Below are 115,343 nucleotides of genomic sequence, written 5' to 3'. Positions count from 1 at the left end.
CTTAAATATAATATCACTCGGTTCTAACAAACCCTTGCTTTTAACGGGGCTTACCGGTAGTCGCCTACTTGTTACATCATTATAACTTTCAGGACTCTGCTCAGGAGTGATATTCATTTAGTAAAAGTATCGGCTCACAGCAACAACCGACTCTCTGAAACTTTCATCTCTAAATAAAGGTCTCCCTCGTAGCATTTATTTTTAAGGTCATATATTAACTTTTAAATTTCTTATTGTTGAAATTATTGTACATTTATATAATAATTTCGTCAATACTTTATAAATTTTTTATTATATTTTAAATATTTTTTGTTTATAATTAACATTTTCACAATTTAGTTTTGTTATATTAACAGTATCTAAATTTACAAATACTTTTATATTTTATAATATTTTTCTAAAATTTTATCATATAATTTGGGTTAAGTTTCTATAGTTTATTTTCAAATAATACTAAATATTCTCCGTATCCTTCCTCCTCTAATTTTTCTTTTGGTATAAATTTTAACGAAGCTGAATTAATGCAATATCTCATTCCTCCTAATTCCTTAGGTCCATCATTGAAAACATGGCCTAAATGCGAATCCCCTTCTTTACTTCTTACCTCTACTCTATGCATTCCATGACTAAAGTCTGCCTTCTCTTTTACAATTCCCTTCTCAATAGGCTTTGAAAATGCAGGCCACCCACATCCAGAATTATATTTATCTGTTGAGGAGAAAAGCGGTTCCCCTGTTACAATGTCAACATAAATACCTTCCCTAAAGAATTCATCGTATTCATTTTCAAAGGGTTTTTCAGTGGAATTTTCTTGAGTAACTGAATATTGAAGTGGAGTTAATATTTTTTCTAGTTCTTCCTTTGAGGGTTTAGTATACTTTCCCATAAAATCACCTACCAAATTTATTTATTAATATTATACCAATTAGCATAAAAATTTATCTAAATGAGAAACTTAATCTTAATAAAGGGAGGGTAAGTTCATGAAGCCATCTAAAAACACTTCTAAAAATAATCTACAAAATGATAAAAATTTTAGCGGAGATTTATCTCATGATTATAATGAATTTAAACAAATATTAAGTAACTGTTCAGATATTGTTTTTAGAGAATTTAAAATAAATAATTTATCTGATGCCCTAATTATCTATATAGATGAGTTCGTTAATGTGGAACAAATCGATATGAATATTCTTAAACCATTACTTAGCTATAACTTTAATAACCTAGATAAATCTTCAATTAATTCAAATGAGCTTAATGATTTTATAAGAAAACAAATAGTTTCAATTGGGGATGTTAATAAAATCAACTTTTTTCAAGATGCTGTAGATAATATCCTTACAGGTAATGCCATCCTTATGGTAGATGGACTTAAGGAAGCTATTTCATTAGATGTTAAGAAATATGAGAAAAGAAGCGTAACTGAACCAGTTATGGAACCTGTCGTTCGTGGCCCAAGAGATGGATTTACTGAGGACATAAAAACCAATTTACTTCTAGTTCGAAAAAGACTCAAAACACCTTCTTTAAAAATGGAAAAAATTCTAGTTGGAAGACTATCAAAAACAATCATATATGTAAGTTACTTAGATGGTATTGCTAGTGACTCTTTAGTAGAGGATATTAAATATAAATTAAATAAGATAGATATTGATGCCATACTTGAGAGTGGTTATATTGAAGAATTAATAGAAGACAACCATTTCTCTATTTTTTCTCAATTTGGCTATACTGAGCGTCCAGATAAACTTTGCAGCAGCCTACTTGAAGGACACGTTGGTATACTTATTGATAATACGCCTCTTGCTCTTATGGCACCTCAAACTCTCTTTGAAACCATGCAAACTAGTGAAGATTCTTATGAAAGGTATCTACCAAGTATTATGATTCGTTTTGTAAGATATATTTTTTTAGGTTTAGCTTTTTCCTTGCCTTCTTTTTATATTGCCTTACTAACTTTTCATCAAGGCATGATCCCTAAAAAATTATTATTCACCATATGGGCATCAAGAGAAAATGTTCCTTTTCCAGTACTTATTGAAGCTATAGTAATGGAAATATTTTTTGAGGGTTTGAGAGAAGCTGGACTTAGACTACCTAGTGGTACTGGTCAAACTGTAAGTGTTGTTGGTGCTTTAGTAATAGGCGATGCTGCCGTTAAAGCTGGAATAGTTTCTTCATCGATGGTTATCATTGTTTCCATAACAGGAATAGCCTCATTTATAATTCCTAGATATAATCTCTCTCTATCAGTTAGAGTTCTTAGGTTTTTTATGATGATACTTGCCGGTACCTTTGGACTATATGGAATGTTTATTGGTTTTCTTACTGTATTAATTCATATGGCAAAATTAAATTCTTTTGGTATACCTTATTTATCACCATTAGCACCACTAGACCTATCCGGCCTTAAAGATGTTGTGGTTAGAGTTCCTTGGCCTTTTATGAAAAAACGCCCCGAATATATAAATAAGAAAAATATTAGGCGCAAAAATAATCCTTAAAATTATGTATCTATACGTGCAAGTTTAGGAGTGAATATATTATGAGATACAAGAAAGTACTCTCCTTGTTTTTTATATTCTTGATGATATGTGCATCTCTAGTAGGTTGTTGGGATAAGAAAGAATTAGACCACCTCTTAATAGTTTCAGCTATAGCTCTTGATACTAATAAAGATGGAACAATTTCTCTTACACTTTTATCTTCAATACCTAGGCAACCAACTAGTAAAAGTGAAATTTCTAGTGGCCAAAATGATACTATTTTAGTTTCAGCTGAAGGAGAAAATATAATAGATGCTTATAGAAAAATAGAATTAAAATTATCTAGAGAAATTTTTTTATCACAGGCTGAATGCTTAATAGTTGGTGAATCTACTGCTAGCTCAGGGCTTTCTGATATACTTGATTTTTTTTCAAGAGATCAACAAGTTCCCTTAAAGACATATGTTTTATTTTCTAAGGGCAAGGCTTCTGATATCTTAGAGGTAAAATCTCCAATCGAGAATACCCCTTTTGAGGAAGTTGGGAAATTAGAAGACTTAAATTTAGCACTTAAAATGAGATATAAGGATATGTTATATGCAATAACTGAAGAAGGTGTCGAGGCCATAGCACCTATAATTCAAAGAATATCTTCTGTGGATTATAGCAGTTCAAAAAGCAAGTCTTTATTATCAATTCCAGGATCTGCATTATTTAAGGATGATAAATTAGCTGGATTTATAACTGATAGAGAAACTAGAGGTATTCTTTGGTTAAAAAATGAAATCAATAATGGAATGATAACCGCTAAAATTCCTAATGAAAAAGGTGGTGGATTAATATCTGGAAGAATAGAACGAGTTAAAACTAAAATAGATCCCATCTTAAAAGGTGATAATGTTGAATTTAATGTAAATATATTTGCAGACGCTACTATATATGAAAGTTCATCAAAATTAGATTTAAGCAGTCATTCAGCAATTGAATATGCTCAAAAAATGTATGCAAAAGAGATTACTGAAATGATTAATGAATCTTTAGAAAAAATACAAAAGCAATATAAATTAGACGTGGTAGGCTTTGGTGCAAAGGTCCATGGCAAATATCCCAAGCAATGGGATACTATTTTTAAAGATCACTGGAATAATGAATTTTCTAAATCAAAAATTATTATTAATTGTAATGTAAAGATCTTTTCAACAGGTTTTGATTCAAAATCAATTTTAAAAAAGGAGGAAGACCTTATAAAATAAATATTTAAGTCTTTAAGGAGAGTTAGAATGCAAAAGATTTCAAACTTTCAATTATTTTCTCTAATGGTTTTGTATGAGATTGGAAGCACCATTATTTTTGGGTTCGCTGCAGAAGCTGGAAGAGCTGCCTGGATTTCCGTTTTGATATCAACCTTTATAGGATTATTAATAAATTTACTCTACCTTTATTTATCAAAGGCTAATCCTGGTTTGACTTTAATTGAATGGTTTCCAAAGCACCTTGGAAAGTGGATAGGATTTCCTATTGCTTGGTTCTATGTTCTTGAGTTTATGTATGACGGGGGACGGGGATTACAAGATTTAAAACTATTAATTCCAAATACAATTCTCCCTAGAACCCCAAGCTTTGTAGTACAGATAATATTTATGCTCGTTATTGTTTATGCTTTATATGCAGGTCTTGAAATAATAGGAAGATTAGGTGAATTATTTCTTCCAATTATATTAATACTTTCAGTTCTAGAAATTATATTAATATTTTTTTCTGATACTGTGCATTTTCAGTATCTCAAACCTTTTTTAGATAAAGGTTTTAAGAATATATTTAACTCAGTTTTTCCCTTAGGAATAACTCAGACCTTTGGTCAAACAATTGAATTCTCAATGATTTGGCCAGAAGTAAAAGATCAAAACAAACTAATTAAAAGTACTTTACTTGCAACCTTAGTATCAGGATTGTTTATTGCGTTACTTGATATTTTAGCTATTATTGTTGTAGGGGCAACTACCTTTTCCAGAAGCAATTTACCTCTATATAGATTAATCAGAACTATTAGCATAGGTAAATTCATCGAAAATCTAGATGCTATAAATGTACTATTCTTTCTAACAACAGCATTTTTCAAATTATTTATTCATATATTTTGCGCAATTAAAGGTGTACAGAAATTACTTTATACAAGTAATAAAAATAAAACAATTATTCCAGTTTCCTTGATTGTATTGTATCTTGGAACAAATATGGCTGCTAGTGGCCCAGAACATATAGAAGTAGGTGTAAAAATAGTACCCTATAATTTGTGGTTTCCTTTATTTTATGTTCTACCTATTCTGTTATTTGTATTTATCCTTATAAAAAAAGCGTTGCACAAAAAAGTTTTATCTACATAAAGGTGGTTTTAGTAAATGATTGACTTTTTATTCTCCTGGAAATCCTATGTTATGCTTGATAAGCCTTGGTTACTGCCACTGCTTCTTTTAGTTTTATCCATATCTCTATCAACTTTTACAATTATGCGTGAAAAAAGAAATAATACATAAACGAAAAAATCTACAAGCAATACACTTGTAGATTTTTATTTAATTCTTATTTAATTTCTTCTCCATTAAAGTTTTCATATTCAGCTGGTTTTTTATCAGTACCTCTATTATTTTGATTGTTATGCAATTTTTGCCTTCTTTGACCTTTTTGTAATGCATTATTTTCTCTTCTTTGTACCAAAACTATCACTCCCTTCAGCTATATTTTTTGCCTAAGAGATTTTTTTAATTCTCTTTTTTATCTTTTTTGTGCTGATGGGAATAAATATTCTATACAAAGCATTATATTATCAGTTATAGTCTTAATTCTAGATTTATTCGTTGTCTCAAAAGTAGCGGTTAAATAATCTTCACTTTCATGTCCAAAGGATTCTAGTGCTTTTATTTTAAGATTATATTTTGTATTTTTCATAAGACCTGTTAACTTAACAGATAGTTTAGACTTTGACTTATTTAAATAAAAATCTGAAAAAGCTAAAAATTCCTTATGAATTTTACCGGTAATTTTATTAACAACTTCAATTTTATAAGAATGAATAAAATCTTTATGCTTCCCTTGATTAAATATTATAGTTACTGAATCACTTGTAACATCTTTCAATTTAACCATTTTACCTTTAAAGTATGGTTTAATTCCAAGTTTATATCTATCATCAGTATATTTAAACTTAGACTTATCTCCAACCTCTTCCAATACCCATGGGGTATTTATAATCTTTTCATTTACGAAATCTAGGGCTTCAATTATAACTTTATTATCTTCAGATACGCTTATTAATAATCCTTGTGAAAACTCATCAGCTCTTGGTGGAATACTTCCATTCACCTTTCCTTTTTCCATCTCTATATAGCTAACAGATGCAGTTCCTATAGATGTGAAATCTTTTTGATGTATTGATCTAGGATCATTTAAAGGATGATGTGAATGTCCTGTAAATGTTACAACCTGAGGATAATCCTTCAAAACATTGTAAAATGATTTATTACTCCACTCTTCACTTCCATACACAGTACCTTTTATATGCTGGTGAACCGTAAAAAATATTGGTTTCTTAGGATCGTCATTTTTTGCTATCTCAAGTCTTTCTTTAACCCATTTTAATAATTTTGAAGTAAAGTGCCCATCCCTCCATCTGCCTTCTGTGCTCACAGAAATAAAATGGAATCCTTTTATAATTTTATGAGAATGAATTAAACCACCTGTAAATTCTTTAAACCTTTTTTGAGCCATTTTAATAGGCAGTCCATTCCAATAATCATGATTTCCCATAACAAAAATCTTTTCTGCACTAGGATTTCCATATTCATTATATATATTTTTAAATTTAATATATTCTGATTTTTTCCCTCCATGCGTAATGTCCCCTGCAATGATCATGGCATCTAGTTCAGGTCTTAATCTATTTACTACTTCTAAAGCTTTTTTAAATTTTTTTTCATCTTTTGTAGTTTTACTTTTTAGATGAACGTCACTTATTACAGCAAATGATATATTCATTTCTTTATTCTCCTTTGAAATAAGTCATTCAAAAATTATATATTGAAATATATTCAATATTATAGCTAGAAGTTCATTTAAGGTAGATTTTTCAAGGTATAATTTTTGTTTCTTTAGTATAATTTTAAGCTAATTATATCAACTTCTCTAATTTATTTAAATAGGAAAACCGTAACAAAAATGCATTTTATTACGGTTTTCCAATATAGTAATATTTAATTATTTACTAAGCATTAGCTTTTTTTAAGATTAATTCTGCTAGTTCGTTAGCCATTTTATCTATTTCTTCTTGGTTTTCCCCTTCTAACATAACTCTAACTAGTGGTTCTGTACCTGAAGGTCTAATAAGTACTCTTCCACAACCATGAAGTGCTTCTTCTATCTTCTTTATTTCAACTTTAATTTCTTCATCTGTTTCATGAATATCTTTTTTATCATTAGGTACTTTTGCATTAACTAAAACCTGTGGCAATTGATGCATTATACCTGCTAATTCGCTTAATGATTTTCCACTTCTCTTAATTGTTGAAGCAACTTGCAAAGCAGTAACTAGTCCATCTCCAGTAGTATTATATTCTAAGAATATAATATGTCCTGATTGTTCTCCACCTAATACATGACCACTTTTCATCATTTCTTCTAAAACGTATCTATCTCCAACCTTAGTTATAGATGTTTTGATTCCTTCCTTTTCACAAGCAAGCATTAGTCCTAAGTTACTCATTACTGTAACAACTAAAGTGTCATCCTTTAATCTTCCCAATTCCTTAAGATGCTTTGCACATAAAGCCATTATAAAATCACCGTCAATTAATTTACCAGTTTCATCTACCGCTAAACATCTATCAGCATCTCCATCAAATGCAAAACCTACATGGCACCCTTTTCTAACTACATAATCCATTAACTCTTCAGGATGTGTTGATCCACATTTTTCATTTATATTAGTTCCATCTGGATTATCATTTATTACATATACCTCTGCTCCAAGATCTCTGAAAGCTTTAACTGCAGCTGAATAACATGCCCCATTAGCACAATCTAATGCAACCTTTACTCCTCTCAAATCTACAGAAATAGTTTCTTTAGCAAATTCTATATAATCTTCTAGCGCACCTACTTCTTCTATTCTTCTTCCTAAATCAGGTCCTATTGGAGAAGGTACTTCTTTAAATCCTGTTTCTATTACTCTTTGTATTTCATCTTCTAATTCATCAGAAAGTTTATATCCTTTATCATCAAAAAACTTAATTCCATTATATTCAACTGGATTATGAGATGCTGAAATCATTACTCCTGCATCTGCTCCATATTTTCTTGTTAAGTATGCCACAGCTGGTGTTGGTATAACCCCTAATGAAATAGCTTCTGCTCCAACAGAAAGTATACCTGCTATTAATGCTGATTCTAACATATCTCCTGAAATTCTAGTATCTTTAGCAACTAAAATCTTCGGTTTATGAGTTCCCTCCGTTAACACATAAGCTCCTGCTCTACCTAAGTTATATGCTAGCTCTGATGTAAGCTCAGTATTTGCTATTCCTCTTACCCCATCTGTTCCAAACATTCTTCCCATATAAAATTACCTCACTCTTTCGTTTTAAGTAATAAATTTTTCACAAATATAATTATACAAAAAATACTTACTTGATACAACTTTACAATATAAACATTTTCACAAAACCCTATAATTCCCTTTGAAATCACTTATTTCACTATATGCATAACTCTATAAAAGTGTCCGTAATTAAGGGTAGCTCTATCCTAAAGCCACCCCCTAATGTTCTATTTATTCTTTTTTTCTTCTAACTTATTCATCTTCTCTAACTTTTCAATTTTTATATTCATAATAATTCCACCGATTAAAAGTGCTCCTACTAATACTAAAGATATAACAACTTCGATACTCATTTTTCTTCCTCCTTACAAACTTTTTGAGCTTTAAACATTCGTATCTATATCACCATGAGGCTTAGATTCATATTCTAACCCCTTTGTCTTTAGCTCATTATATATATTTTTAGTTGGAATAAGCCATATTTGTCCTGTTCCTCTATAAACATTAAGTAATCCTTCTCCTGCAGTTGCAGTTCCAACTATTGATTTAGTACTTTTCTCAACAGTAAATTCAATTTCACCACTTCTTAGTATAGCAAAATTACCATCTACTTTTAAAGTATCATTTATCAATGTACACTTAAAAATTTCTTTTTCTGGAACAGGTATTTCTAAAACAACTATTCCACTTCCTGAAAGTTTAGTTTGAAAGTATCCTTCTTCACCAAAAGCCATTGCACTAATTCTCCTGACTCTAGCAGCCCCTACTTCAATACTACCTTCACATGCAAAAAATAATCCATCATCAACTATTATTTCTTCATCTTCTAACTCTATTAGTGCAAAATGTCCAAAGCTAGGTTCTAAAAATATCTCACCTGTACCTTCACACTGTGGCTTAAATAAAGGTTCTCCTGTAACTTTACTTGCAAATATTTTTTTACCCAATCCAACTACGCCGCCTACTTTATTGCTAATAGTTATGTCGCCCTTCATATAGCTTAAAGTTCCTGGGCCTATATTCACAGAGCTCTCATCTAAAATAATCCTAACCTGCTTTAATTTGATTCCAGCATCCCTCATATATTTTAGTTTGATGGCATTATCTATATCGCTGCCACCTTCTAATGCGTCATATTGAAGTATTTGAAATGTTGAGTCATTGCTCATCTCACTAAGCATAGTAAGTTTATTAGTTATATTAAGCGAAGTTCTCACAGAATCACCTCTTGTTATTAATAATACTATTTTACAACCTTTAACAAAATTTCACAACTAATAATCCTCTTAAGTTATTTTTTAATTTTCTTATATTATAATATCAATGGAAGCTAATTTTTAAGTACCCTTCAAATTTAGCTTCCATTTTAATTTAAAATATTATTTTATTTTTTTGCTTAGTTCTATAAATTCCTCTATATCTTCTTCAATTGTCTTAAGAGAACTTCTCCAGAAATCTGCATTTGTAATATCAATTTCCATAACCTTAGCCACATCTTCAAGCTTATTTTTCCCTGTAATAGCTAATAATTTCTCATAGTCTTCTGTGAACTTATCCCCGCTATTTAAATACTTAGCATATAATCCTTTTGCAAATAATAATCCAAATGCATAAGGGAAATTATAAAAATTACTGTCTACATAATAATAGTGAGGTTTCCAAGTCCACATATATGGATGAAGATATTTTTCATCTAATCCATCTCCATAGGCTTCTTTTTGTGAATTTATCATTATCTCTTTAATTTCATCTGCAGATAATGCTCCATTTCTTCTTCTCTCAAATACTTCACTTTCAAAAAGGAATCTTGAATATATATCAACTATTACTTGAGTACATCCGCTTATTTCTGTTTCAAGTATTGAGAAGGCTTCTTCAGGATTTCCTCTCTTAATTCCTGCTTTTTTTACTATTGTTTCACAGAAAGTTGATGCTGTTTCTGCAATTGGCATTGGATAATCAGAATTTAATACTTTTTCTTTCCCTAGGCATTCACCATGAAATCCATGACCTAATTCATGCGCAAGTGTGACAACATCATTAAAAGAATTTCCATAGTTTAAAAGTATTCTACTTTCTCCTATGAAGTGAAGATTTTCACAAAAACCCCCACCTACCTTTCCTTCCTTTGGCATGAAATCTATCCATTCATTTTCATAAGCCCTTCTTGCAAAATCTCCGAGATGCTTACTAAAGGTTCTGAAATTATCTTCCACAAAAGCCTTTCCTTTTTCACAGTCAAATTCCATATCAACCTCTGATACTGGAGCATACAATTCATAGAATGGAAGGCCATTTTTATATCCTAATAATTCAGCTTTTCTTCTCAAGTATTTTCTAAAGCTTGGAAGATACTCTTTCATTGCTGTCATCATTGCATTTAAAGTTTTTTCTTCCATTCTAGAATTTATAAGAGTCATCTCTAAAGGTGATTTATATCCTCTCATATCACTTATAGTAAGTGCTTCTCCCTTAATTGCATTTAACGCAGCTGCTACTCCATCTTCAACTTTTTTGTAAGATTTAATTTCAGCCTCATAAGCTTTTTCTCTTACTTTTTTATCTTTATCATAGGCCATTGTAAGTATAACAGTTAAAGGTAATTCCTTAATTTCTCCATCCATCTCTATTTCTACTTGTAGATTTGAAATTAGTGAATCTTTAAGTTTCAGCCAAGCAGTAGATCCTGTATTCTGCATTTTAGCTATAACGCCCTCTTCTTTATCACTAAGAACATATTTATCCATCTCAATTTTTTCTTTTAAGAAGAATTCATATTCCTTTAGAACCTTAGATGAAGAAATTAACTTATCAATATGTTTTATTCCTCCAATCCATTTATCTAATTTTGCATTTGCTTCTGCCATATTACTTAAATTTTGATTTAGTATATCAGATGCTTTTAATGCTTCTGAATTCTTAGTGTTTACACTTAATGAAAGTTCTATAAAAGAACCAAGCTTAAAGAAATAATTCTTTAATTCACTAGTTTTCTCTATATAGTTTTCTATTTTATTTAATAAATCTTCATAATTACTTGTTATTTTGCTTACCCAAGCATTATATTCCTCAATCAAACTACTAGTATTCTTTAGATCCTCTTTAAATTCTATACTCTCAAATGATTCGTATAGTTCTTTTAAACTCCAATTCAAGCTCATAATATTCCTCCTACAATCTTATAAGAATTTAACTCAATAGCTAAATATTTACTTAAATTATATCATAAGTTTATCCATTAATTGAGGAATATATAATTATATTAATATATCTCTCTTAGTGAATACCACATGAGATATTATATAGAATACTATAGTTGTTATTACCATTACTGCTATCCCAAAGGCTAAGGTCATATTAGGATTATTATATTGGACTGCCATGCTTCCACTTAAAAGTCCCCCTGCATCTCCATAAGATGTAAATAAGAAATTAGCTATTTTTTTAACTGGCGATAAAACTTGGGATAATATCTGTACAAGTACAAACACACATGTTGTTACTGCCATAGAAATCATACTAGTTTTAAATAGTGATGAAATTAAAAATACAAATGAACAACATACAATTATAAATAATATCTGAAGGAGAAACATTCTAATTGTAAAATTCCACTGTGGTATCATTTCTCCCGTCCCAGCAACTTGAACTAGTGGATGCGCACCGTCTTGTACTTTGCTCATATCAAAAGCATATTTTGTATTAAACATCATAGGCATTTTTGCATATCCAAAGCCCTTAAATAATCCTATTAATAAGAATGCCACAATCTCAATTGATAATATTAAACTTACACAACTTACCACTACTGCAATAAACTTTGATAATAATACCTTTGCTCTTGATACTGGTTGTATTATTAAGAATTTCATAGTTGGAGGCGTAAATTCTCCTGAAACCATATCACTCATAAATATCGCAATACCTACTGCTAAGAATACCATTCCTAATATTTGCATAATTCCTTCAATAAAATTAAATCCTTTAATCTGCCATGATTCTATAGGTTTTAAATCATTGGCCTTATAATAATTTAGTTCATCTAATCTTGTTTTAAGTTGAGCCTTATACCTATCAGGTTGTGTTTCATCATTTATTTGTTGCTTTAAGCTAGTTATTTCTTCATCTAAATTTGTCCTCCAATCATCTGTAACTTTACCTTCTTTTATTTGTTTTTCTAATTTATCTAGTGCTGCCTGAGCTCTATCTCTGCTTGCTTTAAGATCATTCTTCTTTGCCTCCACGCTACTATCAGAACTTGATTTTGACTCAAGCTGCTTCATATCTTGATCCAACCAGCTTATACTTTCTTTTAAGGATGCTACTCTTCCTTCAGGTGAATTTGCTTTTTTAGCTCTGTTTTCACTTATGTTACTCCCGATAAACAATAGTGCTACAAAGGCTACAAATAATATTGAAACCACATAGGTTTTTCCTCTTCCAAATATCTTTCTTAATTCATTTTTAGTTAACGTAAATAACATTACCTTATCCCTCCTTCCACAAGTTCCATATATCTCTGTTCTAACCCCTTGTGTTTTCTATAAATCTCTATAATTTCTATATCCTTAGCTACTAATTCTTGTATTAATTTAGGAGAATTACCTTTATCTATGGAAACTACTACTTCTCCATCGTATATATTAACACTATGAATAATTCCTAATTCCTTTATAATTTTAACAGCCTTATCATCATCAGTAGTAACAATAACCATAGTATCTTTTTGTGTTGCTACTCCATCCTCATTTACCATCTCAACTGATTTAATTTCTCCACCATTAATAAATGCAACTCTGTCACACAAATGTTGTACTTCACTTAATATATGCGAAGAAACAAATACAGACATTCCTCTTTCTTTTGCTGCATTCTTAACTATTTCTCTAAAATCAAGTATTCCAGATGGATCTAATCCATTTGTAGGTTCATCTAATATCATAAGCTTTGGGTTTCCTAGTAATGCTGCTCCTAAACCAAGCCTTTGCTTCATTCCTAATGAATATTTTTTAACTTTATCCTCTATTCTATTTCCTAACCCTATAAGCTTAATAACTTCTTCAACTTCTTCCTTTGGTACTTTTCTTATTCTTGCGATTTGCATAAGATTTTCTCTTCCTGATAAGTATCCATAAAGTTCTGGATTTTCAACTACCGCACCTAAATTAGCTAATGCTTTTTCCCTATCTTTTTGTATATCATGCCCTAATATTTGTATAGTTCCTTCATTTGGGGCAATAAGTCCTACAAGCATTCTTATAGTTGTGGTTTTACCTGCACCATTTGGTCCTAAAAACCCAAATATCTCTCCTTCTTCCACAGAAAAAGAAACACCCTTTATAATTTCTTTTTTTCCTAGTTTCTTTTTTACGTTTTTTACTTCTAATACTTTCATACATCTTCCTCCCTTCACCTAATTTATGTTACCAATAACTTCTAACCATAAAATTAACATTCCCTTAAGTTTTTCTTAAAATAAAAGTATAAAAATCCTAAGATTCCTTCATAAAAATGAAATATTTAGAAAAAAAGAGCAGAAATCAACTAATTTCTACTCTTTTAAACTATATAATAATTCTATTTTAATATTCTTTAGCTGTTTCTTCTCCGCTAAGTACTCTTATAGCACCTTGAGCTAAAGCTAAAAGTTCATCTTCTCCTGGATATACTACAACTGGTGCAATCCAGCTAACTTTCTTTTCTATAGCTTCAGTAACTTCCTTACCATATGCGATACCACCAGTAAGAATTATAGCATCTATTTTACCTTCTAATACTACTGAATATTCTCCTATAGCTTTTGTAACTTGATGAATAAATGCTCCATAAACTAACTTTGCTTCTTCATTTCCTTCGTTTACTAATTTTGAAACGTCTCTAGCATCGTTAGTATTTAGGTAAGCTACATATCCGCCTTTACCAACAATCTTCTTATAAAGTTCTTCTTCAGTGTATTTTCCACTAAAGCATAACTTAATTAAGTCTCCAGCAGGAGTTGATCCAGCTCTTTCTGGAGAAAAAGGACCTTCTCCATCTAAAGTATTATTTACATCAATAATTCTACCAGCTTTATGAGCTCCTACAGATACTCCGCCGCCCATATGAACAACAACTAAGTTAACATCTTCATATTTTTTATTATGTTCTTTAGCATATCTCTTTGCTACAGCTTTTTGGTTTAGTGCATGGAATATAGATTTTCTTGGAAGTTCAGGTACTCCTGATAATCTAGCTACATCTATTAATTCATCAACAACAACTGGATCAACTATAAATGCTTTTACTCCTATTTCTTTAGCTATTTCATTAGCCAATATAGCTCCAAGATTTGAAGCATGTTGACCATATGCTGCTACCCTTAAATCTGCTAGTAAAGCTTCATTTACATTATAAGTACCACCAGGTATAGGTTTTAGCATTCCACCTCTACCTACTACAGCACTTAGGGATTTAATATCAAAGTTTTTATCTGCTAAAACTTTAAGAATTACTTCTTTTCTAAAATCCTTTTGTTCAAAAATTGATGCATATTTACCTATTTCTTCTGCTGAGTGTCTTAATGTTTCTTCAAATAATTCCTTTTCATCCTCATAAACACCTATCTTTGTAGATGTAGAGCCTGGATTAATGATTAATAGTTTGTAAGCCATTTTATAATCCTCCTTAAATAATTATTTACTTTCTGCAACTAGTGCTGCAAGTGCTATTGAATTAACCTTAGTTTCAACAGAATCTGCTCTAGAAGTTAATATAACTGGGGCTGAAGTTCCTACTAAGCATCCTCCGTTTCTTGAATGAGAAAGATATGTTAAACATTTATACATTACATTTGCTGTTTCTATGTTTGGTAATAAGAATATATCTGCCTTTCCTGCAACTTCTCCAGTAACATTTTTATGATGAGCTGCTTCTTCTGATAAAGCATTATCAAATGCTAGAGGTCCATCAATTACGCATCCCTTAATTTGTCCTCTTTCTGACATTTTAGATAATAGTGCTGCATCTACTGTAGCTGGCATATCTGGATTTACTACCTCAACTGCACAAATTGGTGCTACCTTTGGAAGTTTAATTCCACATGCTCTAGCAACTTTAACTGAGTTATTTACTATATCAATTTTAGCTTTAAGATCTGGGTAAGTATTAAATGCAGCATCAGTTAAAAATAGTAATCTATCTAACTTATCAACTTCAAAAACTGCTACATGAGACATTAATTTTCCAGTTCTTAATCCAACTTCTTTGTTTAAAACACTTCTTAAAAATGTAGCTGTATCAACTAAGCCTTTCATTACCATATCAGCTTTTCCACTTGATACCAATTGAACAGCAAATAAAGCTGCCTTTTTAACATCTGCTTCATGAATAATTTCAAACTTCATTAAATCCATGTCTATCTTTTTAGCTATTTTTTCAATCTCAACTTTATCCCCTACTAAAATAGCATCCGCAAAACCTTGTTCCTTTGCTTCTTTAATAGCCTCAAGTACTGGTTCGTCTTGCGCAACAGCGACTGCAACTTTTTTTGTTTTTACACTTTGTAACTTTGATAATAAATCGTCAAAATTCTTGCTCATTATTACACCTCTTTAATTTATTTTAAATACTTTTCTTACACATTTAGTTGTTTAAGGTATATTTTGTGAAATAAATTGTTAATTTTATAACAATTCATTTTAAAAATATCCACTTCTATTTTATCAGAAAAAATACACAAAACATTATTTTTCAGAAAATTTAGATTATATATAATTCATTATACATAATATAGCTTCTAAAATTTTAGAAGCTATATTATTCTTATACCATTTAACATGGCGCATATTTTTTAATTAATTTTTCAGCTACCTTTAACCCATCCACAGCTGCAGATATAATGCCTCCTGCATATCCTGCCCCTTCTCCTGCAGGATATAAACCTTCTAAAGATATACTTTGAAGATCTTCATTTCTAGGAATTCTAACTGGTGCAGATGTTCTTGTTTCGATTCCAGTCATTATTGCATTTTCTTCAGCAAAACCATTTATTTTTCTATCAAAGGCTACTAGTCCTTCTTTAAGAGAATTTACAACAAATTCAGGTAAGCATTTTCTCATATCTGTTAATTCATAACCCGGTTTATAACTAGGCATGACGCTACCAATTTTTTGTGATCTTGTATCCTTTAAAAAATCTCCTATCAATTGTACTGGTGCAATAAAGCTTCCTCCACCAGCTTTGTATGCTAATTCCTCATATTTTCTTTGAAATTCTATGCCTGCTAACGGAGATTTACTTTCGAAATCTCCTGGTGCTACAGTCACTACTATTGCTGAATTAGCATTTTGCTTATCTCTTGCATGATAGCTCATACCATTTGTAACTAATCTTCCCTCTTCTGAAGCTGTTGCTACTACTAAGCCACCAGGACACATACAAAAAGAGTATACCCCTCTTCCAGTTTCTTTAGATGTATGCGAAAGTCTATATTCTGCTGCATGCAGTTTGGGATGTCCTGCATATTTTCCATACTGATTTTTATCAATTAGTTCCTGAGGATGTTCAACTCTAACTCCTATGGCAAATGGTTTTTGTTCCATATGTATTCCACATCTATTTAACATTTCATAAGTATCCCTTGAACTATGCCCAATTGCTAAAATAAGAGTTTCACAGGAGATTTTCATTTCATCTACTTGTATCTCTTTTATTTTTCCATTTTCCATAGTTATATTATTCAAGGTAGAATTAAAGTTTACTTCTCCTCCTAAAGACTTTATTTCTTCCCTTATATTTTTCACAACCTCTTTTAGTATATCTGTTCCAACATGAGGCTTAGCCTTATATATTATTTCTTCAGGTGCCCCACCTTTAACCAATGCCTTAAGTACATAACTGCATCTAGCATCTTTTATTCTAGTAGTCAACTTACCATCAGAAAATGTCCCTGCTCCACCTTCTCCAAATTGTACATTTGAATTTTCTTTTAGCGTCCCGTCTGCCCAAAATAAATCCACTGTCTTACTTCTATTATCTATATCTTCTCCTCTTTCAAAAACTATTGGCCTATATCCTTTTCTAGCTAGTAAAAGAGCTGCAAATAATCCTGCAGGACCCATACCAATTACTACAGGTCTAGTGTTTAATTTTTTAGTTCCTAAGTTAAATTCTTCTTCATATACTTCGTCTTCTATTTTTACATCTTTATCATTTATACTCTTAACTAATTGTTCCTCATTTTCCATAGAAACTTCAATGCAATAATTAAGCTTTATACTATCCTTTTTTCTAGCATCTATTGATTCCTTTATTATTCTAATTTCAGGTAAGCTTTTTACCCCTATTCCTAACTTCTTTGCAACTTTTTTTGTTAAGGATGAATTATCCTCTTCTATATTTAATGTTAAATTATTTATTCTAATTGCCATAAGTCCTCCTAATAATCTATATAGACATAAAGGTTATTTTAACATAAAAAAAGTCTTCAGTAAATTTTAAGGAAGAAATTATATGTTGCATTATAGCTATAATTTCTTCCTTTTACCTTTTAAAAATTCTACTTTTTCGTTATTACAACTGTAACTTTTTCTGGTGGTGAAATTGTAATATTATTAGAATTACTTGACGTTATCTTAGGTGTTAAATCATAAGTTCCTTCTCCCAAGCTTGATAAATCTATTTCACCTTTAAACATATCAGGTGTAATTTTATTAACATTACTTTCTAAACCACTTATTGTTACCTTTACTTGCGTTTTATTCAATGAAGATGCTAACCCATCTCCTAATGATTTCACAGTAATTGGTACCATGATATCTTTGCTTATTATTTTTTCTAACTGAATATCAACATTAACTGCTTTAGTTTGAGAAGTAACTCCATTTGGGAACTTCAAATTAACCGTAACACTTCCACTTGAAGTTATCTTGGATAAGTCAATTGCTTCAGTATCTATTGAAGCAATGTTATCTATAACCCCTTCATTGCCCTGAAGCTCAATATATTCATTTTCAGGTAATATAGATTTTAATGATAGTCCACTTGGAAGATTACCCGTAGTTATGACATTAACCTTAATAGGTTTTAATTGTCTAACTGGTATTGTTACATCAATATTAGCTGGCTCTATATTTATATTTCCTACCGTATTATTACTACTATCCACTGGAACTAATTTTACAGATGTTGAAAAATCCTTGTCTAAATTTAAGAAGTCTCCTTTAGCTACAAGACTTGCTACAGAATTCACATATTTCGATGGTCCTGAAATTGTTCCTTTATTTGCTGATAAGGTTGGTTCGCCTGCATAATATTCTTTTCTGGTAGAAATATTCAATTCATTTTTAATTGATATGGTTTTAGTTTCTAATTGATCTATTACTATAGTGACTCTCAAAAACCCGTCATTTTTTATATTTATATTTGAGGGATAATCTACTATCTCCACAGGAACATTATTTTGACCTTTTTTTAAAGCATATGACTCAAGATCTGCAGTAATTTTAAACTGTTCCTTTTTTACGGAATATACTTCCGATGATGGTCCTTCTAACTTTAAATCCACGTATACTTTTTGATTTGGTTCTAACACCAAACCTGAATTTTTTAATGTGCCTTCATTCAAAATCTCCACAGGTACTTTTTCAAGGGTATATGTCCTGACAGGACTTTCAACATTTGATATGTATAGCCATAAACCAAAAGAAAGTATTACACAAATTATTTGTATTATTATTTGTTGCCTTTTGCTAACTTTTTGATCCATGTTTTCACCCTTTCCCCAGCAGTTTTAACCCTTCTATTTTGCTTGCTTTCAATTACTTTTGTTAGAACAGTTCTTAGTTTCTCTTTATCATAATTTCTTGTTAATCTGCCATTTATAGCTAAGGAAATTGTACCTGTTTCTTCTGATACAATAACAATTATTGCATCTGATACCTCTGAAATCCCTATTCCAGCTCTATGCCTTGTTCCAAGTTTCTTGTTTATCTCCCCATTTCCTGTTAAAGGGAGTACACACCCGGATGCTATTATTCTGTTTTCTCTAATAATTGTTGCCCCATCATGCAATGGCGTATTAACCACAAAAATATTTTCTAATATGGCTGAAGAGACTATCCCATCTATTTTTGTTCCTGTTTGTATAACTTCTCCTAACCCAGTGCTCTGTTCAATTGCTATTAATGCTCCTGTTTTAGATTTTGATAGAGATTCTACTGCATTAACTATCTCATTAATTACTTTACCTAATTCTTCTTTATCTTGAATGGGATGAATATCATCAAAGGCTGTTCTGCCTAAATGCTCTAGTGCTCTTCTTATCTCTGGCTGAAATATAATTACTATTGTTAACACTCCAATTGTTATTGTTTTACTAAGGATTACATAAAGCATATTTAATCTCAATACGTAACTAATTGGAATAAGTGCCACAATTAAGATAATGCCCTTTAATAATTGCTCAGCTCTAGTTTCTTTAATAAGCATATATCCTTTATAAAATATAAAAGCAACAACTAAAATATCCAAAACAGACCAAACGGATATATTTTTAATTGTATTTACAGTTAAATTCAAGAAATCTTGCACCTCATCTCACCCCTTACAATATAGCTTCTCTACTTTAGATTATACACCAATTTGCAGATTCTTAATATATAACTCTAAGGAAATTATTAATAAATTAGAATTAATTTTTCCAAATTAACATAATATTAAAATATAATATTTTTTATGTGGAGGCATCAATGAAATTAAAAAAGAACTTTTATTATCTAATTATTATAGCCATAACCTTAATACTTATATCCTTCTTTATAGCAAATTACTTTATCTCACAAAATAAAACATCCAAGCTATTAAATACACTTACTACTATTAATACATCATATGATACTCTTTTAAAAGAAGAAAAATACGATTTTAACTCCTCTTACACTATTGGACAATCCTCTGCACTAAAATTAGATGAAGCTTACAAAAAGTCTAGCGCCTTATCTGGTAAATATGCAGATTATTTACCTCTTTTAGAGCTTTACAAAAATTTTTATTCTAATTTTAATCTTCTTAAAGATAAATCAAATTCTTCGCCTGAATATATTAAGAACCTTACTTCTTCAATTCAAAATCTCGAGGATATAAAAGATTTTTATGATTCACACAAAAGCATAGTTTCTAAACTTTCAGGTTTTAATAACTTTTATGAATTTAACAATCAACTGTTAACTAATTTATTGGATACATCAAAAGATTTATTGAACTCCGATATAACAAAGCTTATACAAAGTGACTATAATTATGCTCTTAATAAGTTTTATGCAAGCGCAAGTTTATTGACTCAAGATTTAAAGCCAGCATTAACTCATTGCTATGATACTAAAGGTTCCCTAGATAATATTCTAAATGATATATACAAAAAACAAGCAACATTAGAAGAGTTACTAAAAGATTGCTCTACATTATCTGTACCTCAATCTTTATATTCTAGTTATGAGGATTTTCAATCTATAATTAACCTTTGCTCAATATACTTAAATTCTATGCGCGAAACTATTGTAAGTGAATCTTCTTCTCCTTCATATGATAAGAATATTGATGACATTTATGACAATGCTTTCTCCAAAAGACAAGACCTAATTTCCTCATTAAATACTTATAAAGAAAAATATTCTAATATTATTAAATAAAAAATGTATTATCCACTTAAAATTGGTTAAACTATTTCCGAACAGGGTTTATCCAAAAGGAGGAGAAACATGAAAAAATTATATTTATTTTCATTCTTCTTTTTAACCTTTTTCTTTTATTTAAGCGGAATTAGGGTATGTGCAATGGAAAGTATAACTGATACACAAAGCGCAATCCCTATAAAAAAAGACATCTTACTTGGGGAGAGCAGAATATTAGCAGTTAATAATAACGAAGCTAAAGACTTATATAAGGAAAAAGAAGAAGTTGTTGAGGTTTTTTCTTATAATAGTAAAACTCTGTACATTACAAAAGAAGATATTGATTTGATGGCTATGGTAGTTTATGCAGAATCTAAAGGAGAACCCTTAGAAGGTAAAATTGCTGTAGCCTCAGTTATTCTTAACAGAGTAACTAATCCAAAGTTTCCTAGAACCATTGAAGGAGTCATAAAGCAAAAGAATGCCTTCTCTTGTGTCAAAGGCGGTACAATAAATGTTACACCTGATAAAGATTCTTATACTGCTGTTTATGAAGCAATAAGAGGAGTAGACCCTACAAATGATGCCTTGTTCTTCTATAATCCAGTTATTTCAACAAGTAATTGGATGAAAAATATAGAAAAGAAAAAAGTAAAAAATATAGGAAATCATGTCTTCTTTCGCATTTAAGAATAGAGGTGAAAAAGCATTATACTTTTTCACCTCTATTCTTATTTTATCTTATCTAAATAAGAAACTGCACTTAAAGCAGCTATTAAACCTTCTCCAGCAGCTTTTATGTATTGGTAAGGCTTACCAATACAGTCTCCTGCAGCAAAACAACCTTTTAAATTAGTGCTCATAGTTCTATCTACATAGATATGATCATCTTCAATTTTAAGTCCTGGAACTAATTGTGCTGGCGAAATAGAATCTCTTAAAAAGAATATCCCATCAACAGTTACTTCTGATTTCTTTAATTGAAGTTTTGTAACTGATCCATCTCCAATAACTCTTTCAGGAATATCCTCAATAACTTCTATTGAGGAATTTATATTAAATTCTCCCTTATACATGGGAATATAATATACTTTAGACGCTAATTCTGATACATAGTTAGCTTCCTCTTCGCCTTCTGAATTATATCCGATTATTGCAACATCTTTTCCCCTATATAAAGGAGCATCACAGGTTGCACAGTATCCAACACCTTTTCCTAAGAAAGTCTCTTCTCCCTCAATAGGTCTTGAAAATTCAACTCCAGTAGCTAAAATTACTGTTGTAGCTTCATATATTTTATCATTTACCATAAGTGAATAATATTCACCCATAGCATATACATTATTTACTCTTTCATAAGTAATTTCTATTCCCATTTCATCAATATGCTTCTGAAATGCATCCTTAAGCTCTACACCTTTAACTCCTGGCAATCCTAAATAATTATTTACCTTTGGTGCTTTGATTAATTTAGTACTTAATTCCTTATTACCAAAAATAATATATTTCTTGTTACGTATTTTAGCATTAATCGCGGCTGATAACCCAGCTGGTCCTGAGCCTATAATTGCAATATCGTACCTTTCACTCATAGTACACCTCAAATTATAAATGTTTTCTAATTAATGCTTCAATTTCTTCCTTTGGTCTAAATCCTACTAATGTATCTACAACTTCTCCAGCTTTAAATATCTTTAGGGTTGGAATTGATGCTATTTTAAATTCATTTGCAATAGCAGGATTTTTATCCACATCAACCTTAGCAAATTTAACTTCTGTAATTTCTTTTGAAAGTGCTTCTACAATAGGTGCAATCATTTTACAAGGCGCACACCATGTAGCCCAAAAATCAATCAATACTACTCCATCATAGTTTCTTACTTCATTATCAAAATCTTTTTCTTCTAAGTGAATCATTTTTATACCTCCATGTTATACCCCCTAAGGGTATGTCGTTTTAATTAATTATATGTTTACTTATATAATTTGTCAACATCATATATAATGCAAAATTATATTACATTAAAAGCCTTCGAATGTTCCTTTTACTAATATCTTTCCGTTTTCTTTCAATTTCTTGCCTTTTGCAAACATTGTTATTATATTCAAGTTTTCTTTATCCAGTAAAAGTATATCTGCATCTTTTCCACTTTCAATTCTGCCTTTATAACTAAGCTTTAATACACGCGCCACATTGGATGTTACCACCTTTAGTGCCTTCTCTAGCTGTATCCCTTCTTTCAATACCGAATCCTTAAATTCTCTATATAAAGATGAAAGCGAACATATTCCAAGTCCTATCATTTCCCTTTTCTCATTAAACCTAGGCATACTTCCATTTCCATCCGAAGAGAATGTAATTCTATCCTCTGGAACTCCAGACTCTAGCATTCTTTTCAAACCACTACTTGCCTTAACTTCAGTATCTTCTAAAAAATTAGGATCTGATGCAGTTGTCAAGTCTACATATCCACCTTTACTTGCATACTCAATAGCTTTTAAGAAAAGTCTCTCATTTCTATTTACATGTGTAGGTAATAGCTGTGTTACTGGAATCTCTGAGCTTTCCACTAGTCTAAATAAGTATTCCATCATTCTAGCTCCATCACCTAAATGTACATTCACTATCCCTGCTTTTCCTGAAAGTAATCCTCCTACTCTAGCTTCAGCTACCACATTTAAAAATTCTTCATACGTAGGTTGTGAGCTTCTATTGTCTGAAAGTGCTATTTCTCCAACTCCTATTACTTTATGCAAAAGCATAATATCACCTTTCACACTGTCAGTTAAGGTTCTAACCGGAATTTCATAAGAACCTGTATAACAATAGGTTGTTATTCCTTCTTCCTCTAATGCATAACACTTTGCAATTAACCCTCTCATACCTCTGCATATTCCGTCTGTTCCTATACACCCTACTACAGTTGTAGTTCCAGCTTTCACAAACTCACTTAATGGTATTTCTGGAGTTCTAGTTCTAAACCCACCTTCTCCTCCTGCACCCATTATATGGACATGAGAGTCTATAAATCCAGGAATAGCTATCATGTTTGTACCGTCAACGACATTAATATCTAGAAACTTATCTGGTATATCTATTTCATCATATATTCCTTCTATCTTATCATTTGCAAGTACAAGTGTTTTTTTTCCCAAGTATTCAGGGGAATATATCTCTGTATTTTTTATAATAGTAATCATTCTACCACTTCCTAATTAAATATAATAAGACTGTGGGAACTTTATTAAAGGTTCTCCTACTCTCCTAGTATTCCTTTAATTTTAGAATTGTAATACATTGAATTTTTATATGTACTTTTAATTACGTTAGCATATTTTACACTCTCATCTTTATTTATGTTTTTATTTAATATAGCCAATCTATAATTAACCTCTGCAGCATACTCACCTTTTTCATTTTCTTTAAGATAGTCTTTATATGCCTCAATAGCCTTATCCACTTGTTGATTACTTTCATAAGAAGTTGCTATTAGATATGAAATATGTTCTCTAAGATAGTTTCCTTCACTTACTTCATAAGCTTTTTTATACTCACTAATAGCATTTACAAAATCTTTATTCTTAAAAAAGCCATTTGCTTTATCATAAAAATATTTAATCCCATCTTTATCTAATAAATCTTTGCTTTCTAAGTATAATTTTCTTTGATTAGCATCTAGACTATCAATTTTTACATCATGAATAAAATCAAGCATAGAATCATAATCTTTCTTATCTATGTATGGTTGTAATAAACTCCAATCTTTTGTAACTACTTCTTCTTTGGTCTGGTTGTTTTCCTTTGCTGTAGTATCTTCTTTTGCTTCAATTACTACATTGTTCTTTGGAGGTTCTTTTTTAGTAAATAGATTTTGTATTGGTGTTCTCAAAAATATTACTATAGCTACTAATAAACCTATAGAACCTAAAACTGAAATTAGTTTTATAGGTAAATGTTTTTTCTCTCCAGTAAACAGAGCAATTTCCTGCTCTATTTCCTTAATATATTTATTGTTTTTATCTTTTTCCTTTAGCTTCATTAAATAGAATTGTGCTTTTTCCCATTCTCCTAACTTAATATATGCTTTCGATCTAAGAACATTAACGTTAATAAAGTTAAAATCAGATGTGGCACAATCATCCAATATCTCAAGAGCCTCAACTATTTTAACGTCATTATATAGAGATAGAGCCTTCCTATACATTCCTTCTTTATCTGAGTCTAATTCTAATCCGTGTAAATATTTCTTTGCAATATCATCATTATTAAAATCCTTGCATATCCTCCAAGTTGCTTTAGCTCCTTGATAATCTCCCTGAATATATAATAAAAGCCCTTTTAAGTTAATTAAAGATGCATTTGATAAGCCTAATGACATTCCTTTTTCACAAATGTTTAGAGCTTTTTCTAATTCGCCATTTGAGTAATAATACATTGCCTTATTATGCAACTTGTTTCCTTGGTTCTTCATATTGTATCCACCCTTTAATATAGTATAAAAAAATTATACCATAAATTCAGTATGTAGCTATCTATTTATACCATCCTAACTAGCATTACTAAAAAAAGAGAAGTTCATTCAAGAACTTCCCTTAACTATTAAAACTTTCTATTCTAAGTAAATTATCTACACTTTCTAGAGCCTGTAGCTCCTTTATCTGTTCAAGTGCATTCATTAAATCACCTTCATTTGTATGATGTGTTACTATAACCAATGTTGCATTATCCTTTTCGCGTCCTCTTTGTATTATTGATTTCATACTTACGTTATGTTTTCCGAAAATAGTTGTTATTTCTCCTAATACACCTGGTCTGTCAGTAACAGTGATTCTTAGATAATATCTACGGTTTATTTTTGATATAGGCTTTATTTCCCTTTTCCACAAATTGTTTTTAACTGCGGAATAGTTTTCTAAATTACCTTCATTTCTAAGCACTGAGAGAATGTCTCCCACAACAGCAGAACCAGTAGGTAAATCTCCCGCTCCTCTTCCATAAAGCATCAATTCTCCAACTGCATTTCCTTTTACAAATATAGCATTGAAAGAATCATGTACATTGGCTAAAGGATGTGTCTTTGGAATTAATGTTGGATGAACTCTTAATTCTAATTCATTTCCCTCATCCTTTGCTATAGCTAATAATTTAATAACAAAACCTAGTTCTCTTGCAAAATTAATATCTGTAGAATTAATCTTTGTTATACCTTCTCTATATACTTGGTCAAAATTTACTTTTGCCCCAAAAGCTAATGAAGATAATATTCCTAATTTATATGCAGCATCATATCCTTCAACATCCGAAGTTGGGTCAGCTTCAGCATAGCCTTTTTCTTGAGCTTCCTTTAGAGCTGTTTCAAAATCTAAATTCTCTAGCTCCATTTTTGATAATATGTAGTTTGTAGTACCATTTACAATCCCATATAATTGCTCTATCTTATTCGCTGCAAGACTTTCATTAACCCCTTGAATAATTGGAATACCACCTGCAACAGAAGCCTCATAATAGAACATAACTCCAAATCTATCTGCTGCTTCAAAAAGTTCATCCCCTTCTGTAGCTAAAACCATTTTATTTGCAGTAACTACATGCTTCTTTTGTTTCATAGCCTGCAACATATATTCTTTTGCGGGATTTACTCCCCCCATAAGTTCAACAATAATTTTTATTTCATCATTTTGAATAATATCTTCATAATCAGTGGTAAGAAGTCTTTCTGGAATATCTATTCCCCTAGCTTTATTTTTATCCCTAACTAATATTTTTGCTACTTCAACATCATAGCCTGAACGTTTTCTTATTTCTTCGCCATTCTCATTTATTATTTTCCATACTCCTCTACCGACATTCCCTAAACCCAATAAGGCTATTTTGATTTTTTTCATTTAAAGCCCCCTCCTTATCATATTAAAATCCCCAATTAGCTTGCTTCATTTTATCATATTCTTATTATATATTTATTAAGTTAAAAATTCTATAAAAATTTTATGTTTTTATTAACTATTAATTATTATTTCACTCGATTCCTTTATCATTCGATAATTTCAATTTATATAAAAAAAGGAGAGGTGAAATTCACCTCTCAAAATGCATTTTGGTTTAGAGCGTTTTTGCTATCTCTCTATATTCTATTGCTCCATTATTATCTTCTTAGCGTTAAGTATAGATGATGCACTCATTGAGAATTCATCTAATCCATATTCTACAAGTGTTGCTATAGCTGTTTCGTCTCCAGCCATCTCTCCACACATTCCAACCCATTTTCCATGCTTATGAGCACCATCGATTGTCATTTTTATTAATCTTAATACTGCTGGATGCATTGGGTTATATAAATATGATACTTTTTCACTCATTCTATCAGCTGCTAAAGTATATTGAATTAAGTCATTAGTTCCAATTGAGAAGAAGTCTACATGTTTAGCTAATTCATCAGCATAAACAGCAGCTGCTGGAATTTCAACCATTATTCCCCATTGGATTTCTTCTGAGTATACTTTACCTTCTGCTCTTAATTCTGCTTTACATTCTTCTACAACTTCTTTAGCTTGATTAAATTCTTCTAATCCTGAAATCATTGGGAACATTACTGCTAGCTTTCCGTGGATTGATGCTCTTAATAATGCTCTTAATTGAACCTTGAATAATTCTTTTCTATCTAAACAAAGTCTTATTGCTCTATATCCTAAGAATGGATTCATTTCTTGTGGTAATGGTAGATAAGGTAGAGTTTTATCTCCTCCAATATCTAATGTTCTTATTACAACTTGTTTTCCTTCCATCTTTTGAAGAACATATCTATATGAATCATATTGCTCATCTTCAGTTGGTGCACTGTCTCTATCCATGTATAAGAATTCTGTTCTGAATAATCCAACACCATCTCCACCATTAGCTAATACTTGGTTTACATCTTCTGGTTTTCCGATGTTTCCACATACTTCAACTCTCTTACCATCTTTAGTAACTGTCTTAACATCAATTAATTTCTTTAATTCTTCTTGTTCCTTAATGAATGCTTCTCTTTTTGCTTTATATTCATTAACAACTTCTTCTGATGGATTAATTATAACTTCACCTTTGATACCATCTACTATAACAAAATCTCCATTTTGTACTGTAGCTGTTATATCACCTAATCCAACAACAGCTGGAATTTCTAATGTTCTTGCCATAATAGCAGAGTGTGAAGTTCTTCCACCAATGTTAGTTAAGAATGCAATAACCTTGCTTCTATCTAATTGAGCTGTATCTGAAGGTGTTAAGTCGTGAGCAATTACTATTGTATTTTCTTCAGTAATTGAGAATGCCTCTCCACCTTTACCTGCTAAGTTTAATATAATTCTCTTAGAAACGTCTTTAATATCAGCTGCTCTTTCTCTCATATATTCGTCATCCATAGATTCGAATATCATTACGAAAGTGTTTGTAACTCCTTCAACAGCTTTCATTGCATTTATTTTAGTGTTTTCAATTTCCATTTCCATTTGACCTGTAAATTCTGGATCATCAAGAAGTGTAATATGAGCTTCAAAAACTTCTGCTTTTTCAGCACCCATTTCTTTAACTGCTTTTTCTTTTATTTTTTTCAATTGCTCTCTTGATGCGTCTAACGCATTATGTAGCTTTTGTTTTTCTTCTACTATATCATTTACCTTTTGGTCAGTTATAACAATTTCTTCATGTTCTTGTATAAATGCCTTACCTATTGCGTAGCCTTTTGAAGCTGCAATTCCTTTTTTCATTACTAGAATCCTCCTTATTCAAATAAGCCTAAACTTATAATTAATTCTAAATAAAATATTCAATATAATATATAGCAAGTCTCATGCCAACTTGCTTATTTTAACTCAATCGGATATATTATATCATAAAAAATAAAAATATAGCAAATGAAAAGGTTTTTTTAAATTAAATTAATTTTAATTTTTCCAGAGTATGTTAAAAAATTTTAACTCACATTTACCTAATATTATTATATGCTCTATTTTCTATAATATTATTGATAAAATGTATCAATGTTCATCTAAAACATTGATATATTCAGTATTTATGATAAAATATAGACGTTGATACTTTTTATCAAGCACATATTTTTTGATACTTTTTATCAAAGGGAGGATTTTATGTACACTAGAAACATAGCTATTCTAGATCCAAATGGTCTACATACAAGAGTTGCTGCAATGCTAGTAAATGAAGTTGATAAGTTGCAATCAAAATATTCCGTTAATCTATATATAAAAAAACCTCAAAAGACTGACTGGTTAGCATTTTCTATGTTAGCCTTGCTTTCCCTTAGAGTCAGATGTAATGAAACTATAATAATTGGTTCTAAAAATGATGATGAAGCTTCAAGAAAAGCTATCGATATTTTATATTCATTTATAATGAGTAAAATCAATTTAGAATCTCAGTTAATGGAGCAAATCGACGTTTTCATTGAAGAAAGCAAAATTGCAAATGAACAAATACTCGACTCTTTACCTATTGGAATTGTTGTTATTGATATAAATTCAAATATCACCTATATTAATGATTATGCTCTAAAAGTATTTGGAATTGAACATTCTAATGCCATTGGGAAACCTATTGAAGACTCAGTTGAAAATACTAAACTACCTTCGGTTATTGCTACTCCACAAAAACAATTTGGGCAAATTCAACATATTAATGGAAGAATAATAACTGTAAACAGAAGTCCAATTATAAGCAAATCTAAGCTTATAGGCGCCTGTGGAGTTTTTCAAGATGTTTCTGATATTGTTGGTATGAAGGAATTAAACGAAAAATTTCTTAAAATTATGGAGATTTCCCACGATTTAATCTGTTTCGTCGATGAAAATGGAATAATAACTTATATTAATCCTGCTTACATCAATCACTTAGGAAGTATATCAGAGAACATAGGAAAAAGTATATTCGAAGTTTCTCCAAAAGGGTTAAGAGTTAAGGCATTTGAAAAAAGAGAGCGTATTGAAAATATAGTTAGGACTAAAAATGGTGTAGATATAATCTCAACCATAACTCCACTATTTATAGATGGTGACTTTAAAGGAATTCTTTCAACTTCAAAGGTTGTTTCCGAGATAAAGGAATTAGCAAGTAAGCTTGAACGATCTCAAGAACAAGTTGAATATTATAGAGAAGAATTAAAGAAGCACACCTTAGCTTCTAATGGTTTTTCAGAAATTATTGGAATTAGCTCTTCTCTTAAGGAAGTTATTTATGTATCTAAAAAAGCAGCTGAAAGTACATCAACCGTGCTTGTTAGAGGAGAAAGTGGAACTGGTAAAGAATTAATCGCAAATGCCATCCATCATAATTCTAGTAGAAAAGATAAACCGTTTATTAAAGTTAATTGTGCTGCTATCCCAGAGAATCTTTTAGAAAGCGAGCTTTTTGGTTATGAGAAAGGGGCATTTACTGGTGCAACAAAATCAAAGCCAGGAAAATTTTCTATTGCTGATGGCGGTACTATATTTTTAGATGAAATAGGTGATATGCCTTTATCAATGCAGGTAAAACTATTAAGAGTATTGCAAGAAAGAGAAATTGAAAGCTTAGGAGGTATAACCCCCCAAAAAATTGACGTTAGGGTTATTACTGCTACTAATAGAAACTTAGAAGAAATGATACAAACTGGAACTTTCAGAGAGGATTTGTACTATAGATTAAATGTATTATCCGTGCAGCTTCCTCCTCTTAGAGATAGGAAAGAAGATATTCCTGCCTTAGTTGAGTATTTTATTATCAAAATCAACGACAAACTTTCTAAAAACATAAAGGGAATTGATAAGACTGCTTTGTCTGAGTTAATAAATTATTCTTGGCCTGGTAATATTAGAGAATTAGAAAATATAATTGAAAGGGCAATAAATCTTTGCGAAGATGAATTTATTTCTTCAAAAGATTTACCTTATCACTTTAGAATAACATCATCAAAAAAAGCCTCTATTCTTCCACTAGATGATGAGATACTCCCTTTCGAAGAATATGAAAAAATAATCATTCAAAAAGCTATGGAGAAATACGGAAGTTATAATAAGGCTGGTAAAGCTTTAGGGCTTACCCATAGAACTATATCGTTAAAATGTAAAAAATATGGAATAGAATAAAATTTGGCCTAAGAAAAAGTAATATTCTTTTATAAACTTTTTCTTAGGTCATAATATTTTATATTTATTTTTCACTTAAGCTAATATCATCTACTATTCTTTCTGCAAGTTTTCTATACATATTGCTCATATTTATAAAAGAACTTAGGAGTAACATCTTGCTTATATATCCATCCTCTTCAGGCTTAATATTCTCAATAGATTTATCAACAGTATTTTTAAAATTATTCACATCTTCGTCATATATTTCTAAGTATTCTGTGTATAATTTTCTTAAGGGGAATTCTTCACCTTCGCTTAATGATTTAACAATTGGATTCATTATTTTTTTTATATCATTTATAGATAAACTTCCTTTAAACTGATATATTAATGATAAAAGAATTAAATGCTCCTTTGAATATTTTTTGTTTTTTATGGGAATTATTAATTTATCCTTAGCATAGTTGTTTATCATAGTTTTGGTCAAAACCTTCTCTTCTTCATTTCGAAGAGCTTCAGTGTACTTAGCTTCAAATAGTTGTATAACTTGATCCATATATAGATCTATTTCTGGTATTTCATCTAAAGTTATTGCATTTTCTAATGATAATTTATCTATTAAATTCTTAATACTTTCATTTTTCATGTATTCACCTTCTAACGTATAGTTATAAATACTATGTACTAAACTATATATATCATAAATTTAATTTTAAATCTACAATTTATGTAAAATAAAAAAAATAAAAAATATATATTTTTTATAATTACCACTTGACACATGGCTATAATCATATCATAATGTAATTAATATATCACGTAGTTTTGAAAACTACATATCAGAACAAGGAGGCTTTCACAATGGAAAAGTACTTTAGAGAACCAATCAACGGATTTACACATCTTTTTGGTGCTGTGGCATCACTTATAGGATTAATATTCATGCTTATAAAAGTTTCTATTAATGGTGCTTCAGCTTTATCTATTACAGCAATCGCTATTTTTGGTGCTAGCATGATTCTATTATACTCAGCTTCAGCAACATATCATATGGTAAAAGCTTCTGACAAGGTTATAAGTTTTTTAAGGAAATTGGATCACTCTATGATATTTGTACTTATTGCAGGTTCTTATACTCCGCTTTGTCTTATAGCATTAAAAGGAGTTCAAGGTTGGGTGCTTTTTTCAATAATAATGTCTATTGCAGTTCTTGGTATAGTATTTAAAATGATTTGGTTTAACTGCCCTAGATGGTTATCCACTCTAATTTATATTATTATGGGCTGGTTAGCTGTTTTTGCAATAGTTCCACTATATTCTGCTATTTCTTTAAATGGCGTTTTATTACTTGTTTTAGGCGGTGTTCTCTATACTGTTGGTGGTTTAATATATGCAATAAAACCTAAGATACTTACATTTAAATACTTAGGTTTTCATGAAATATTTCACATATTCATTTTGTTAGGCACATTATCTCACTTCTTTTGTGTTTTTAAATATGTAATTTAACATACTTATTTATAATGGAGGGTCTTATAGTTATTAAGATCCTCCTAATTTTATGTCTTTTTCCTTATTAAACATTAATAAAGCTTGGAATAATATAACCCAAGTTATTATAGTTGCTATGTATGCATACTTAAATAAAATTATAGAAACTAAATATTGCAACACAATAATAAAAATCCCTACTCTTCTATTTCTGTTAATCATATCTATCTTTGTTAATCTCATTTTAGGATTAACAACTGGAGCTTGATTCCATATACAAAATATTGATACTCCTCCAAGTAGAATCACTGAAATAAAATTCAAACTAATACAATTTTCTAAATATATTATAATTCCTATAGTTATTAGAGTTGATATAAAGCATTTTACTTGATTATCTTCATGGTATCCTCCTATAAAAGGCTTACTTAAAGACATTAATCCAATCGCTAATAGACCTTTTACTGGGTAACCAATAGCGCTAAATACAATTATAGTTCCAATAAACTTTGCTGCTTCGAATATAATAACTCGCAACGCATACTCAACTTCCTGCTCTTGCTCTTCATTATAATTATTTGATTTTGCAATTATTTTAGAGAATGCTTTTATGAATCTCCTCAATATTCTCCCCCCAAAAACTTTTTTAACATCTTTTGTAAGGTATTTTAATAGAAAATTCTGTCCAACTCTTAGTACTTCTTAGAACTATTTCTCCTCCTGCTTTATTAATAACGTCTCGTACAATACTTAAGCCATATCCTCGTTCTCCGTCTACATCACTCTTTGTACTAAATCCAGCTTTAAAAATCTTTTCCCTATTTTCTTTAGGAATTTCAGGGCCGTTGTTTTCTATGTTTACTATAATTCCATCATAGCTATTATAACTATTATACTTTATGGTTGCATTTTGTATATTTAAAAGAACGTCAATAGCATTATTTATAATATTTGATAATAATTTTAAAAGCTCACTGTCTGATATAGATAAATTCTCATAGTCTGCATTATCAAAGGCAACTATATTTATTCCTTTTGAAAGTGCATTGTTTAATATGGATGTGACCATAGGGTTAGCTTGTACATTAAGATTTATTACTGAAGATGTATTTTGATATCTTTCTACTATTCCTTTTAATAATTCTCCCATTCTATCATATCTTCCAAGCTGATATAATCCATATAGACTGCTTATTTCACTCCCATAGTCATGCTTAATTTTTTTAAGTTCAATAATCTTATCATTTAATTCAGCATTAAGGAGCTCAACTTCTCTTGTCTTACTATTTATCTTAGCAAAATAAATTAAGGAAAAAATAAAAGCAATTAATGATACGAAATATAATAGAAACTTAAAAGTAATTCCCATGCTTTCTATTGTCCACTCTATGCGTAAAGTATCAATAAAAATGAAAGCATAGTCTATAAGTAATATAACTATTATGGAAATCTTATAAGCTTTTAATGAGATTACAACTTCAAATAAATTCTTTCTATATTTATAAATAAATATATAGGAAATAAATGCTGGTATATATATAAATATAATTGCTTCAACATCTTGTGGTATTCCTAGATTTAATTTTGTAAAGAAATGTTGATAAAAGGTAACCAAAAAATATGATAACGTTGTGATTATGGCATAGGCTAGTCCAAATCCCCAAAACGCATCACTTACTTTCTTTCTATAGAATATGACAATTAAAGCTAACACTAAAGTTACCATAATAAAATTTGCTAGTGGACTACTCATCGGAATATATGTAAATATATTAATGATTGCAAATATTAAAGCTACAAGCAAATAGGACTTATTTCTTGTATTCTTATTTTCTTTTTCAGCAATATTATTTGATATCCACACAAAAAGAATTGATTGGCAGAAACTATTTAATATATCAAAAACTTTATACAACATTTTGAATTCCCCCAGTGTATTTTTAGGGGCCAAAATGCCCCCTTTTTTTATCTTTTGTCTTTCATTGATTCAGGCATTTCTTCCACTGCCATACTACTCATTGATGCTGGTCCAAATACTACGATAAGAGCTGCTACTGCAAGGCAAGCTTTTCCAATACCTTTTAGAAATTTTTCCATACAAATCACCTCTTATAAATTTATGTAACCTTATCCACTCTTATTATACAATATTTTTCAAAAATATCTAAATATTTTCTTTGATATATAAATTTTGACTTTTTCCTCTGAAAAAAATAGAATCAACTAGAAAAATGTCATATTTTATCTTCTAATTGACTCTATTTTTTAATATTTATTATAATTTTTAACTCTATAAATCATCTACCAAAGTTCCAGCTTTGGCATATGCTGTTGACTTTGCTTCAAAAAAGTCTGTTTTTACTTTATTTGCATCAGCATAAAAATCTACCCATTCAGCTGGATTTTCATTATATCCATCATATAATGGTTTAAATCCTAATGCTGTAACTCTTAAATTTCCTAAATATTTAATATAATCTTCTATTAAACTCTTATTTAACCCTGCAATATTGTCTCCAATTACATAATGGCCCCAAGCTATTTCATTTTCAACTCCTGCCCTTACCATATCTCTTAATTCTTCTACCATATCCTCATTAAATAATTGAGGTTCCTCCTTTTGAAGTTCTCTAATTATACTTCTAAATAACCATAAATGAGTATTTTCATCTCTATTAATATATCTTATTTCTTGAGCTGATCCTGGCATTTTACCATTTCTCTCAAGGTTATAAAAGAACATAAATCCAGAGTAAAAATAAACCCCTTCTAAAACATAATTAGCCATTATTGTCTTTAAGAAATTATAATGTGTTGGATTTTCAACAAAATTATTGTATAAATCCCCTATAAATTTATTTCTTTCTAATAATATCTTATCGTCTTTCCATTGATATAATATTTCATTTCTTTTCTCTGGAGAGCAGATTGAATCTAGCATATATGAATAACTTTGTGAATGAACGGCCTCTTGAAAGGCCTGTATGGTTAAACATAGATTAACTTCAGATGCTGTAATATAATTATTTATATTTCCTAAATTTGCTGTTTGTATTGAATCTAGAAATATTAAGAATGAGAGAATTTTATCATAAGCTGTTCTTTCTTCTGGTTTTAATTTTTGATAATCCTTTAAATCTTGAGCAAGATTAATTTCTTCTGGAATCCAAAAGTTATTCATTGCCTGTCTGTACCAATCTGAAGCCCAATTATATTTCATATTATTAAAATCATTTAAATTAGTTGTATTACCATTTATCATTTTCTTTTTTGATACTTCTGTATCACCATTTTCATTAAACAACGGCTTTTTTGTTATTAACTTATTCATAATTTCCTCCTAAGCTGAACAGCTTTCACAATCTTCAACTGTTAGTGATTTAGAACGTACATAATAAATACTCTTAACTCCGCTTTTGCAGGCTTCTATATAAAGATTCATAATTTGCCTCATAGTATAATTAGTTGTTATATATAAATTAAAAGACTGTCCTTGATCTATGTGTCTTTGTCTTACCCCATTCATTTTAACACTCCATGCCTGATCTATATTATATGCAGAAATATAGTACCAATAATTGTCCATAGATAAATTAGGAGCTGTTTTAGGGGTTATGCTTCCTTTCTTCTCCTCAAGCCAGAATCTAGACATTACTGGATCTACACCTTCAGATGTACCAGCAATAGTTGCTGTTGAACCATTTGGTGCAACAGATATTAAATACCCATTTCTCATTCCATTATGTTTTACCTCTTCTTTAAGTTCATCCCATCTTTGCGAAGTATACTCTCTTAGCTTAAAATAATCTCCACTTTCCCAATCTGAGCCTTCAAAGTATGGATAGAAACCTTTCTCTTTAGATATCTTCGTACTTGCTTTGATCGCATAGTAATTGATATTTTCATATACCTTATCTACAAACTCTCTATGATCATCCGATGTCCATCCTATCTTATTATTTGCAAGCATATGATGATATCCTGAGGTTCCAAGACCTATTGCCCTATACCTTTTATTCGTTACTTCTGCAAATGGAACTGAATAGTAATTTAAATCAATAACATTGTCCATAGCTCTTATTTGAGTTTCAACAACATACTCAAGTTCTCTCTCGTTTAATACATCGATATTTCCTAAAACTAGTGAAGATAAGTTGCATACTACAAAATCTCCTGATTTAGTTTTCTCAACAATTATCTTATCTCCATTTTCATCAACAATTTCTTCTTGAAGTATTTCCATTGCACTCATGTTTTGCATTATTTCTGTGCATAAGTTAGATGAATATATCATTCCTTTGTGTTTATTAGGATTCATTTCATTTACTGTATCTCTATAAAATGCGAAAGGAGTTCCTGTTTCAGCTGCACTTTTAATAATAAGCCTAATAATGTCCTTAACGCTCATTACCCTTTTCTCTATTCTATCGTCTTCCACACATTCATAATATCTTTTTTCCCACTCTTCACCATAAAAATCTTCTAATGAATAGCCTTTTGCACTTCTTATCTCATGCGGACACATCATATACCAGTTAGCATCAATATCCTCTTCTGCAAGCTTCCAAAATAGATTTGGATAGCATAACCCTGGAAATACATCATGTGCCTTCTTTCTATCGTCTCCATTATTAGTCTTTATTTGTAAGAATTCTGGAATATCTTTATGCCATGCATCTAACCAAACTGCAACACTTCCATTTCTAACTCCAAGCTGATCTACAGCAATAGCTGTGTCATTAAAAAGTTTTACCCACGGTATAACACCACCAGAAGCTCCTTTAAAACCTCTGATTGGTGATCCTAAAGATCTTATCTTTCCAATGTATATTCCCATTCCGCCACCAAATTTTGAGACTTTTGCGAAGTTATCTAATGATTTATATATTCCCTTTAAAGAGTCATCTACAGTATCTATAAAGCATGAACTCAATTGATAAAATGGCTTTCTTGCATTAGACATAGTTGGAGTTGCCATAGTAGCCTTCAATGAACTTAAAACATCATAAATTCTTTTAGCCCAATACAATCTGTTCTCCTTTTTTTCTGGAATTGCTAAATGCATAGCTATTCCCATAAACATTTGTTGCGGTAATTCTAAAGTTTTTCTATTGAAATCTTGTATTAGGTATCTTTTAGCAAGTAAGCTTATCCCTCCATATGTAAATAAGAGATCTCTCTCTGGCTTTAATTCTTTCTCTAATATTTCAATATCCTCTTTTGAATAATTCTCTAATATATACTTTCCATATAATCCTTCATTAGTAAGTAACTCTATAAACTCATATAGGTTTTTATATGGATCTTCCGTTTCTCCTAATGCTCTGTTTTCTTTGATCTCATCGTACAACATATATGTAAACAATCTTGCAGCACCTTTTTCCCATTTTGGCTCTTCTGCTGAGGTTAATTCTAAAAGTACTTGCATAGTTGCTTTAATCCTTTGTTTACTATCCATTTTAGGAGTAATTATCCTCTCTAATGCTTTTGATAGTCTTTCCTCATTATAAACTTCCTTTTCACCGTTTATGGCTTCTAATGCTATTTTTATTAAGTTTAACAAATCCTCCATGATATCCCCTCCACTAGATATTGTATGCTTAAGTTTTTATCCTTAGCGTTTCATACAATATATTGTCTATATAATTATAGTTGCTTAATTTTAAATTGTAAATTTTGATAACATATATTTAAGTAAAATAAACCACATTATCTCTTATTATCTTTTGTTCTCCATATAATTTCTTATCAATATTGTTTCTCCCTTAAAATACAATCTTTATTAATATACATTCTCCAGACAATCCTGTCAATTGATATATATCAAAAAAATATAAGGATGAACTAGTTACACTAGTTCATCCTTATATAAATTTATTTTTTCAACATAATATAGACTTTAAACATATCGCCTTCAACTTCCAGCCTTAAATCTCCATTATGTATTTCTAGAATATTCTTAACTATTGCTAATCCAAGTCCTGAACCTTCAATATCTGATGTTCTAGAAGAGTCAGCTCTTACAAACCTCTCCATCATCCTCTCAGGTTTAAAGTTCATTTCATAGGAAGATATATTCTTAAAACTAATTGTTACCCAACTTCCATCATCAAAGATATCAATATATATTCTTGTATCTTCTAATGAATACTTTAGAGCATTGGTAATTATATTATCAAAAACTCTTACCATTTTATCCGGATCCACTTCCATAACAATACTTTCATTATATGTTACAACCTTTGTAGTAAGTCCTCTTTCTTTTAACTTCTCTTGATACTCTCCTAATATCATGTGTATAAGCTGGACAATATCTACTTTAGCCTTATTTAACTTAATCTTTCCAGAAGATAGTTTAGACATTTCAAACAGATCATCTATTAATATTTTTAATCGTTGAGATTTTGCCCCAAGTATCTTTAAATATTCATTTTTCTCATCTTTTGTTATATCTTCTCTTCCTAATATGTTTACGTAATTAATAATTGATGTTAATGGAGTTTTTAAATCATGAGAAACATTTGAAATTAATTCTGTTTTTAATCTCTCATTTTTTACTCTCTCTTCAGCAACTTGTCTATACCCTTCCTGCATATGCTTTATACCTTGTACAATTTCACTAATTTCACTTTTACTTTTATATTTTAATTCAGCATCCATATTTCCCTTATCATACTCTCTTACCATATCTAATAATTCATATATAAAGACATAATTTCTTAAAATACTAAATATTAAATATGTTACTAATATTAAAATAAATCCTAAGTTAATAAGGGATAGTGTTGTATGAATAATTTGCATATCCAGATTCAAATGCAATAGACTTCCGAGATAAATTAGTATTCTTTGAATATCGAGCCCCCAAAAAGGCATTACAATAAAATTAACTATAATTAATCCACTTATCAAAATTAAAACTTTGTTATTTAGGTTTTTTATAATCCTCTTTGGAACCTCTTTTAAATAGTAAACACCTTCTCCAAGTTTGCTATTCCTGATTTCATCTATTACTTCAATATAACCCTTTGTTTTAAATAAAAACTCATATTTAATTAATATTACTATTATTAGGGATAGATTTAAAATAAAGGCCAAAAAGAGCATTCTATTTTTAACAATAGAATTATCATAAACAGTTCCTCTAACAAAATAATATTCGTTTATCCCTCTCATATTTTTCTTTTTTTCTGGTGTCACAGAAAAGTTCTGACTTTTTGTTATTTCATTAAAATCTTTATCGTTATCAATTTTATAATAAACTATTCCTTCCTTATTAGCTAACTCTTCAAATAGTTCATCTGCCTTAGCACCTCCAACTATTTGATCTGAAACCCAGCCTCTGTTAGTTATATAATAAGGAATTCCTTTATCATCTTTTAAATCTTCGTCTATATATATGTAACCTATATAATAACTATCATCCATTGTGTCCTGATTATATTTTCTTGCATCTACTAAAGCTTGGTTTCCTTGATTTAAAATATTATATTGTCCTTGAATATTTGATATAAGCTGCAAACTATCATTAACTAATCTTCTTTCTTTATATTTTTTACTATTTATTATAGTGTCATAGGTAAATATTCCTCTTGAGGCCTCCATAATAAATGTAGTTATTATATTAAAGGTTAGTATTATCATAGTGGAGCAAATAACAACATCAATTATTGAAAACTTACACTTCCACTTATAATATTTACTTTTCAATCTTATACCCAATACCCCACACCACCTTCAAGTATTCAGGTTCTTTTGGATTTATTTCAATTTTTTCTCTAATTCTTCTTACATGAACTGTAACAGTATTTTCACTGTTATAGAAAGGCTCGTCCCATACTCTTTCATAAATTTCTTGGATTGAGAAAATTCTACCTGGATTAGAAACTAGAAGTAATAGTATTTTATATTCTGTTGCCGTTACTTTTATTTCTTTTCCCCTAACAGATATAGTTTTTCTTTCCTTGTCTATTACCAAGTCTCTTATAGATATAATTTCCCCTTGCATTTCTCTTTCTCTATTTTTCGCCATTATAGGATTATCATATCTCCTCAACTGAGATTTTACTCTTGCTACTAGCTCTAAATGATTAAATGGCTTAGTAACATAGTCATCAGCTCCTAAATTCAATCCTAAGACCTTATCAGAATCCTCTCCTTTTGCTGATAACATTATAATAGGTACATTACTTGTCTCTCTAATCTTCATGCATGTTCTAATTCCATCTAATTTAGGCATCATTATGTCTAATATAATAAGATGCGGCTTCTCATTTTCAAATATCTCCAGTGCATCTTCTCCATCTCTTGCCTTTAGAACTTTAAAATTTTCTCCCCTTAGATATATCTCAATTGCTTCTCTTATTTCTCTTTCATCGTCAGCAACTAATATTTTATAAATTTCCATAATTCTCACCCCATCTTCCATTTTAATAAATATGTCATAAGAAGTTTATATAAATTTATTAAAACTTTCTTAAAATTTTACATTTATTTATAAATTTATTATATCAGATTATCACGTTTTACTTTAATTATTGTTGTTAAATTCCATTATTGATTTATAATATATATGAAAACCATAACTTAAGAGGAGAATATCATGGAATTTATTAGAGACAAAAAAAACTTATGTTTAGACATCTTATTGATCTTTGTAGGATGCTTTATTGCATCTCTAGGAGTTAATATTTTCTTAGCTAACGCTAAACTTTTAAGTGGAGGTGCAACTGGTTTAGCCCTAATAATCCAATATTTCACTGGATTTAAAGCTGGTTATTCCGTTTTTCTTTTAAATCTCCCACTGTTTGTAATTAGTTATTTTAAATTAAGCAAACAATTTACTCTTTATTCAGCTATAGGAATGATCTCTTTAACTGTTTCTTTATTAATAACTGAAAGATTTAATTTACATATTAATATTGATGATTTACTCGTTTATTGTATATATGGCGGAGCATTATGTGGTATAGGATATAGTATAGTTTTTCTTAGAAATGGTTCAACAGGAGGAACTGACATAATCACAATGCTCATCAGAAAGAAATATTCAAACTTCGATATTGGAACTGTTGGTTTTACTATTAACGTTTTAGTAGTTATTCTAGGTGCTATATTTTTCGGATTACCAAGAGCTTTATATACTCTTATATCTATATATCTACAAAATATTATTCTTGATAAAGTATTAAAAGGATTAGGAACAAAAAAACTTTTAATGATTCTTACTGAAAAAGAAGAGGATGTCATTAAATTTATTATGAATAATATGCATAGAGGGGTTACTTCTTTAAATGCTGAAGGAGAATATACTCATCATAAAAAGAAAATGATCTATTGTATAGTTACTCTACCTCAATTGGTGTATTTAAAATCACAAATTACTTCCATTGATCCTAAGTCATTTATAACCATAATCGACGTTTCCGAAGTAAGAGGAAGAGGCTTTAAAAATTTATAAAAATATATATAAGAAAAGACCACATTTATGTATCCTTATTAAGTTCATAAAGTGGTCTTTACATTTTATTTACTATTTAATGTATTTAGATATTCCTTTTGTCCAATTTCATATAAGTTATTTCCGTTAGCATCTATAACAACTACCAGTGGCATATCGATAACTGTTAGCTTTCTAATTGCTTCTGCTCCCAAGTCCTCATATGCGATTAATTCCGATTCTTTGATACATTTAGCTGTAAGTGCTGCTGCACCACCAATTGCTCCAAAATAAATGGCTTTATTCTTTATCATTGACTGGATTACATTAACGTCCCTTGCCCCTTTACCAATCATTCCTCTCAATCCTAGGTCCAGAAGCTTAGGTGCATAGGAATCCATTCTATAGCTTGTAGTTGGACCAGCAGAACCAATAACTTGTCCTGGCTTAGGTGGAGTTGGCCCTACATAATATATAATTTGATCCCTTAATTCAATAGGAAGCTCCTTGCCATCTTCTATAAGTTCTACCAATCTCTTATGTGCTGCATCTCTAGCTGTATATATCTCTCCTGATAATAAAACAATATCTCCTGCATTAAGTGTCATAGCTTGTTCTTCAGTTAATGGTGCATTAATCTTAATTTCCATATATATCACCTCTATAAAATAACTTCTGCGTGTCTTGTAGCGTGACAGCTTATATTAACTGCTACTGGCAAGCCTGCAATGTGAGTTGGAAATACTTCAATATTTACTCCTAAAGCAGTTGTCTTACCTCCAAATCCTTGTGGACCTATACCTAATTGATTTATTTTCCTAAGCATTTCATCTTCTAATTCTCTATAGAATTCATTTTCATTTCTTTGCTCAATATTTCTTAGTAGTGCCCTTTTAGAAATTTCTGCAGCTTTTTCAAATGTTCCCCCTATTCCAACACCTACTATTATTGGAGGACATGGATTAGGTCCAGCTAGCTTTACTGTTTCAATGATAAAATCCTTAACTCCCTGAACACCGTCAGAAGGTTTTAGCATTTTGATTCTGCTCATATTCTCTGACCCAAAGCCTTTTGGTGCAATAATTATTTTAATCTTATCCCCTGGAACTATATCTAGATGTATTACCGCTGGAGTGTTATCTCCTGTATTCACTCTATTAATAGGATCTTTCACTACCGACTTTCTTAAATATCCCTCTTCATAGCCTTTTCTTACTCCTTCATTTATGGCATCATATAAATTCCCACCAATTACATGTACATCTTGTCCAAGTTCAACAAATATTACAGCCATACCAGTATCTTGGCACATAGGCATATTCTCTTTTTCTGCGATATTTGAATTAAGTATTATCTTTTCTAACATTTCTTTTGCAATTGGGAAGGTTTCTTCTTCTTTTGACTTATTTAATACATTTCTTATATCATTACTAAGATAATGATTAGAATCTATACATATTTTTTTAACAGCTTCAATTATTTCTATTACATCTATTTCTCTCATTCCTATACCTCCTGATAAAATTCCCTTAAAATAAAATACATTATGGAATATTCCCATTCTTTCTTAATTATAATTTAATAAGCAATTTCTTGAAAGGACTAATTATGAATAATAATCATAATAAAATAATTTCAGCCCTTGGCTACATATTTATATTATTTTTTTTAGCTTTTCTGTTTTATAAATATTATGCCACCATATTTATTAATGGAGAAAATAATAAATCTAATCCACCAAATAATTCTATAAATGTTTCTCCTATCACAGGAGAAGTTATTCAAAATGTAACTTCTAATGCGCCATTATTACAAGTAACTTATGATTATAATGACATCTCAAGACTTTATAAAATTACATCTGCTGATATAGTAATAGAAGAATTTCTTTCTGAATCTGGCTCTTTAATTTATAAAGGTATATTTTACAATAAAAATATATCATTAAATGAATCTATTAGTACAATTTCCTCTATTTCTACAAACTCTTTACCAACAATTAAATTTTTAGATCCTCTTGAACTTGATAAAAATCTCTTTTCCAACAAAATTGACACAATTTTTATTTCTTATACACCTCAATTAAATACTAGTTTTATTTATAAAAATGGCGAGTATTTTCATTATTCTACAAATGTACAAGATGTTAATAGATTTTCGAATACTCCTATTACTTTTAAAAATGTTCTTGTAGAATTTGGGGATAAATCCGGAGACACTCACGATGGAATGTTATTTTCTGGTGGAAAACTTCAGAAGTTAAAAATATCTGGCACTAAAATTACAATGATAAATGATTCTAAAGAACTTCCATTTTCCTTATTAAGAGGCAATACCATTTGGGTTAAATGTCCAAATTCCTCTAAAATAATAACTGCTGATTCACATATTGAAAGTTAAAAAGACCTATTTCAACATAGGTCTTTATATTTCCCAGGAAATTTGTATTTCTATTGTTTATAAAATTCATTAATTCCATCTTTTAAAGCATCTGCAATCTTATCTTGATATTTTTCATCTTTTAACAATTCTTCTTCTTTTGAATTCGATAAAAAACCACACTCTACTAAAACATTAGGTCCAGGATAATTATCTCTTAAAATTCTATATTGTTCTTTAGCATCTTTAGGAACTCTATTATTAGTTTTATCAAGAGTATTTTTTAGTGATTCTTGTAATATAAGTGCTAATTTTTTGCTTTCTTCATTTGAAGCATGCCAAACTTGTGCGCCACTAACCTTGCTTTGAGGAAACATATTTTGATGAATACTTATGAATATGTCACAATTTGTTTCTTTCTTCATTGCGCATCTTTTTTTTAAATCTTCTACTTTTTTCTTTCCCTTAGTGTCTTCACTATATAACCCTTTATCTTCTTCTCTAGTTAAAAATACTTTATATCCCTCTTTATCTAATCTCTCTTTGAGCTTTATACTTATATTTAAGTTTATATCCTTTTCACTAGTGCCGTTTTTTGATTTTGCACCTCCATCAATTCCCCCATGGCCCGGGTCAATTAAAATCACAGTTTCATTCTTTTCCTTCGCTTCTACCTTTTCTAGGTTAATATTTGTGAAAAATATGCTTATAACTATTAAGACTGTAGATATTATTCTTTTCATTTTTTAACCTCCAAACTATAGTTTAAGCTTATTTTTCTCTTTTTGTGTTAACTATATTCTCTGAAAAAAATAGAAAAAAAGAGAGTCTTTCGACTCTCTTTGTATGTTGAAATATTATCTCTTTGAGAATTGTGGAGCTCTTCTTGCTTTCTTAAGACCGTATTTCTTTCTTTCCTTCATTCTTGGGTCTCTTGTTAAGAAGCCAGCTTTCTTTAATTCTGGTTTAAGTGCTTCATCAGCTTTTAATAAAGCTCTTGATACACCGTGTCTTATAGCTCCTGCTTGACCTGTAAGTCCACCACCATGTACATTTACTAAAACGTCAAATCTTTCTTTAGTTCCAGTTAAAACTAATGGTTGGTTAACTACAACTCTTAAAGTTTCTAAACCAAAATAGTTTTCTATTTCTCTCTTATTTATTATAACTTTACCTTCACCAGGTACAAGTCTTACTCTTGCAACAGATTTCTTTCTTCTTCCAGTTCCTAAATATTGAACTTTTGCCATTTTTTATTCCTCCTCCCGAGCCTGTATTAGTACTTTAATTCTAGTACTTCTGGTTTTTGAGCTGCATTATCATGTTCTGCACCTCTGTAAACCTTAAGTTTCTTTAACATTTGTCTTCCTAATACTCCCTTTGGAAGCATTCTTCTTACTGCTTCTTCGAAAGCAAATTCAGGTTTTTTATCTAAAACTTCTCTGTAAGGAGTTTCTTTTAATCCACCTGGATATAAACTGTGCTTTCTCATAAACTTTTGGTCTAATTTCTTTCCTGTTAAAACTACCTTTTCTGCGTTGATAATAATAACAAAATCTCCACAATCAACATTTGGTGTAAATGTTGGTTTGTTTTTTCCTCTTAATATTGTAGCAACTTGGCTAGCAACTCTTCCTAGTGGCTTTCCAGCTGCATCAACTACATACCATTTTCTTTCAACCTCTTGTGGTTTAGCGATGTATGATTTCATCATTTTCCCTCCCTGAACACTTTTTAAGTTTCTATTTCCATCTTTATGTCAAGATCCGGGGCTTCTGGATCTTATCCACAAACTATCTTAACAACAAATATCATTATAATACACGCTTACGGGCGTGTCAACAAATTTACAACTTTTATTTAATATTTTTAATAAAAAACTTTTTCAAGAGATAGTCCCATTGCTGGCATACACTTTCCTGCTTTATTTCTATCACCTTCATTGATAATGTCATTTATATATTCTGGTTTTATTTTTCCTTCTCCAACTTGAAGAAGGGTTCCTACTATTATTCTAACCATATTATATAAAAAACCATCACCAGAAACATATATTTTTATTTCATCATAGTTTTTTTCTATTTTAATATCCCATATAGTTCGTACAGTCGTCTTTACTGAGCTTCCCGTTGATTTAAATGCTTTAAAATCATGAGTACCTACAAAAAGCTTACATGCTTCCTGCATCTTTTCAACATTTAACTTTTCTTTAACTACGCAAGAATAATTTCTTCCTATTGCCTTAGGTGTTCTTCTATTTACAATAGTATAACAATAAGTTTTCCCTTTAGCTTGATATCTTGGGTGAAAATCTTTAAGAACTTCCTCTGATTCTAAAATTACTACATCATCAGGCAGCTTTTGGTTTATAGCTTCCCTAAACTTTTCGCTTGGGATTTTACTATTTGTTTTAAAAGATGCAACAAACCCCTTAGCATGAACCCCTGAATCAGTTCTGCTACACCCAATTAACTCCACTTCTTCATTAACAAGCTTCTTAATAGCCTCTTCTATTGTTCCGCATACAGTTCTTCCACTTTTTTGTTTTTGCCATCCATAGAAGTCTGTGCCATCATACTCAATTAAAAGCTTTATATTTCTCATATAATATCACCTAAAACTTAAATCTTACATAAAAACTAAAGGCTATTAATACAGCTACTATAAAGAATGCTACAGCATCTCTACTTTCATATTTTAATTGCTTCATTCTTGTTCTTCCATTCCCACCTCTATAACATCTAGCTTCCATTGCATTTGCAAGTTCATCAGCTCTTCTAAATGAACTAATAAATAATGGTACCAATAATGGTATCAAACTTTTAGCCTTTGAAAATATATTTCCTCCATCAAAATCAGCACCCCTTGCCTTTTGTGCTTTCATTATTTTGTCTGTCTCATCTATGAGAGTAGGAATAAATCTTAATGCAATTGTCATCATCATAGCTATTTCATGAGAACTAATACCCACTACCTTTAATGGTTTCAATAACCTCTCTAATGCATCAGTTAACTCAATAGGTGATGTGGTTAATGTTAGTATAGATGTACCTATAATTAGGAATATGAGCCTTAAGGTCATAAATACTGCCACTTGTATTCCCTCTTCATATATATTTAAGAACTTCCATCCCCATATTAAAGTGTCTGATGTACCTTTTATCATAAATACATTAAGAAGTGCTGTAATCACTATTAATGTTATAACTGGTCTAAGCCCTTTAAAATAAAAACTTGGTGATATTTTTGAATTAATAATAGCTGCTGCAATAAATGCCACAATTAGAATATATCCTACAAATTTATTTATTATAAATAATGATGCAATAAATAATACTGATATTAATATTTTAGTTCTAGGATCAAGTTTATGTATGAATGAGTCCCCGGGTACATATTGTCCTATAGTTATATCTTTAATCATATTCTACTCGACTCCTTTCACTAATCTCTTTTTAATATCTTAAGTAAGGCTTCTTTTGCTTGACTGATTGTAAAAATGTCATCACCTAGTTCAAAACCCTTACTCTTTAATTCTTTAACTAAATATGTAACTTGTGGTACAGCTAATCCAACATTTTCTAAAGTACCAATCTCCTTGAAAACATTCTTAGGAGATCCATCAAGGATTATTTCTCCACCATTCATTACAATTACTCTTTCAGCCACTTTTGCAACGTCTTCCATGCTATGTGAAACAAGTATAATAGTCATACCATATTCATCATGTAATTTTACTATTTGCTCTAATATTTCATCTCTACCTTTTGGATCTAAACCTGCTGTAGGTTCGTCAAGAATTAAAATCTTAGGTTCCATTGCTACAACACCGGCTATGGCAACTCTTCTTTTCTGACCTCCACTAAGTTCAAAAGGAGACTTTTCCTTATATATGTCATAGTCTAAACCAACCATTTCCATAGCTCTTCTAACTCTTTGAGATATTTCTTCCTGATTTAATCCCAAATTACTTGGACCAAAAGCAATATCTTTCGCAATTGTTTCTTCAAATAATTGATACTCTGGATATTGAAACACTAACCCTACTTTTTTTCTTATATCTGTTAGTTTTGCGCCTTTTTCTGTTATATTCTTATCATCTATAAATATTTCACCAGAAGTTGCTTGTAATAATCCATTTAAATGTTGAATTAATGTAGATTTACCTGACCCCGTATGTCCAATTAATGCTACAAATTCTCCTTGATTTATTTCTAATGAAACATTATTTAATGCAATTTTCTCAAAAGGACTTTTAGGCATATATATATGAGTTAAATTACTTACTTTAATTGACATAATGCATTCACCATCTCATCCACATTTAATATTTCTGTACCTATTTCTATACCTGATTTTTGTAATTCAAATGCTAATTCGGTCACTTGTGGTACATCCAAGCCAATCTCTTTCATTTCTTTTACTTTTGAAAATACCTCTCTTGGGTTTCCTTGTAATACTATATTTCCTTGTTCCATTACAACTACTCTATCACCTTCAACTGCTTCATCCATGTAATGAGTAATTAATATAATAGTTATCCCTAGGTTTTTATTTATTTCTTTTATGGTTCTAATTACTTCTTTTCTTCCTGAAGGGTCTAACATAGCTGTTGGTTCATCAAGTATAATGCATTCTGGTTGCATTGCAAGTATACCTGCTATTGCAATTCTTTGTTTTTGGCCTCCTGATAATAGATGTGGTGCATGTCTTCTATATTCATACATACCAACCTTTTTAAGACTTTCATCTACTCTTCTTCTAATTTCACTTGGTTCTACCCCAAGGTTTTCTGGCCCAAAAGCAACATCCTCTTCTACAATTGTGGCTACCATTTGATTATCAGGATTTTGGAATACCATTCCAGCAGTTTTTCTTACATCCCATATATTTTGTTCATCCTTAGTATCTAATCCATTTACATATACAGTTCCATCAGATGGTGTCAGTAATGCGTTTATATGTTTTGCTATAGTTGATTTTCCTGAACCATTGTGTCCTAAAACTACTAAGAACTCACCTTTTTTAACTTCTAAATCTACACCTTTTAAGGCATAATACTCTTCTCCATTTTCATGAGAGAGATATTTAAAACTAAGATTTTCACATTTTACAATATTCTTTTCCATCATGACTCTCCCTTTCTTTAATAACTATTATAAAAGATACACTTAAATAATTCTATAGCTTTACCAAAGTCCTTATATATTTTATAACAGTTACTATCTTAATCTTTTGTATATTAAAATGGGGACTAAGTTATCACTTAATCCCCTTTATATTATACTAATTCAAGTATAACTAATTCAGCACCGTCTCCTCTTCTTGGACCAACTTTGAACATTCTAGTGTATCCACCTTTACGTTCAGCGTACTTAGGAGCGATTTCTTCAAATAATTTCTTAACTACATCTTCTTCAGTTACGAAAGATAAAACTTGTCTTCTAGCGTGAAGATCTCCTCTTTTTGCTAGAGTTATCATATTTTCAGCAAGGCTTCTTGCTTCTTTCGCTCTAGTGTCAGTAGTTTCTATTTTGCCATGCTTTAAGAAGCTTGTAACAAGGTTTCTTAACATAGCTCTTCTTTGGTCAGTTGGACGACCTAATTTACGATAACCTGGCATGACTATACCTCCTTACTCATCGCTTAGTCTTAATCCTAAGCCTAGTTCCTTAAGTTTTCTTTCAACCTCTTCAAGTGATTTTTTACCTAAGTTTCTTACTTTCATCATATCATCCATAGATCTTTGTGCAAGTTCTTGAACAGTGTTTATACCTGCTCTCTTTAAACAGTTGTATGATCTAACAGAAAGGTCTAGTTCCTCGATAGTCATCTCAAGAACCTTTTCCTTCTTATCTTCTTCTTTTTCAATCATTATTTCCATATCACTAGTATTATCAGTTAATGACATGAAAAGTTTGAAGTGTTCTATCAGTATTTTAGCTGATAGACTTATAGCTTCATCAATTTTAATTGTACCATTAGTCCAAATTTCTAATGTTAACTTATCGTAATCTGTAATTTGACCTACTCTTGTATTTTCAACAGTAAAGTTTACTCTTTTAACAGGAGTATAAATTGAATCTACAGCAATAGCACTTAGTGGTAATGAGTCAGATTTGTTTTTGTTTTGTGTAACATATCCTCTACCTCTATTAACAGTAAGTTCCATATAAAGTCTGCCTTCATCATCTAAAGTAGCAATATGTAAATCCTTATTTACTACCTCAACATCTCCGTCAGTCTTAATGTCTCCTGCTGTTACTACTCCTGGACCTTTGGCATCTATATATATAACCTTTGGGCCTTCTCCACTCATTCTTAGTGCAAGACTTTTAATGTTAAGAATTAATTCTGTAACATCTTCTTTAACACCAGTAACAGTAGAGAATTCGTGTAGTACTCCATCAATTTTCACAGATGTAGTTGCAACTCCTGGTAAAGATGATAAAAGAATTCTTCTAAGTGCATTACCTAGTGTAATTCCATATCCTCTTTCTAATGGTTCAACTACGAACTTACCATAAGTTCCATCTTCACTTTGTTCAATACATTCAATAATTGGCTTTTCTATTTCTAACATGCGCAAAACCCTCCTTCAATTAAATATGGCAACCTTATTATGAGGGCAACTGATTCAACATTTGCAATGGAGAAATATCCTCCAGTTGCAAATAGCATATTATTACTTACTGTATAACTCAACGATAAGAGTTTCATTAACATTGATGTCAATGTCTTCTCTTGCTGGTACAGCAACTACTTTACCTTCGAAATTTTCAGTATTAGCAGTTAACCACTTTGGTAAAGTCTTTGGATTTTCTGCAAAAACTTTGAATTTTTCTGTTGCTCTGCTTTTTTCTGATACAGAAATAACATCATTTACGCTTACTCTGTAAGAAGCGATATCTACCTTCTTACCATTTACTAAGAAATGTCCATGAGTAACTAATTGTCTAGCTTCAGCTCTTGAAGAACCGTAACCTAGTCTGAAAGCTACGTTATCTAGTCTCATTTCTAGTAACATAAGTAGGTTTTCACCTGTTATTCCTCTCATTCTTTCAGCTTTTTCGTAGTACTTTCTGAATTGTTTTTCAAGTACTCCGTAAATTCTCTTAGCTTTTTGCTTTTCTCTTAATTGTGTTCCATAGTTAGAAAGTTTCTTTCTGCTAGCTCCATGTTGTCCTGGCGCATAGCTTCTTCTAACGAAAGCACATTTATCTGTATAGCATCTATCCCCTTTAAGGAATAGTTTTGCACCTTCTCTTCTGCATAATCTACATGCAGATCCAGTATATCTTGCCATTAATTACACCTCCTATGACGTTTGTACTACACTCTTCTTCTTTTTGGTGGTCTACAACCGTTGTGTGGTATTGGAGTAACATCCTTAATTAGAGTTACTTCTAAACCAGCAGCTTGTAAACTTCTTATAGCAGCTTCTCTACCTGATCCAGGTCCTTTTACGTAAACCTCAACACTCTTCAATCCGTGTTCCATAGCAGATTTAGCTGCAGTTTCAGCCGCCATTTGAGCTGCAAATGGAGTACTCTTTCTTGAGCCTCTAAATCCTAAAGCTCCAGCTGATGACCATGATAAAGCATTACCTGCTGCATCAGTTAAAGTTACTATAGAATTGTTGAAAGTTGACTTAATGTGAGCTGCTCCGTGTTCAACATTCTTTCTTTCTTTTCTTCTTCTTGTTTTCTTAACTTTTGCTGCTACCATTGTCTTCCCTCCTTACTATTTTTTCTTGTTAGCAATAGTTTTCTTTGGACCTTTTCTAGTTCTTGCATTAGTCTTAGTTTTTTGTCCTCTTACAGGAAGACCTTTTCTATGTCTAATTCCTCTGTAGCAACCAATTTCAACTAGTCTTTTGATGTTAAGAGCGATTTCTCTTCTTAAATCTCCCTCAACAACTCTATCCTTTATGATATTTCTTATAGCATTTACTTCGTCTTCATTTAAGTCTTTTACTCTTGTGTCTGGGTTTATTCCAGTTTCTGCTAATATCTTTTGAGAAGTGGATAAACCTATTCCGTATATATAAGTTAGACCTATCTCAACTCTTTTTTCTCTTGGTAGGTCAACACCAGCTATTCTAGCCATTAAAACTTACACCTCCTGGTAATTAAATTCCCTTTTCATGTGGTAAATATATAAATAAAATTTCAGGTCATTGGTATTTTAACCTCTGTCAGCCGCTCCTAAAATTCATTTATGCTAATTAATTGACTATATAATGATATTTTAGAATGGAAAAAAAGTCAATAATAAATACCTTCCATTCCATTATTTTTTTAATAAACTTATTTATATTAGCCTTGTTTTTGCTTGTGCTTTGGGTTTTCGCAAATAACCATTACTCTACCTTTTCTTTTTATAATTTTGCACTTTTCGCAAATAGGCTTAACTGATGGTCTGACTTTCATCGCTAACCCTCCTTATTATTTATGAGCAGGAAAATCAATGCTTTTCTGCTAACATTTAAGTTATTTTAATTTTATTTTGCTCTCCAAGTAATTCTACCTCTTGTAAGATCATATTGAGATAACTCAACTGTAACCTTATCTCCTGGAAGAATTCTTATGAAGTTCATTCTTAGCTTTCCTGAAATGTGAGCAAGGATTTTATGCCCACTTTCCAATTCTACTTGGAACATAGCATTAGGTAATGATTCTAAAACTACACCTTGCATTTCAATTACATCATCTTTTGACATAAGGTAATCAAACCTCCTTATCAATGCCTTCAAGCTTTATAAATCTTTTAATCTTTAAATCTAAACTCTTGTCTTTAGATATAATTTCTTTCTCTAATGTTCTATCGAGTATATCTGTAAGATTTAAGTGTTTTAGTCTCTTCTTTTTAGGCATTTCACTTAATTTTGTACTTCCATTAGCAAGGGCAACATAGTTATCATCTAAAACGCTAACTACTATATAAGGTTTATCCTTATCTCTACCTGCTTTGGAAAATACTAATCTGCCAACTAAGTCGTTATTCTGCAACTTGTTTCACCTCAATGATTACCTTAGTAATAAACCTACAAGCCATTTTGTGGCAAGTGTGAATTTATAACTAAGCAACACTTAACTATTTAATTAGTGTTAGTATCTCGGGACCATTAGGTAAAATAGCAACAGTATTTTCATAATGAGCTGAATACTTCCCATCAGCTGTCACTACAGTCCAATCATCACTTAAGGTTTTAACTCTCCAAGTTCCAACATTAACCATTGGTTCTATTGCTAATACCATTCCTGATGATAATTTTGGACCTCTTCCAGGTCTTCCGAAATTAGGAACATCCGGATCCTCATGAACACTTTTACCGATTCCATGTCCTACATAATCTCTTACTACTGAAAACCCTGCATCTTCTATATACTTTTGAATTTCGTATGAGATGTCTGTTAATCTATTATCTACAATTGCCTTTTCAATTCCTTTGAAAAAACTTTTTTCGGTAACTTCAATTAGTCTTTCAGCAGTTTCAGATACGTTTCCTACTGGAAAAGTTCTTGCTGCATCACTGTGGAATCCATCTAAGAGAACACCGCAATCTATGCTTACGATATCTCCTTCACTTAACTTTGTGCTTCCTGGTATTCCATGAACTACTTGCTCATTAACAGATATACAGAGTGAAGCTGGAAAACCATATAATCCTTTAAAGGAAGGTTTTGCACCATGCTTAGTTATAAATTCTTCTGCAATTTTATCTAATTCCTCAGTAGTAATACCAGGTTTTATTTTAGTTTCAATTAAATTTAATGTCTCTGCCAATAAGTGTCCTGCTTTTCTCATTAGGTTGATTTCATTATCATTTTTTAAAATAATCATTTTTACTCACTTCCTAATATATCACAGATGCTTTCAAAGACCTCATTAATTGCTTGTGTACCATCTACAACCTCAAGTAATCCCTCTTTCTTATAGAATTCTATAAGTGGTTGAGTTTGGTTTTCATAAACAGTTAATCTTTCTTGAACAGTTTCTTCACTATCATCTTTTCTTTGGATAACATCCGAACCACAAACATCACATTTACCTTTTTCTAAAGGTGGATTGAACTTTATGTGGTAACTTGCTCCACAAGATGGACAAACTCTTCTTCCTGTCATTCTTTCTAAAATAAATTCTCCTGGAACTTGAATTAGTAGTGCTGTGTCTAATACTTCATTTCTTTCTTGTAAGAAATCATGAAGTGATTCAGCTTGAAATACTGTCCTTGGGAATCCATCTAACAGATAACCATTTTGGCAATCTTCTTCTTGCAATCTATCTTTAACCATATTAATAGTTACTTCATCTGGAACTAATTGACCTTTGTCAATATATTTCTTCGCTTCAACACCCAATGGAGTGTTTTCAGAAATGTTTTTTCTGAAAATATCTCCAGTTGAAATGTGTGGTATGGAGTATCTATTACTAATTGACTTTGCCTGTGTCCCTTTTCCTGCACCAGGAGGACCAAATAATACAATTTTCACCGGCATCATCTCCATCCTGTTTTGCTCTATTTTAAAAATCCTTGGTAATGTCTTACTACCAACTGTGATTCTAAGGTTCTCATTACATCTAACGCTACACCAACTAAAATTAATATTGAAGTAGGTCCGAACGCAATCCCTTTAAATTGTGTATTATTTTCAATTACTATAGGTACTATTACTAAAAATGCCGCAAATAATCCACCAAATAAAGATACCCTAGTTAGCATTCTTTCTAGATACTTTTCTGTAGGTTTTCCTGGTCTTATACCTGGAACAAATCCAGCAGACTTATTCATATTTTCAGCCATTTCATCTGGCTTAAATGTTACTTGAGTATAGAACCAAGTAAAGAATATGGTAAGTAAAGCATAAACAACTGCATACATCCAAGTCTTACTATTAAATACACTATATGAACTACTCATTATCCACTTTGCCCACTCCTTATTAGGGAATAATTGTGCAACAGTTTGTGGGAATTGCATTACTGACATAGCAAATATTATTGCTATAACAGCTGATCCTATTAAACTTAATGGTATATGAGTTGATTGTCCTTTGTACATTTTGTTCCCCACAGCTTTACCTGCATATTGAACTGTAACTCTTCTTTCAGCTAGTGATAGGTAAATTACACCTGCCAATAATGCTAAAATAAATGCTACAAGTAATATTACTTGAACTGGGTCAACTTGTTCAGTTTGTTGTAATCTTCCTAATGATGCTACTGTGCTTGGTACTCTTGATACAATGTTTATGAATATTATAAGAGATATTCCGTTTCCGATACCCTTAACAGTTATCTGATCACCTAACCACATACAGAATACTGATCCAACAGTAAGTGTTAATATAATCTGATATATAAGAGCATAGTTAGAATCTTTAATACCACCTTGCTGATTCATAAGTGCCAAAGTACCATATGCTGTAATAAGTCCAAAACCTATTGATGCATATCTAGTTATTTTTTGAATTTTTTTACGACCTTCTTCTCCCTCTTTAGATAATTGTTCTAATGGGGGAATTGCTATAGTAAGTAGTTGCATTATGATTGATGAGTTGATATATGGAACAACTCCAAGTGCTAAGATACTAAATCTACTTAACGCACCACCAGACATCAAATCATAAAAGCTCCACAAACTATTTCCGCTTTGAGTCAAGTTCTTTAGATAGTCTGTATCAATTCCAGGTACAGGAATATGACTTCCTAACCTGTAAATTGCTACAATTAATACTGTCCATAATAATCTTTTTCTCAAATCCGGAACCTTCCAGGCATTACGTAGGGTTGATAGCATAATTAAATCACCTCAACTTTTCCTCCAGCTGCTTCTATCTTCTCTATTGCAGACTTAGAGAATTTACATCCTTTTACAGTTAGGTTCTTTTCTATTTGTCCATTTCCTAATATTTTAACTCCGTCTCTTAATTTGCTTATTACTCTTGTTTCAAGTAATAATTCTGGAGTTACTTCAGTTCCATTCTCAAATATATTTAATCTATCAACGTTTATTGAAACATATTCTTTAGCAAATATATTGGTGAACCCTCTCTTAGGAAGTCTTCTGTATAGTGGCATTTGGCCCCCTTCAAATCCAGGTCTTACTCCACCACCAGATCTAGCGTTTTGTCCTTTTTCACCTTTACCAGCGTTTCTTCCTAATCCTGATCCAGTACCTCTACCGATTCTCTTAGGTGCTTTCTTGCTTCCTTCAGCTGGTTTTAACTCATGAAGTTTCATGCTACTTACACCTCCTTATTTTTAAACTTCTTCAACTTTTAATAAGTAGTCTACTTTGTTTATCATACCTCTGATTTGAGGTGTACTTTCATGTTCTACTGTTTTACCGATTTTCTTTAGTCCAAGGGCATTTGCAGTAGCAATATGGTCTTTCTTTCTACCTATTAAGCTCTTAACTAGTGTAATTTTTACCTTAGCCATCGCACAATCCCTCCTAACCTAGAATCTCTTCAACAGATTTTCCTCTTAATTTAGCAATATCTTCTGCTGTTCTTAAGCTTGCTAATCCGTTGATTGTTGCGTTAACCATGTTTCTTGGATTGTTAGAACCTAATGACTTAGCTCTAACATCTTTTAATCCTGCTAATTCAAGTACAGCTCTTGCTGGACCTCCAGCAATAACTCCTGTACCTTCTGTAGCTGGCATTATTAATACTTTACCAGTACCGAATTTTCCGTATATTTCATGTGGAACTGTTGTTCCAACCATAGCAACGCTAACTAAATTTTTCTTTGCGTCTTCTATTCCTTTTCTGATTGCTTCAGGGATTTCTACTGACTTACCCATTCCTACGCCTACGTGTCCGTTTTCGTCACCGACAACTACTAGTGCGCTGAATCTGAAGTTTCTACCACCCTTAACAACCTTAGTTACTCTGTTTATGAAAACAACCTTTTCTTTAAGGTCTAGTGTGCTAGGATCGATTCTCATTTATTTCCCTCCTTGTTTTTTAGAATTTAAGGCCTGCTTCTCTTGCACCTTCAGCTAATTCTTGAACTCTTCCGTGGTATATGTATCCACCTCTGTCAAATACCACTTCAGTTATTCCTTTTTCAATAGCCTTTTTAGCAACTGAAGTACCAACTATTCTAGCTGCTTCTTTGTTGCTTCCAGTTCCATTGAAGTCCTTATCTAAACTTGAAGCAGCAACAAGAGTTACAGCATTAACATCATCTATAATTTGCGCATATATATTCTTATCACTTCTGAAAACACATAATCTTGGTCTTTCAGGAGTTCCAGATATTTTCTTACGGACTCTTAGGTGACGTTTAGTTTTAGCTTGTTTTCTGTCTACCTTCTTGAACATAAGGGTTCACTCCTTCCTATTATTTCTTACCAGTTTTACCTTCCTTACGTCTGATAACTTCATTAGAGTATTTAATACCTTTACCTTTATATGGCTCTGGTTCTCTCCATGATCTTATATCAGCTGCAACTGCACCAACTTTTTCTTTGTCTATTCCTTCAACTATTACTTTAGTTGTTCCATCTATCTTAAAGTCTACACCTTCAACAGCTTCAACTTCTACTGGATGAGAATATCCAAGATTCATTACTAATTTTTTACCTTGTAATTGTGCTCTATAACCAACACCTACTAATTCTAGAGTTTTTGAGAAACCTTGAGTTACTCCAATAACCATGTTATTAATAAGGGCTCTTGTCAAACCGTGAAGAGCTCTGTGATTTTTTTGATCACTTGGTCTAGTTACAACAATTTCGTTGTTTTCAACTGCTATTTTTATGTCCTTGTGCATAGCTTTTACTAGCTCACCTTTAGGACCTTTTACTGTAACAACGTTGTCTGGTGTTACAGTAATAGTTGCTCCTGCAGGAATAGCTATTGGTAATCTACCTACTCTTGACATAATCGCACCTCCTGTATTCCATTTTAAGAACAATTCTCTATAAAAACTTAATTCTAGTCAATCTCAATTTAAGAAATTACCATACGTAGCAGATAACTTCTCCACCTAATCCTTGGCTTCTAGCTTCTCTATCTACTACTATTCCTTTTGAAGTTGATATTACTGCAACTCCTAATCCGTTAAGTACTTTTGGTACTTCATCTTTTTTACAGTAAACTCTTAATCCTGGTTTAGATATTCTCTTAAGTCCAGTGATTACTCTTTCTTTGTTAGCACCATATTTAAGAGTGATTCTTAACATTGGAACTACACCATCGTTATACTCTTCAATTTGTTTGATATAACCTTCTTGTAATAATATATTAGTTAAAGCCTTCTTTACATTAGAAGAAGGAACCTCTACTGTTTCATGTCTTACAGAGTTTGCATTTCTAATACGAGTTAGCAAATCTGCAATTGGATCTGTCATAACCATTGAATTGTGCCTCCTTTCGCTACATTAGATTATTACCAGCTTGCCTTTTTGCATCCAGGAATTTGACCCTTGTAAGCAAGTTCTCTAAAACAAATTCTGCAGATACCAAATTTTCTTAGCACCGCATGTGGTCTTCCACATATTCTGCATCTAGTATACGCTCTTGTTTTATACTTAGGTTCTTTATTCCACTTTTCTATTATTGCTTTACGTGCCATGATATCCCCTCCTTATTATTGAGCGAATGGCATACCAAGAAATCTTAATAATTCTCTTGCTTCTTCGTCAGTGTTAGCTGTTGTTACGAAGATAATATCCATTCCTCTCACTTTATCAATTTTATCATACTCAATTTCTGGGAATATTAATTGTTCTTTAACTCCTAGAGCATAGTTTCCTCTACCATCAAATGCATTAGCAGAAACACCTCTGAAGTCTCTTACTCTTGGAAGAGCTATTGACATTAATTTGTCAGCAAACTCATACATTTTTGCTCTTCTTAATGTAACCTTACATCCTAAAGGCATGTTTTCTCTTATTTTAAAGTTTGCAACTGATTTCTTTGCTCTTGTTAAGATTGGCTTTTGTCCTGATATTAATGTTAAATCACTAACAGCTGACTCTAAAACCTTTTGGTTTTCTTTAGCCTCTCCAACTCCCATATTTATAACAATTTTTTCAAGCTTTGGTACTTCCATTATATTTTTATAACCGAACTTTTCAATCATCGCTTGAACTACTTCTTTTTCATATTTTTCTTGTAGTCTAGGTATCATTAAAAGAACCTCCTTTCAGATTAGAATGTCTCTCCACACTTCTTACATACTCTTACTTTAGTACCATCATCAAGAAGTTTATTGGATATTCTTGTTGCACTCTTACATTTTGTGCAGTATAGCATAACTTTTGAGCTATATAATGGAGCTTCTTTTTGTACTATACCGCCGTTCATATTTTCTCTATTTGGTTTTTGGTGTTTACTTACTATGTTAACTCCTTTTACGATAACTTTTCCGCTCTTAGGAATTACCTTTAAGACTTCTCCAGTCTTACCCATATCAGTTCCTGATACAACTATAACTGTATCGTTCTTTCTTACGTGTACCTTCACCTTAGCCACCTCCTACTCTCTTATAGAACTTCAGGTGCTAATGATAATATTTTGTTAAATTCTTTATCTCTTAGCTCCCTTGCAACTGGTCCGAAGATACGAGTTCCTCTTGGTTGCTTATCGTCTTTTATTATAACTGCTGCATTTTCATCGAATTTTATATATGATCCGTCGCCTCTTCTTAAACCTCTTTTAGATCTAACTATAACTGCTTTTACAACGTCACCTTTTTTAACAACTCCGCCAGGTGTTGCACTTTTTACTGAAGCAACGATTATATCTCCAATGTTTCCATACTTTCTTTTGGATCCACCTAATACTCTAATACACATTATTTCTTTAGCACCAGAATTATCTCCAACTTTTAGTAAGGTTTGTTGTTGTATCATGTAATTAACCTCCTTTCGTCTTAAAAAAGATTACTTCGCCTTTTCTACTATTTCAACTAGTCTCCAATTCTTATCCTTAGATAATGGTCTAGTTTCCATAATTAATACTCTATCATTTATTTTAGCTTCATTATTTTCATCATGAGCCTTAAATTTTGTAGTTCTGTTTACTGTCTTTCCATAAAGTGGGTGTCTAACCTTTGTTTCAACAGCTACCACAATTGTTTTATCCATTTTATCAGAAACAACTCTGCCGATTCTCTTCTTTCTTAATCCTCTTTCCACTGAGCTTACCTCCTTTCAGCCTTGCGAAATTATTGCTCAATTGCCTTAAGTTCTTCTTCTCTGATGATTGTTTTAATTTGGGCGATTGATTTTTTAACTTCTCTTATCCTCATTGGGTTTTCTAATTGTCCTGTAGCTAATTGGAATCTTAAGTTGAATAATTCAGCCTTAAGGTCATTTAACTTATCTTTTAAATCTTGAGGATTGCTTGATCTTAACTCTATTAACTCTTTAGCCTTCATTATTCTTCACCACCCATTTCCTCAAAATCTCTTCTTGTAACGAACTTTGTCTTTATAGGAAGTTTGTGCTGAGCAAGTCTCATTGCTTCTCTAGCTACTTCTTCTTGAACTCCTGAAAGTTCGAACAATACTCTGCCTGGTTTAACTACTGCTACCCAATATTCTGGTGATCCTTTACCGGAACCCATTCTTGTTTCAGCAGGTTTTTCAGTTACTGGCTTATCTGGGAAAATCTTTATCCAAAGTTTTCCACCTCTTCTAATGTATCTATTGATTGCTATTCTGGCAGACTCAATTTGGTTGCTTGTAATCCATCCGCAAGCTGTTGCTTGAATACCAAAATCTCCGTATGCAAGGAAATTACCTCTAGTAGCTTTACCTTTCATTCTACCACGTTGTACCTTACGATGTTTTACTCTTTTAGGCATTAACATGACGTATTCCTCCTTTCTTATTACGCGTTAGCTTCTTCCTTCACTTCAAGTACTTTTTTAGTTGGAAGAACTTCTCCATTATATACCCATACTTTTACGCCGATCTTTCCATATGTTGTATCTGCTTCAGCAAATCCATAATTAATATCAGCTCTTAATGTTTGTAGTGGGATTGTTCCTTCATGATATTGTTCAGTTCTAGCAATTTCTGCTCCACCTAATCTACCTGAACATGCAGTCTTAACACCTTTAACTCCTGATTTCATAGCTCTTTGAATTGTTTGTTTCATAGCTCTTCTGAAAGATATTCTCTTTTCTAATTGAGCTGCTATGTTTTCAGCCATTAATTGAGCGTCAGCTTCTGCATTTTTAACTTCAACAATGTTTATTAAAACATTTTTTTCTTTTATGAATGCTTCTAATTTCTTCTTTAAAGCCTCAATTCCTGATCCGCCTCTGCCGATTACGACACCTGGCTTAGCAGTGAAAATGTTCAATTTTACTCTGTTAGTATATCTCTCAATTTCAATTTTTGAGATACCAGCTGAGAATAATTCCTTTTTAACGAATTCTCTGATTTGATTATCTTCAACAAGATTATCTGCAAAATCTTTTTTGTTTGCGTACCATTTTGCATCCCAACCTTTGATAACACCAACTCTAAGTCCGTGAGGATGTACTTTTTGACCCACTGTATTTCCCTCCTTCTACTAAGCTCTTTCTTTAACTACTACAGTTATATGGCTTGTTTTTTTGTTTATTCTGAATGCTCTACCTTGAGCATGTGGTCTAAATCTCTTTAATGTTGGTCCTTGACCTACATGAGCCTCTGCAACATATAATTTATTTACATCTAATTCCATGTTGTTTTCAGCATTAGCAACTGCTGATTTAAGTACTTTATTAACAACAACTGCTGCTTCCTTTGGAGTATATTGTAATATTGCGAAAGCTTCATTAACATTTTTTCCACTTATTAAATTAAGAACTATTCCTACCTTCATAGGTGACATTCTTACATACTTAGCTATTGCTTTAGCATTTTTAGCTTCCATTGATGTGATCCTCCTTTCCAGGCAACTACTTTCTCTTTGATGACTTTTCAGTGTCAACGTGTCCTTTATAAGTTCTAGTTAAAGCGAATTCTCCTAATTTATGACCTACCATATCTTCACTAACATATACTGGAACATGCTTTCTTCCATCATGAACAGCGATAGTGTGACCGATCATTTGTGGGAATATAGTTGAGCTTCTTGACCAAGTCTTAACAACTTTCTTCTCACCATTAGTATTCATTTCTTCTATCTTCTTTAAAAGACCTGCATGAATAAAAGGTCCTTTTTTAATTGATCTACTCACTTGAAATCCTCCCTTCATAAACCTTTATGCTTCCAAGTAATGAAGAGAATTAAATATTCTCTTCAAATTACTTGCTGTTTCTTCTCTTGATGATAAATCTATCTGAGTACTTCTTGTGTTTTCTAGTTTTGTATCCAAGTGCTGGTTTACCCCATGGAGTAACTGGACTTGGTCTACCTACTGGAGATCTACCTTCACCACCACCGTGTGGATGGTCATTAGGATTCATTACAGATCCTCTTACAGTTGGTCTCCAACCCATGTGTCTCTTTCTACCTGCTTTACCAAGGTTAACAATGTCATTTGTTAAGTTAGATACAGTTCCTATAGTAGCTCTGCATTCTATTCTAACATATCTCATTTCACCTGAAGGTAATCTTAATGTAGCATAGTTGCCTTCTTTAGCCATTAATTGTGCTGAAGAACCAGCAGCTCTAACTAATTGAGCACCTTTACCAATTTGTAATTCAACATTATGAACAATAGTACCTACTGGTATATTCTTTAATGGAAGTGTATTACCAGGCTTAATATCAGCTTCTGGTCCTGATACTATAACGTCACCAACTTTTAAACCAACTGGTGCGATTATGTATCTCTTATCTCCATCCGCATATACTACTAATGATATATAAGCTGATCTATTTGGATCGTACTCAATTGTAGCAACTTTTGCTGGAACACCATCTTTATTTCTTTTGAAATCTATAATTCTATATTTTCTTTTAGCACCACCACCGTGATGTCTTACAGTTATTTTTCCTTGTGCATTTCTACCACCAGTCTTACTTAAAGAAACAAGAAGTGATTTTTCTGGAACATTTGTAGTGATTTCTTCAAATGTTGGCATTGTCATTTCTCTTCTTGATGGGGTAGTAGGATTAAACTTTTTAACTGCCATCTAAATTTCCCTCCTTACTCTAGCTTCTCTGGCATACCGCCAATAATACGCTTTATTATTGCATCATTCCTTCAAAGAATTCAATTCCTTTACTGTCAGCTGCAAGTTTTACTATAGCTTTCTTGAAGTCAGCTCTTTTACCAATGTGAACGCCAACTCTCTTTGTTTTTCCTTCAACGTTCATAGTTTTAACATCTTCAACTTTAACGCCGAAAACTTCTTCAATAGCTCTCTTTATTTGAACTTTGTTTGCTGTTGGATGAACTATGAAGGTGTATTTTCTATCTGCCATTTCTGCCATACTCTTTTCAGTAATGATTGGCTTTCTTATTATATCATGGCTAGTTAATTTCATTATGCGTACACCTCCTCAATTTTAGATACAGCATCCTTAGTGATAACTAATTTTTCAAACTTTAATATATCATAAACGTTTATGTTATTAACTGGAATAACTGATACGCCTTGAATATTTCTAGCTGATTTATATACATTTTCATTAGATTCTGCTGTAACTATTAGAGTTTTCTTTGCTTCTAATGCATTTAATAAGTTAACCATAGTTTTAGTCTTTGGAGCTTCAAAAGCTAAATCTTCTAAAACTAATAATTGGTTATCAACAACTTTACTTGATAGAGCTGATTTCATAGCAACTCTTCTCATTGTTTTTGGAACTGAAACTCTGTAGTCTCTTGGCTTTGGTGCAAAAACTATACCACCATGTATCCATTGTGGTGCTCTTATAGAACCTTGTCTTGCTCTACCAGTTCCTTTTTGTCTCCAAGGCTTAATTCCGCCTCCTCTTACTTCAGCTCTTGTTTTAGCTGATTGAGTTCCTTGTCTTTTATTTGCTAATAATGCAACAACAACTTGGTGCATTGCATATTGATTAACTTCAACTCCGAACACATTTTCATTTAGTTGAAAATCTCCAACTTTTTGACCTTCTTTATTAAATAATCCTACTGTAGGCATCCTGTTTCCTCCTTTCTACCGAAATTAAGCTTTAACAGCGTTTCTTATAACAACTGTTCCTTTATTTGGACCAGGGATACCACCCTTTATTAATAGCAAGTTCTTTTCAGGCATTATCTTAACTACTTCTAAATTTAATACTGTTGTATTAACAGCTCCCATATGTCCTGGCATTCTCTTGTTTTTGAATGTTCTTGATGGATCTGAAGATGCTCCCATAGAACCAACTGCTCTGTGGAACTTAGAACCGTGGGACATTGGTCCTCTGCTTGCATTCCATCTCTTTATAGTACCTTGGAATCCCTTACCTTTAGAAACTCCTGATACGTCTACTTTTTCTCCAACTTCGAATATGTCAACCTTAATTTCTTGGCCAACTTCATATTCACTAGCGTTTTCTAATTTGAACTCTTTTAAAGTTCTCTTAAGAGCAACGTTAGCTTTTGCGAAGTGTCCTTTTCTTGGCTTATTAACTAACTTTTCTCTTATATCTCCAAATCCAACTTGTAGTGCTTCATACCCATCTTTTTCTGTAGTCTTTTTTTGAACAACTACACATGGACCTGCTTCTACAACTGTAACTGGAACTACTTTTCCATTAGCATCGAAAATCTGAGTCATTCCTATCTTCTTTCCGATAATTGCTTTTTTCATTTACTACACCTCCTAAACATATTAGCGGATTACTTCATGGTAATCATAACAGTTTCTTAATTAAACTACGCATTTTTTGTCCTACATAGCTTGATATTATAATTTGATTTCAATATCAACACCTGCTGGAAGATTTAATCTCATTAATGCATCAACAGTTTTTGGTGATGGATTAACTATATCAATCAATCTTTTGTGAGTTCTTATTTCGAACTGTTCTCTAGAATCTTTGTACTTGTGAACAGCTCTTAATATTGTAACTACATCTTTTTCAGTTGGTAGTGGAATTGGACCAGCCACCTTTGCTCCTGTTGACTTTGCAGTTTCAACTATCTTCTCAGCTGATTGATCTAATATTGTGTGATCAAATGCTTTTAGTCTGATTCTGATTTTTTGTTTTGACATTTTATTCCCTCCTTTTCATGTACGCTTTACTTCTAACGCACACCAGTAATGTAAACTGCTCCGGGTGTATCCACCTTTCAAACACAAAATACATCACTGTCGTTGAATTCTAGATCCAAACGTGCTCAACAAGAATTACCCGGAAGTCCGGCAACCTCTCGCATCATCGCTGTATGCTATGCAACTTCTTTATTATACTATATAAGATTTCACTAAGCAATAATTTTTTTAGTGTATTTTTCATTTTTTTTAACTATTTCTACAGTCTCTACAATTATATTATATCTTATCCTAAAATGTAAATAAAAAAAGAAGTAACAAGGCGTCCCTTGCTACTTCTTCAATATTATCTTAGTTGAAACTATTTAACTATAGTAGTAACAACTCCAGAACCTACAGTTCTTCCACCTTCTCTGATTGCGAATCTTAATCCTTCATTCATTGCGATTTCAGTGATTAATTCAACATTCATGTCGATGTGATCTCCTGGCATTACCATTTCCATTCCGTCTGGTAATTTGATTGATCCTGTTACGTCTGTTGTTCTGAAATAGAATTGTGGTCTATATCCATCGAAGAATGGAGTATGTCTTCCGCCTTCTTCTTTCTTTAATACGTAAACTTGACCTACGAATGCTTTATGTGGGTTTACTGATCCACTTTTAGCTAAAACTTGACCTCTTTCGATATCAGTTCTTTGAACACCTCTTAATAATGCTCCGATGTTATCTCCAGCTTGTGCTTCGTCTAGTAACTTTCTGAACATTTCTATTCCTGTTACTACTGTCTTTCTTCTTTCTTCACTTAATCCAACTACTTCTACTTCGTCTCCTACATGAAGAATTCCACTTTCAACTCTTCCAGTTGCAACTGTTCCTCTACCAGTGATTGTGAATACATCTTCTACTGGCATTAAGAATGGCTTATCTGTTGCTCTTTCTGGTGTTGGAATGTAGCTATCTACTGCATCCATTAAGTCTAAGATTGGTTGAATCTTAGCTTCATCAGTTGGGTTTTCTAATGCTTGTAATGCTGATCCTTTAACTATTGGAATATCATCTCCTGGGAAGTTGTATTCGCTTAATAGTTCTCTTACTTCCATTTCTACTAATTCAAGTAATTCTTCGTCATCTACCATATCTGCTTTGTTTAAGAATACTACGATATAGTCAACTCCTACTCTTGATGCTAGTAGTATATGTTCTCTTGTTTGAGGCATTGGACCATCTGCTGCTGATACAACTAAGATAGCTCCATCCATTTGTGCTGCTCCTGTTATCATGTTCTTAACATAGTCAGCATGTCCTGGACAGTCAACGTGTGCGTAGTGTCTGTTTTCTGTTTCATACTCTACGTGTGCTGTGTTGATTGTAATTCCTCTTTCTTTTTCCTCTGGTGCTTTATCTATATCTGCATAGTTGAATGCTTCTGCAAATCCCTTGTTTGCTAATACTGTTGTGATTGCTGCTGTTAATGTTGTCTTACCGTGGTCTACGTGACCTATTGTTCCAATGTTAACGTGTGGTTTGTTTCTTTCAAATTTTGCCTTTGACATTGTTTGATTCCTCCCTTATAACTTTAAAATGTTATATTAAATTAAGCTTTTTTTCCTACAACTTGTTCTTGAATACTCTTTGGCATTTCTTCATAGTGATCGAATACCATTGAATATACACCTCTACCTTGAGTTCTTGATCTCAATGTAGTTGCGTATCCAAACATTTCTGCTAGTGGAACGAATGCTCTTATTACTTGAGCTCCGTTTAAAGCTTCCATACCTTCAATTCTTCCTCTTCTAGAGTTAAGGTCACCCATAACATCTCCCATGTACTCTTCTGGCATAGTAACTTCAACCTTCATTGTAGGTTCAAGTAATACTGGGTTTGCTTTAGCCATAGCATTCTTAAATGCCATAGATCCAGCAATCTTAAATGCCATTTCAGATGAGTCAACTTCATGGTAAGATCCATGAACTAATTTAACCTTAAAGTTAATAACTGGATATCCAGCTAAAATACCATTCTTAGAAGCTTCTTGAATACCATTATCGATAGCTGGAATATATTCTCTTGGAATAGCTCCTCCAACTACAGCATTTTCAAATGCATATTCTCCTTCTGTTGGTTCCATTTCAATAATACAGTGACCGTATTGTCCTTTACCACCTGATTGCTTAGCATACTTAGCTTCTGCTTTAACAGCAGCTCTAATAGTTTCTTTGTAAGCAACTTGTGGAGCACCTACGTTACACTCTACTTTGAATTCTCTTGTAAGTCTATCAACTATAATTTCAAGGTGTAATTCACCCATACCAGCTATAATTGTTTGACCTGTTTCAGTATCAGTCCAAGTTTTGAATGATGGATCTTCTTCAGCTAACTTAGCTAATGCTATTCCCATCTTTTCTTGGCTAGCTTTAGTTTTTGGCTCAATAGCTACTCTGATAACTGGTTCTGGGAATTCCATAGATTCAAGAACGATTGGAGTATCTTCATCACATAAAGTATCACCAGTAGTAGTGTTCTTTAATCCGATTACTGCTCCTAATTCTCCTGCTTCTAATTCTTCAACTTCTTCTCTAGTATTAGCATGCATTTTAACAAGTCTTCCGATTCTTTCTTTCTTACCCTTTGTTGAGTTAAGAACATAAGAACCACTATGCATTACTCCAGAGTATATTCTTGTGAATGCTAATTTACCAACGAATGGGTCAGTAGCAATTTTGAATGCTAATGCTGACATTGGTACATCATCAGCTGCTTCTCTTGAATCTTCTTTTCCATCTAAAGTTGTTCCTTGAACAGCTGGAATATCTAATGGTGATGGTAAGAAATCAACAACACCATCAATCATTTGTTGTACTCCTTTGTTCTTATATGAAGAACCACAAATACATGGTACTATTTCATTACCAATTGTAGCTTTTCTTAAAGCACTCTTTAACTCTTCTTCAGTTATTTCTTCACCATCAAGGTATTTCATCATTAACTCTTCATCAGTTTCAGCAATTGCTTCAATCATTGCAGCTCTGTATTCTTCTGCTTGATCAACTAAATCAGCTGGAATATCTTCTTCTCTTACGTCTTTACCTAAATCATCATAGTATATTTCAGCCTTATTCTTTATAAGATCGATAATACCTTTGAATTGATCTTCAGCTCCAACTGGAATTTGTATTGGAACTGCATTAGCTTTTAATCTATCTCTTACAGTGTTAACACATCTGAAGAAATCTGCTCCAGTAGCATCCATTTTATTTACATAGATCATTCTTGGAACACCGTATTTATCTGCCTGTCTCCATACTGTTTCAGTTTGAGGTTCAACCCCTGATTTTGCATCTAGAACTGTAACAGCACCATCAAGTACTCTTAATGATCTTTCAACTTCGATTGTGAAATCTACGTGTCCTGGTGTATCTATTATATTTAATTCATGTTCTTTCCATACACATGTTGTTGCAGCAGAAGTAATTGTTATACCTCTTTCTTGTTCTTGAACCATCCAGTCCATTGTAGCTGCGCCTTCATGAACTTCTCCTATTTTATGACTTCTTCCAGTATAGAATAATATACGCTCAGTAGTTGTAGTCTTACCAGCATCTATATGAGCCATTATTCCAAAGTTACGGAATTTCTCTAAAGGATATTTTCTAGCCATGAAATATTTCCTCCTCTCGAATATATAATTAAATTTAACAAAACTGTTTTGGCCTTCGCCAAAACAGTTTTAAGATTAGTATCTGTAATGAGCAAATGCTTTATTAGCTTCAGCCATTTTATGAGTATCTTCTCTCTTCTTAACAGCTGCTCCAGTATTGTTAGATGCATCAATTAATTCTGCAGCTAACTTTTCTCTCATATACTTTTCGCTTCTTTTTCTTACAGCAGTAAGTATCCATCTGATTCCTAGAGTCTGTCTTCTTTCAGGTCTAACTTCTATCGGTACTTGATAGTTAGCTCCACCTATTCTTCTTGCTTTTACTTCTAACAATGGCATTACATTGTTCATTGCTGCCTCAAATACTTCCATTGCTTCTTTTCCTGTTTTTTGTTCAATAATTTCAAATGCTCCGTAGCATATTTTTTGAGCTACACCTTTTTTACCATCTTCCATGATACTGTTTATAAATTTAGTAACAACTTTTGAATTGTACACTGGATCTGGTAATACATCTCTTTTAGCTATATGTCCTTTTCTTGGCACTTTTCTTCCCTCCTTAACAATTTAGTTTAAGTTCACTGGTACTCGACAGTGTTTGTCGCAAAGTGCTCTGGCTTCCGCAATCTATATAAAACATAATTATCTATCTATGTAAACGCTGAAGACATTGCACTAAATTAGCAAACTACTTTGCTGCCTTTGGTCTCTTTGCACCATATTTTGATCTGGATTGCATTCTGTTTGCAACTCCAGCACAGTCAAGAGCTCCTCTAACGATGTGGTATCTTACACCGGGAAGGTCCTTAACTCTTCCACCTCTTATAAGAACAACACTGTGTTCTTGTAAGTTGTGACCTACTCCACCGATATAAGCAGTTACTTCGTAACCGTTAGTTAATCTAACTCTTGCTATTTTTCTTAAAGCTGAGTTTGGTTTCTTTGGAGTTGTAGTTTTAACAACAGTACATACCCCTCTTTTTTGTGGATTTTCTTTTAGTGCTGGTGCAGTTGATTTAGCTGCTATTGTCTTTCTGCCTTTTCTAACTAATTGGCTAATAGTTGGCATGTTTTCACCTCCTGATTTTCTATTATCTATTTTAATTTAGATATTAGCTCTTTTATAGTATTAGAGTTGCCGATGATCCAACTTCTATACTACACATTTTGCCTAATTCCCTCATGGTGTCAATATATACTACTTTTATGCTTTTACCTTCAGCTAACTCCACTAAAGGAGAAATTAGCCTTTCGTCTGCATCTTTAGCTACATATAATTCAATGCCTTGACCATTTTTAATAGCCTTCGTACATTGTTTAATACCAATAAGCTTTTTACCTACCAGTCTGTCTATCATGAGATACCCCCTAATTACACAGAACATGGGCAAAGTTCATTTAAAACTTTGCCTCATATAATCATGTAGACAAATGCATACTAAAGTGTAGCTTTGCAAATCACACAAAGATTATTTTATCATCTAAGCATACACATGTCAATAATATTGATTTGTTATTACTCAATAGAATTCACGATAGAATTTTCATCAAAATTCTCTAAAGTATCGTCTACTCCAACCTCTGATAGGTTATCTTCAGTGTTAAGTTTTACAGTTCTGTATCTTAACATACCTGTACCAGCTGGAATCAACTTACCAATGATGACATTTTCTTTCAATCCTAGCAATGGATCAATCTTTCCTTTTATTGCTGCATCTGTAAGAACTCTTGTAGTTTCTTGGAATGATGCTGCTGAAAGGAAGCTATCTGTTGCAAGAGCTGCTTTTGTAATTCCTAGAAGCACTTGTTCACCTTGTGCAACTTCTCCACCAAAAGCAGTTACTCTTTGGTTTTCTTCAGCAAAGTCAAACATATCTATCATTGTTCCTGGAAGTAGATCAGTATCACCAGACTCAGAAATTTTAATCTTTCTAGTCATTTGTCTTATTACTACTTCAAGATGCTTATCATTAATATCAACACCTTGTAGTCTATAAACTTTTTGAACTTCAGAAAGAAGATATTGTCTTGCTCCATCGACACCTTTAATTCCCATTATATCATGAGGATTAACTGAACCTTCGGTTATTTCATCTCCTGCTACTATTATGTCTCCATCGTTCACTTTTATTCTTGAACCGAATGGTATATCATAACTTTTTTCTTCGCCTTCATTTGAAATAACATTAACAATTCTCTTTTTCTTTGTTTCTTCAATGCTTACAGTACCAGGAATTTCACTTACTATAGCTAATCCCTTAGGTTTTCTTGCTTCAAACAATTCTTCTACTCTAGGAAGACCTTGAGTTATATCTGCTCCAGCAACTCCCCCTGTATGGAATGTTCTCATTGTAAGCTGTGTACCTGGTTCACCTATTGACTGAGCTGCTATTATTCCAACAGCCTCACCAATATTAATTTTTTGTCCTGTTGCCATGTTCATACCATAACATTTAGCACAAACACCAATCTTCGCCTTACATGTGAATACAGATCTTATTTTAACCTTTTTAACTCCAGCTTTAACTATCTTTTCAGCTAAGTAAGTATCCATATAAGTGTCTCTTGGTATTATAGTCTCTCCTGTTTCTGGATGAACTATATCTTCAGCATTATATCTTCCTGTTAATCTTTCTTTTAATGGTTCAATAACTTCATTTCCTTCTTTAATATCACTTACAACAATACCATCAGTTGCACCACAATCTTCACTTCTTACTATAACATCTTGTGATACATCAACCAATCTTCTAGTTAGGTATCCAGAATCGGCTGTCTTTAACGCTGTATCCGCATTACCTTTTCTAGCTCCGTGTGTTGATATAAAGTATTCTAATATATCAAGACCTTCTCTAAATGATGCTCTGATAGGTTGCTCAATGATTTTACCAGAAGGGTTTGCCATAAGTCCTCTCATACCAGCAAGCTGCTTAATTTGAGACTTAGAACCTCTGGCTCCTGAGTCTGCCATCATGAATATTGGATTAAATCTATCCATACTATCCATAAGTGCATTCGCAACTTCTTCTGTTGTATCAGTCCACTTTTGAATTACTCTGTCATATCTTTCTTCTTCTGAAATAAGACCTCTTCTAAACATCTTTTCAATCTTATCTACAGTTTCATCAGTTTCTTTAAGTAATTCATACTTTCTATCAGGTACTATCATATCAGATGCTGCTATAGTTATAGCTCCAATTGATGAATAGTGATATCCTGTAGCTTTTATATTATCTAGCATTATTGAAGTTTTTATAGGTCCATGTTTTACATAACACTTATCTATTATTCCACCTAATGTTTTCTTAGTTACTAGGAAATCTACTTCTAAATTAAGCATCTCATCTTCTTTAGTTCTATCAACATATCCTAAATCTTGTGGAATTGATTCATTAAATATAATCTTTCCAACTGTTGTTTTAATAATTCCAGTCTTAACTACACCATCAATAGTTTTAGAAACTTTAACATTGATTTTAGCATGAATATTAATTTCTTTTAGTGAATAAGCCATTAAAACTTCATCTACTGAAGAGAAGTAAGAACCTTCTCCCTTAACTCCATCCTTATCAACTGTTAAGTAATATGAACCTAATACCATATCTTGTGTTGGAACTGAAACTGGCTTTCCATCAGATGGTTTAAGTATATTTCCTGCTGCAAGCATTAAGAATCTTGCTTCTGCTTGAGCCTCTACCGATAAAGGAACGTGTACAGCCATTTGGTCTCCATCAAAGTCAGCATTATATGCTGTACATACTAATGGATGTAACTTAATAGCTCTTCCTTCAACAAGTACTGGTTGGAATGCTTGAATTCCAAGTCTATGAAGAGTAGGTGCACGGTTAAGTAATACTGGATGATCCATAATAACTTCTTCAAGAACATCCCAAACTTGTGGACTAACTCTTTCAACCATTCTTTTTGCAGCTTTAATGTTATGTGCTACTCCATCTTGAACAAGCTTTTTCATCACGAATGGTTTGAATAATTCTAATGCCATTTCTTTTGGAAGACCACATTGATACATCTTTAATTCAGGTCCTACAACAATAACTGATCTACCTGAATAGTCAACTCTCTTACCTAGTAAGTTTTGTCTGAATCTTCCTTGTTTTCCTTTAAGCATATCTGATAATGATTTAAGTGGTCTGTTTCCTGGTCCAGTTACAGGTCTTCCTCTTCTTCCATTATCTATCAATGCATCAACTGCTTCTTGAAGCATTCTTTTTTCATTTCTAACAATGATGTCTGGAGCTCCAAGATCAAGCAACTTTTTAAGTCTATTATTTCTGTTAATAACTCTTCTATATAAGTCATTCAAATCAGAAGTTGCAAATCTTCCACCATCTAATTGAACCATTGGTCTTAAATCTGGTGGTATTACTGGTATTACATCAATTATCATCCATTCAGGATTGTTTCCTGATTTTCTGAATGATTCAACCACTTCTAATCTTCTTATAATTCTAATTTTCTTTTGCCCTGTACTTTGTTTTAGTTCTTCTTTTAATTCAACAGAACCTTTTTCTAAATCAATTTCTGCAAGTAATTGCTTAATTGATTCAGCTCCCATTCCAGCATTGAAACTTTCTTCTCCATATTTATCACAAGCTTCTCTATATTCTTTTTCATTCAATAGTTGCTTTTTTAATAATGGAGTTTCTTTTGGATCAATTACAACATAAGAAGCAAAATATAATATTTTTTCAAGTGCTCTTGGTGACATATCTAATATTAATCCCATTCTAGATGGAATACCTTTGAAGTACCAAATATGAGATACTGGGGCTGCTAATTCTATGTGCCCCATTCTCTCTCTTCTAACTTTTGCTTTTGTTACTTCAACACCACATCTGTCACAAACAATTCCCTTATATCTTACTCTCTTATATTTTCCACAGTGGCATTCCCAGTCTTTTATTGGTCCAAATATCCTTTCGCAGAATAGACCATCTCTTTCTGGTTTTAAAGTTCTATAATTTATAGTTTCTGGTTTTTTAACTTCGCCTCTAGACCATTCTCTTATTTGTTCTGGTGATGCTAAGCCAATTTGCAAAGCATCAAAATTATTTAATTCGATCAAGGGTTTATCCTCCCTTCATAAATTAGTGTTCATCATTAAAATCATCAAGTTCTAAATCTTCTTGGAATTCTTCTAACTGAAAAGAATCGTAATCTAATTCTTCTTCTAATTCTTCATCAGTAGTTAAGTAACTGTCATCTCCCTCTGGTGCTGGTGGAACAATGTCTTCATTACCTTCTATATTTACATCTAATTCAGCAGTTTCATCATCTTCACCAAGTTCTTTTAGCTTAACTTCTTGGTTTTCATCATTAAGCACTTTAACATCTAAGCATAAAGCTTGAAGTTCCTTTATAAGAACCTTAAATGATTCTGGTACTCCTGGTTCAGGTATGTTTTCACCCTTAACAATAGCTTCGTAAGTTTTAACTCTACCTACAACATCATCAGATTTTACAGTTAATATTTCTTGAAGTGTGTGTGCAGCTCCATATGCTTCTAGAGCCCAAACTTCCATTTCTCCGAATCTTTGACCACCAAATTGAGCTTTACCTCCAAGTGGTTGTTGAGTTACTAATGAATATGGTCCAGTACTTCTAGCATGAATCTTATCATCAACTAAATGGGCAAGTTTTAAAATATACATTATCCCAACAGTAACTTCATTATCAAAAGGCTCTCCAGTTCTACCATCATATAAAACTGTTTTACCATTAGCATTATATCCTGCTTGTTCTAGACATTCTTCAATATCTTTTTCTGTAGCTCCATCAAATACTGGAGTAGCTATATGCCATCCAAGTTTGCTTGCAGCCCAACCCAAGTGAACTTCCAACACCTGACCAATGTTCATACGTGAAGGAACTCCTAGTGGATTTAAACAGATTTGAAGTGGTCTTCCATCTGGTAGGAAAGGCATATCTTCTTCAGGTAATACTCTTGAGACAACCCCTTTGTTACCATGACGTCCAGCCATCTTATCTCCTACAGATATTTTTCTCTTTTGAGCTATATAGCATCTTACTAGTTCATTTACTCCTGGAGTAAGTTCATCTCCATTTTCTCTAGTAAATACTTTTACATCTACAATTATACCAGCTTCTCCGTGAGGAACTCTTAAAGAAGTATCTCTTACTTCTCTAGCTTTTTCACCAAAGATTGCTCTTAATAATCTTTCTTCTGCAGTTAATTCAGTTTCTCCCTTTGGAGTAACTTTTCCAACTAGAATATCTCCTGATCTAACTTCAGCACCTATTCTGATGATTCCTCTTTCGTCTAAATCTCTAATTGCATCTTCACCAACATTAGGTATATCTCTTGTGATTTCTTCTGGTCCTAATTTAGTATCTCTAGCTTCACATTCATATTCTTCTATATGAATCGAAGTAAATACATCTTCTCTTACCAATTCTTCAGATATTAGCATAGCATCCTCATAGTTATAACCTTCCCATGTTATGAATCCCATTCTAATATTCTTTCCTAAAGCAATTTCTCCTAAATCAGTAGAAGGTCCATCAGCTAATACAGTTCCTTCTGCTACTACTTCTCCTTTAGAAACAATTGGTCTCTGATTTATACATGTACCTTGGTTACTTCTTTTAAACTTAAGTAGTCTGTATATATCAGTTCCACCATCAGAATCTCTCTTAACTCTAATTTCATTACCACTAACATAAGATACTACCCCTGCTTTTCTAGCCTTAGGTAATACACCTAAGTCAACTGCAGCTTTATATTCTATGCCTGTTCCTACAATAGGAGCTTGTGGTTTTAATAGTGGTACAGCTTGACGTTGCATGTTTGAACCCATCAGTGCTCTAGATGCATCATCGTTCTCTAAGAATGGTATCATAGCTGTTGCTACAGATACTATTTGTCTTGGAGATACATCCATCAAGTCAACATCTTCTCTTGGAATAACAAGTACGTCTTCTAAATATCTAACAGTAACTCTTGAATCAACAAAACGTCTTTCTTCATCTAATGGTTCATTAGCTTGAGCAACATAGTATTGATCTTCTACATCAGCTGTAAAATATTTAACGTCTTTTTCAATTATTCCTGTTTCTTTATCTATAACTCTATATGGAGTTTCTATAAATCCATACTCATTAACCCTAGCATAAGTTGCTAGAGAGTTTATTAATCCTATATTTGGTCCTTCTGGTGTTTCTATAGGACACATTCTTCCATAATGTGAATGGTGAACGTCTCTTACTTCAAAACCAGCTCTTTCTCTTGAAAGACCTCCTGGTCCAAGAGCAGATAACCTTCTTTTATGTGTTAATTCAGATAATGGATTGATTTGATCCATGAACTGTGAAAGTTGTGAACTACCGAAGAATTCCTTGATAGCTGCAGCAACTGGTCTTATGTTAATTAACACCTGCGGAGTGATTCCTTCTTGGTCTTGAATAGTCATTCTTTCTTTAACTACTCTTTCCATTCTAGATAAACCAATTCTAAATTGATTTTGTAAAAGTTCACCTACGCTTCTAACTCTTCTATTACCTAAATGATCTATATCATCCACATAACCTATACCATAAGCTAAGCCTATTTCATAACTTATTGTTGCATACATATCATCTCTGATTATATGTTTTGGTATAAGTCTAGTAATATTCTTTTTGATTGCATCCTTTATTTCTTCTTCATCCGAATAGGTTTCAAGGATTTCTTTTAATGTTGGATAGTGAACAAATTCTCTAATATTTAATTCTTCTGGATCAAAGCTCACATGTTTACTTAGATCAACAAAATGATTACCTATTACTCTGATAACTCTGTCATCAACTAATACATCAACAGAATTTATTCCTATATTTTGAATCTCTTCTGCCATTTTTCTCGTGATTTTTTGTCCTTTTTCTACAAGAACTTCTCCTGTTTCAGGATTCACGATATCTAAAGCTGCTATTTGATTAACAATTCTAAGATTTATGGCTAATTTTTTATTAAACTTATATCTTCCAACTCTTGATAAATCATATCTCTTTGCATCAAAGAAAAGAGAGTCTATAAGAGATACTGCACTATCAACTGTTGGTGGTTCACCAGGTCTTAATCTCTTATATATTTCTAATAGAGCTTCTTCTTTTGTTTTAGTATTATCTTTTTCTATTGTTGCTTTAAATCTTTCTTCTTCTCCGAAATACTCTAAAAGTTCACCATCAGTTCCAAATCCCATTGCTCTAGCAAGTATTGTGATTGGAAGCTTTCTAGTCTTATCAATCCTTACATATATTACATCATTAGAATCAGTTTCATATTCTAACCATGCACCTCTGTTTGGTATAACAGTTGAAGAAAAAAGTTTTTTACCACTTTTATCTCTTGCAACACTATAATAAACTCCTGGAGATCTAACCAATTGGCTAACTATAACTCTTTCAGCACCGTTTATTATAAAAGTACCTTGCTCAGTCATTAATGGGAAATCTCCCATGAAAACCTCTTGCTCTTTAATTTCTCCTGTTTCCTTGTTCTGTAGTCTTACTGATACTTTTAAAGGCGCTGCATAAGTCGCATCTCTCTCTTTGCACTCTTCTACAGAGTACTTGATATTTTCCTTATCTAAATTGAAGTCAGTAAATTCTAAAACTAAGTTACCTGTAAAGTTCGTTATTGGGTTTACATCTTCAAAAACCTCATAAAGACCTTCTTTTAGGAACCAGTTATAAGAATCTAATTGTACCTCAATTAGATTTGGCATGTCAGTAACTTCTTTAACTGTAGCGAAGCTCATTCTAGTTCTTTTTCCCACTTGGACAGGATGTACCATCAACTTTCACCCCTTGTTTAAACTAAAATAACCAAAAGTACGTACTTCCCCCTTTGAGGAAAGCCACTTTCGGGTAATGTCATCATTTTAGTATAACCATTTTCTTCAATTATTATACGGTTATCCTAAAATTATATATACTAATCCATATTGAATAGTACATTAAATGATAATATCATAACAAATTTGGTATGTCAATGCTAATTAAGAATTTAAACCCTAAATTAACACTTTTTTAAAGCTATTTTAAAGAAACTAAAGAGGTGCTAATAATAGCACCTCTTTTATGCTAAACAGAAATTATTTTACTTCAACTTCTGCTCCAACTTCAGCTAATTTAGCTTTGATATCTTCAGCTTCTTCTTTAGCTACAGCTTCTTTTAATGTCTTAGGAGCTCCGTCAACTATTTCTTTAGCTTCCTTTAATCCTAATCCAGTTATTTCTCTAACAACTTTGATAACTTTGATTTTGTTAGCTCCAGCGCTAGCTAAAACTACATCAAATTCAGTTTTTTCTTCAGCAGCAGCTCCTGGTGCAGCAACACCTGCAACAGCTACTGGTGCAGCAGCACTTACTCCGAATTCTTCTTCACAAGCTTTTACTAAATCATTTAATTCTAAAACGCTCATTGCTTTTATAGCGTCAATTATTTGTTCCTTTGTCATTTTTAGCACCTCCGAAATTTTTTAAACTTTTTATTTTTTATTCAGCTGATTCTGATTCTTTTTTTTCTTTAACTGCATTTAATAAGTATGCAAAATTTGATATTGGAGCCTTGAAGCTTCCAAGAAGTTTCGCAATAAGAACTTCCTTTGGTGGTATGTCAGCAAGTTGTTTAACTTTTTCTGAATCATATACTTCTCCAGCTACTAAACCAGCTTTTAATTCTAATTTCTTATGACCTTTAGCAAAATCATTTAACACTCTAGCAGGAGCTGTAGCATCTTCATAACCTATTGCTATAGATACTGGTCCTTCTAAATATTGAACGATTCCTTCATGGCCTAACTCTTTTGCTGCTAATGTTACTAAAGTATTTTTATATACCTTGTATTCTATACCAGCTTCTCTAAGACTCTTTCTAAGTTGAGTATCTTCTTCAACTGTTAATCCTTGATAATTTGCAAGAACAACTGATTGAGCTTTCTCTAACTTTTCTTTAATCTCAGCAACTTTTGCTTCTTTTAATTGTCTATTTTTGTTTGCCACTGTGTGTCCACCTCCTCACAGTCTATTACTGCTTTTTATAATTAAGAAAGGGTCTCTCCGCAGACCAGGAAAGACCCATTACATTCAAATGTATGGAACCCTCGGTAGGTCGATATACGTTATGCATTAGCACCCACTGTCTACGGTACACCTATTCAGTTATCACAACGAAATCAATTCTACCATAAGGATTGATTTTTGTCAATATTATTCTAAAACTTTAACAGGATTAACTTTTACTCCAGGTCCCATTGTAGCTGATAAAGAAACTGACTTAACGTATTGTCCTTTTGCAGCTGCTGGTTTAGCTTTAACTATAGCTTCCATTAAAGTACGGAAGTTATCAGCTAATTTTTCTACTCCAAAAGATTTCTTTCCGATTGGGCAGTGTACTATAGCTGTTTTATCAACTCTGTACTCAACTTTACCTGCTTTAATATCTGCTATTGCTTTAGCAACATCAAATGTAACTGTTCCTGATTTAGGGTTTGGCATTAATCCCTTAGGTCCTAATACTCTACCTAATCTACCAACAACACCCATCATATCTGGAGTTGCTACAACTACATCATAATCAAACCAATTTTCACTTTGAATTTTTGTAACTAGTTCTTCTGCTCCAACGAAATCAGCTCCAGCAGCTTCTGCTTCCTTTGCTTTATCTCCTTTAGCGAAAACTAATACTTTTACTGATCTACCAGTACCGTGTGGTAATACTACAGCACCTCTTACTTGTTGGTCAGCATGTCTTGGATCTACACCTAATCTTACGTGTATTTCTATTGTTTCATCAAACTTTGCTTTAGCTGTTTTAACAGCTAAATCTAATGCTTCTGATGGAGTGTATAAAGCACTCTTATCAACTAATTTTGCACTTTCAACATAATTCTTTCCCATATATTAAGCCTCCTTTGTGGTATTAACGGTTTTTACCTCCCACCGATTCAAGAAATTATTCGACTACAGTTACTCCCATACTTCTAGCAGTACCTTCAATCATACTCATAGCAGCTTCAACTGATGCAGCATTTAAATCTGGCATCTTTAATTCAGCTATTTTTCTAACTTGTTCCTTAGTTATTTTACCAACCTTAGTTCTGTTTGGTACTCCTGAACCACTTTCTAATCCTAATTCCTTTTTAATTAAAACAGCAGCTGGTGGAGTTTTTAGTATAAAACTAAAAGATCTGTCTTGGTATACTGTTATAACTACTGGTATTATTAAACCAGCCTTATCAGCAGTTTTAGCATTGAACTCCTTACAGAATCCCATTATATTAACCCCATGTTGTCCTAATGCTGGACCAACTGGTGGAGCTGGTGTTGCTTTTCCTGCAGCAAGTTGAAGTTTAATCATTCCTGTTACTTTCTTAGCCATCTGTTATTCCTCCTATACTGTGGTAATACGGGCTTATGCCCTCCCACTTAATTAAGACCTTGGTCTCTATTTGTAAAATTAGTATTAAACTAATTTTTCAACTTGATTAAATTCTGCTTCGATCGATGTTTCTCTACCGAAGAATTCAGCTAAGGCTTTTACCTTGCGCTTTTCAGTGTTTACTTCTACTATTGTAGCAACCATGTCCTTAAATGGACCTGATGAAATCCTAACACTTTCTCCTACTTCTAAATAAATCTCCTCAGGAATATCTACAACTCCCATTGAGTCAACTTCTTCATCAGTTAGTGGAACTGGTTTGGATCCTGGACCTACAAATCCTGTAACTCCTCTTGTATTTCTTACAACATACCAAGAGTCGTCATTCATGATCATTTTCACTAAAACATATCCCGGAAATTTCTTTTTAAGTGTAACCTTTTGTTTACCATCTTTTTCTTCAACGGATTCTTCCATCGGAACTTGCATATCATGTATTAAACCTTCAAGTCCTCTATTCTCTATGGTCTTCTCAAGGTTTGCCTTAACTTTATTTTCATATCCCGAATATGTGTGTACTACATACCATCTAGCTCTTTCACTCATATTATACAGATGAACAGCTCATCCAAACCTCCCTTTATTTTAATTTAAAAATTAATTCAAAGAGGTTTTTAAAAACAAGGTCGAACCCACCTACTAACACTATGTAAAATAGTGTAAAGGCTATTGTTGCTATAAAGGCTTTCTTTGCTTCATTCTTATTAGGCCATGTTATTCTCTTAACTTCAGCCTTAACCTCTCTAAAAAACTTAACAATGCCTGCTTCTTTTTTTGATGCAGACTCTTTTTTAACCTTGCCATTGACAGCCATTTTTATTCACATCCTTAAAATTGCTGAAACCTAAAAGATTATTTTGTTTCTCTGTGAAGAGTATGTTTTTTACAAAACTTGCAGTACTTTTTCATTTCTAATCTATCTGGGTCATTTTTCTTATTCTTCATTGAGTTATAGTTTCTTTGTTTGCACTCTGTGCAAGCTAAAGTTATCTTTACTCTCATGGTCTGCACCTCCAGTTTATTATATATAACGTAAACTAAAACACAGTATATAAATATACACTATGTCAGTTACTTCATTACATTATCACAAATATATAACAAAGTCAATAATTTGTTCCTATTTAAAGGACCAGGTGTCAAACCCAGTCCTTGAATATTCTGTATTATTTAACTATAGTAGTAACAACTCCAGAACCTACAGTTCTTCCACCTTCTCTGATTGCGAATCTTAATCCTTCATTCATTGCGATTTCAGTGATTAATTCAACATTCATGTCGATGTGATCTCCTGGCATTACCATTTCCATTCCGTCTGGTAATTTGATTGATCCTGTTACGTCTGTTGTTCTGAAATAGAATTGTGGTCTATATCCATCGAAGAATGGAGTATGTCTTCCGCCTTCTTCTTTCTTTAATACGTAAACTTGACCTACGAATGCTTTATGTGGGTTTACTGATCCACTTTTAGCTAAAACTTGACCTCTTTCGATATCAGTTCTTTGAACACCTCTTAATAATGCTCCGATGTTATCTCCAGCTTGTGCTTCGTCTAGTAACTTTCTGAACATTTCTATTCCTGTTACTACTGTCTTTCTTCTTTCTTCACTTAATCCAACTACTTCTACTTCGTCTCCTACATGAAGAATTCCACTTTCAACTCTTCCAGTTGCAACTGTTCCTCTACCAGTGATTGTGAATACATCTTCTACTGGCATTAAGAATGGCTTATCTGTTGCTCTTTCTGGTGTTGGAATGTAGCTATCTACTGCATCCATTAAGTCTAAGATTGGTTGAATCTTAGCTTCATCAGTTGGGTTTTCTAATGCTTGTAATGCTGATCCTTTAACTATTGGAATATCATCTCCTGGGAAGTTGTATTCGCTTAATAGTTCTCTTACTTCCATTTCTACTAATTCAAGTAATTCTTCGTCATCTACCATATCTGCTTTGTTTAAGAATACTACGATATAGTCAACTCCTACTCTTGATGCTAGTAGTATATGTTCTCTTGTTTGAGGCATTGGACCATCTGCTGCTGATACAACTAAGATAGCTCCATCCATTTGTGCTGCTCCTGTTATCATGTTCTTAACATAGTCAGCATGTCCTGGACAGTCAACGTGTGCGTAGTGTCTGTTTTCTGTTTCATACTCTACGTGTGCTGTGTTGATTGTAATTCCTCTTTCTTTTTCCTCTGGTGCTTTATCTATATCTGCATAGTTGAATGCTTCTGCAAATCCCTTGTTTGCTAATACTGTTGTGATTGCTGCTGTTAATGTTGTCTTACCGTGGTCTACGTGACCTATTGTTCCAATGTTAACGTGTGGTTTGTTTCTTTCAAATTTTGCCTTTGACATTGTTTGATTCCTCCTTATAACTTTTTTAATAAACTTTGCCTAGCGTTTAGTTTTTAGAAAAAATTGGAGCTCACGATCGGGATTGAACCGACGACCTCCGCCTTACCAAGGCGACGCTCTACCGACTGAGCTACGTGAGCAACTTAAGTATATATATGTATATCATATATATACCAATTATAAAGTTTACTATCCCAATATTCATTTGTCAATATATAATATAATTTAATTACTATAATTGAGGCATTTTTCCAATTTTCTCTTAACCCTTTGCAATGCATTGTCTATGGACTTTGCATGTCTATCTAAATCACATGCTATTTCTTGATAAGATTTACCATCCAGGTATGAAGTAAGAACTTCCATTTCAAGCTCAGTAAGAGTTTTAGATATTTCTTTTTCCATTCTTTCCATTTCTTCTTTACTTATTACAAGTTCTTCAGGATCAGTTATTTTAAGTCCTGATAATATATCTAATAAGGTTCTCTCGGATTCTTCTTCATATACCGGTTTATTAAGTGACACATAAGTATTAAGAGGTATATGTTTTTGTCTTGTAGCTGTTTTTATTGCAGTTATTATTTGTCTAGTCACACACAATTCTGCAAATGCTCTAAAAGATGAAAGTTTGTCAGGATTAAAGTCTCTAATAGCCTTATATAAGCCTATCATTCCTTCTTGATATATGTCTTCTTTATCTGCCCCTATTAAAAAATATGATTTAGCCTTAGTTTTTACAAAACTCTGAAATTTACTTATTATGTATTCTTGTGCTCTAGTATTACCACTCTTAGCTTTCGAAACTATCTCTTCATCTGCTAAATCTATAAATTCTAAGAAATCTTTAACAGGCTTTTTTCTATTCTCCATGACAATCCCCCCTTTGCAAGCAAATAACCATAATTAAACAATAATAAAATTTTGTTTACCTACTTCGTCTTATTTTATTTAATTTCTCTAAAACCATTTCATCTAAGCTATCTTCAAGTAAATTCTTTTTCCCCTTAGTAATCTTCTCAGTTTCAGATTTTATTTCTTTTTTCATTTGAATAGTTTCATGATAAAATTCCAGTGCCGAAATGCGCGTGGCCCCTCTTTGAAATATTGTTTGTTGTTCAAGCCAATCTGATGTAACAACCCAAATCTCAAATCTTCTGCCTAATTCATTTACACTTCTTTCAATATAACTATCTGCCGTTTCTCCATCCTTTGTAAAAATAACAGTTAGCCTACTATCAATAATCTCTTTTTTTTCTAAATTTCCGCCAACCTTGTGAGCATCAAATACTATTTCTATATTACAATCATCAAAATTCGCGAAATTTTGCAAAATTTCAATAAGTTCTTGTCTTGCTGCTTCATAACTATAGGTTATGGCTTTTTTCAGATTGGGCCAAGAGTTTATTACATTATATCCGTCAATAAATATTTTTTTCAAAACCCCATCACTCTCAGATCTATTTTTTTATTATTCTAGATTTTAATACTTCATACATCATTATACCACCTGCAACTGAAGCGTTTAAAGAGTTTATTTTACCCACCATAGGTATTTTAACTAATTTATCGCATTTTTTTAGTGTAAGATTTGATATGCCTTTTCCCTCACTGCCTATTACTATTGCACAAGCTCCAGAAAAATCTTCTGAATAGCTATACTCTTCGCCATCAATATCTGCACCATATACCCATAATCCTTTTTCTTTAAGTTCATCTATTGCCACATTTATATTTGTTACCTTTGCTATTTTCATATATTGAACTGCACCAGCTGATGATTTGTATACTGTTGGAGTTACTCCGACATTTCTTCTTTTCGGAATAATTATACCATGAACTCCTGATAATTCAGCAGTTCTTATTATTGATCCTAAATTATGTGGATCTTCTATTTCATCTAAAACTACTATAAATGGTTTTTCGTTCCTATCCTCTGAAACCTTTAATATTTCATCTATAGTGCAATATTTAAACGGAGTAACAATAGCCATAACCCCTTGATGAACTCCGGTTTCAGTCATTGAATCTAATTTCTTTCTATCAACCTCTTTAATTACAATTCTCTTATCTTTTGCCAACTTAATTATTTGCTTTATTGAGCCTTCTACATCACCTTTAGCTACCATTATGTATTCTATGGTTCTATCAGATTTAAGTACCTCAATAACAGCATTTCTTCCTTCAACCAAATCCTCTCTTATTGGTTTTTGTTCGTCCTTGTCACTATTCCTATCAAATCTTCTATCTTCTGATATTTTTGCTTCATTTCTTTTAGTATCATTTCTTTTGGTATCATTTCTTTTTTCTTCAAATCTCTTTTTCATTACTAGTTCTCCTTTATAAGATTTTCTTCAACAGATTTAAGTAAGATAAAATTTAATCTTTCTTTATCACCAATCAAATATAGGTATCCTACCAAAGCTTCAAAACCTGTAGCTGCTCTATATTCTGTTACATCCGCATTTTTAGGAACAGTTGCTGATTTAGTGTTTCTCCCTCTTTTATATATGTAGTATTCTTCCTCTGTAAGCTGTTGTTCTATTCTCTTTATTATTTCACTTTGCGCATGAGCTTTTACATACTTAATTGCTTCTAAATGAAGTTTATGTGCCGATAACTCGCAGTTTTTATTTAATATATAATTTCTTATAAAAGTTTCAAAAACTCCATCACCTACAAATGCAAGTTGAAGTGGATTCAACCTACGAGCTTTATCACTTGAAAATTTTTCATAAAGTAAATTATCCAAAATAGATTCTCCTTTATTTTGTATTTAACCTTTTAATTATATCACATTTGTAAATAGTAGTTAATATTTCTACTTATGCAACATTTAAATAAATACTGTCCCAAATATCATTTATTAATTTTCTATAGAAAAAGAGAGCTTTTACAGCTCTCTTAAATATTATATCTTCTTCCACCTTACACCTTGAGGTGTATCTTCCAAAATTATTCCTCTACTCTTTAAATCATCTCTAATTTTATCAGCCAATGCAAAATCTCTATTCTTTCTTGCATTTTGTCTCTCTTCTATTAGCTTTTCTACTTCTTCTTCCAAGCTAACCTTAGTTGATTTTTGTAGTATACCTAATGGATTTCCTAATTCTCTAATTATACTTAATGCCCCATTTACTAATTCTTTTGAAGATTCTACTGTAATATTTGAATTTATATCTCTTGATAAATCAAAAAGTACAGAAATAGCATCAGCAGTATTAAAATCGTCATCCATTTTTTCAATATATCTTTGTCTATATGAATCTAGAGACTCTAAATATTTCTTTTCATCTTCACTAATTTCTTCTCTTTTTACTTCATCTAACAAGCTTTCTAAATTAGATATAGCATTGTACAGTCTTTCTACTGATGCCTTAGCTGAATCTAAAAGCTCATCAGAGAAATTAAGCTGAATTCTATAATGCCCTGATAGCATTAAAAATCTTATTACATCTGCATCATATTTTTCAAGTGCATCTCTTGCTGTAAGAAAGTTATTTAAAGACTTAGACATTTTCTGATTATTAACATTAAGAAATGCTGCATGCATCCAGTAATTTGCAAATGGTTTACCTGTTAGTGCTTCACTTTGAGCTATCTCATTCTCATGATGTGGGAATACTAAGTCTGAACCACCGGCATGTATATCTATAGTATCACCTAAAATATTTTTTGCCATGCATGAACACTCAATATGCCAGCCTGGTCTTCCCTTACCCCATGGGCAATCCCAACCTGGTTCACCTGGCTTTAAGGCTTTCCATATTGCAAAATCCATTGGATCTTGCTTTCTCTCATCTACTGATATTCTAGCACCTGCCTGCAAGTCTTCTAAACTTTGTCCTGAGAGTTTTCCATAACTCTCAAAATTCTTTGTTTTAAAATATACATCACCATCAACTTCATATGCATATCCTTTTTCAATTAACTCTTCAACAAATGAAATTATTTGATTTACATATTCTGTGGCTCTAGGGTTAACTGTAGCTCTTTTTATATTTAATCCATCAGCATCTTTATAATATTCAGAAATATATCTATCTCCAATTTCCTTTAATGTTGTTTCTTCCTCATTCGCTTTAGTAATTAATTTATCATCAATATCAGTAAAGTTTTGTACGAACTTAACATTATATCCTCTATATTCAAGATATCTTCTAATGGTATCAAATACTATAAAAGTTCTTCCGTTTCCTATATGAAAGAAGTTATATACCGTAGGTCCACACACATACATTTTTACCTCACCTGGAGTTATTGGTATAAACTCTTCTTTTTTTCTCGTTAATGTATTATATAGCCTCATTTTTTACCTCCTTTTAAATTTTTTATATTAACTATTTTAATCCAATTGATTTTTCACTTTATTATATACTTCATCTATATTAATTACTTCAATATCTGAAGAATTTCTTAGTTTAAATTCAATTTGTCCTTCTGTTATTTTCTTACCAACAGTTATTCTCATAGGAATTCCTATCAAATCTGAATCCTTAAATTTAACTCCTGCTCTTTCATTTCTATCATCCATAATTACTTCTACATGCATACTCTTAAGCTTATTATAGATTTCTTCTGCAACTTTCATTTGCGCTTCATCTTTAATATTTACTGGAATTACTGAAACATGATAAGGAGCAACTGATATTGGCCATACTATTCCATTTTCATCATGATGTTGTTCAATTATTGAAGCCATAGTTCTAGTTACACCGATGCCATAGCAACCCATGATAAATGGTTTTGATTCTCCCTTTTCATCGATAAAATTAGCATTCATAGATTCTGAATATTTTGTTCCAAGCTTAAATATGTGTCCAACTTCTGTTCCTCTTGAAATAGTTATTTTAGCTCCACAATGAGGACATATTTCCCCTTCAGTGATATTTCTATAATCTCCAAGCTTTCCATCAAAATCTCTTCCGTAGTTTACGTTTGATAAATGATATCCAGTTTCATTAGCTCCAACAATAAAATTGTACATGTTTGATACTTCATTATCAACTAATAGTTCATCAACTTTTATTCCTATTGGTCCTGCAAAACCTATTGCTGCACCTGTTGCCTTAACAACATCTTCTGAGCTTGCCATCTCTAATTCTATAACTCCGCCTAAAGCATTTGCTACTTTAGTTTCGTTAACTTCTCTATCTCCTCTAACCATTACTGCAACTATCTTACCATCTGCATTATAAATAAGAGTTTTAACAAATTTCTTAGCTGTAGTATTAAAGAACTTTATTAATTCATCTATAGTTCTTACATTTGGAGTTTCAACTTTTTCAATTTCTTTTAATTCAGTTGCTTCCTCTTTTTCTGGTGTTGATGGAGCTTTTTCTATATTAGCTGCATAATCACAAGCTGTACAGAATACCACATCATCTTCCCCTACTTCAGATTTAACCATAAATTCTGCCGAGTTAGACCCACCGATAGCACCTGAATCTGCTTCAACACATTTTGCATCTAATCCACATCTATTAAATATCTTAACATATGCTTCATGCATTTTATCATAACTTAAATCTAATCCTTCTTGATCTTTATCAAAGCTATAAGCATCCTTCATTATAAACTCTCTACTTCTCATAACTCCGAATCTAGGTCTTCTTTCATCTCTATATTTTGTTTGGATTTGATATAATGTCAATGGTAGTTGTTTATATGACTTTATTTCATTTCTAGCTATATCTGTAAACACTTCTTCATGAGTTGGTCCTAAACAAAAATCTCTTGAATTTCTATCTTTTAACCTGAACATCTCTGCTCCATATGCATCCCATCTGCCGGATTCTTGCCATAATTCAGCTGGAAGCATAGCAGATGCTAGGAATTCTTGTGCTCCTGCATTATCCATTTCTTCTTTTACTATTTGCTCAATGTTTCTTAATACCTTTAATCCTAATGGCATATAATTATATATTCCTGCTGCCATTTTTCTCATAAGACCAGCTCTTAACATAAGTTTATGACTTTCTATTTCTGCTTCTGCTGGCACTTCTCTTAATGTAGATACTAACATATTTGACATCTTCATATTAATAATACCTCCAAGTCTATTTCTAATTAAAAAATAAAAAAAGTCCACCCTGTATTAGGGCGAACTTATAGTCGCGGTACCACCTAAATTTGTACTCTAGTAATTTTAACGGTATTAAACCGATAGTTTTTGCCTACAACTCCGAAGCGGGTTCGAAACAGGTGAAAATCTCACAGCCTAGGATTCTCTCTCTGAAAAGTAGTTTCTACTATTCTTCATCAATGCTTTGCATATTAATTTTTGTTTTTTATTATATCTAGTTTTAATAATCCTGTCAACAACATGCTAAAATCAAATTAAATTTTCAGCGATAATTAAATCCTCAGGCGTTGTTATTTTTATATTATTATAATCTCCATGATATAAAAATACTTTTTCTCCATAAAGTTCGGCTACCATAGTATCATCTGTAACTACAGTTCCCTTTTCTCTAACACTTTCATGTGCCTTTAATATCAAGTTATGCTTAAAACTTTGCGGTGTTTGAACAGCAAATAAAGTATTCCTATCGGGAGTTTCTTTTGAAAACCCATTCTCTCCAATTACTTTAATCGTATCTTTTGGAGTCACACCACATGCTGCTGCCCCATATAATTTAGCATATTTTATACCATTTTCTATTATTTCATTAGAAACAAATGGTCTAGCTCCATCATGAATTAAAACTATTTCAGCATCACCCTCAATTGATTTTAATCCATAGTATACGGAGTCACTTCTTTCCTTCCCACCAGAAACTATTTTCCATACATTTAAGTTATATTTATATAAAATATTTTCTCTGCAGTATTCAATTTCATCCTCTGGTAGGACTAGTACAACCTTATCTATATTCTTGTTTTCCAAAAACTTTTCAAGTGTATAATATAAGATTGGTCTTCCTTTTAGTTCAATAAATTGTTTGCTTATATCTGCTGACATCCTTTTACCTTTTCCACCAGCAACTATAACAGCAACTACTTTATTCATATTTTTTCATTCCCAACTATTATGCTTCTTTTTGTCTTGCAAATATCATTCTACCTGCTGCAGTTTGAAGAACTGAAGTTACTACAACATCTAATTCTTCTCCTATAAATCTTCTTCCACCTTCAACAACTATCATAGTACCATCATCAAGATAAGCAACTCCTTGGCCTGATTCTTTACCATCTTTAATAACTTGTATCCTCATCTCTTCACCTGGTATTACAACTGGTTTAATTGCATTAGCAAGTTCATTTATATTTAAAACTGGAACTCCTTGAAATTCAGCAACTTTATTTAAGTTATAATCATTTGTTACAACCTTGCCGTTTAATTTTTGTGCAAGCTTAAGTAACTTAGAATCAACTTCAGCTATTTCTGGAAAGTCCCCTTCCCATATTTCAACTTCTATAGCTAATTCTTTTTGAATTTTATTTAGTATATCAAGGCCTCTTCTTCCTCTATTTCTTTTTAAAGAATCTGAAGAGTCAGATATATGTCTAAGTTCATCCAAAACAAAACTCGGAATAACCAATGGACCTTCAACAAATCCAGTTTGGCAAATATCAAATATCCTTCCGTCAATTATAACTGATGTATCTAGAACTTTTGCTATTCCTTTTACTTTTGACTTTTTTTCCTTTGTGCCTCTTTTAATCGAAAGAAGTAAATTCGTTATATCTTCTTTTTTCTTTATAGAAACATCTGCACCTATAACCGCTGCTATAATATTCACCATAGTAAACATTATAGGTCCAATTATAGGATATAGTTTATTAAGAGGTAGCGATATAAGTGTTGTTATAATAAGTACAATTATTGCACCTACAGCTCCAAAAATTATCTCTGAAGCACTTAAACGCTGCATACTTTTTTCTACATATTCAATTAGCCTAGTAATTCCATTATAAATAAATGGTGATAACAAAAATAATATAATTCCAAATAAAACAGTTATAAGTCCTAAAAATGATACCTTACCGAAAGTTGAATTTGCAAAGAATCCCAAATCAGCAATCACTTCAATTTTCAAAAGAGCATCTCCAATTATGAATCCAATAATAAGCCCAATTACAGAAAAAACTATTCTTAATATCTTCTTTAACATCCTTTCACCTCCTTCGTGTAAAAACTTAGATATTTATCATTTTTTTAATATTATATCACATTCCCAGCGATTATATATTAATATTTAGATAATTTTAATTTAATTCAATTCTATTTCAAATTATTATCCCCCTATCAAAAATAAGAAAATTGAATTATCATAAATACATAATCCTACTTCACCCCATTTAACTATTATTGACAAAAATGTATTAAAATATTTATAATTAATATAAGCATAACAACCGTGTGAGGAGTTGATAGCATGAAAGATGTAATTTTTGATGATTTCCAAAACTCTGTAAATGAATCCTTGTTAAGGCATAAAAGTATTTTAGATATATTAAGCAAACTTTCTGAATCCCAATCAAAAGTTAATAGAGCTGTAACAAAAGCAGTAACTAATTGTGGTTGCATTAAAATAAATGCTTCTCGTCAAATACTACCTTCTGATGAAGATTCACTAGAAAACTTAGATAATTGTCTAAAATCACACTTAGAGGGACAATTGTGTGATAGTTGTAGAGAAATAGTAGAAAGAGAAATTGGTAACAATCTCTTCTATCTAACATCCCTATGTAATACTCTTGATTTAAATTTATATGATATCTTGATTAAAGAAAATGACAAAATAAATACTTTAGGGAAATTTACTTTTAGATAATAATAGGTAGAAACCTTTGTTTCTACCTATTATTATTCCATGAAATTACATTAATAATCTCAACATTTAAAATTTTTAAATAAATTCTATACTTGTTTGTTTAATTCAACTTGTTCTTCAATTCTTCTTAAGCCATTTCTTATAGCTTTTGCTCTAGCTTCCCCAATTCCCTCAACTTTATCTAGGTCATCATTTGTTGCTTCAATAATATTTTTAAGTTCTCTAAAATGTTTTACTAGGTTTTCAATTACTGATGATGGTATTCTAGGAATCTTACTTACAATTCTATAACCTCTTGGTGATATTAACGTATCTATTAATGAAACTCCATCAAAGCCTAACTTCTTACCTATAGCATCTAAGTCTAATAATTCTTCTGAAGTTAACTTTTGTATTTCCTTATATATATCATTAAAATCTAAGTCAAGACGGCAATAATCTCTAATCAGTAGTATCCCATCCTGTTCGATACTCTTAACAAGTTCTGCAAGTTGCATAGAAATTAATCTACCTTCATTTCCTAACTCTACAATATACCGTTCAATTTCTCCTACAATTCTCATTACCATTTCAGTTCTTTGAATTGCAGTAATTACATCAAACAATGTTGTTAAGTCTTGGAATTCTAGTACATTCAAGTTATTTTTAACTCTATCTAAAACTGCAACATATTTTTCAAGTGTTTGTATTGCCTGATTTGCTCTTGCAATTATTGCTGATGTCTCTCTTAAAACATACTTTAAATCGCCTTTATATATTGTGATTATATTTCTCCTTTGAGATATAGCAACTACAATAACTCCTGTTTCCTTAGCCACCCTTTGAGCAGTTCTATGTCTTGTTCCTGTTTCGAATGTCGGTATTGTTGAATCTGGAACCATTTGAACATTTGCATAAACTATTCTTTTAAAGTCAGAGCTTATTACAATTGCTCCATCCATCTTAGCTAACTCATATACATAAGATGGAGTATATTCTGAATTAATTTTAAATCCCCCATCTACCAATCTCATTACTTCTTCATTATCACTAAACACTAAAAGTGCTCCAGTTTTTGCTCTTAAAATATTCTCAAGTCCATCACGTAGTATTGTTCCAGGAGCTAATATCTTTAATATTTTTTTAATTTCTTTATCCTGTTCAATCCTCATACTATCACCTAATTCCTAAAAAATCTTATTTATTACCTCTCTTAAACTAGAAACTCCTATTACATTAACTCCTTTAGCATCCAGCTTATCTTTATTTCTATATGGAATGATAACATGTTCAAAGCCCATCTTACTTGCCTCATTAACTATTCTTTCACAAGAAGAAATAGGTCTAATTTCTCCAGTTAACCCAACTTCCCCTACTGCCATCATCTTAGATAGTTTAAAATCTTTGTTTTTAATTGATGATAAAAGTGCTAATGCAACACCTAAATCTCCCGTTGTTCCATCAATATTTAATCCACCAACAACATTTATATATACATCACAGTTGTAAAAAGGTATTCTAAGTTTCTTTTCTAAAACTGCTAATATTAAACTTAATCTTGAATTATCTATTCCAACTGCTGTTCTTCTTGGCATAACAGCTTTAGTTTCTGTAACTAATGCTTGAATTTCTACCAATATAGGTCTAGAACCTTCCATTATTCCTATTACTATAGATCCTTCTTGACTTCCGTCTCTTTCTTGAAGAAATAATTTTGATGGGTCATAGACTTCAACTAATCCTTCTCCCATCATTTCAAAAACTCCAATTTCTCTTGTGGTTCCAAATCTATTTTTCATTGTTCTAAGTACCCTAAATTCCTCGGTTCTTTCTCCTTCAAATGAAAGAACTGTATCAACCATATGTTCTAGTACTCTAGGTCCTGCAAGTTCCCCCTGCTTAGTTACATGTGCAACTATAAATAGAGGAATATTATTACCTTTGGCAATTCTCATAATTGCATTTGAACATTCTCTAACTTGAGATACTGATCCAGGTGCTGAGGTTACACCTTGTTTATACATGGTTTGAATAGAATCTATAATTACGAAAATAGGTGATAATTCATTTATATGTGCTTCAATAATTTCTAAATTAGTTTCCGATACAATATATAAATTTTGAGAGTCTACGCCTAACCTATCCCCTCTTATTTTAATCTGCTCTTCTGATTCTTCACCAGATACATATAATACTTTCCCATAATTTTTAGCTATGTTTTGAGCTGTTTGGAGAAGCAAAGTAGATTTACCTATTCCAGGATCTCCTGAAATTAATGTAAGGGATCCTTTTACAAGTCCTCCACCTAGAACTCTGTTCAACTCTTTTATTCCTGTATTAAATCTTTCTTTTTCACCAGACTTAATTTCTCCTATATTCTTTGGAATACTCGATGGATTTAACGCTATACCTCTACTTTTAGCAGTTTCTTTAGTATCCTTTACTTCCTCCTGGAAGCTATTCCACGCGTTACAATCTGGACACTTACCCATCCACTTTGGAGACTCATATCCACATTCTTGACATATGTACACAGTTTTTATCTTCGCCATTTTTCACCAACCTCAATTGTTATATTATAACAACTCTTAATTATAATAACATATATTTATTTTAATTATAATACTCTTACTATATATTTATACTAGAAAATATGCAAATATAAAAGCTCCCTAGAATACCTAGGAAGCTTTTATATGTTCGGAAAATCTTAAGGGACTTAAATCTATATTATATCGATACTTACTATTTTAAATTTTCTAGTTTAGAAGCTGCTGCTTCATCTATTACTACTACAACATCTCTGTGCATTTGTACCATTGATGCTGGAATTTGAGTTGTTATCTTTCCATTTATAACTTTGTTTATAGCTTCTGCTTTTTCTGCTCCGTTAGCAATTAATAGTATCTTCTTAGCCTTCATTATTCCGCCTAATCCCATTGTTACTGCTTGAGTTGGAACTTCGTCTTTTGAAGCAAAGAATCTTGCATTAGCTTCAATCGTACTTTCTGTTAAGTTTGTTAAATGCGTACCTAAATCTAATTCTTCACCTGGTTCATTAAAACCAATGTGTCCATTACTTCCGATTCCAACTAATTGTACATCTATTCCACCTAAAGCTTCAATTTTCTTATCATACTCTGCACCTTCTGCATTTATATCTTTTGCTAATCCATTTGGAACAAAAGTATGGTCTTTTCTTATATTTACATGATCAAAGAAATTTGAGTTCATAAAATATCTATAACTTTGATTATGATCTCCTGATAATCCAACATATTCATCTAAATTAACTGATGTAACTTGAGAAAAATCAACTTTCTTCTCTTTATACATATCTATTAATTCCTTATACATTCCTACTGGAGTACCTCCAGTTGCAAGTCCAATAACTGCGTTTGGTTTTTCATTTACTACCTTAGCTATTTCTTCTGCTGCTAATCTGCTCATTTCTTCATAAGATTTTGCAATAATTACTTTCATTTTAGTTTCCCCTCTCTTCTTGAAATATTAACTTGTAATATATATTTGTCACTCCTATATATTGACTCTTCAACAAACAATACTTTCTTTGGTCCCATAAATGTTCTATTGTAGGTCTTTAATAAAGGAACTTCTTTATCTACATTAAAAATTTTCTTATACTCATCATTCATGAGTACACCTCTTATTTCAGATTCAGAATGATCTACAACATAACCGAACCCTTCAAGTATTTTAAAAAGTGATCCTTTTAGCATTTCCTTATCTATATATCCGCAATAAGCGCATGGAATATACACTAATTCATTTGCTATTACTTCTCCATCTACTATTCTTACTCTGTTAATTAAATATATTTGTTCAAATGGAAATACTTCTTGTAATTCAACTGGAGTTTCAATTACCTTAAATTCGATTACTTTGGTCTCCAAACTTCTTCCAGTTTTTTTTATGATTTCTGAAAAACTCATCATATCTTCCTGTTTAACTTTTGGATCGCATACAAAGGTACCTTTACCTTTTTCTCGAATCAAAATCCCCTCTTGTACGAGCTCTCCCAACGCTTGTCTAATTGTCATTCTTGAAACACCATAAGTTTCTGTCAATTCTCTCTCGCTTGCAATACATTCTCCAACTTTCCAAATACCATTAGTAATTTTGTTTTTAATGTCTTCTTTAAGTTGATAGTATACTGGGATAGGACTATTTTTATCTATCATAATTGATTCCTCCTAATATTATTATATCAAAATTTCTATAGATGTCTAGACCACTAGATAAGTTTTTTTTATTTTTTTTCACATATAACATTATAATCTACATATAATAATGATGAAAAGTGTTGATTTTTCCTACTGTATAGGCTAAAATATTATTAATAAATAATAATTATTATTTAATTGAAAGGTGTGACGTTCATGGTAAAAGTATATACAACTAATTCTTGTCCTTGGTGTGTTAAGGCTAAGAATTATTTAAAATCTAACGATATAGCATTTGAAGAATTAAATGTTCAAGATGATATGCAAGCTAGAGAAGAAATGGTAAGTAAATCTAGACAAATGGGTGTGCCTGTATTAGATATTAATGGTACAGTTATTGTAGGATTTGACAAACCTGCTATAGATAAAGCTTTAAGTTTATAATTTATACCTATAAAGGGACTTGGAAAAACTCCAAGTCCCTTTTATTGATCTCACCACTTATACCCGTTAACTGAACCCCAACTCCAATCACAGTCGTATACCTTCCAATTTTCATTTTCTTTAATTAGTAAAAATTGATAAGAATATTCTCCTGTACCCAGTTGTGCTATTTTATTAGCTTCCTCAGTTAAGGTTTTAAATACTTTAATTCTTACAAATTTATATTCAGTATTTTTTATTTTATCAAATTTATCTTTATTTTGATTTTTATAATAATTTATTACATCTTCATCTACGCCCATAAAATCTCTTACTTCTAGGCTAACTACATCACTGTCTTTATTTTCGATAGAGTTAATTTCTTCACTGATAGAATTATTTTTTGAACTTAAATTTTTTAGGCTAATCTTATCATTATTTGAATAAGCTTTTAAAAATTGTAGTGCTACTTTTTCAGTTTCATCACTAGGTCTTTCTTTTATATCGTACTTTATTCCTGAATTTTTATTATTCTCAAAATACTTTTCTAATGAACTTAAGAATTCATTCGTCATCCCTTTTGTAGCTACATTACCATATCCATACAGTTCTCCTTCACTATCGTTTGTCCAAATTATATTATATCCTCCAGCTTCTCTCTTCATTGGTATAACTATTTTATCAACCTTACTATTACTTTCACTACCGCTGAATTCGGTAATATTTATTCCCTTATCATATTCTATATTTAGCAATATATCTCCATTTGCTTCATAATTATCATAGATGCCTGCTTCTGTAATAAATGACTTTACCATAGTATTATCTTTTCTTAAAATAACATCTCCAAGAGTGGTGTATATATTATTCAATAAATTTTCATCCTTTATTGGAATAACTACACTACCATTCGATAAAGTTACTCTGCTGGCTGCAAGTAAGGTTTTTGTCTCTCCACCTCGTGATACTTCATTATTTGCCACCTTATTTGCCACCTTACCTCGACCTGTTATATCTAAAACTCTTATGGATATAGCTATAGGAATAAAAACAACTATAGCTGCAATAGCAATCTTCATAACTGTATTACTAAAGACAGTCTTTTTTCTGCTTTCTTTATAGGATGATTTATCCAATATGTTTTTATAAATATCTTGGGATTTTCTTTCTTCTATTTTCTTATTCTCCACATTATCTGTTAAAGATCTTTTTACTATTTCATTAAATTTCATTGATAGCTACCTCCTTCTTCTCTAAGGCTTCTTTTAAATATTTTTTGCCATTATGAAGTCTAGATTTTGCCGTTCCTTCAGAAATATCTAGTATCTTTGAAATTTCTTTTATTGATAAGTCATTATAATAAAATAATATAATAGGAACTTTTAATTTTGGTGAAAGGTTATTTATTTCACTAAAAATAATATTTGAACTTTCTGCTGTGCTTACATACTCTTCTGGGTCATATGAATCATCTATTTTTTCAAAATTAAGATTACTTGTAAAATCGAAAAATTCTACAATTGAATAAAACTTCTTAAAATAGCTTCTACAACTATTAACCGTAATCTTATATATCCATGCTTCAAAAGCTTCTGGATTCTTTAGTGTATGAATATTATTAATAATTTTAATAAACACCTCCTGCACTACATCCTCAGCTTGAGTATTATTATTTAAAATTAGTAAAGCCGTTCTATATATCTTATCTTTGTATATCTCATAAATGTGCCTAAATTCATCCTTGTCACCATTTATGAAATTTCTTATTATCTCATAATTCATAGCTCTCCCCCTATCCTTCACTTAATAGACAAGGCCTTTAATAAAAAGGTTCACTTTTATTTTAAAATTTCCAGTCCTTTTTTAGTTTTCCATTATGTAACTATAAATTGATTATAAATAAAAAGCTTTTAAAAATACATGTAATTTATTTATTTGATTATGAGAATAATAAATAAGTAATATTATTTAAGGAGTGATTTTTTATGAGAGAAAAAAGAAAGATGACTTTTACAGATGAAAATGGAGATAAAGTTAGCTACACAATTTTAGATCAAGTTCTTATTAACTCTAGCGAGTATGTTATCATGGCTCCAACAGATAATGAGAAAAAGCTTGAATTCTACAAAATAAATTTTGATAGCAAATTGAATGAAAGTCTTACTGCTATTGAAAGCGAAAGTGAAATTTCTATGATTAAGGATGTAGCACATATTAGTTAATCTATCTAATTATCATTTAAAAAACATCTTTTTGTCTTTTGTCCTTTAATTTTATATTAAAAATAAAAAAGAACTATATTTCAATAATTTCTTGAAATATAGTTCTTTTGATATTATTCGCCTATATTTAAAACTATAGCTTTACGCCTAGACATTGCTTCAATTGAATATCTAATACCTTGAGTCCCTATTCCAGAAGCCTTTGTTCCTGTGAATGGGAAGTGGTCTGGTCCTCTTTCTGGTTTATTATTAACTTGAACTGTTCCTACATCTACTTTATCAGCTACATAAAATGCTTTATCTATATCTTTAGTAAATACTGAAGACTGTAATCCATATTTAGATTTATTAGTAATATCTATTGCTTCATCTACATCCTTAACTCTTATAATTGGAAGTACTGGACCGAAAGGTTCTTCCCATGCCACTCTCATATCTTGAGTTACATAATCAAATAGTGTTGGGTAAATTAAATTACCTTCTCTATTTCCTCCAACTAAAAGTTTTGCTCCTTTATCTTTTGCATCTTTAATTAGTTCCTCTACATAGTCAGCTGCAGCATCATCTATTAATGGTGCTATATTAACATCTTCCTTTAAAGGATTTCCTACCTTTAAAGTCTTAACTTTCTCTTCTACTTTTTTAACTAATTCATCTGCTACTTTATCTACTACTAATATTCTTTTTACAGCAGTACATCTTTGACCCGAATATGAATATGCTCCAGAAACAATATTCTTAGCTGCTAAATCAAGATCTGCATCCTCTAATACTATTGCAGCATCCTTACCTCCTAATTCCATTAGTAGTGGTGTCATAGTTGATATCTTGGAAATATGAACTCCTACTTCTGTACTTCCTGTAAAATTAATAAAATCTACAAGTGGATGTGTTACTACATAATCACCAATTTCGCTTCCTCTTCCAGTTATAGTATTTAAGACTCCTGCTGGAACTCCTGCTTCTTGGAATACTCTAACTAAGTGAAGTGCACTTATACTACCTTGAGTTGCAGGTTTTAGAACTACACTATTTCCTGCCATTAATGCAGGAGCTATTTTTGATGCTGATAAGTTTACTGGATAATTAAAAGGTGATATAGCAAGAACAACTCCTAATGGAACTCTATTTACTATACTTATCTTACCTTTTCCTGTGCCTGGGAATAAATCTCCTGGAACAGTTTCTCCAGTCATATTTTTAGCAGTATCTGCAGTAAATCTTATATAGTCAGCTGTTCTATGAACTTCTGAAACAGCACTATTTCTATCTTTTGCAATTTCTCTTATCATAACTTCAGCTATCTCTTCTGCATTTTTATCTAATAAATCAGCGGCTTTTAACAATATTAAAGCTCTCTCATTTAATGGTATCTTGTTCCAACCCTCTTGTGCATCTCTTGCATTAGCAATTGCATTATCTGCTTCTTCTTTACTCATGGCTTGAACTTTTCCAATTACTGACCCATCACATGGAGATTTAATTTCTATGAGTTTACTTGTTTCACTTGTAACCCAATTTCCACCAACTAGGTTTCTGTAAATATTGTTTTCACAACACAAATTCTTAAACATGTTTTTTACCTCCTTTTCTATAAAGCCTGATCAATTTTATCCCTATCAAATCCTACTATTATACTACCGTTTATATCTATAACAGGTACACTTCTTTGTCCTGATACCCTAAATACTTCTTCTCTATTTTCTTTAGCATCAGCTACTATAATTTCTTCATACTTAACGCCTTTAATATCAAAATATTTTTTAGCTTTAACGCACCAAGGGCACCAATCTGTTGAATATATTTTTACCATTACTTATCTCTCCTTTGTTCTACAATATATTTTTCAGCATCTAATGCAGCTATAGTTCCATCCGCAACAGCAGTAGTTATTTGTCTAAATTGCTTTTCCCTTACGTCTCCAGCTGCATACACGCCTTTTACATTAGTTCTCATATTTTCATCTGCAATTATATATCCTGCCTTAGTTAAATTTAAATCGTTCTTGAATAAGTCAGTTTTAGGTTCTGTTCCTATATATCCAAATACAGCATCCATTGCAATTTCCTTTTGTTCTCCTGTAACTGTATTTTTAATAATTCCTCTATCTATGAAGCTTTCTCCTTCAACATTTACTAAATCCCAGTTATACATTACTTCAATCTTAGGATGATTTAGTACTTCATGAAGTGTAGCTTTCTCTCCTTTAAAATAATCATATCTTCTTATCATAATTACCTTTTTAGCAAACTTTGTTAAGAATAATGCCTCTTCTAAAGCTGAATTTCCACCTCCAACTACTGCGATTACTTTATCTTCATACATTGCGCCATCACAAACAGCACAATAATGTACTCCCTTACTAGTGAATTTTTCTTCATTAGCTAGTGGAAGTTTCTTAGGAGTTGCCCCTGTTGAAATTATTACAGCTTTTGGTTTATAAATATATGAATCTGTTTCTATTATCTTTTCATTATCAGTTAACTTAGCACTTTGCACTGAATCAAATTCATCAATTACTGCTCCAAGCTCCTCTGCCTGCTCCTGCATTAAATCTGCAAGTTTTCCGCCCTCAACTGTTTTGAAACCTGGATAATTTTCTATAGTATAACTTGTTCTCACCTGTCCACCTAATACAGCATTTTCTAAAAGCATCATATTAAGCTTAGCCCTTGCTGCATATATAGCTGCAGTCAACCCAGCTGGTCCTCCACCAATTATCATTAATTCTATATCTTTTATCTCTTTGCTCATATATTGCTTCACTCCTCACTTACCCCCCAGGGGTATGTCTAGTTTTATTATAGCATACTTTATTTCGATTTCAAGTATTTTCTAATAAAAATTATTAATTAACAATTGTATCACAATCTTCTCCTATACCTATTATTATTCTTCAAAATTATAAATAATACTCTTCACTTTTTCCCTAAAAAATCGTCAAGGAGATTATGAACCGTAGATTTTTTTATAGGAACTTATAATGTTACACTGAGCATAAAATATTATAAATTCCTAAAGAGTAAAAAAAAATAAAAAGAGTCAATTTGACTCTTTTTATTTTTAAACTGGAGTAAGTGGTGTAAAGACTAATCCCTCTTCATGACTAGTTACTTTTACCTTATCACCTTTTTTAATGCTTCCTTTAAGTAATTCTTCTGCAAGCTTATCTTCAACCTTTTTAGTAATAATTCTTCTTAATGGTCTTGCTCCATAAGTTAAGTCACTACCTTCTTTTATTAAAGATTTTTTACTTTCCTCATCAAACTCTAAATGAATTTCTTGCTCATCTACTCTCTTTACTATTGAATCTAACATAAGATCAATAATTTGTAGTAAATCTTCTTCTTCGAGACTATGGAATACTATTGTATCATCAATTCTATTTAAGAATTCTGGTCTAAAGCTTCTCTTTAGCTCATCCATAATATTGCCCTTCATTTTTTCATATTCACTTTCGGCTTTATTTTCATCAATTGAAAAACCTAAAGTTTTCTGCTTCTTAAGCATATGTGCTCCAAGATTAGATGTCATTATTATTATAGTGTTTTTAAAGTTTACTGTTTTCCCTTTAGAGTCAGTTAATCTACCATCTTCTAATATTTGAAGAAGAATATTAAATACATCTGGATGTGCTTTTTCTATTTCATCTAGAAGTATAACAGAATACGGCTTTCTTCTTACTGCTTCTGTTAACTGTCCTCCTTCATCATATCCAACATACCCTGGAGGAGATCCTATTAATCTAGAAACTGAGAATTTCTCCATATATTCTGACATATCTATTCTTATTATACTATTCTCATCCCCAAACATAGCTTCTGCTAATGCCTTTGAAAGTTCAGTTTTTCCTACCCCAGTAGGTCCAAGGAATATAAATGACCCTATAGGTCTATTTGGATCTTTAAGTCCTACTCTAGCTCTTCTTACTGCTCTTGCTACAGACTTAACTGCTTCTTTTTGACCTATAACTCTATTATGAAGAATTTCTTCAAGTTTTAATAACTTATCTGCTTCTTTTTCAGTAAGTTTTTCTACTGGAACTTTTGTCCACTTAGATACTACTGCAGCTATTTTTTCTGCATCAACTATCTGGGTTTGAACTGAAGTTTGTGCACTCCAATTATTTTTAAGGCCTTCCAATTTTTCTCTTAACTCTTTTTCTTTATCCCTTAAAGATGCTGCTTTTTCAAAATCTTGCACTGTAATAGCATCATCTTTTTCTTTCTTTGTTTTATCAATTAATTCTTCTATTTCCTTTAAATCTGGTGGGGCTGTAAGATTTTCTATTCTAACCTTTGCTGAAGCCTCATCAATTAAATCTATTGCTTTATCTGGCATATATCTATCAGTGATATATCTATCAGATAAGTTTACTGCAGCCTCTAAAGCTTCATCAGTTATCTTTACTCTATGGTGAGCTTCATACTTATCTCTTAACCCTTTAAGTATTTGTAAAGTTTCTTCCTTTGATGGTTCTCCAACATTTATAGGTTGAAATCTTCTTTCTAAGGCAGAATCCTTTTCTACATATTTTCTGTATTCATCTATAGTTGTAGCTCCTATACATTGAATCTCGCCTCTAGCTAATGCTGGTTTTAATATATTTGATGCATCTATCGCACCCTCTGCTCCACCAGCTCCAACTATCGTATGCATTTCATCGATGAAGAGTATAACATTGCCGGCATTCTTTATCTCTTCCATTACTTTTTTAAGTCTATCTTCAAATTCACCTCTATATTTTGCTCCAGCAATCATTGAACTTATATCTAAAGAAACTACTCTTTTTTCTTTTAAAATTTCTGGTATATTTCCTTCAACTATTTTTTGAGCTAATCCTTCTGCTATGGCAGTCTTACCAACTCCTGGGTCTCCTATTAAACATGGATTGTTTTTAATTCTTCTACATAGAATTTCTAAAACCCTCTGTGTTTCTTCATCTCTTCCTACTACAGGATCTAGGTTTCCTTCCATTGCCATATCAGTTAAATCTCTACCATACTGATCTAAAGTTGGAGTTTCTTCTCTATGTTTTCTTTTTCCTTCTTCAGCATTACTCTGTGGATTATTTGTATTAGCTGAAAGTGCTGCTATCAAATCCTTTTTAACCTTGTCAAAATTAACATTTAAGGTATTTAAAATTGTAAATGCAACACCCTCTCTTTCATTTACCATTGCAAGTAACATATGTTCTGGAGAAATATAATTTTGGCCTAAATTTCTAGCTTCTAGTAAGCTTAAGTCTAATAATCTTTTAGTTCTAGGAGTTAATGGTATATCCTCCTTGCCAGATTCAAAATCCCCTTCTCCTACATATTGATGAAGTAAATTTATTACTTGGTCTTCTTTTACTCCATATTCTTGCAATAAATCTTTGCTTATTCCATCTTCAGCTATTATTCCTAGTAGAATATGTTCTGTTCCAATGTATCCATGTTTAAAGTTTTGAGAATGCTTCTGAGCTTTTAATATGACTCTTTGAGCTCTCTCAGTAAATTTACCATACATCATTTTCTCCACCTCCTAAGTTTCTAATAAAATGTTTCTAATTATATTCGCTCTCTCAATGTTTAAATCTCTTTCCTTTAAGCCTGCACCTAAATGATTCTGCAAAGTAGCATTCTGAGAATAAATCAATATCTTATTTAATTTTTTAATAGTTATATCTTCTATTATTCCAAGTTCTACACCTAATCTTAAATTTGATAATAAGGATAACCCCTCTTTCAATGTAAGTATCCTGGAACTCTCTAGCAAAGCACGTGCTCTAAACACCTTATCTTCAAGCTCGTATTTATATTGTTTAAGATATATTTCTCTCAATTGCTTTTCTTGAGAAACAACTTGTAAAGTCACAGCTTCTAAATTATTTAAGATATCTTCATCTGTAACTCCTAGTGTTACCTGATTTGATATTTGATAAAGATTTCCTTCTCCTTTAGAGCCTTCACCATATAATCCTCTTATGGTCATTCCCACTTGTGCCAATCCTTTAAGCAATTTATTCATTTCATTATTTAAAGTCAAGGCTGGTAAATGAACCATAACTGAAACTCTCATAGCTGTTCCTAAGTTTGTAGGACATGCTGTCAAATATCCAAGTTTCTCATGAAATGCATACTCAAGCTTATTTTCAAGCAAAGAATCAATTGTATCCGCTTTTTCATATACTTCTCTTATATTATATCCTCCTGATATACATTGTAGTCTTATATGGTCTTCTTCATTTATCATCAAACTAATTGTTTCATTGTTATCCACTATAAAAGAGGCCACATCATTATTTTTAACAAGATTCGGACTTATTAAATGCTTCTCAACAAAACTTTTTGCTAAGTTAGGAGTTACTTCCCATAAATTATAAGTATTATACTTATCATCTTCAGAAACAGACTCCATAAAAGCTTCTCTTACTTTTTGTCCTATCTGTATGCCTTCTTCTTTAGTTAATTTATTAGGGAATGGAAATTCTTTTAGATTTCTTGCTAGCCTTACTCTGCTAGAAATAACAATATTCTCTTTATTACATTCTATCCAACTTTCCATAAATCTTCCCCTCCTATTCTCCTAACTTATCTTGTAATATTTTGATTTCATCTCTTATTTCCGCCGCTCTTTCATATTCCTCGGCTAAAATTACTTTTTGTAATTCTTCTTTTAGTTTTAATATCTTATTTCTTTCCAATATCTCTTTACCACATTTTTCAGGAATCTTTCCTATGTGTTCAACATCTCCTTGAACTCTCTTTATTATTTGACTTAACGATTTTGAGAAACTCTCATAACACTCACTACACCCAAGTAATCCAGTCTTCTTAAATTCGTTATATGCCATACCACACTTTTTACAGTATATGTCACTCTCTGTTTGTGTTTTAGTATTTTTATTGTAATAATCTACAAGCCCTCCTAGTATACTTTGAAGTGGAAATCCATCAAATTCTTCAAAGGAAGTACTTACAGGTATATCTGATATGTCAGCTGCACACTTTTCACACAACCTTACTTCACTTTTATTTCCATTAATAATCTTAACCATATGAACTGTAGCTTCATTTTTGTTACACCTCTCACATAACATATTACTTCCTCCTTTATGATAATAATAATGCAACTGTAGCTTTTAAAATGTCAGCTCTTAATTTATTTTTATTTTCCACAGAATTTAAAGTTCTTTCATTTATTACCATCTTTATAATCTCAAATTCTCTATCATCTATAATGTCTGCATCATATAGACTTTCAAGTAGTGCTATAGCATTATGGTATGTTATAGAATCTCCAATACTTTCATCTATTAATTCTTTTCTTCTCTTATGATTATCATATTGTACTTTTCTTATTACAATATATCCTCCGCCGCCTCTTCTACTCTCAATCAAATATCCTTTTTCATGACTAAATCTTGTAGTCAGTACATAATTAATTTGAGATGGAGCACAACTAAATCTATCTGCTAATTCATTTCTTTGAATTTGTAATTGCTTATCTTCGCTTTCTAATATCAAGCTTTTTATAAATCCCTCAATTACGTCTGATAATCTTGCCATTTTAGCACCTCTTTACCTTGACTTTCTTTGACCTTTATTAAATATATATTATCATATAATAATTATTAGTGCAATTCCTTTGAATATAAATTAATAATATTTTTTACTCTACTTGGTTATACTTATTTTGAGGTGATATGGTGGAAATTATATGGTTTGGTCATTCTTGTTTTCTAATTAAAACATCAACTGGAAGAAAAATTCTTATGGATCCTTTTGACGAAACTTTAGGCTATCCAACTGTTGAGGAAGAGGTTGATATTATAACCATATCTCATAACCATTTTGATCATAATTATATTAATAAATTAAATTCTTCATGTAATATTTGCAGAGAACCTATAAAATATTCCCTTAACTTTTGTAGTATAGAAGGATTTGTATCTTATCATGATAATTTGAATGGAATGAAAAGAGGGCCAAATATTATATATGTAGTAGAAATTGATGGATTAAGAATATGCCATTTAGGAGACCTAGGACATGTTCTATCTGAGGAAAGTAGAAAGTTATTAGAACCAATCGATATTCTGATGATTCCTATTGGCGGAAATTATACAATTAATGGGAAGGATGCTAGCTTATTAACTAAATTACTTAATCCTAAATTTGTTATTCCTATGCATTATAGCACTCCATATATATCTGCTTCGATAAATGGGGCTGAAGACTTCTTAATATCAATGAGAAATATACATTCTTTAGAAGGAAATAAACTAAATACCTCTTCTTTAGATTTTAATATTTCCGAGCCTAAAGTAATTTTCTTTTCAATTTCTGATTTATAAAGAAATCATTTAATGGATTATGAGCCATAGATTTTTCTCAGTCTGTCCTTCCGAACATATGAGATAAAATTCGGTTATAGACTATTTATCTTTTTACACTATAAAATAAAAAAACATCGCTTAAACAGCGATGTTTTTTGTTTAAATTATTCTTGAACTGGTGCTCCTACTGGGCAAACATTAGCACAGTTTCCACAATCGATACAAGAACCTGCATCTATAACAAATTGTGTATCTCCTTGGCTTATTGCATTTACTGGGCATTCAGCAGCGCATGCTCCACAGCTTACGCAAGAATCTTCGATTTTATATGCCATAACCAACACCTCCTAATATTTTTGACGAAAAACGTCATGTCTATTTTAGCATGTTTGGTTAAAATTTAAAAGTCTTTTAGAGCATTTTTTATACTACAGTATAACCTAAAGATTCCACTGAATCGATAATTTTATCTATTGCACTAAAATAATCGTCATATATTATGTTAGCTTCGCCCTTCTCTCTGCTTATTTCGCATGCTACAACTCCTTGGTTGGATGCTATTGCATTTTTTATCTTTCGTACATCTTCAGCAGTCTTCATTCCTGCAATCCTTAATGAAGATTTCATTCTAATCCCCCTTGAAAGTTTTAATTTCCCTTTATTAAATCTTTAATTAATGCTTTATCCGCATCATCTTCTATTACTAATTTAATTTCTCCATCATCTACACTATCTTCATAACTTCCAGATACTAACTCTACATCTTGGATATTATATTCTCTAATAATTTCTTCTTCACCAAATGGCATTCTAACCTTAACAATTTCCTTAACAGTATTATTTCCTACAACTTCACCTTTACCGTCATCAGTAGAAACGACTGATCCTACTCTAGGTAATCTCTTCCTAATATCTTCATAAGTACTTTGTTCATAATTTAAGCAGCACATTAATCTTCCACAAATTCCTGAAATCTTAGTAGGATTTAAAGAAAGATTTTGTTCCTTCGCCATCTTTATAGATACTGAAGCAAAATCACCTAAGAAACTTGAACAACATAGTTGTCTTCCACATGGTCCAAGACCACCTAGCATCTTAGCTTCATCTCTAACTCCTATCTGTCTTAATTCAATTCTTGTTTTAAATATTGTTGCTAAATCCTTTACTAATTCTCTAAAATCTACTCTTCCGTCAGCAGTAAAATAAAAAATTACTTTGTTATTATCAAATGTATACTCGACATCAATAAGTTTCATATTTAATTGATGTTCTTCTATCTTTTTTAAACATATTTCAAATGCATCTTTTTCTTTATCTTTATTTTCTTTATGTTTATCCTTATCTTCTTGATTTGCTACTCTTAATACTGTTTTTAATGGTGATATAATCTCTTCTTCAGAGATCTCTTTTTCTCCAATTACACATTCTCCAAATTCTATTCCTCTGGCAGTTTCAACTATTACATAGTCACCTTTTTTTGCTCCAGTATCTATTGGATCAAAATAATATATTTTACCCGCTTTTTTAAAGCGTATACCTACAACTTTTATCATCTTAAACCTCCATAAGATCTACAATCATAACATTTAATGTTAATGCAAAATTTGTATTACTCTTTAGTCTTTCTCTTGTATCATTTATTATACTTACTATTTTATTTAACTTTATAAAACTCATTTCTTTTGATAATCTATCTATTTCATGAAGTTTATCACTATTTATAATTAACTTCTTATTTTCAACTTCTTTATAAATTGAGATATCCCTAACTAATGAAAGTAAAACTTGTAGAAGCTCTTCCCATTCCTCTTTATAATTTTTAAAACTTTCTTCGAACCTTATTACTGCTTCTTTATTATTTGTTTTTATCTCTTCTAAAAGTTTACATAATAAATCTCTTAAAGTCGCTAACTTTTCATCATTAATAAACCGCTCTGCTCTTCCTGGAATCCCGCTACTATACGCAATAGCTGCATTTTTCTTATCTTCATCTAAAGCTTTAAACTTCAAATCAATATATTCTTCTATCTCTAATAAACTTAATGGAGAAAGCTTATGAACTTGACATCTTGATTTTATTGTATCTAAAATTTGTTCTCCACTTTCACATAATATTATTATATATACTCCTTTAGGAGGTTCCTCTATAGTTTTTAGTAACGCATTTTGAGCTTGAATTGTAAGCTTATTGCCCTTATGTATTATAACTACTTTCTTTTCTCCTTCGAAGGGTTTTTTATTTACCTCTTGTATTATGTCTCTAACTTCATCGATCCCTATAGATTTTTCCTTAAGCCTGTAGTGTATAATATCAGCGTAATCTCGTTCTTCCTTTTTATCCAGTATTCTTAATGCAAAGATCGTAGCGAGAGTACTTTTCCCTATGCCGTCTTCTCCTATAATTAAATGAGCATGAGAGAGTGCATTTTTGTCTATAAGCTTATTAAAAACCTTTCTTATTTCATTATGACCAATAAACTCCATTGCACTCCTCCTACAAATTAAATCTTAATAAATTTATCTACATCAACTACAAACACTGTCGCCCCACCCACTTGAACTTCAACGGGATAAGACATAAATACATCTGCTGTTCCAACCATTGGTGTTGGAGAAACCATTAACTGATCTCTAGTTTTACATGTATCTTCAATGATTGCAATTACATCATCAAGTTTTTCTTTTTCTACTCCTATTAACAAGGTAGTATTTCCAGCCTTTAAAAATCCTCCTGTTGTTGCAAGCTTAGTTACTCTAAAACCACCTTCTGTTAGAGCTTCTACTAAATCAACAGAATCATCATCCTGAACGATTGTTATGACTAACTTCATAATATTTTCCCTCCTTTTAATCTATACCCCTTATTAATACTTATTTTACCACAAATTATATACTTAAAATATACTTTTATAATATTCTAACAACTCTACTAATATATTTTATCGCTATTTAACTATAAGTACTTTTTTACATAATTATATATTTCGTTATGTATGTCTTCTATACTTCTTAATTTATCCCCATCATTACATTTTATTTTGTTCCAATTATACTTATTTGCAATATCTAAACTATTATTATATGAGTTCACTAAATATTCCTTATTACTTTCATGAATATCTTTTTCTTTCCCCCCCGTAAATTTGTTAGCTCTTTCCTTCATAAGCTCTTGACTTATCTCAGGAGGCATATCTAAAAATATTACACAATCAGGTGTTGGTAACCCGTATAAATTAAATTCTAATTCATATAGCCAATCCAAGTATTTATTTCTATCACTTTTATTCATTTTAACAGCTTGATGCACCATATTGGAAGTAGTATATCTGTCAGATATTATTATTCCACCATTTTTATAGAAATCTTCCCAATCTGTTTTATATGATGCAAACCTATCAATTGCATAAAAAGTTGATGCCACATATGCATTAACATCTTCAGGTTTTTTTCCAAAGTCGCCATTTAAATACATCTTTACTGGTGCACATGCTGGACTATCATAATTAGGATATGTTATTTTTCTTACATTATAGTTTTCCTTAAATAATCTATCATAAAGTCTTTGTGTTTGTGTTGCTTTTCCAGATGCATCTGATCCACTTTCTATTATAATTAATTTACCTTTAGCCATAATTTTCCCTCCATTATCTATATTACCTAATTAGATACTACTTTAACTTTCCCATCCTGGACTCCAATAATATCAATTTTATCTTCTAATAACTCAATTAGCTTGTCCTTTTTCTCATTGGATATTTTCTCTCCCAACATTATAAATGGTATACCTGGTGGATAAGGCGTAATATTCTCAGCAGCTATATGTCCTGAAATATAATTTATATCTAATAAGGTTGTAGCCTTATCTAGTATTTTATACGGTTCAATAATATCTCCGTCTTGTATTTCTAAATATGAATTATATCCTTTATAAGTTTCATTTTCACTCTTTACTAATTTCAGTTCTAAAATTGCTTTTTCTAATCTATCAAAATCTTCTTGAGTATTAAAAGGTGTTGCAATAAGTACAACAGTTCTTCCAAAACTCATTTCGCACTGTACTCCTTTTTCAAGTAAATACTTTTCTAAATCAATAGATTTATATTCCTTACCTTGAGTGATAACTATTTTAGTTGGATCGAAAATCCATTCAGAACCTAAGTCTTCTTTGCTCATAACTTTTATATATGGCACTTTTTTCACATTATCTTTAAATATATTAATTCTGTCGATTAATATATCATACTCTTTATCAGCTTTTTCTTGTAGGTAATATCTACTGTAATCTAAAGTTAATAAAAAAATGTATGATGGACTTGTGCTTGTAAATATTTTAAGATAAAATTCTATCTTTTCTTTATACTCTTCCTTATTTATATGTAAATAAGCACTTTGGGTTAAGGAAGGTAATGTTTTATGCGCACTCATGACTATCATATCAATTTCATATTTTAATGGATTTTCAGGTAAATTTTTATTGAAACCAAAATGAGCTCCATGTGCAGCATCTAATAATATTTTAATATCTTTTTCTTTACACTTATTTACGATTGTTTTTAAATTAACTCCTATTCCAAAATAGTTAGGATATGTTAATATAATTCCTTTAATATCGCTTTCTTTTTCTAATACTTTTAAAAAATTATTCAAATCTATTCCTAAGGTCACATCATTGTTTTTCTCTACAGAATTTTTAAGAAATATTGGTTTCAGTTTTCTAAGCATAATTCCATTATAAATAGATTTATGACAGTTTCTTTCAACCAAAACTTTATCTCCTTCTTGAAATGCTGCAAATATCATAGCTAAGTTACCTGAAGAACTTCCATTAACTAAAAAATATGATGATTTACTCTTATAACAATTTTTTAATAATTTTTGCGCCTCTTTAATTATTCCTCTTGGATTATGCAAATTATCTAATCCTTCAACCTCAGTAATGTCTGAGCTTGGAATTAGTTCTAATATACTTTTATTAAATGCCCGTCCCAACTTATGTCCGGGCATTGAGAAAGGCGCAAGATCTAACTTTTTATATTCACTTAAACCTTCTAACATTGGTATTTTAGTCATACATTACTTCCCTCATTTAATAGTTAATTTGATTTATCAATTATTTCTGCCAAATGCTTTCTTATCTTTCTTCTATTTAACTCATATATATCCGAATCAGCAGACATTTCTGATATAGCTTTTTCACAATTTAAACAAATTTCCTTTCCGCATATTATTATACCATGTTCAGAATTTTTTCCACATATAATACATCTATTTCTCATATTTTCCCTCCATCAATCTCTTTTTAATATTAGTGATTATTGACTTATTCAATATATAGTATTCATAAAACAATTTAAATTCATTAATTTGACTCCATGTTTTATATAAATATTTTTTATGTTATTGGATAAAATAACATAAGCATCTCTAGTCTATAATTTATAAAGAATTTGATGCTAATAATTCTTTGAAAATTCAAAGGAGGGTTAATTTTGAAGCAGGAACTTATTTCATATCTATCAACTTGTAGAGAAGAGCTATTCTCTTTATGTAAATTTCTATATGATAATCCAGAGGAAAGCTATAAAGAAGCAAAGGCATGTTCATATATAACAAATTATTTAAAAGAAAAGGGGTTCTATGTTAATAATAACTTTTTAGGTATTAAAACCTCATTTATTGCTGAAGTAGGAAGTGGGCACCCTAAAATTTGTTTTTTATGTGAGTATGATGCAATCGCTGATTCTGGCCATGTTACTGGCCATAATTTATTAACTACAATTTCTATTGCATCATCTATAGCTCTTGCAAAACTTTCTGATAAGTTTAAAGGTTCTATTGTCTTAATTGGCTGTCCTGGTGAATATTTGGGTGGTACAAAAACAACAATGGTTAGACAAGGTATCTTTGATGATATTGATATAGTAATGCAATGTCATCCAAACACTATAACAGCTGAAAGTGGAACATCTTCAGCAATAATTCCACTAAAAGTTAATTACAAGGGAAATGCAGGGCTAAGTTTTTTAAATAAAGGTGTTTATAATTCTTTAGATGCAACATTACTTACATTCAACACTCTTAACTCCTTGATGAAGGGCTTTCCAGATAACTTAGAGATTAACTCTATTCTATCAAAAGGAGGTCTTACACCTTTACTACTTCCAACCGACTCAGAGGCTAAATTTTATATACGAGCTAAAGAAATGGAATATGCTAAATTTGCTGAAAGTAAACTAAGAGAGATATGCTCATTTGTTTCACATATTCTTAATATAGATCACTCTATTTCATTCTATGAACCTCCTAATGAAGAGCTGTTAACAAACATAACTTTAAACCGATTGTATTCTCATAATTTAAAGGAGGCAGGTATTATAGATATTGCTCCACCTAAAGAAAGTAATGCTGGATTAAGTTTAGGTTGTGTTAGTCAAAAAGTTCCTACAATACAACCATATATTGACATAGTCAATAATCAAAACATTAATTATGGCTCTGTAGAATTTGCAAAAGCAACATTAAGTGATTATGCTATGGACAATGCAATAAGAGCATCTCATGCTTTGTGTTTTACTGCTTTAGATGTACTACAAAACTCTCAATTATTAAGTGAAGTAAAGTCTGAATTCTTTTCATTTAATAAAGGCTTATATTAATATTTAAACTCAAAATAAAAAAGGTGACTTCTGTCACCTTTAAGCTACTTTTTTTCTATTTATCTTGTCAACTAAACAATAACTTGGTTGGAAATAAAATTTTCTAATTTTATTTCCATCTCTATATCTGCAACAATATACATCAAAAGAAAATGCACTACACGCATATCTTTTACTAAAAATTGCTGCTAAAAATCCAACTTTTGTTTTTTTAATATATATAATATCATTTATATTTATGTCCTGAAGTGTATTAACTTTCTTATCAGATATTCTATTTATTATAAAGTCTTCTCCAATAATCGAATACTTATATTCAGATTTACACTCTCTATATTGAGAAAATAAAAAAACTCCTATTAAAAGTAATATGATAGGATCACTTATACTTGACACCCCGAATCCACTTATATTTACTGTTCTAAATACCTGTGAAATTACTATAGCAATTGATATCATAATTATTGATAAGATTAGCACTGGTGCCTTTCTCTTTTTCAACACTTCTTTGTGCATTATACCCATATGTGTCCCCCATTAATTACATAATAATCAGATTATACTAGTGTTCTCTATTTAAATCTATAGCTAATTATCTCTATATATATTCATTATAAAATAAAAATTTCAATGTTAACGTTTGTAATAGGTTTTTTATGCTTTTTTCTCTAGTTTTCTCATTCATTTAACTTATAAACATTAATATTAATAATGTTTATTCATAACTAAATAAATTTATCACATTTTTACTTAGTTAATGTATAAAATGTATTACTATTAATTATCAGGAGTACAACCATGCTAATCCCATGTGCACTAAAAAATGGTGATACTATTGGAATTGTTTCTACAGCTTTTCGTGAAGATAAATCAGTTATCGATGGTAAGATTAATTATTTTGAATCACTTGGTTTCAAAATTAAAATTGGTGAGTCTGTTTATAAAGAAGATGGCTATTTTTCTGGAAGTACAACTGCCAGAACTTTAGATCTTATGAATATGTTTAAAGACAAAGATGTAAAAGCTATTATATTCTTTAGAGGCGGATATGGCTCAATTAATATATTGCCTTATATCAACTTGAATACAATTAGATTTAATAAAAAGATATTATGCGGATATAGTGATACAACAGTACTAATTAATTATATATCAAAGAAAACTGGGTTAATTACTTTCCATGGTCCCATGATAAATTCTGATTTCAATAATATAGAAACCTTGGAAAGCCTTAAGTTTACCCTAATGCAAGGAAATAAGCCCTATAGTATACCTTTAGGTAATTGCTCTTTTATTAATCCTAGCGAAATATCCGGAAAATTATGCGGTGGTAACTTATCAACTATTTGCTCATCTATTGGTAGTCCCTATGAACCAAATTTTAAAGATAAGATCCTTATTATAGAAGATGTCAATGAAAAACCCTATAGTATTGATAGGATGTTAACACAACTACTTTTATCTGGAAAGTTGCATAAATGCAAAGGCTTTATCTTTGGTTCATTTTATAAATGCGATAGTGATAATCTATCTAATAACTTCACTATAAAAGAAATAATAAGTCGTATCTTTACCCCACTAAATAAACCTATTATATTAGATTTTCCTATAGGTCACTCTTATCCTAATCTTACTCTTCCAATAGGTGCTATGGCTAAATTTAATCTTTTTAAGAAGACCCTTGATATTATTAATCCTGTTGTTAAGTAACTTATTCACACAAATCCACAAATCGCACACAACTTATCCACATTTTTTGTTGATAAGTTTGTACTTTTTGTTAATAACTTTTATTTGTTAATTGAAATTTTACTTAATTTACAATCCTCTAAACTATAAAAGACTAGCAAACTTAAAGTTTACTAGTCTTTTTTTGGAGGCGCCACCCAGATTTGAACTGGGGGATAAAGGTTTTGCAGACCTCTGCCTTACCACTTGGCTATGGCGCCACACTTATGGTGGCTCGAGCAGGAATCGAACCAGCGACACGAGGATTTTCAGTCCTCTGCTCTACCGACTGAGCTATCGA

At 31.4% G+C, this 115,343-nt stretch carries 130 protein-coding genes, 2 tRNA genes and 1 other annotated feature; of the genes, 16 read left to right on the top strand and 116 right to left on the bottom strand.

Annotation, left to right across the window (positions count from 1 at the left end; translation table 11 throughout):
• Positions 1–430 precede the first annotated feature (430 nt).
• Positions 431–886, bottom strand: coding sequence for a peptide-methionine (R)-S-oxide reductase MsrB (gene msrB, locus L1S47_RS15220; RefSeq protein ID WP_238884351.1), 456 nt, complete (start codon positions 884–886; stop codon positions 431–433).
• A gap of 97 nt (positions 887–983) precedes the next feature.
• Here msrB and L1S47_RS15215 point away from each other — a divergent pair, with 97 nt between their 5' ends.
• From L1S47_RS15215 to L1S47_RS20660, 4 genes are read left to right on the top strand one after another with little or no spacing between them, the layout of a single operon-like run.
• Positions 984–2,507 (top strand): spore germination protein, encoded by a 1,524-nt coding sequence (locus L1S47_RS15215; protein WP_238884350.1) that lies wholly within the window; start codon positions 984–986, stop codon positions 2,505–2,507.
• A 41-nt stretch (positions 2,508–2,548) separates the two neighbouring features.
• Positions 2,549–3,742, top strand: coding sequence for a Ger(x)C family spore germination protein (locus L1S47_RS15210; RefSeq protein WP_238884349.1), 1,194 nt, complete (start codon positions 2,549–2,551; stop codon positions 3,740–3,742).
• Between the two features lie 27 nt (positions 3,743–3,769).
• Complete coding sequence (locus tag L1S47_RS15205; protein WP_238884348.1) at positions 3,770–4,873, top strand: endospore germination permease; 1,104 nt, start codon at positions 3,770–3,772, stop codon at positions 4,871–4,873.
• 15 nt (positions 4,874–4,888) lie between these two features.
• Positions 4,889–5,023 (top strand): hypothetical protein, encoded by a 135-nt coding sequence (locus tag L1S47_RS20660; protein ID WP_275297858.1) that lies wholly within the window; start codon positions 4,889–4,891, stop codon positions 5,021–5,023.
• A gap of 46 nt (positions 5,024–5,069) precedes the next feature.
• Here the strand turns inward: L1S47_RS20660 and L1S47_RS20655 are convergent, their stop codons facing one another.
• The 13 genes from L1S47_RS20655 to cdaA all read right to left on the bottom strand — a co-directional run bounded on the left by L1S47_RS20655 (position 5,070) and on the right by cdaA (position 19,648).
• Positions 5,070–5,204 carry a clostri-philic family protein gene (locus L1S47_RS20655; protein WP_274601378.1) on the bottom strand — a complete coding sequence of 45 codons (135 nt, stop codon included), beginning with the start codon at positions 5,202–5,204 and terminating at the stop codon, positions 5,070–5,072.
• Between the two features lie 57 nt (positions 5,205–5,261).
• Positions 5,262–6,521, bottom strand: a complete 1,260-nt coding sequence (locus L1S47_RS15200) for a metallophosphoesterase (protein ID WP_238884347.1) — start codon at positions 6,519–6,521, stop codon at positions 5,262–5,264.
• Between the two features lie 226 nt (positions 6,522–6,747).
• Positions 6,748–8,097: a phosphoglucosamine mutase gene (glmM, locus tag L1S47_RS15195; RefSeq protein ID WP_238884346.1), complete on the bottom strand. Its 1,350-nt coding sequence runs from the start codon at positions 8,095–8,097 to the stop codon at positions 6,748–6,750.
• A gap of 209 nt (positions 8,098–8,306) precedes the next feature.
• Entirely contained in the window at positions 8,307–8,432 is a 126-nt protein-coding gene (locus L1S47_RS20650) for a hypothetical protein (protein ID WP_274601380.1), read from the bottom strand.
• Positions 8,433–8,462: 30 nt separating this feature from the next.
• Positions 8,463–9,296 carry an AIM24 family protein gene (locus L1S47_RS15190; RefSeq protein ID WP_238884345.1) on the bottom strand — a complete coding sequence of 278 codons (834 nt, stop codon included), beginning with the start codon at positions 9,294–9,296 and terminating at the stop codon, positions 8,463–8,465.
• 162 nt (positions 9,297–9,458) lie between these two features.
• Positions 9,459–11,240: a M3 family oligoendopeptidase gene (locus tag L1S47_RS15185; protein WP_238884344.1), complete on the bottom strand. Its 1,782-nt coding sequence runs from the start codon at positions 11,238–11,240 to the stop codon at positions 9,459–9,461.
• A gap of 96 nt (positions 11,241–11,336) precedes the next feature.
• Positions 11,337–12,563: an ABC transporter permease gene (locus L1S47_RS15180; protein WP_238884343.1), complete on the bottom strand. Its 1,227-nt coding sequence runs from the start codon at positions 12,561–12,563 to the stop codon at positions 11,337–11,339.
• Complete coding sequence (locus L1S47_RS15175; protein WP_238884342.1) at positions 12,563–13,474, bottom strand: ABC transporter ATP-binding protein; 912 nt, start codon at positions 13,472–13,474, stop codon at positions 12,563–12,565. Before L1S47_RS15175 ends, L1S47_RS15180 begins: the two co-directional genes overlap by 1 nt.
• A 187-nt stretch (positions 13,475–13,661) precedes the next feature.
• A complete protein-coding gene (gene buk, locus L1S47_RS15170; protein ID WP_238884341.1) occupies positions 13,662–14,729 on the bottom strand; it encodes a butyrate kinase in 1,068 nt (355 codons plus the stop codon).
• Positions 14,730–14,750: 21 nt separating this feature from the next.
• On the bottom strand, positions 14,751–15,656 hold the full coding sequence (ptb, locus tag L1S47_RS15165; RefSeq protein ID WP_202769317.1) for a phosphate butyryltransferase: 906 nt from the start codon (positions 15,654–15,656) through the stop codon (positions 14,751–14,753).
• A 232-nt stretch (positions 15,657–15,888) separates the two neighbouring features.
• Positions 15,889–17,487 (bottom strand): NAD(P)/FAD-dependent oxidoreductase, encoded by a 1,599-nt coding sequence (locus tag L1S47_RS15160; protein WP_238884340.1) that lies wholly within the window; start codon positions 17,485–17,487, stop codon positions 15,889–15,891.
• A 128-nt stretch (positions 17,488–17,615) separates the two neighbouring features.
• Positions 17,616–18,824, bottom strand: coding sequence for a CdaR family protein (locus tag L1S47_RS15155; protein WP_238884339.1), 1,209 nt, complete (start codon positions 18,822–18,824; stop codon positions 17,616–17,618).
• Positions 18,791–19,648, bottom strand: coding sequence for a diadenylate cyclase CdaA (gene cdaA / locus L1S47_RS15150; protein WP_238884338.1), 858 nt, complete (start codon positions 19,646–19,648; stop codon positions 18,791–18,793). Before cdaA ends, L1S47_RS15155 begins: the two co-directional genes overlap by 34 nt.
• Positions 19,649–19,806: 158 nt before the next feature.
• On the opposite strand from cdaA, the gene L1S47_RS15145 reads away from it, so the two are divergent.
• Both L1S47_RS15145 and L1S47_RS15140 read left to right on the top strand, forming a co-directional pair.
• Positions 19,807–20,745 (top strand): hypothetical protein, encoded by a 939-nt coding sequence (locus tag L1S47_RS15145; protein WP_238884337.1) that lies wholly within the window; start codon positions 19,807–19,809, stop codon positions 20,743–20,745.
• 69 nt (positions 20,746–20,814) lie between these two features.
• Complete coding sequence (locus tag L1S47_RS15140) at positions 20,815–21,417, top strand: cell wall hydrolase (RefSeq protein WP_238884336.1); 603 nt, start codon at positions 20,815–20,817, stop codon at positions 21,415–21,417.
• Between the two features lie 41 nt (positions 21,418–21,458).
• Here L1S47_RS15140 and L1S47_RS15135 read toward each other — a convergent pair whose 3' ends face one another.
• The 6 genes from L1S47_RS15135 to ptsP all read right to left on the bottom strand — a co-directional run bounded on the left by L1S47_RS15135 (position 21,459) and on the right by ptsP (position 28,473).
• Complete coding sequence (locus L1S47_RS15135) at positions 21,459–22,319, bottom strand: NAD(P)/FAD-dependent oxidoreductase (protein WP_238884335.1); 861 nt, start codon at positions 22,317–22,319, stop codon at positions 21,459–21,461.
• Between the two features lie 13 nt (positions 22,320–22,332).
• Positions 22,333–22,644, bottom strand: coding sequence for a thioredoxin (gene trxA, locus L1S47_RS15130; RefSeq protein WP_202769324.1), 312 nt, complete (start codon positions 22,642–22,644; stop codon positions 22,333–22,335).
• Between the two features lie 105 nt (positions 22,645–22,749).
• Positions 22,750–23,928, bottom strand: coding sequence for a beta-aspartyl-peptidase (gene iadA / locus L1S47_RS15125; RefSeq protein WP_238884334.1), 1,179 nt, complete (start codon positions 23,926–23,928; stop codon positions 22,750–22,752).
• 56 nt (positions 23,929–23,984) lie between these two features.
• Complete coding sequence (locus L1S47_RS15120) at positions 23,985–25,199, bottom strand: tetratricopeptide repeat protein (protein ID WP_238884333.1); 1,215 nt, start codon at positions 25,197–25,199, stop codon at positions 23,985–23,987.
• 121 nt (positions 25,200–25,320) lie between these two features.
• The gene (locus tag L1S47_RS15115) at positions 25,321–26,613 is read right to left on the bottom strand and encodes a homoserine dehydrogenase (RefSeq protein ID WP_238884332.1); all 1,293 of its coding nucleotides are present in this window, start codon (positions 26,611–26,613) and stop codon (positions 25,321–25,323) included.
• Positions 26,614–26,856: 243 nt separating this feature from the next.
• Entirely contained in the window at positions 26,857–28,473 is a 1,617-nt protein-coding gene (ptsP, locus tag L1S47_RS15110; protein ID WP_238884331.1) for a phosphoenolpyruvate--protein phosphotransferase, read from the bottom strand.
• 381 nt (positions 28,474–28,854) lie between these two features.
• Here ptsP and L1S47_RS15105 point away from each other — a divergent pair, with 381 nt between their 5' ends.
• A complete protein-coding gene (locus L1S47_RS15105; RefSeq protein WP_238884330.1) occupies positions 28,855–30,846 on the top strand; it encodes a sigma 54-interacting transcriptional regulator in 1,992 nt (663 codons plus the stop codon).
• A gap of 64 nt (positions 30,847–30,910) precedes the next feature.
• On the opposite strand, the gene L1S47_RS15100 is transcribed toward L1S47_RS15105, so the two are convergent.
• Entirely contained in the window at positions 30,911–31,474 is a 564-nt protein-coding gene (locus L1S47_RS15100) for a DUF1836 domain-containing protein (RefSeq protein WP_238884329.1), read from the bottom strand.
• Between the two features lie 215 nt (positions 31,475–31,689).
• Here L1S47_RS15100 and L1S47_RS15095 point away from each other — a divergent pair, with 215 nt between their 5' ends.
• Positions 31,690–32,337 carry a hemolysin III family protein gene (locus tag L1S47_RS15095; protein ID WP_238884328.1) on the top strand — a complete coding sequence of 216 codons (648 nt, stop codon included), beginning with the start codon at positions 31,690–31,692 and terminating at the stop codon, positions 32,335–32,337.
• 33 nt (positions 32,338–32,370) lie between these two features.
• Here the strand turns inward: L1S47_RS15095 and L1S47_RS15090 are convergent, their stop codons facing one another.
• The 7 genes from L1S47_RS15090 to L1S47_RS15065 form a co-directional block, all read right to left on the bottom strand.
• The gene (locus L1S47_RS15090; RefSeq protein ID WP_238884327.1) at positions 32,371–32,943 is read right to left on the bottom strand and encodes an accessory gene regulator ArgB-like protein; all 573 of its coding nucleotides are present in this window, start codon (positions 32,941–32,943) and stop codon (positions 32,371–32,373) included.
• Positions 32,944–32,965: 22 nt separating this feature from the next.
• On the bottom strand, positions 32,966–34,237 hold the full coding sequence (locus L1S47_RS15085; RefSeq protein WP_238884326.1) for a sensor histidine kinase: 1,272 nt from the start codon (positions 34,235–34,237) through the stop codon (positions 32,966–32,968).
• A 47-nt stretch (positions 34,238–34,284) separates the two neighbouring features.
• Positions 34,285–34,416 (bottom strand): hypothetical protein, encoded by a 132-nt coding sequence (locus L1S47_RS20645; protein WP_274228984.1) that lies wholly within the window; start codon positions 34,414–34,416, stop codon positions 34,285–34,287.
• Between the two features lie 193 nt (positions 34,417–34,609).
• Positions 34,610–35,650 carry a ribonucleotide-diphosphate reductase subunit beta gene (locus tag L1S47_RS15080; RefSeq protein ID WP_238884325.1) on the bottom strand — a complete coding sequence of 347 codons (1,041 nt, stop codon included), beginning with the start codon at positions 35,648–35,650 and terminating at the stop codon, positions 34,610–34,612.
• A gap of 9 nt (positions 35,651–35,659) precedes the next feature.
• The gene (locus tag L1S47_RS15075) at positions 35,660–37,891 is read right to left on the bottom strand and encodes a ribonucleoside-diphosphate reductase subunit alpha (RefSeq protein WP_238884324.1); all 2,232 of its coding nucleotides are present in this window, start codon (positions 37,889–37,891) and stop codon (positions 35,660–35,662) included.
• 302 nt (positions 37,892–38,193) lie between these two features.
• A complete protein-coding gene (locus L1S47_RS15070) occupies positions 38,194–40,041 on the bottom strand; it encodes a HAMP domain-containing sensor histidine kinase (RefSeq protein ID WP_238884323.1) in 1,848 nt (615 codons plus the stop codon).
• Complete coding sequence (locus L1S47_RS15065) at positions 40,019–40,720, bottom strand: response regulator transcription factor (RefSeq protein WP_373689093.1); 702 nt, start codon at positions 40,718–40,720, stop codon at positions 40,019–40,021. The genes L1S47_RS15070 and L1S47_RS15065 overlap by 23 nt, the downstream gene beginning before the upstream one ends.
• A 201-nt stretch (positions 40,721–40,921) precedes the next feature.
• On the opposite strand from L1S47_RS15065, the gene L1S47_RS15060 reads away from it, so the two are divergent.
• A complete protein-coding gene (locus L1S47_RS15060; protein WP_202769337.1) occupies positions 40,922–41,779 on the top strand; it encodes a YitT family protein in 858 nt (285 codons plus the stop codon).
• Positions 41,780–41,844: 65 nt separating this feature from the next.
• Here L1S47_RS15060 and L1S47_RS15055 read toward each other — a convergent pair whose 3' ends face one another.
• Together L1S47_RS15055 and L1S47_RS15050 are read right to left on the bottom strand one after the other, a co-directional pair.
• Complete coding sequence (locus L1S47_RS15055; RefSeq protein ID WP_238884321.1) at positions 41,845–42,408, bottom strand: Fe-S-containing hydro-lyase; 564 nt, start codon at positions 42,406–42,408, stop codon at positions 41,845–41,847.
• Between the two features lie 11 nt (positions 42,409–42,419).
• Positions 42,420–43,262 carry a fumarate hydratase gene (locus tag L1S47_RS15050; protein WP_238884320.1) on the bottom strand — a complete coding sequence of 281 codons (843 nt, stop codon included), beginning with the start codon at positions 43,260–43,262 and terminating at the stop codon, positions 42,420–42,422.
• Between the two features lie 104 nt (positions 43,263–43,366).
• Here L1S47_RS15050 and L1S47_RS15045 point away from each other — a divergent pair, with 104 nt between their 5' ends.
• Positions 43,367–44,158, top strand: coding sequence for a hypothetical protein (locus L1S47_RS15045; RefSeq protein ID WP_238884319.1), 792 nt, complete (start codon positions 43,367–43,369; stop codon positions 44,156–44,158).
• Positions 44,159–44,208: 50 nt separating this feature from the next.
• On the opposite strand, the gene cwlD is transcribed toward L1S47_RS15045, so the two are convergent.
• From cwlD to L1S47_RS14730, 63 genes are all read right to left on the bottom strand, one after another.
• Positions 44,209–44,880 (bottom strand): N-acetylmuramoyl-L-alanine amidase CwlD, encoded by a 672-nt coding sequence (gene cwlD / locus L1S47_RS15040; RefSeq protein WP_238884318.1) that lies wholly within the window; start codon positions 44,878–44,880, stop codon positions 44,209–44,211.
• Positions 44,881–44,994: 114 nt separating this feature from the next.
• Positions 44,995–45,387 (bottom strand): 30S ribosomal protein S9, encoded by a 393-nt coding sequence (gene rpsI / locus L1S47_RS15035; RefSeq protein WP_202769342.1) that lies wholly within the window; start codon positions 45,385–45,387, stop codon positions 44,995–44,997.
• 26 nt (positions 45,388–45,413) lie between these two features.
• Entirely contained in the window at positions 45,414–45,848 is a 435-nt protein-coding gene (gene rplM, locus L1S47_RS15030; protein WP_202769343.1) for a 50S ribosomal protein L13, read from the bottom strand.
• 158 nt (positions 45,849–46,006) lie between these two features.
• Complete coding sequence (gene truA, locus L1S47_RS15025) at positions 46,007–46,741, bottom strand: tRNA pseudouridine(38-40) synthase TruA (RefSeq protein ID WP_238884317.1); 735 nt, start codon at positions 46,739–46,741, stop codon at positions 46,007–46,009.
• A 10-nt stretch (positions 46,742–46,751) separates the two neighbouring features.
• Positions 46,752–47,561 (bottom strand): energy-coupling factor transporter transmembrane protein EcfT, encoded by an 810-nt coding sequence (locus L1S47_RS15020; protein ID WP_238884316.1) that lies wholly within the window; start codon positions 47,559–47,561, stop codon positions 46,752–46,754.
• A 20-nt stretch (positions 47,562–47,581) separates the two neighbouring features.
• Positions 47,582–48,436 carry an energy-coupling factor transporter ATPase gene (locus L1S47_RS15015; RefSeq protein ID WP_238884315.1) on the bottom strand — a complete coding sequence of 285 codons (855 nt, stop codon included), beginning with the start codon at positions 48,434–48,436 and terminating at the stop codon, positions 47,582–47,584.
• Positions 48,421–49,266 carry an energy-coupling factor transporter ATPase gene (locus tag L1S47_RS15010; RefSeq protein WP_238884314.1) on the bottom strand — a complete coding sequence of 282 codons (846 nt, stop codon included), beginning with the start codon at positions 49,264–49,266 and terminating at the stop codon, positions 48,421–48,423. Before L1S47_RS15010 ends, L1S47_RS15015 begins: the two co-directional genes overlap by 16 nt.
• A gap of 152 nt (positions 49,267–49,418) precedes the next feature.
• A complete protein-coding gene (rplQ, locus tag L1S47_RS15005; protein WP_202769348.1) occupies positions 49,419–49,760 on the bottom strand; it encodes a 50S ribosomal protein L17 in 342 nt (113 codons plus the stop codon).
• Between the two features lie 12 nt (positions 49,761–49,772).
• On the bottom strand, positions 49,773–50,720 hold the full coding sequence (locus L1S47_RS15000) for a DNA-directed RNA polymerase subunit alpha (RefSeq protein ID WP_238884313.1): 948 nt from the start codon (positions 50,718–50,720) through the stop codon (positions 49,773–49,775).
• A gap of 102 nt (positions 50,721–50,822) precedes the next feature.
• Positions 50,823–51,443: a 30S ribosomal protein S4 gene (gene rpsD, locus L1S47_RS14995; RefSeq protein WP_202769350.1), complete on the bottom strand. Its 621-nt coding sequence runs from the start codon at positions 51,441–51,443 to the stop codon at positions 50,823–50,825.
• Positions 51,444–51,469: 26 nt separating this feature from the next.
• Complete coding sequence (rpsK, locus tag L1S47_RS14990; protein WP_202769351.1) at positions 51,470–51,865, bottom strand: 30S ribosomal protein S11; 396 nt, start codon at positions 51,863–51,865, stop codon at positions 51,470–51,472.
• Between the two features lie 15 nt (positions 51,866–51,880).
• Complete coding sequence (rpsM, locus tag L1S47_RS14985; protein ID WP_202769352.1) at positions 51,881–52,246, bottom strand: 30S ribosomal protein S13; 366 nt, start codon at positions 52,244–52,246, stop codon at positions 51,881–51,883.
• Between the two features lie 209 nt (positions 52,247–52,455).
• Positions 52,456–52,569 carry a 50S ribosomal protein L36 gene (gene rpmJ / locus L1S47_RS14980; RefSeq protein WP_025434559.1) on the bottom strand — a complete coding sequence of 38 codons (114 nt, stop codon included), beginning with the start codon at positions 52,567–52,569 and terminating at the stop codon, positions 52,456–52,458.
• 71 nt (positions 52,570–52,640) lie between these two features.
• Positions 52,641–52,859: a translation initiation factor IF-1 gene (gene infA, locus L1S47_RS14975; RefSeq protein ID WP_202769353.1), complete on the bottom strand. Its 219-nt coding sequence runs from the start codon at positions 52,857–52,859 to the stop codon at positions 52,641–52,643.
• A 7-nt stretch (positions 52,860–52,866) separates the two neighbouring features.
• Positions 52,867–53,148, bottom strand: a complete 282-nt coding sequence (locus tag L1S47_RS14970) for a KOW domain-containing RNA-binding protein (protein ID WP_238884312.1) — start codon at positions 53,146–53,148, stop codon at positions 52,867–52,869.
• Between the two features lie 85 nt (positions 53,149–53,233).
• Entirely contained in the window at positions 53,234–53,983 is a 750-nt protein-coding gene (map, locus tag L1S47_RS14965; RefSeq protein WP_238884311.1) for a type I methionyl aminopeptidase, read from the bottom strand.
• Between the two features lie 2 nt (positions 53,984–53,985).
• A complete protein-coding gene (locus L1S47_RS14960; RefSeq protein WP_202769356.1) occupies positions 53,986–54,633 on the bottom strand; it encodes an adenylate kinase in 648 nt (215 codons plus the stop codon).
• 26 nt (positions 54,634–54,659) lie between these two features.
• Positions 54,660–55,940 carry a preprotein translocase subunit SecY gene (secY, locus tag L1S47_RS14955; protein WP_238884310.1) on the bottom strand — a complete coding sequence of 427 codons (1,281 nt, stop codon included), beginning with the start codon at positions 55,938–55,940 and terminating at the stop codon, positions 54,660–54,662.
• Positions 55,941–55,942: 2 nt separating this feature from the next.
• Entirely contained in the window at positions 55,943–56,383 is a 441-nt protein-coding gene (gene rplO, locus L1S47_RS14950) for a 50S ribosomal protein L15 (protein WP_238884309.1), read from the bottom strand.
• A 21-nt stretch (positions 56,384–56,404) separates the two neighbouring features.
• Entirely contained in the window at positions 56,405–56,584 is a 180-nt protein-coding gene (gene rpmD, locus L1S47_RS14945) for a 50S ribosomal protein L30 (protein ID WP_202769359.1), read from the bottom strand.
• Between the two features lie 13 nt (positions 56,585–56,597).
• Positions 56,598–57,095, bottom strand: a complete 498-nt coding sequence (rpsE, locus tag L1S47_RS14940) for a 30S ribosomal protein S5 (RefSeq protein WP_238884308.1) — start codon at positions 57,093–57,095, stop codon at positions 56,598–56,600.
• A gap of 19 nt (positions 57,096–57,114) precedes the next feature.
• Entirely contained in the window at positions 57,115–57,474 is a 360-nt protein-coding gene (rplR, locus tag L1S47_RS14935; RefSeq protein ID WP_202769361.1) for a 50S ribosomal protein L18, read from the bottom strand.
• A gap of 19 nt (positions 57,475–57,493) precedes the next feature.
• Positions 57,494–58,036 (bottom strand): 50S ribosomal protein L6, encoded by a 543-nt coding sequence (rplF, locus tag L1S47_RS14930; protein ID WP_202769362.1) that lies wholly within the window; start codon positions 58,034–58,036, stop codon positions 57,494–57,496.
• Positions 58,037–58,112: 76 nt separating this feature from the next.
• Entirely contained in the window at positions 58,113–58,511 is a 399-nt protein-coding gene (rpsH, locus tag L1S47_RS14925; RefSeq protein WP_202769363.1) for a 30S ribosomal protein S8, read from the bottom strand.
• Positions 58,512–58,543: 32 nt separating this feature from the next.
• A complete protein-coding gene (locus tag L1S47_RS14920) occupies positions 58,544–58,729 on the bottom strand; it encodes a type Z 30S ribosomal protein S14 (protein ID WP_202769364.1) in 186 nt (61 codons plus the stop codon).
• Between the two features lie 15 nt (positions 58,730–58,744).
• Positions 58,745–59,287 carry a 50S ribosomal protein L5 gene (rplE, locus tag L1S47_RS14915; RefSeq protein WP_202769365.1) on the bottom strand — a complete coding sequence of 181 codons (543 nt, stop codon included), beginning with the start codon at positions 59,285–59,287 and terminating at the stop codon, positions 58,745–58,747.
• A 20-nt stretch (positions 59,288–59,307) separates the two neighbouring features.
• Positions 59,308–59,622: a 50S ribosomal protein L24 gene (gene rplX, locus L1S47_RS14910; protein WP_238884307.1), complete on the bottom strand. Its 315-nt coding sequence runs from the start codon at positions 59,620–59,622 to the stop codon at positions 59,308–59,310.
• A 20-nt stretch (positions 59,623–59,642) separates the two neighbouring features.
• Entirely contained in the window at positions 59,643–60,011 is a 369-nt protein-coding gene (gene rplN / locus L1S47_RS14905; RefSeq protein WP_202769367.1) for a 50S ribosomal protein L14, read from the bottom strand.
• A gap of 30 nt (positions 60,012–60,041) precedes the next feature.
• Positions 60,042–60,296 carry a 30S ribosomal protein S17 gene (rpsQ, locus tag L1S47_RS14900; protein WP_202769368.1) on the bottom strand — a complete coding sequence of 85 codons (255 nt, stop codon included), beginning with the start codon at positions 60,294–60,296 and terminating at the stop codon, positions 60,042–60,044.
• A 29-nt stretch (positions 60,297–60,325) separates the two neighbouring features.
• Positions 60,326–60,538: a 50S ribosomal protein L29 gene (gene rpmC / locus L1S47_RS14895; protein WP_202769369.1), complete on the bottom strand. Its 213-nt coding sequence runs from the start codon at positions 60,536–60,538 to the stop codon at positions 60,326–60,328.
• Positions 60,538–60,972 (bottom strand): 50S ribosomal protein L16, encoded by a 435-nt coding sequence (gene rplP, locus L1S47_RS14890; RefSeq protein WP_202769370.1) that lies wholly within the window; start codon positions 60,970–60,972, stop codon positions 60,538–60,540. The genes rpmC and rplP overlap by 1 nt, the downstream gene beginning before the upstream one ends.
• A 20-nt stretch (positions 60,973–60,992) precedes the next feature.
• The gene (gene rpsC / locus L1S47_RS14885; protein ID WP_202769371.1) at positions 60,993–61,664 is read right to left on the bottom strand and encodes a 30S ribosomal protein S3; all 672 of its coding nucleotides are present in this window, start codon (positions 61,662–61,664) and stop codon (positions 60,993–60,995) included.
• Between the two features lie 18 nt (positions 61,665–61,682).
• Positions 61,683–62,027 (bottom strand): 50S ribosomal protein L22, encoded by a 345-nt coding sequence (gene rplV / locus L1S47_RS14880; protein ID WP_202769372.1) that lies wholly within the window; start codon positions 62,025–62,027, stop codon positions 61,683–61,685.
• Positions 62,028–62,052: 25 nt separating this feature from the next.
• Positions 62,053–62,334: a 30S ribosomal protein S19 gene (gene rpsS, locus L1S47_RS14875; RefSeq protein WP_202769373.1), complete on the bottom strand. Its 282-nt coding sequence runs from the start codon at positions 62,332–62,334 to the stop codon at positions 62,053–62,055.
• 67 nt (positions 62,335–62,401) lie between these two features.
• A complete protein-coding gene (rplB, locus tag L1S47_RS14870) occupies positions 62,402–63,235 on the bottom strand; it encodes a 50S ribosomal protein L2 (RefSeq protein ID WP_202769374.1) in 834 nt (277 codons plus the stop codon).
• A gap of 55 nt (positions 63,236–63,290) precedes the next feature.
• Positions 63,291–63,590: a 50S ribosomal protein L23 gene (gene rplW / locus L1S47_RS14865; RefSeq protein WP_202769375.1), complete on the bottom strand. Its 300-nt coding sequence runs from the start codon at positions 63,588–63,590 to the stop codon at positions 63,291–63,293.
• Positions 63,590–64,210, bottom strand: a complete 621-nt coding sequence (gene rplD, locus L1S47_RS14860) for a 50S ribosomal protein L4 (RefSeq protein WP_202769376.1) — start codon at positions 64,208–64,210, stop codon at positions 63,590–63,592. Before rplD ends, rplW begins: the two co-directional genes overlap by 1 nt.
• A 24-nt stretch (positions 64,211–64,234) precedes the next feature.
• Positions 64,235–64,864 carry a 50S ribosomal protein L3 gene (gene rplC, locus L1S47_RS14855; RefSeq protein WP_238884306.1) on the bottom strand — a complete coding sequence of 210 codons (630 nt, stop codon included), beginning with the start codon at positions 64,862–64,864 and terminating at the stop codon, positions 64,235–64,237.
• 96 nt (positions 64,865–64,960) lie between these two features.
• Positions 64,961–65,269 (bottom strand): 30S ribosomal protein S10, encoded by a 309-nt coding sequence (gene rpsJ / locus L1S47_RS14850; RefSeq protein WP_022211980.1) that lies wholly within the window; start codon positions 65,267–65,269, stop codon positions 64,961–64,963.
• Between the two features lie 361 nt (positions 65,270–65,630).
• Entirely contained in the window at positions 65,631–66,824 is a 1,194-nt protein-coding gene (gene tuf / locus L1S47_RS14845) for an elongation factor Tu (protein ID WP_238884300.1), read from the bottom strand.
• 41 nt (positions 66,825–66,865) lie between these two features.
• A complete protein-coding gene (gene fusA / locus L1S47_RS14840) occupies positions 66,866–68,929 on the bottom strand; it encodes an elongation factor G (RefSeq protein WP_238884305.1) in 2,064 nt (687 codons plus the stop codon).
• Positions 68,930–69,004: 75 nt separating this feature from the next.
• On the bottom strand, positions 69,005–69,475 hold the full coding sequence (gene rpsG / locus L1S47_RS14835; RefSeq protein ID WP_202765673.1) for a 30S ribosomal protein S7: 471 nt from the start codon (positions 69,473–69,475) through the stop codon (positions 69,005–69,007).
• Positions 69,476–69,617: 142 nt separating this feature from the next.
• Positions 69,618–69,998 (bottom strand): 30S ribosomal protein S12, encoded by a 381-nt coding sequence (rpsL, locus tag L1S47_RS14830; protein ID WP_202765674.1) that lies wholly within the window; start codon positions 69,996–69,998, stop codon positions 69,618–69,620.
• Positions 69,999–70,050: 52 nt separating this feature from the next.
• Positions 70,051–70,287 (bottom strand): ribosomal L7Ae/L30e/S12e/Gadd45 family protein, encoded by a 237-nt coding sequence (locus tag L1S47_RS14825; RefSeq protein ID WP_202765675.1) that lies wholly within the window; start codon positions 70,285–70,287, stop codon positions 70,051–70,053.
• Positions 70,288–70,445: 158 nt separating this feature from the next.
• Positions 70,446–74,015, bottom strand: a complete 3,570-nt coding sequence (rpoC, locus tag L1S47_RS14820; protein ID WP_238884304.1) for a DNA-directed RNA polymerase subunit beta' — start codon at positions 74,013–74,015, stop codon at positions 70,446–70,448.
• A 22-nt stretch (positions 74,016–74,037) separates the two neighbouring features.
• A complete protein-coding gene (gene rpoB, locus L1S47_RS14815) occupies positions 74,038–77,742 on the bottom strand; it encodes a DNA-directed RNA polymerase subunit beta (protein WP_238884303.1) in 3,705 nt (1,234 codons plus the stop codon).
• A 300-nt stretch (positions 77,743–78,042) separates the two neighbouring features.
• The gene (gene rplL / locus L1S47_RS14810; RefSeq protein ID WP_238884302.1) at positions 78,043–78,408 is read right to left on the bottom strand and encodes a 50S ribosomal protein L7/L12; all 366 of its coding nucleotides are present in this window, start codon (positions 78,406–78,408) and stop codon (positions 78,043–78,045) included.
• 37 nt (positions 78,409–78,445) lie between these two features.
• Positions 78,446–78,952 (bottom strand): 50S ribosomal protein L10, encoded by a 507-nt coding sequence (gene rplJ, locus L1S47_RS14805; RefSeq protein ID WP_238884301.1) that lies wholly within the window; start codon positions 78,950–78,952, stop codon positions 78,446–78,448.
• Between the two features lie 34 nt (positions 78,953–78,986).
• Positions 78,987–79,116 (bottom strand) — a sequence feature (ribosomal protein L10 leader region).
• Between the two features lie 43 nt (positions 79,117–79,159).
• Complete coding sequence (gene rplA / locus L1S47_RS14800) at positions 79,160–79,849, bottom strand: 50S ribosomal protein L1 (RefSeq protein ID WP_202765680.1); 690 nt, start codon at positions 79,847–79,849, stop codon at positions 79,160–79,162.
• Positions 79,850–79,904: 55 nt separating this feature from the next.
• Positions 79,905–80,330: a 50S ribosomal protein L11 gene (gene rplK, locus L1S47_RS14795; RefSeq protein ID WP_202765681.1), complete on the bottom strand. Its 426-nt coding sequence runs from the start codon at positions 80,328–80,330 to the stop codon at positions 79,905–79,907.
• Positions 80,331–80,414: 84 nt separating this feature from the next.
• The gene (gene nusG, locus L1S47_RS14790; RefSeq protein WP_202765682.1) at positions 80,415–80,936 is read right to left on the bottom strand and encodes a transcription termination/antitermination protein NusG; all 522 of its coding nucleotides are present in this window, start codon (positions 80,934–80,936) and stop codon (positions 80,415–80,417) included.
• 34 nt (positions 80,937–80,970) lie between these two features.
• Positions 80,971–81,204, bottom strand: a complete 234-nt coding sequence (secE, locus tag L1S47_RS14785; protein WP_202765683.1) for a preprotein translocase subunit SecE — start codon at positions 81,202–81,204, stop codon at positions 80,971–80,973.
• A 38-nt stretch (positions 81,205–81,242) separates the two neighbouring features.
• On the bottom strand, positions 81,243–81,392 hold the full coding sequence (gene rpmG / locus L1S47_RS14780) for a 50S ribosomal protein L33 (protein ID WP_202765684.1): 150 nt from the start codon (positions 81,390–81,392) through the stop codon (positions 81,243–81,245).
• A 164-nt stretch (positions 81,393–81,556) separates the two neighbouring features.
• Complete coding sequence (gene tuf / locus L1S47_RS14775) at positions 81,557–82,750, bottom strand: elongation factor Tu (protein ID WP_238884300.1); 1,194 nt, start codon at positions 82,748–82,750, stop codon at positions 81,557–81,559.
• Positions 82,751–82,814: 64 nt separating this feature from the next.
• Positions 82,815–82,890, bottom strand: a tRNA-Thr gene (locus L1S47_RS14770).
• Positions 82,891–82,975: 85 nt separating this feature from the next.
• Positions 82,976–83,620, bottom strand: coding sequence for an RNA polymerase sporulation sigma factor SigH (gene sigH / locus L1S47_RS14765; RefSeq protein WP_238884299.1), 645 nt, complete (start codon positions 83,618–83,620; stop codon positions 82,976–82,978).
• Positions 83,621–83,675: 55 nt separating this feature from the next.
• The gene (locus L1S47_RS14760) at positions 83,676–84,188 is read right to left on the bottom strand and encodes an NYN domain-containing protein (RefSeq protein ID WP_202765652.1); all 513 of its coding nucleotides are present in this window, start codon (positions 84,186–84,188) and stop codon (positions 83,676–83,678) included.
• 19 nt (positions 84,189–84,207) lie between these two features.
• Complete coding sequence (gene rlmB, locus L1S47_RS14755; RefSeq protein WP_238884298.1) at positions 84,208–85,074, bottom strand: 23S rRNA (guanosine(2251)-2'-O)-methyltransferase RlmB; 867 nt, start codon at positions 85,072–85,074, stop codon at positions 84,208–84,210.
• 2 nt (positions 85,075–85,076) lie between these two features.
• Complete coding sequence (locus L1S47_RS14750; protein WP_275297857.1) at positions 85,077–85,499, bottom strand: Mini-ribonuclease 3; 423 nt, start codon at positions 85,497–85,499, stop codon at positions 85,077–85,079.
• Positions 85,500–85,658: 159 nt separating this feature from the next.
• On the bottom strand, positions 85,659–87,056 hold the full coding sequence (gene cysS / locus L1S47_RS14745) for a cysteine--tRNA ligase (RefSeq protein ID WP_238884297.1): 1,398 nt from the start codon (positions 87,054–87,056) through the stop codon (positions 85,659–85,661).
• 36 nt (positions 87,057–87,092) lie between these two features.
• On the bottom strand, positions 87,093–88,787 hold the full coding sequence (locus L1S47_RS14740; RefSeq protein WP_238884296.1) for a proline--tRNA ligase: 1,695 nt from the start codon (positions 88,785–88,787) through the stop codon (positions 87,093–87,095).
• Between the two features lie 294 nt (positions 88,788–89,081).
• The gene (ispD, locus tag L1S47_RS14735; protein WP_238884295.1) at positions 89,082–89,759 is read right to left on the bottom strand and encodes a 2-C-methyl-D-erythritol 4-phosphate cytidylyltransferase; all 678 of its coding nucleotides are present in this window, start codon (positions 89,757–89,759) and stop codon (positions 89,082–89,084) included.
• A gap of 19 nt (positions 89,760–89,778) precedes the next feature.
• The gene (locus L1S47_RS14730; RefSeq protein WP_202765657.1) at positions 89,779–90,864 is read right to left on the bottom strand and encodes a PIN/TRAM domain-containing protein; all 1,086 of its coding nucleotides are present in this window, start codon (positions 90,862–90,864) and stop codon (positions 89,779–89,781) included.
• A gap of 264 nt (positions 90,865–91,128) precedes the next feature.
• Here L1S47_RS14730 and L1S47_RS14725 point away from each other — a divergent pair, with 264 nt between their 5' ends.
• Positions 91,129–91,527, top strand: a complete 399-nt coding sequence (locus L1S47_RS14725) for a DUF1573 domain-containing protein (RefSeq protein ID WP_202765658.1) — start codon at positions 91,129–91,131, stop codon at positions 91,525–91,527.
• Positions 91,528–91,613: 86 nt separating this feature from the next.
• On the opposite strand, the gene disA is transcribed toward L1S47_RS14725, so the two are convergent.
• The 4 genes from disA to L1S47_RS14705 all read right to left on the bottom strand — a co-directional run bounded on the left by disA (position 91,614) and on the right by L1S47_RS14705 (position 95,708).
• Positions 91,614–92,678 carry a DNA integrity scanning diadenylate cyclase DisA gene (gene disA, locus L1S47_RS14720; protein WP_202765659.1) on the bottom strand — a complete coding sequence of 355 codons (1,065 nt, stop codon included), beginning with the start codon at positions 92,676–92,678 and terminating at the stop codon, positions 91,614–91,616.
• Positions 92,679–92,693: 15 nt separating this feature from the next.
• Positions 92,694–94,058 carry a DNA repair protein RadA gene (gene radA, locus L1S47_RS14715; RefSeq protein ID WP_202765660.1) on the bottom strand — a complete coding sequence of 455 codons (1,365 nt, stop codon included), beginning with the start codon at positions 94,056–94,058 and terminating at the stop codon, positions 92,694–92,696.
• A 193-nt stretch (positions 94,059–94,251) separates the two neighbouring features.
• Complete coding sequence (nagB, locus tag L1S47_RS14710) at positions 94,252–94,989, bottom strand: glucosamine-6-phosphate deaminase (protein ID WP_202765661.1); 738 nt, start codon at positions 94,987–94,989, stop codon at positions 94,252–94,254.
• Positions 94,986–95,708 (bottom strand): GntR family transcriptional regulator, encoded by a 723-nt coding sequence (locus tag L1S47_RS14705; protein ID WP_238884294.1) that lies wholly within the window; start codon positions 95,706–95,708, stop codon positions 94,986–94,988. The genes nagB and L1S47_RS14705 overlap by 4 nt, the downstream gene beginning before the upstream one ends.
• 198 nt (positions 95,709–95,906) lie before the next feature.
• Here L1S47_RS14705 and L1S47_RS14700 point away from each other — a divergent pair, with 198 nt between their 5' ends.
• A complete protein-coding gene (locus L1S47_RS14700) occupies positions 95,907–96,134 on the top strand; it encodes a glutaredoxin family protein (protein ID WP_202765663.1) in 228 nt (75 codons plus the stop codon).
• Positions 96,135–96,184: 50 nt separating this feature from the next.
• On the opposite strand, the gene L1S47_RS14695 is transcribed toward L1S47_RS14700, so the two are convergent.
• Positions 96,185–97,345 (bottom strand): hypothetical protein, encoded by a 1,161-nt coding sequence (locus tag L1S47_RS14695; protein WP_238884293.1) that lies wholly within the window; start codon positions 97,343–97,345, stop codon positions 96,185–96,187.
• On the bottom strand, positions 97,335–97,895 hold the full coding sequence (locus L1S47_RS14690; protein ID WP_238884292.1) for an RNA polymerase sigma factor: 561 nt from the start codon (positions 97,893–97,895) through the stop codon (positions 97,335–97,337). Before L1S47_RS14690 ends, L1S47_RS14695 begins: the two co-directional genes overlap by 11 nt.
• A gap of 203 nt (positions 97,896–98,098) precedes the next feature.
• Between L1S47_RS14690 and L1S47_RS14685 the strand changes: the two genes are divergently transcribed.
• Positions 98,099–98,335, top strand: a complete 237-nt coding sequence (locus L1S47_RS14685) for a DUF1292 domain-containing protein (RefSeq protein ID WP_202765666.1) — start codon at positions 98,099–98,101, stop codon at positions 98,333–98,335.
• Between the two features lie 113 nt (positions 98,336–98,448).
• Here L1S47_RS14685 and L1S47_RS14680 read toward each other — a convergent pair whose 3' ends face one another.
• The 7 genes from L1S47_RS14680 to L1S47_RS14650 form a co-directional block, all read right to left on the bottom strand.
• Positions 98,449–99,909, bottom strand: a complete 1,461-nt coding sequence (locus L1S47_RS14680; protein ID WP_238884291.1) for an NADP-dependent glyceraldehyde-3-phosphate dehydrogenase — start codon at positions 99,907–99,909, stop codon at positions 98,449–98,451.
• A 17-nt stretch (positions 99,910–99,926) separates the two neighbouring features.
• Entirely contained in the window at positions 99,927–100,148 is a 222-nt protein-coding gene (locus L1S47_RS14675) for a glutaredoxin family protein (protein WP_238884290.1), read from the bottom strand.
• Entirely contained in the window at positions 100,148–101,089 is a 942-nt protein-coding gene (locus tag L1S47_RS14670; RefSeq protein WP_238884289.1) for an NAD(P)/FAD-dependent oxidoreductase, read from the bottom strand. Before L1S47_RS14670 ends, L1S47_RS14675 begins: the two co-directional genes overlap by 1 nt.
• Before the next feature lie 309 nt (positions 101,090–101,398).
• Positions 101,399–103,849, bottom strand: coding sequence for an ATP-dependent Clp protease ATP-binding subunit (locus L1S47_RS14665; protein WP_238884288.1), 2,451 nt, complete (start codon positions 103,847–103,849; stop codon positions 101,399–101,401).
• A gap of 12 nt (positions 103,850–103,861) precedes the next feature.
• Complete coding sequence (locus L1S47_RS14660) at positions 103,862–104,884, bottom strand: protein arginine kinase (RefSeq protein WP_238884287.1); 1,023 nt, start codon at positions 104,882–104,884, stop codon at positions 103,862–103,864.
• 13 nt (positions 104,885–104,897) lie between these two features.
• Positions 104,898–105,419, bottom strand: coding sequence for a UvrB/UvrC motif-containing protein (locus L1S47_RS14655; RefSeq protein WP_238884286.1), 522 nt, complete (start codon positions 105,417–105,419; stop codon positions 104,898–104,900).
• A 13-nt stretch (positions 105,420–105,432) separates the two neighbouring features.
• A complete protein-coding gene (locus tag L1S47_RS14650) occupies positions 105,433–105,888 on the bottom strand; it encodes a CtsR family transcriptional regulator (RefSeq protein WP_202766063.1) in 456 nt (151 codons plus the stop codon).
• 137 nt (positions 105,889–106,025) lie between these two features.
• On the opposite strand from L1S47_RS14650, the gene L1S47_RS14645 reads away from it, so the two are divergent.
• Positions 106,026–106,676, top strand: coding sequence for an MBL fold metallo-hydrolase (locus L1S47_RS14645; RefSeq protein ID WP_238884285.1), 651 nt, complete (start codon positions 106,026–106,028; stop codon positions 106,674–106,676).
• Positions 106,677–106,822: 146 nt separating this feature from the next.
• Here the strand turns inward: L1S47_RS14645 and L1S47_RS14640 are convergent, their stop codons facing one another.
• The 8 genes from L1S47_RS14640 to L1S47_RS14605 form a co-directional block, all read right to left on the bottom strand.
• Complete coding sequence (locus tag L1S47_RS14640) at positions 106,823–106,993, bottom strand: DUF362 domain-containing protein (RefSeq protein ID WP_202766064.1); 171 nt, start codon at positions 106,991–106,993, stop codon at positions 106,823–106,825.
• Between the two features lie 88 nt (positions 106,994–107,081).
• Entirely contained in the window at positions 107,082–107,285 is a 204-nt protein-coding gene (locus L1S47_RS14635; protein ID WP_202766065.1) for a heavy-metal-associated domain-containing protein, read from the bottom strand.
• 20 nt (positions 107,286–107,305) lie between these two features.
• Positions 107,306–108,211, bottom strand: coding sequence for a stage 0 sporulation family protein (locus L1S47_RS14630; RefSeq protein ID WP_202766066.1), 906 nt, complete (start codon positions 108,209–108,211; stop codon positions 107,306–107,308).
• A gap of 1 nt (position 108,212) precedes the next feature.
• Complete coding sequence (locus tag L1S47_RS14625; RefSeq protein WP_238884283.1) at positions 108,213–109,142, bottom strand: DNA polymerase III subunit delta'; 930 nt, start codon at positions 109,140–109,142, stop codon at positions 108,213–108,215.
• A 17-nt stretch (positions 109,143–109,159) separates the two neighbouring features.
• Positions 109,160–109,489, bottom strand: coding sequence for a cyclic-di-AMP receptor (locus L1S47_RS14620; RefSeq protein WP_202766068.1), 330 nt, complete (start codon positions 109,487–109,489; stop codon positions 109,160–109,162).
• A gap of 122 nt (positions 109,490–109,611) precedes the next feature.
• Positions 109,612–110,289 carry a deoxynucleoside kinase gene (locus L1S47_RS14615; protein WP_238884281.1) on the bottom strand — a complete coding sequence of 226 codons (678 nt, stop codon included), beginning with the start codon at positions 110,287–110,289 and terminating at the stop codon, positions 109,612–109,614.
• Between the two features lie 26 nt (positions 110,290–110,315).
• The gene (locus L1S47_RS14610; protein ID WP_238884279.1) at positions 110,316–111,728 is read right to left on the bottom strand and encodes an aminotransferase class I/II-fold pyridoxal phosphate-dependent enzyme; all 1,413 of its coding nucleotides are present in this window, start codon (positions 111,726–111,728) and stop codon (positions 110,316–110,318) included.
• A 23-nt stretch (positions 111,729–111,751) separates the two neighbouring features.
• A complete protein-coding gene (locus L1S47_RS14605; protein WP_238884278.1) occupies positions 111,752–111,934 on the bottom strand; it encodes a sigma factor G inhibitor Gin in 183 nt (60 codons plus the stop codon).
• Between the two features lie 213 nt (positions 111,935–112,147).
• Between L1S47_RS14605 and L1S47_RS14600 the strand changes: the two genes are divergently transcribed.
• A complete protein-coding gene (locus L1S47_RS14600; RefSeq protein ID WP_202766072.1) occupies positions 112,148–113,314 on the top strand; it encodes a M20 family peptidase in 1,167 nt (388 codons plus the stop codon).
• A gap of 39 nt (positions 113,315–113,353) precedes the next feature.
• Here the strand turns inward: L1S47_RS14600 and L1S47_RS14595 are convergent, their stop codons facing one another.
• Positions 113,354–113,839: a hypothetical protein gene (locus L1S47_RS14595; RefSeq protein WP_238884276.1), complete on the bottom strand. Its 486-nt coding sequence runs from the start codon at positions 113,837–113,839 to the stop codon at positions 113,354–113,356.
• 273 nt (positions 113,840–114,112) lie between these two features.
• Here L1S47_RS14595 and L1S47_RS14590 point away from each other — a divergent pair, with 273 nt between their 5' ends.
• Positions 114,113–115,024 carry an LD-carboxypeptidase gene (locus tag L1S47_RS14590; protein WP_238884275.1) on the top strand — a complete coding sequence of 304 codons (912 nt, stop codon included), beginning with the start codon at positions 114,113–114,115 and terminating at the stop codon, positions 115,022–115,024.
• A gap of 164 nt (positions 115,025–115,188) precedes the next feature.
• Here the strand turns inward: L1S47_RS14590 and L1S47_RS14585 are convergent.
• A tRNA-Cys gene (locus L1S47_RS14585) sits at positions 115,189–115,263 on the bottom strand.
• Between the last annotated feature and the right edge of the window lie 80 nt (positions 115,264–115,343).

Source organism: Clostridium sp. YIM B02551, from assembly GCF_022324735.1.
Taxonomy (GTDB): Bacteria; Bacillota; Clostridia; order Clostridiales; family Clostridiaceae; genus Clostridium_T; species Clostridium_T paridis.
Note: the sequence above shows the minus strand (reverse complement) of the source record. Positions and strands in the feature narration are given on the sequence as shown.

Coding starts and splice junctions, on each gene's coding strand:
- secE (WP_202765683.1), bottom strand. CDS start 81,204: ATGGCTGTCAATGGCAAGGTTAAAAAAGAGTCTGCATCAAAAAAAGAA.
- rpsM (WP_202769352.1), bottom strand. CDS start 52,246: ATGGCTAGAATAGCTGGTGTTGACCTACCAAGAGAAAAAAGAGTTGAG.
- tuf (WP_238884300.1), bottom strand. CDS start 82,750: ATGTCAAAGGCAAAATTTGAAAGAAACAAACCACACGTTAACATTGGA.
- L1S47_RS15085 (WP_238884326.1), bottom strand. CDS start 34,237: ATGTTGTATAAAGTTTTTGATATATTAAATAGTTTCTGCCAATCAATT.
- truA (WP_238884317.1), bottom strand. CDS start 46,741: ATGAGAAATATAAAGCTTTTAATTGAGTATGATGGCACAGACTTCTAT.
- L1S47_RS15000 (WP_238884313.1), bottom strand. CDS start 50,720: ATGTTAGAAATAGAAAAGCCAATTATTGAATGTATTGAACAAAGTGAA.
- L1S47_RS15060 (WP_202769337.1), top strand. CDS start 40,922: ATGGAATTTATTAGAGACAAAAAAAACTTATGTTTAGACATCTTATTG.
- L1S47_RS15115 (WP_238884332.1), bottom strand. CDS start 26,613: ATGAAAAAAATCAAAATAGCCTTATTGGGTTTAGGGAATGTCGGTAGA.
- L1S47_RS15210 (WP_238884349.1), top strand. CDS start 2,549: ATGAGATACAAGAAAGTACTCTCCTTGTTTTTTATATTCTTGATGATA.
- sigH (WP_238884299.1), bottom strand. CDS start 83,620: ATGGAGAATAGAAAAAAGCCTGTTAAAGATTTCTTAGAATTTATAGAT.
- L1S47_RS15175 (WP_238884342.1), bottom strand. CDS start 13,474: ATGAAAGTATTAGAAGTAAAAAACGTAAAAAAGAAACTAGGAAAAAAA.
- L1S47_RS14690 (WP_238884292.1), bottom strand. CDS start 97,895: ATGAATTATGAGATAATAAGAAATTTCATAAATGGTGACAAGGATGAA.
- rplC (WP_238884306.1), bottom strand. CDS start 64,864: ATGAAAAAAGCAATTATCGGAAAGAAGATAGGAATGACTCAGATTTTC.
- iadA (WP_238884334.1), bottom strand. CDS start 23,928: ATGATTACTATTATAAAAAATACAGAGATATATTCCCCTGAATACTTG.
- radA (WP_202765660.1), bottom strand. CDS start 94,058: ATGGCGAAGATAAAAACTGTGTACATATGTCAAGAATGTGGATATGAG.
- L1S47_RS14730 (WP_202765657.1), bottom strand. CDS start 90,864: ATGTTAAAGAAGATATTAAGAATAGTTTTTTCTGTAATTGGGCTTATT.
- L1S47_RS15205 (WP_238884348.1), top strand. CDS start 3,770: ATGCAAAAGATTTCAAACTTTCAATTATTTTCTCTAATGGTTTTGTAT.
- L1S47_RS15135 (WP_238884335.1), bottom strand. CDS start 22,319: ATGAGTGAAAGGTACGATATTGCAATTATAGGCTCAGGACCAGCTGGG.
- rpsI (WP_202769342.1), bottom strand. CDS start 45,387: ATGGCAAAAGTTCAATATTTAGGAACTGGAAGAAGAAAGAAATCTGTT.
- rplP (WP_202769370.1), bottom strand. CDS start 60,972: ATGTTAATGCCTAAAAGAGTAAAACATCGTAAGGTACAACGTGGTAGA.
- rplW (WP_202769375.1), bottom strand. CDS start 63,590: ATGAAATTAACTAGCCATGATATAATAAGAAAGCCAATCATTACTGAA.
- L1S47_RS14610 (WP_238884279.1), bottom strand. CDS start 111,728: ATGACTAAAATACCAATGTTAGAAGGTTTAAGTGAATATAAAAAGTTA.
- rplV (WP_202769372.1), bottom strand. CDS start 62,027: ATGGAAGCTAAAAATGCTAAAGCAATAGCTAAGTATGTAAGAATGTCA.
- L1S47_RS14725 (WP_202765658.1), top strand. CDS start 91,129: ATGAAAGATGTAATTTTTGATGATTTCCAAAACTCTGTAAATGAATCC.
- L1S47_RS15055 (WP_238884321.1), bottom strand. CDS start 42,408: ATGGAAATTAAGATTAATGCACCATTAACTGAAGAACAAGCTATGACA.
- ispD (WP_238884295.1), bottom strand. CDS start 89,759: ATGAATAAAGTAGTTGCTGTTATAGTTGCTGGTGGAAAAGGTAAAAGG.
- L1S47_RS14680 (WP_238884291.1), bottom strand. CDS start 99,909: ATGTTTAAGAATTTGTGTTGTGAAAACAATATTTACAGAAACCTAGTT.
- rpsK (WP_202769351.1), bottom strand. CDS start 51,865: ATGGTAGCAGCAAAAGTTAAGAAAACAAGAAGAAGAAAAGAAAGAAAG.
- L1S47_RS15095 (WP_238884328.1), top strand. CDS start 31,690: ATGGAAAAGTACTTTAGAGAACCAATCAACGGATTTACACATCTTTTT.
- L1S47_RS14825 (WP_202765675.1), bottom strand. CDS start 70,287: ATGATAGACAGACTGGTAGGTAAAAAGCTTATTGGTATTAAACAATGT.
- L1S47_RS14635 (WP_202766065.1), bottom strand. CDS start 107,285: ATGAAATCTTCATTAAGGATTGCAGGAATGAAGACTGCTGAAGATGTA.
- L1S47_RS15075 (WP_238884324.1), bottom strand. CDS start 37,891: ATGGAGGATTTGTTAAACTTAATAAAAATAGCATTAGAAGCCATAAAC.
- L1S47_RS15140 (WP_238884336.1), top strand. CDS start 20,815: ATGAAAAAATTATATTTATTTTCATTCTTCTTTTTAACCTTTTTCTTT.
- rpoB (WP_238884303.1), bottom strand. CDS start 77,742: ATGGTACATCCTGTCCAAGTGGGAAAAAGAACTAGAATGAGCTTCGCT.
- rpsJ (WP_022211980.1), bottom strand. CDS start 65,269: ATGTCAAAACAAAAAATCAGAATCAGACTAAAAGCATTTGATCACACA.
- L1S47_RS15010 (WP_238884314.1), bottom strand. CDS start 49,266: ATGGAAAAGAATATTGTAAAATGTGAAAATCTTAGTTTTAAATATCTC.
- L1S47_RS14630 (WP_202766066.1), bottom strand. CDS start 108,211: ATGATAAAAGTTGTAGGTATACGCTTTAAAAAAGCGGGTAAAATATAT.
- rpsL (WP_202765674.1), bottom strand. CDS start 69,998: ATGCCAACTATTAGCCAATTAGTTAGAAAAGGCAGAAAGACAATAGCA.
- rpsE (WP_238884308.1), bottom strand. CDS start 57,095: ATGAGAATCGATCCTAGCACACTAGACCTTAAAGAAAAGGTTGTTTTC.
- L1S47_RS14665 (WP_238884288.1), bottom strand. CDS start 103,849: ATGATGTATGGTAAATTTACTGAGAGAGCTCAAAGAGTCATATTAAAA.
- rplQ (WP_202769348.1), bottom strand. CDS start 49,760: ATGCCAGGTTATCGTAAATTAGGTCGTCCAACTGACCAAAGAAGAGCT.
- rpmC (WP_202769369.1), bottom strand. CDS start 60,538: ATGAAGGCTAAAGAGTTAATAGAGTTAAGATCAAGCAATCCTCAAGAT.
- nusG (WP_202765682.1), bottom strand. CDS start 80,936: ATGAGTGAAAGAGCTAGATGGTATGTAGTACACACATATTCGGGATAT.
- L1S47_RS14625 (WP_238884283.1), bottom strand. CDS start 109,142: ATGGAGTTTATTGGTCATAATGAAATAAGAAAGGTTTTTAATAAGCTT.
- L1S47_RS14705 (WP_238884294.1), bottom strand. CDS start 95,708: ATGATAGATAAAAATAGTCCTATCCCAGTATACTATCAACTTAAAGAA.
- L1S47_RS14590 (WP_238884275.1), top strand. CDS start 114,113: ATGCTAATCCCATGTGCACTAAAAAATGGTGATACTATTGGAATTGTT.
- L1S47_RS15020 (WP_238884316.1), bottom strand. CDS start 47,561: ATGATTAAAGATATAACTATAGGACAATATGTACCCGGGGACTCATTC.
- L1S47_RS14675 (WP_238884290.1), bottom strand. CDS start 100,148: ATGGTAAAAATATATTCAACAGATTGGTGCCCTTGGTGCGTTAAAGCT.
- L1S47_RS15215 (WP_238884350.1), top strand. CDS start 984: ATGAAGCCATCTAAAAACACTTCTAAAAATAATCTACAAAATGATAAA.
- L1S47_RS20660 (WP_275297858.1), top strand. CDS start 4,889: ATGATTGACTTTTTATTCTCCTGGAAATCCTATGTTATGCTTGATAAG.
- ptsP (WP_238884331.1), bottom strand. CDS start 28,473: ATGAAAAAAGGAATTGCAGCTTCAAAAGGCTACGCAATAGGTAAGGCA.
- rpsH (WP_202769363.1), bottom strand. CDS start 58,511: ATGGTTATGACAGATCCAATTGCAGATTTGCTAACTCGTATTAGAAAT.
- rplK (WP_202765681.1), bottom strand. CDS start 80,330: ATGGCTAAGAAAGTAACAGGAATGATTAAACTTCAACTTGCTGCAGGA.
- rpmD (WP_202769359.1), bottom strand. CDS start 56,584: ATGGCTAAGGTAAAAATTACACTAGTTAAGAGCTTAATAGGTAGAAAG.
- L1S47_RS15200 (WP_238884347.1), bottom strand. CDS start 6,521: ATGAATATATCATTTGCTGTAATAAGTGACGTTCATCTAAAAAGTAAA.
- rpmG (WP_202765684.1), bottom strand. CDS start 81,392: ATGAGAGTAAAGATAACTTTAGCTTGCACAGAGTGCAAACAAAGAAAC.
- L1S47_RS14640 (WP_202766064.1), bottom strand. CDS start 106,993: ATGGCATATAAAATCGAAGATTCTTGCGTAAGCTGTGGAGCATGCGCT.
- L1S47_RS15015 (WP_238884315.1), bottom strand. CDS start 48,436: ATGTCAATTAAAGTAAGTAATTTAACTCATATATATATGCCTAAAAGT.
- L1S47_RS14740 (WP_238884296.1), bottom strand. CDS start 88,787: ATGAAGATGTCAAATATGTTAGTATCTACATTAAGAGAAGTGCCAGCA.
- disA (WP_202765659.1), bottom strand. CDS start 92,678: ATGAGGATTGAACAGGATAAAGAAATTAAAAAAATATTAAAGATATTA.
- map (WP_238884311.1), bottom strand. CDS start 53,983: ATGATTATTTTAAAAAATGATAATGAAATCAACCTAATGAGAAAAGCA.
- L1S47_RS14660 (WP_238884287.1), bottom strand. CDS start 104,884: ATGGAAAGTTGGATAGAATGTAATAAAGAGAATATTGTTATTTCTAGC.
- L1S47_RS15180 (WP_238884343.1), bottom strand. CDS start 12,563: ATGTTATTTACGTTAACTAAAAATGAATTAAGAAAGATATTTGGAAGA.
- rplF (WP_202769362.1), bottom strand. CDS start 58,036: ATGTCAAGAGTAGGTAGATTACCAATAGCTATTCCTGCAGGAGCAACT.
- rlmB (WP_238884298.1), bottom strand. CDS start 85,074: ATGAAAAAGAGATTTGAAGAAAAAAGAAATGATACCAAAAGAAATGAT.
- L1S47_RS20645 (WP_274228984.1), bottom strand. CDS start 34,416: ATGGAAAAATTTCTAAAAGGTATTGGAAAAGCTTGCCTTGCAGTAGCA.
- L1S47_RS15145 (WP_238884337.1), top strand. CDS start 19,807: ATGAAATTAAAAAAGAACTTTTATTATCTAATTATTATAGCCATAACC.
- glmM (WP_238884346.1), bottom strand. CDS start 8,097: ATGGGAAGAATGTTTGGAACAGATGGGGTAAGAGGAATAGCAAATACT.
- rpsD (WP_202769350.1), bottom strand. CDS start 51,443: ATGGCAAGATATACTGGATCTGCATGTAGATTATGCAGAAGAGAAGGT.
- L1S47_RS15120 (WP_238884333.1), bottom strand. CDS start 25,199: ATGAAGAACCAAGGAAACAAGTTGCATAATAAGGCAATGTATTATTAC.
- rplD (WP_202769376.1), bottom strand. CDS start 64,210: ATGCCTACAGTAGGATTATTTAATAAAGAAGGTCAAAAAGTTGGAGAT.
- L1S47_RS14920 (WP_202769364.1), bottom strand. CDS start 58,729: ATGGCACGTAAAGCAATAATAGAAAAGTGGAATAAAGAACCTAAGTAT.
- L1S47_RS14650 (WP_202766063.1), bottom strand. CDS start 105,888: ATGGCAAGATTATCAGACGTAATTGAGGGATTTATAAAAAGCTTGATA.
- buk (WP_238884341.1), bottom strand. CDS start 14,729: ATGGCTTACAAACTATTAATCATTAATCCAGGCTCTACATCTACAAAG.
- rplA (WP_202765680.1), bottom strand. CDS start 79,849: ATGGGAAAGAATTATGTTGAAAGTGCAAAATTAGTTGATAAGAGTGCT.
- fusA (WP_238884305.1), bottom strand. CDS start 68,929: ATGGCTAGAAAATATCCTTTAGAGAAATTCCGTAACTTTGGAATAATG.
- rplM (WP_202769343.1), bottom strand. CDS start 45,848: ATGAAATCATACATCGCTAAACCACAAGAGGTTGAAAGAAAATGGTAT.
- L1S47_RS14615 (WP_238884281.1), bottom strand. CDS start 110,289: ATGGCTAAAGGTAAATTAATTATAATAGAAAGTGGATCAGATGCATCT.
- L1S47_RS14700 (WP_202765663.1), top strand. CDS start 95,907: ATGGTAAAAGTATATACAACTAATTCTTGTCCTTGGTGTGTTAAGGCT.
- tuf (WP_238884300.1), bottom strand. CDS start 66,824: ATGTCAAAGGCAAAATTTGAAAGAAACAAACCACACGTTAACATTGGA.
- nagB (WP_202765661.1), bottom strand. CDS start 94,989: ATGAAAGTAATTATTGCAAAATCTTATGAAGAAATGAGCAGATTAGCA.
- L1S47_RS15100 (WP_238884329.1), bottom strand. CDS start 31,474: ATGAAAAATGAAAGTATTAAGAATTTAATAGATAAATTATCATTAGAA.
- ptb (WP_202769317.1), bottom strand. CDS start 15,656: ATGAGCAAGAATTTTGACGATTTATTATCAAAGTTACAAAGTGTAAAA.
- cysS (WP_238884297.1), bottom strand. CDS start 87,056: ATGAGGCTATATAATACATTAACGAGAAAAAAAGAAGAGTTTATACCA.
- rpmJ (WP_025434559.1), bottom strand. CDS start 52,569: ATGAAAGTCAGACCATCAGTTAAGCCTATTTGCGAAAAGTGCAAAATT.
- L1S47_RS14620 (WP_202766068.1), bottom strand. CDS start 109,489: ATGAAGTTAGTCATAACAATCGTTCAGGATGATGATTCTGTTGATTTA.
- rplR (WP_202769361.1), bottom strand. CDS start 57,474: ATGTTCAAGAAGGTAGACAGAAAACAAGCTAAAACTAAACGTCACCTA.
- L1S47_RS15160 (WP_238884340.1), bottom strand. CDS start 17,487: ATGGCAATTAGAATAAATAATTTAACATTAAATATAGAAGAGGATAAT.
- L1S47_RS15105 (WP_238884330.1), top strand. CDS start 28,855: ATGTACACTAGAAACATAGCTATTCTAGATCCAAATGGTCTACATACA.
- L1S47_RS14595 (WP_238884276.1), bottom strand. CDS start 113,839: ATGGGTATAATGCACAAAGAAGTGTTGAAAAAGAGAAAGGCACCAGTG.
- rplL (WP_238884302.1), bottom strand. CDS start 78,408: ATGACAAAGGAACAAATAATTGACGCTATAAAAGCAATGAGCGTTTTA.
- trxA (WP_202769324.1), bottom strand. CDS start 22,644: ATGATTCACTTAGAAGAAAAAGATTTTGATAATGAAGTAAGAAACTAT.
- infA (WP_202769353.1), bottom strand. CDS start 52,859: ATGTCAAAAGATGATGTAATTGAAATGCAAGGTGTAGTTTTAGAATCA.
- L1S47_RS15185 (WP_238884344.1), bottom strand. CDS start 11,240: ATGAGCTTGAATTGGAGTTTAAAAGAACTATACGAATCATTTGAGAGT.
- L1S47_RS14670 (WP_238884289.1), bottom strand. CDS start 101,089: ATGAGCAAAGAGATAAAAGATATAGAATTAATGATAATTGGTGGAGGA.
- L1S47_RS15155 (WP_238884339.1), bottom strand. CDS start 18,824: ATGGATCAAAAAGTTAGCAAAAGGCAACAAATAATAATACAAATAATT.
- L1S47_RS14645 (WP_238884285.1), top strand. CDS start 106,026: ATGGTGGAAATTATATGGTTTGGTCATTCTTGTTTTCTAATTAAAACA.
- secY (WP_238884310.1), bottom strand. CDS start 55,940: ATGCTATCAACCCTACGTAATGCCTGGAAGGTTCCGGATTTGAGAAAA.
- L1S47_RS14605 (WP_238884278.1), bottom strand. CDS start 111,934: ATGAGAAATAGATGTATTATATGTGGAAAAAATTCTGAACATGGTATA.
- rplE (WP_202769365.1), bottom strand. CDS start 59,287: ATGATACCTAGACTACAAGAAAAATATGAAAAAGAAGTAGTTCAAGCG.
- L1S47_RS15050 (WP_238884320.1), bottom strand. CDS start 43,262: ATGAGAGAAATAGATGTAATAGAAATAATTGAAGCTGTTAAAAAAATA.
- L1S47_RS15045 (WP_238884319.1), top strand. CDS start 43,367: ATGAATAATAATCATAATAAAATAATTTCAGCCCTTGGCTACATATTT.
- L1S47_RS14695 (WP_238884293.1), bottom strand. CDS start 97,345: ATGAAATTTAATGAAATAGTAAAAAGATCTTTAACAGATAATGTGGAG.
- msrB (WP_238884351.1), bottom strand. CDS start 886: ATGGGAAAGTATACTAAACCCTCAAAGGAAGAACTAGAAAAAATATTA.
- rplO (WP_238884309.1), bottom strand. CDS start 56,383: ATGAAACTTCATGAGTTAAAACCAGCTGAAGGAAGCAAGAAAGCACCT.
- rplN (WP_202769367.1), bottom strand. CDS start 60,011: ATGATACAACAACAAACCTTACTAAAAGTTGGAGATAATTCTGGTGCT.
- L1S47_RS15080 (WP_238884325.1), bottom strand. CDS start 35,650: ATGAATAAGTTAATAACAAAAAAGCCGTTGTTTAATGAAAATGGTGAT.
- L1S47_RS14685 (WP_202765666.1), top strand. CDS start 98,099: ATGAGAGAAAAAAGAAAGATGACTTTTACAGATGAAAATGGAGATAAA.
- rplB (WP_202769374.1), bottom strand. CDS start 63,235: ATGGCAGTTAAAAAGTTTAATCCTACTACCCCATCAAGAAGAGAAATG.
- L1S47_RS14655 (WP_238884286.1), bottom strand. CDS start 105,419: ATGTTATGTGAGAGGTGTAACAAAAATGAAGCTACAGTTCATATGGTT.
- L1S47_RS20650 (WP_274601380.1), bottom strand. CDS start 8,432: ATGAGTATCGAAGTTGTTATATCTTTAGTATTAGTAGGAGCACTTTTA.
- cwlD (WP_238884318.1), bottom strand. CDS start 44,880: ATGAAAAGAATAATATCTACAGTCTTAATAGTTATAAGCATATTTTTC.